The sequence below is a fragment of the Plantibacter sp. MMLR14_011 genome (assembly GCF_001865025.1).
Lineage (GTDB): Bacteria > Actinomycetota > Actinomycetes > Actinomycetales > Microbacteriaceae > Plantibacter > Plantibacter flavus_A.
The window spans coordinates 35330-149335 of the sequence record NZ_MJGW01000002.1 but is presented as its reverse complement, the minus strand read 5'-3'; the positions used below and the strand labels follow the sequence as shown (position 1 = coordinate 149335).

Sequence of the window (114006 nt, the reverse complement as noted above, 5' to 3'; positions counted from 1 at the left end):
GGGAGCACCTGGTTCGTCTACGAGGCGGCCCCGGACTCCTCCGGCACCGACACCTTCCAGTACCGGGTCAAGGACACCTACGGCGCGGTCGCAGTGGGCACGATCAAGATCGGCGTCATCGGGCGTCCCGAGGTCGACGGGCAACCGAACGCGGTCGACGACTACATCGAGGTGCTGCCCGGCAAGGTCGCCTCGGTGCCGGTGCTCTCCAACGACTCCGATCCGAACGGCTACAAGCTCAAACTCGAGCCGAAGCTGCTCTCGGTGGACGACGGCCTCACCGCCGAGGTCAGCAAGAGTCGCGTCGTGATCGAGGTGCCGGACGAGGAGGCCTTCTTCACCGTCCGATACCAGATCACCAACGGCAAGGGCGGGATCGACAGCGCCTACATCCAGGTCAAGGTCACGAAGGACGCGAAGCCCCAGTTCCCCGAGGCCGACGACCACGTCCTCGAGGACGCCGACATCGTCGGGAAGAAGACCGTCGACATCGACGTGCTCGACGGTGCGCAGAACCCCGGGGGGCTCGTGGACGACCTGCAGCCGAGCCTCGAGGGTGCGAACGCGCCGTCCGGCGAGGTGCGCGACGGTGGCACCATCCGGGTCACCCTCACCGACCGACGCCAGGCGATCGCCTACCGGTTGACGGATCCCGTCACCCAGCTGAGCGGCGCGGCGTTCATCATCGTGCCGGCGGCGACCGACGGTGAGCCGCCTCGGATCAAGAGCCCCCTGCCCGAGCAGATCGTCAAGGTCAACGAGACGCGGACCTGGAAGCTCTCGGAGATCACCGAGGCGCCGTCCGGGAAGCCCGTCACCATCGCCTCCGAGGGCAGTGTCGTCAACTTCCGGGGCAACGGCACGTCGAGCTACGTCGACGACGCCACGATCACCTTCACCCCGGCCAAGGACTACCGCGGACCGGCGTCGGTGAGTTTCGAGGCGACCGACGGCCGGGACAGCAAACTGCTCACCCTGCCGATCACGGTGGGTGACCCGGACCTCGAGGACGTCCCGCCGACGTTCACGCCGCCGACGGTGACGATCGAGGCCGGAGAGGCACCCATCACGGTCGACCTGCGGGCGTCGAGCGACCACCCGAACCCGAAGATCCTCGCAGCCCTCACCTACCAGGGCTTCGGCGGGACCACAGCGGGCGTCCAGGGGAACCTGTCGGGCTCGCAGGTGACGATCTCCGCCCCGCAGGGCACCCAGCCCGGCACCTCGGCGACGCTCACCTTCACCGTGAACTACAAGGAGTACTCCGTCCCGGGGTCCGTGAACGTCCGCGTCGTGTCGTCGACGAGGCCGCTCCCGCGTGCCATCGACGACCGCGTGGAAGAGGGCCGGAAGAACAAGGCCGAGTCGATCAACGTGCTCGCTAACGACTACAACCCGTTCCCCGACACGCCGCTCAAGATCCTCGACGCCACGGTAGAGAGCGCCCCGGCGGGTGGAGCGACGGCCACGGTGTCCGGGAGCTCGGTCACCGTCACGCCCGGTTCGTCCAAGAGCGGGACCGTCAGCGTCATCTACACGGTCCAGGACGCGACGAACGACCCCAACCGACGAGTGCAGGGCCGCATCACCGTCATCGTGAAGGACGTCCCCGATCCGCCGTCGCTCAGTCTGAAGAGCGCGAAGAGCGGCAAGATCACCGTCGTCGTCGGCGGTTCGCCCGCGAGCAACGGCGCGCCCATCGAGTACCACGCGGTGAAGTGGAGCGGCGGCGGGGAGAAGCAGTGCGCCCCGGGGAACGACTGCACCTTCGACGTCACGAACGGGCAGAGCTACACCTTCTCCGCCTACGCGCACAATGCCGTCGGCAACAGCGCGGACTCCGAGACGGTCACGGCCACCGCCTACGGCGTCCCGACCGCGCCGCAGAACGTGTCGCTGCGGGCATCCGGAGATGCCCCGGCGACCCTCACCATGCAGTGGGCGAGGCCAGCGGATGACGGTGGACAGGTCACGAGCTACAGCTGGCGGATCATGAGCGGTTCGAGCACCGTGAAGACGGGGACGACGGGGAGCACCAGCGATTCCGTCGGCGGCATCGGCGCGGGCACCTATCAGGTGTACGTGTCCGCGACCGGGCCCGGCGGAACCGGCCCGGAGGGCGGACCGGCGGAGGCCACGGTCAAGGATCCGCCGCCGCCGAAGCCCAGCGGCTCCCTGTTCAAGTCCGGGGGCGCGCATGCCTGTCAGAGTGGCGGCACCGGCTGCTACGACGTCGGTGTGAACTACCAGAACGTGCCCCAGGGCAATTACACCGTGGACATCACCCGCGATGGACGCGCGATCGGCACGTCCATGAACGTGACCGTCGGTGGTAACGGGAGCTTCACGCACCACAACCATCTCGGCGTCATGACCGGCGGCGAGACCATCGCCGCGACGTTCCGGAACAACGCCACCGGTGAGACGTTCACCATCGGCTCGATGTCCGGCTCGGCCTGGAACAACCTCTAGAACCACAACGACCTTCACTTCACGGAGAGCACACCCATGACTGTCACGCAGGAACAGGCCACCTGGTTCGCCGATGCCTTCGGCAAGCTCGTCGGCAACGTCGAGCAGGCCATCCTCGGCAAGGAGCACGTCATCAAGCTCGTCGTCACGGCCATGCTCTCGGAGGGCCACGTGCTCCTCGAGGACTACCCGGGCACCGGCAAGACCGTGCTCGCGAAGGCCCTCGCGAACACGCTCGACGGCACGAGCTCGCGCATCCAGTTCACGCCGGACCTCCTGCCGTCCGACGTCACGGGTGTGACCATCTACGACCAGGGCAAGGGCGTCTTCGAGTTCCACAAGGGACCGATCTTCGCCTCGATCGTGCTCGCGGACGAGATCAACCGCGCCTCGCCGAAGACGCAGTCGGCGCTCCTCGAGGTGATGGAGGAGGGCATCGTCACGATCGACGGCACGAGCTACGAGGCCGGCAAACCGTTCATGGTCATCGCGACGCAGAACCCGATCGAGCAGGCCGGGACGTACAAGCTGCCCGAGGCGCAGCTCGACCGGTTCCTCATCAAGACGACGCTCGGCTACCCCGACCGCCAGACCTCGGTGAACCTGCTGCTCGACGCCTCCAACCGGGCCCGCGCGACGAAGGTGCAGCCGATCATCGGCTCCGACGCCGTCATCACGATGGCGCAGCTCGCGACCGAGGTGCACGTCGACGGCAGCATCCTCGAGTACGTCGCGGACGTCGTGGCGGCCACGCGGGACGACCAGGACGTCGCCCTCGGCGTCAGCATGCGCGGTGCCCTCGCGCTCGTGCGCGCCGTCAAGACGTGGGCCATCTCGCAGGGGCGCACCTACGTCACCCCCGACGACGTCAACGACCTCGCGCAGGCCGTCCTCGCGCACCGCATCATCATCGACCCCGAGTCCGACTTCGCCGGCGTGACCGCGCAGGACGTCGTGGCCCGGGTCCTCGTCAGCATCGCTCCGCCGGCGTACCGCGCAGCATGAGCGAGACCCTCGAGCAGCGCGCCGCCGCCGCGCCGGACGGATCCGACCCGGTCCGCACGGCGACGGTCGGCGCGCCTGCCGAGACGAGCCCGGACGGCCCCGACGCGCACGACGACGGTGGGCCGGTCCCGGCCCGACGGCCGAACCCGGTCCGCGGCCTCGTCGACGGCGTGGGCGCCGTCGTCGTGCCCTGGGTCAGGGTCGCCTGGACGGCGGCGCAGCCTGTGCTCGCCGTGGTCAGCGGCCTCGGCTGGGTCGTGCTGGCGATCGGCGTCATCGCGACCGTCGCAGGCTTCATCCTGGGGTGGGCGGAACTCGTCTTCCTCGGCTTCGTGCCGCTGGCCGCGTTGCTCGCCTCCGTCGCCTACCTCTTCGGACGGTCGACCTTCCGCATCTCCATCCACTTGAACCCCAGCCGGGTCACCGTCGGGGAGCGCGCGATCGGGCAGGTCCTCATCGCCAACCCCGGCAACCGTGCCACGACGCCCACGCGCCTCGAGGTCCCCGTGGGCTACGGCCTGGCGGAGTTCGCGATCCCGGCCATCCCGAAGGACGGCGAGCACGAGGAGTTGTTCGCCGTACCGACGAACCGGCGAGCCGTGATCCCCGCCGGGCCCGCTGTCTCGGTCCGCGGCGACCAGCTCGGTCTGTTGCGTCGCGAGGTGCGTTGGACGGAGCCGGTCGAGCTCTTCGTGCATCCCGAGACCACGCGCCTCCACCCGACGGCCGCCGGTCTCATCCGCGACCTCGAGGGCCTCGTCACGAAGACCATCACCAACAACGACATCTCCTTCCACGCCCTCCGCGGATACGTCGCCGGCGACGACCGCCGTTACATCCACTGGAAGTCGTCCGCGAAGACCGGCCAGCTCATGGTCCGGCAGTTCGAGGAGACGCGGCGGTCGCAGCTCACCATGGTGATGACGACCGACTCCCGCTACTACGCCGAGGACGAGGACGAGTTCGAGTTGGCGGTGTCGCTCACCGCGTCCATCGCCACCCAGGTGATCCTCGACCAGGTGCCGATCAGCGTCGTGACCGATCGACTCGCGCTCCGGACCCACACGGTCACGTCCTTCCTCGACGACAGCTGCCGGCTGCAGCTCGCCGAGGGCACCTTCGACACCCCGCGCACCTTCGCCCGGGAGACCACGAAGCGCCTGCCGGCACCGAGCGTCGTCATCATCGTCGCCGGTTCGCGACTCGAGGCACAGGAGTACCGGGGGATCCAGCGTCTCTTCGGTCCCGACGTCAACGTGTTCGGCATCCGCGTCGAGCGCGGCGCTCGAGCCAGCATCAAGGACGTCGCCGGGATGAACGTCATGACCGTCGGGGCGCTGAGCGACCTCGCCAAGGTCATGTCGAGGGCCCTGTGAGCGGGGTCGACGAGCGCACGACGGTGCGCCCCGGGCGCGTTCCCGGCTCGGCGGCGGACGTCGACGTCCAGGGCATCGTTCCGACCTTCACCGCGCCCTGGCCGTTGCCCGGCCGTTCCTGGATCGACCTCGCGGTCGTCTTCGTCCTCGCGGCCCTCGGTCTGCTCGGCTTCGGAGCGGCGCTCAGTGGCACCGGGTTCCTCCTCGCGGGCCTCGGAGGCCTCGCGCTCGGCATGGCGGTGGGCGTCGCCTCCCACGCCCTCCGGCTGAACGCCCTCCTGACCGGCCTCTCGACCGTCCTCGTCTTCTACGTCTTCGGCAGTGCCCTGGCGATGCCGTCCGTGGCGACGTTCGCGGTCCTCCCGAACCTGCGGACCCTGGGCGGGATCAGCATCGGCGCGGTGTTCGGGTGGAAGGACTTCGTCACTCTGCAGACCCCGCTGAGCGCGCCCGCGTACATCATGACCCTGCCCTACGTCGCAGGGCTGCTCGTCGGCGTCGTCTCCGCCGTGCTCGCCGTCCGCTGGCTGCCGCGCCGTCCGCAGGTCGCCGTGCGCTGCGCGATCGTGCTCGTCGGCCCGACCGTGCTCTACGCCCTCGGCGTCCTCCTCGGCACGCAGACGCCCTTCCTGGCGGCCGTCCGCGGGATCGCGTTCGCGCTCATCGCCCTCCTCTGGCTCGGCTGGCGGCCGGGTGCCGGTCGTGGCGAGAACGCGGCAGCGTCGACCACCGCCGTCCTCCGTCGCAAGAAGATCATCGGCACGGCGGTCCTCGCCGCGGTCGCGGTCGTCGTCGGCGGCGGTGCGGCCGTCGTCGCCTCGCCTCCCACGGACTCACGGTTCGTCCTCCGCGAGGTCGTCACCCCGCCGTTCGACCCCCTGGAGTACCCGAGCCCGCTCGCCGGGTTCCGCGAGTACACGAAGGACCTCGCCGAGACGAAGCTCTTCACCGCGACCGGCCTCGAGCCGGGGGATCGGATCCGTCTGGCGGCCATGGACAGCTACGACGGCCGTCTGTGGACCGTCTCCGGGCCCTCCACGGCGACCGACGGTTCCGGTGCCTTCGAGCTCGTCGGCGACCACCTCCCCGCACCCCAGCTCATGACACCGGGGAGCAACCGACGGGTGTCAATCGACATCACCGGTTACGACGACATCTGGGTGCCCAGCGTCGGGTACCCGAGCGCGCTCACCCTCGACGGCAAGGCGGCGGAGCGATCCGAGGACATCCGCTACAACGCCGAGAGTGGCGCGGCCGTCATCACCTCGGGCATCGGCACGGGTGACGACTACGAGGAGCGGACCACCACGCAGGCGGTCCCGAGCGACACGGCCCTCGCGACGACGCCGACCGCAGCGGTCGAGCTGCCGCCCGTCACGAACATCCCGGACATCGTGGTCGCGAAGGCCTCGGAGTTCGTCGGCGCCGAGACGACCCCCATGGCCCAGTTGCGGCGGATCGAACAGACCCTCCGCACCACCGGGTTCCTCAGCCACGGGCTCGCCTCGGACAGCTCTCCGTCGCGCGCCGGCCACGGTGCCGACCGGATGTCGGAGCTCTTCACCCGCACACCGATGGTTGGTGACGAGGAGCAGTACGCCTCAGCGTTCGCCCTCATGGCCCGATCGCTCGGCTACCCCGCGCGGGTCGTCATGGGCTTCGCGCCGGAGGTGACGGAGGGCCAGGGTTCTGTGCAGGTCGTCGGGGACGACGTGACGGCGTGGGTCGAGGTGCCTTTCGAGGGCTACGGCTGGGTCGCGTTCTCGCCGACCCCCGATGAGACCGAGATCCCGCAGGACCAGGACCCGAAGCCGAAGACCGAGCCGCAGCCGCAGGTGCGTCAGCCGCCGCGCAGCGACAACCTCGACGACAGCCTCCTCACCGAGGCCTCGATCGACGACGGCGACGACAAGGACAAGAACGACGGACTCGTGATCCCGGAATGGGTGTGGTGGCTCGCGCTGATCGTGGGTGTCCCGGTGTCGCTGTACGTCATCCCGCTCCTCGCCATCTCGGGTGCGAAGCGTCGGCGGACGAAGCGTCGCCGCGCGGGCGGTGGTGACCGCAGTGCGGCCGGTGCGTGGGACGAGCTGATCGACCGCTACGCCGAGCTCGGGTACTCGGTGCCTGCGGCCGCGACGCGGTCGACCACGGCGTCCGTGCTCGGAGCCCAGGAACCGGAGGGCGCGACCACGCTCACCGCGCTCGCGGGGACGACCGACGACGTCGTCTTCTCCGGTCGTGACGTGGACGACACGACGGCCGACGAGCTGTGGCAGCGGTCGGAGGCCGAGGCGTCACGGGCGCAGGGAGCGCTCGGCTGGTTCGCCCGCCAGCGGAGCCGGTTCCGCTACCGCGCGAAACGCGGTCTCGTGAGTCGGCTGCAGCCGTCCGGTTCGCTCGCCCGTCGAGCGGCACGCGACCAGCGCGCCACCGGAAGTCGCTGAGGTCGTTGCGGCCACCGAGGCACTACCCTCGGTGAGTATGGAGCGCTCGCTCGAGACCAGTGTGAGCCAGGCCGTCGACGCCTGGCTCCGGTGGTTGCCGCGCTGGCACCCCGCCGCACACCGTGGACGCACCCGGATCTGCCGCCGGTGCATCGGATCCCCGATCCTCCGCGCAGCAGGCCTCGTCGACGACGTGCCGCACCAGGTGCAGCACGGCCTCGCCACCCGGATGAAGGCCCTCGTCGACCACGCGGTGGCGGAGTACACCGAGCGGAACCTCCCCGTCCTCCGTGCCGAACTCCGCGCTGCCGACCTGCGCGAGGCGCAGCGCTCCTACCGTCCGGGGGAGGGGCTCGACCCGGAGTTCGACGGCCTGCAGCTCGACCCCGACCCGGATCCCGAGCAGCCCTACCTCTTCACCCTCGCGGAGCTCGGCGAGTCCCAGGCGAGGACCGTTCCACCACCCCCGCCGTTGTCCGACGACGCGAAGGAGGCGCTGCGCACCGAGATCGCCCTCGCCGACCAGTGCGCGAACGAGACCGGGCGCCGCATCTGCGAACTCCTCGTCGGGCACCGGCTCGCCATCCACGACGCCGTCGAACGGTACGTCGAACCGCAGGTCGCCGCACTCCTCGACGACCTCGCGCTCGAGCTCGATTCCCCCACCTCGCCCTGGTAGTCGTCGGGGCTCACCCGGACGCAGGAGGGGAGATCTCCCCATCGTGCTGTCCGACACCCGTCACTATACTTTCGAGCACTTGTCATCAGCACGATCCATGCTCATTGGGGGCGCAACACCATGACCGATCCCGGAGATCAGAACCCGCAGCAGCCCCAGTGGCAGCGACCGCCCGCCCAGCCCGACCCGCAGCAGGGATGGCAGGGCAACGGCCCGCAGCAGTCGGGTTCGGGCCAGCAGCAGGCGGGCCAGTACGGACAGCAGTCGCCGTACGGACAGTCGCCGACCCAGCCGTCCGGGCAGTACGGGCAGCAGTCCGGCCAGTACGGTGAGCAGTCGTCCGGCCAGCACAGCCAGCAGACGGGCCAGTACGGCCAGCAGTCCGACCAGTACGGCCAGCAGACCGGTCAGTACGGTCAGACGGCGCAGTACGGCCAGCAGCCGACCGAGCAGTTCGGTCAGCAGGGCACCGGTCAGTACGGCCAGCAGCCCACGGGACAGTACGGTCAGCAGCCCACCGAGCAGTACGGTCAGGCGCCCTACGCGCAGGGCGCCGGCGGGTATGGCGGCGGCCAGCAGCCGCCGAAGAAGAAGCTCTCGAAGAAGGGGCTCACCGGCATCATCGCCGGCGGCAGCGCCCTCCTCCTCATCATCGTGGGTGGCGTCGTCGGTGTCACCGTCGGCAACGCGCTCCACGCCCCGCAGGTGACGGTCGAGAGCTACCTCGACGCCCTCAAGTCGGGTGACGCCGAACAGGCGCTCAAGCTCTCCGGCACCGAGGTGTCGGCGGCCGACGTGCTCCTGACGGACGACGCGTACAAGGCCGCGTCCGGCAAGGTCTCCGGCTACACGATCGGGAAGACCACGACCAACGGGAACACCGCGACCGTCCAAGCCCGCCTCACCCAGGGTGGCGAGAGCGTCGACCAGGAGTTCACGCTCACCAAGGTCGGCAAGGACGCCGTGCTCTTCGACAAGTGGAAGCTCGAGGCTCCGGAACTCAGCACGGTCCAGGTCGACGTGGTCGCCCCTGAGGACGCGGTGGCGACGGTCGGCGGTGTCGACCTCACCGACGTCGAGCCGATCGCCGAGGGGTCGTACCAGCTGCGTGCACTCCCCGGCACCTACGACGTCGCCCTCAGCGAGAGCGACTGGTACACCGCCGAGGCGACCACCACGACGGCCGTGGGCTTCGGTCAGGCCGCGGAACCCGCGACGCTCGCCGTCGCCCTCACCGACGCCGGGACGACCGCCGTCGAGGAGGCCGTCAACGCGTACATCGACGGCTGCGGCGCCGCGACGGAGCTCGCCCCCGAGGGGTGCCCCTTCGAGATCCGCAACGACACCGGCTTCACGCCGTCCGGCGTGACCTGGAAGTTCGACACGCGCCCGACCTTCACGGTCGGCGAGTTCTCGGGCGGCGGCTGGGCCGTCGACTCCGAGACCGTCGGGCGCATGTCGATGACGTGCACGCTGACCGACCCGGCCACCGGCCAGACCGGCCCGGGCTACAGCATCAACCCGGTCGACTTCATCGTCGGCGGCACGGTCGAGGGCTTCACCGACGAGGGCGCGACGTTCGTCCCCTTCCCCTAGACCGACAGCTGTACGACCCCTGGGAGCACTGCTCCCGGGGGTCGTCGTCGTTTGACCACAGGCCCTCCGCGGGCTAGTCTTGGTTGGGTGTGCGCGCTGTCGTGCGCTCTCGTGCTGTCCACGTTCTCCGGAGCCTGGCTCGGGGGAGCGGACAGCAGTCTTGCACCATCGGGTTGATCCCCGCCGGGCTGGTCCCGGTTGCAGATCGCCCCCACGGCATACCCACCACTTCAGTGATGCGCACTCGCGCGTCACCGGTGGGTCCATACGACCTCGTGGTCCGGGAGACCGGTCCACGAATGCTGCAGTACCACTGTCACCGTGCAGTCATCATCAAGGAGCAAGTAGTGCCAACCATTCAGCAGTTGGTTCGGAAGGGCCGCAGCCCCAAGGTCGTCAAGACCAAGGCGCCCGCCCTGAAGAGCAACCCCCAGCAGGCCGGCGTGTGCACCCGCGTGTACACCACCACCCCGAAGAAGCCGAACTCGGCGATGCGCAAGGTCGCCCGCGTGAAGCTGCGCAACGGCACCGAGGTCACCGCGTACATCCCCGGTGAGGGCCACAACCTCCAGGAGCACTCGCTGGTCCTGGTCCGTGGTGGTCGTGTGAAGGACCTCCCGGGTGTCCGTTACAAGATCGTCCGTGGCGCCCTCGACACGCAGGCCGTCAAGAACCGCAAGCAGGCTCGCAGCCGCTACGGCGCGAAGATGGAGAAGAAGTAATGCCTCGCAAGGGTCCAGCTCCGAAGCGTCCCGTCGTCGCCGATCCCGTCTACGGCGCCCCCATCGTCAGCCAGCTCGTCAACAAGATCCTGCTGGACGGCAAGAAGGGCCTCGCTGAGCGCATCGTCTACGACGCACTCGAAGGCGTCACCGCCAAGAACCAGGGCGACGCCGTCGTCACGCTCAAGAAGGCGCTCGACAACGTCCGCCCGACCCTCGAGGTGCGTTCGCGCCGCGTCGGTGGTTCCACCTACCAGGTGCCGGTCGAGGTCAAGCCTCACCGCGCCAACACCCTCGCCCTGCGCTGGCTCGTGAGCTACGCGAAGGGCCGCCGTGAGAAGACGATGACCGAGCGTCTCCAGAACGAGATCCTCGACGCATCGAACGGTCTCGGTGCAGCCGTCAAGCGTCGTGAAGACACGCACAAGATGGCCGAGTCGAACAAGGCGTTCGCGCACTACCGCTGGTAGTCGCCGCCCGATGCGAGGGCGGACGATCCGTCCGCCCTCGCACACCTGAGTGAATCAGCTCACCCCTACCTATCCCCGGAGGACCCCGTGGCACAAGACGTGCTCACCGACCTGAACAAGGTCCGCAACATCGGCATCATGGCCCACATCGATGCCGGCAAGACCACCACCACCGAGCGCATCCTGTTCTACACGGGCGTCAACCACAAGATCGGCGAGACCCACGACGGTGCGTCGACGATGGACTGGATGGCGCAGGAGCAGGAGCGCGGCATCACCATCACGTCCGCCGCGACGACCTGCTTCTGGAACAAGAACCAGATCAACATCATCGACACCCCCGGCCACGTCGACTTCACGGTCGAGGTCGAGCGTTCGCTCCGCGTCCTCGACGGCGCGGTCGCGGTGTTCGACGGCAAGGAGGGCGTCGAGCCCCAGTCCGAGACCGTCTGGCGTCAGGCCGACAAGTACGACGTCCCGCGCATCTGCTTCGTCAACAAGATGGACAAGCTCGGCGCCGACTTCTACTTCACCGTCGACACGATCATCAGCCGTCTCGGCGCGAAGCCGCTGGTCATCCAGCTGCCGATCGGTGCCGAGTCCAACTTCGAGGGCGTCGTCGACCTCGTCGAGATGCGTGCGCTGACCTGGCGCGGAGACGCCAAGGGTGACGTCGAGATGGGCGCCAAGTACGCCATCGAGGAGATCCCGGAAGACCTCAAGGAGAAGGCGGCCGAGTACCGCACCGCGCTCCTCGAGGCCGTCGCCGAGACCGACGACGCACTCATGGAGAAGTACTTCGGTGGCGAAGAGCTGACCGTCGCGGAGATCAAGGCCGCGATCCGTCACCTCACCATCACGAGCACCATGTACCCGGTCCTCTGCGGCTCCGCGTTCAAGAACCGCGGCGTCCAGCCGATGCTCGATGCGGTCATCGACTACCTCCCCTCCCCGCTCGACGTCCCGGCCATCGAGGCCCACGACGCGCGCGACGAGGAGAAGGTCGTGGAGCGTCACCCCGACTCGACCGAGCCCTTCACCGCGCTCGCGTTCAAGGTCGCGGTGCACCCGTTCTTCGGTCGCCTGACCTACGTCCGCGTCTACTCGGGTCGTCTCGACTCCGGTGCGCAGATCATCAACTCGACCAAGGGCAAGAAGGAGCGCATCGGGAAGATCTTCCAGATGCACGCCAACAAGGAGAACCCGGTCGACTTCGTCACCGCCGGTCACATCTACGCGGTCATCGGCCTGAAGGACACCACCACCGGTGACACCCTGTCCGACCCGCAGCACCAGGTCGTCCTCGAGTCGATGAGCTTCCCGGAGCCCGTCATCGAGGTCGCGATCGAGCCGAAGACCAAGGCCGACCAGGAGAAGCTGGGCACCGCGATCCAGAAGCTGGCCGAAGAGGACCCGACGTTCCGCACCGAGCAGAACACCGAGACCGGCCAGACGGTCATCAAGGGCATGGGCGAGCTCCACCTCGACATCCTCGTCGACCGCATGAAGCGCGAGTTCAACGTCGAGGCCAACGTCGGCAAGCCGCAGGTCGCGTACCGCGAGACCATCAAGCGCAAGGTCGAGAAGTACGGCTACACGCACAAGAAGCAGACCGGTGGTTCGGGTCAGTTCGCGAAGATCCAGTTCGATCTGGAGCCGATGGACGTCACTCCGGAGACGACCTACGAGTTCGTGAACGCCGTGACCGGTGGTCGCATCCCGCGCGAGTACATCCCGTCGATCGACGCCGGTTTCCAGGACGCCCTGCAGGTCGGTGGCCTCGCCGGCTACCCGGTCGTGGGTGTCAAGGCGATCATCACCGATGGTGCGGCGCACGACGTCGACTCCTCGGAGATGGCGTTCAAGATCGCCGGCTCGATGGGTCTCAAGGAGGCCTACTCGCGTGCCAACCCCGTCCTCCTCGAGCCGCTCATGGCGGTCGAGGTGCGTACTCCCGAGGAGTACATGGGCGACGTCATCGGAGACCTCAACTCGCGCCGTGGACAGATCCAGTCCATGGACGACGCCACCGGCGTCAAGGTCATCCGTGCCAACGTGCCGCTCTCCGAGATGTTCGGCTACATCGGCGACCTCCGGTCGAAGACCTCCGGTCGTGCCGTGTACTCGATGACGTTCGAGAGCTACGCGGAGGTCCCGAAGGCTGTCGCCGACGAGATCATCCAGAAGAACAAGGGCGAGTAGTCACTCACTCTCTCTTCACCGCGGTCCGGCCGGGTGTGCGAACACCCGGGCGGATCGCGTAACATGAATACACATCCCTGCAGTGCGTCGGGCATCGAATGGTGCCCGGCGTCCCGCACAACGTCCTGAGGAGGACTCACAGTGGCAAAGGCCAAGTTCGAGCGGACCAAGCCGCACGTCAACATCGGTACGATCGGTCACGTCGACCACGGCAAGACCACGCTCACCGCGGCGATCTCGAAGGTCCTGGCGGACAAGTTCCCGTCCGCGACCAACGTGCAGCGCGACTTCGCGTCGATCGACTCCGCGCCGGAAGAGCGTCAGCGTGGTATCACGATCAACATCTCGCACGTCGAGTACGAGACCCCGAAGCGCCACTACGCGCACGTCGACGCCCCCGGTCACGCCGACTACATCAAGAACATGATCACCGGTGCTGCGCAGATGGACGGCGCGATCCTGGTCGTCGCCGCCACTGACGGCCCGATGGCTCAGACGCGTGAGCACGTGCTGCTCGCCAAGCAGGTCGGCGTGCCCTACCTGCTCGTCGCGCTGAACAAGTCCGACATGGTCGACGACGAGGAGATCCTGGAGCTCGTCGAGCTCGAGGTCTCCGAGCTCCTCGCCTCGCAGGGCTTCGCTGAGGACGCACCGGTCGTCCGTGTCTCGGGCCTCAAGGCGCTCGAGGGCGACGAGAAGTGGGTGCAGAGCATCCTCGACCTCATGGACGCCGTGGACGCCAACGTCCCCGACCCCGTGCGCGACAAGGACAAGCCCTTCCTCATGCCGATCGAGGACGTCTTCACGATCACCGGTCGTGGAACCGTCGTCACGGGCCGCGCCGAGCGTGGCACGCTCGCGATCAACTCCGAGGTCGAGATCGTCGGCATCCGCCCGACGCAGAAGACGATCGTCACGGGTATCGAGATGTTCCACAAGCAGCTCGACGAGGCATGGGCCGGCGAGAACTGTGGTCTCCTGCTCCGTGGCACGAAGCGTGAAGACGTCGAGCGCGGCCAGGTCGTCGTGAAGCCGGGTTCGGTCACGCCGCACACGAACTTCGAGGGCACCGCGTACATCCTGTCCAAGGATGAGGGTGGGCGTCACAACCCGTTCTACGCGAACTACCGTCCGCAGTTCTACTTCCGCACCACCGACGTCACCGGCGTCATCACGCTGCCCGAGGGCACCGAGATGGTCATGCCCGGCGACACCACCGACATGACCGTTGAGCTGATCCAGCCCATCGCCATGGAGGTCGGCCTCGGTTACGCCATCCGTGAGGGTGGCCGCACCGTCGGCGCCGGCACCGTCACCAAGGTGCTCGCGTAAGCATCCGCTGACGCGAACCCCTGATCGACCTCAGGGTCGACACGGTTCCACACGAAGGGCCCGGAGCATTTCGCTCCGGGCCCTTCGTCGTTCCTGCTGTCGGCGATCAGCGCCCCGGAGTTTCATATGTAAAATATCGGTCGACCCATTCTGTATCGAGCCGCCCGAGGTGACCGTGTCCCGTTCGTCCATCCGTCCGCGTCGTCTGTCGCGCCCACGTGTCCTGATCCCGGGCGTCTTCGTCCTGTCCATCCTGCTCGGCATCGTCGGAGCCACCGTGTCGGCGGCGGTGGAGGCCATGTCCGTCCGGGACGATCTCGCTTCGGTCCTGCCTGAGATCGAGGCGATCCGAGCGGGCGTCGATGGCGTCGGCACCGACGCGATCGATCCCGACGGCGTGCAGCGTGCCGGCGATGCGGTCGAGCGGGCCCTGGCGTCGACGCAGCGGCCTGACTGGTGGCTCGCGGAACGCGTGCCCGTCTCCGGGGCCAACTTCGAGGCGGTGCGCACGGCCGTCGAGGCGGCGCACGTCGTCGTCGACGAGGTCGTCGAGCCGGTCCTCGGCCTGTCCCTCGACGGACTGGCGGTCGACGGACGACTGGACGCGGCGCGGGTGGGGAGCATCGCCCGCACCTCGGCGCGTGCGCTGGAGCGGCTCGAGGAGCAGGTGGCGCGCCTCGACCGCCTCGACCACTCGGTGCTCCTCCCGCAGGTGGCGTCGGCGCTGGTCGGGCTCGACGGTCCGCTGCGCGAGGCGTCACCGCTCGCTGCCCGGCTCGCACCGGTGCTTCGCGCGCTGCCCGGGTTCCTGGGGGAGGACGGGCCGCGAGACGTGGTCGTCCTGTTCCAGAACTCGGCGGAGAGCCGAGCCCTCGGGGGCATCGCGGGAGCTTCGGTGCTCGTGCACATCGAGGATGGGGTGCTCAGCGTGACGAGGACCCTCGGCGGCGCGGACTTCGTGTCGCACGCCGATCCGGTGGTGCCCCTCCCGGCCGATGCCGACGCGCTCTACCGGACCGAGGGATACGCTACCGCGGGCACCTCCATCCATGAGGTGACGGCGAGGCCGGACTTCCCCTACGGTGCGCAGGCGGCCTCGAGGCTGTGGCAGGAGAGTCAGGGCGTCACGCCCGATCTGGTGCTCGCCGTCGACCCGGTCGCGTTGTCCCACCTGTTGCGAGCGACCGGCCCCGTGGTCCTTGCCGACGGTACGGAGCTGTCGAGCGACACGGCGGTCGACGAACTCCTGAACGGCGTCTACCGGGATCATCCCGGTCTCAGCGACGAGGCGAACCGGGCGCAGGACGCCACCTTCACCGCCGTCGTCCAGGCGCTCACCTCGCAGCTGCAGGCGGGGTCCATGTCGGTCCCCCGGGCGATCGGCGGCTGGGTGCAGGCGGTCGACGAGCGGCGTCTGCTCGCCTGGAGTCCCGACCGCGTCGAGGAACGGGCGTTGGTGCTCGCCGGGGTCGGCGGCGGCTTGCCCGAGCGTTCGTCCCGTTCGGTGCCGTTCGGGCTGTACCTCTCGGACGCGGTCGGCTCCAAGCTCGAGTACTACCTCCGACAGCAGGTCCGTGTCCGTGCGGGCTCGTGCGACGTCGATGGGACGCGCACAGTGATGGTCGCGTCGGAACTCTCGAACACGATCGACACGGAGTCGGAGCTCGACACGGAGGCGTTCGACTACATCGCGGGGTTCCACGAGCGTGAGGGGCTCCCTCGTGGTTGGATGCGCCTGCGGGTCATGGCCTACGCGCCCGACGGTGCCGACATCCGCTCGCTTCGCGTGGACGGCACCGAGGTCCCGTACACGGCCGGATCGGACGACGGACGCCCGGTGGCCTACATGGTGGTGACGATCGCGCCGGGCTCGACGGTGACGCTCGACGTCGATGCGGACGTGTCCGGTGCGACGGTCGACGCCGTGCGGTTCCTGGGCACTCCGGGGGTGCGTCCGGTCGAGGTCGACAACGCCGTCGAGCCCTGCTGAGCAGCGGCGCCTCGGTGCTCGGACCGCCCGAGACTGGGCGGATCCTGACCATCCGACGCCCGCGACACGCCCGGGTTGCACGCATGGTGGATCCGTGGCAAACTAGTCCAGTTCAGTACTTCGGACGAGCGTGCCTGTGCGCGCTCCGGCGGATCACTGCCAGGTAGTGCATAGGAGCTCCCAGACGCGGCAACGCGACAGGGATCGAGCCTAGGCCGCGGGTAGCAGAACACCAATCACTTCATCGCAATCCAGGTCGTAGCAGTGCTACGCCCAGCGCCGACCACGAGTCGGGGTGGAACCCGGTGGATGACCACGAGGGTCGCAAGACACGAGTGGTCGTTGACAGCAGAACAGTGGTGCGACACCAGTAGTGCCAATGGCGTGGAGCAACCGAACGTTGCAAAGCGCACGATATGCGTCCAATACGGAGCGATCCGCATGACGCGAGACAGAGAGTGAGTCACACATGGCGGGACAGAAGATCCGCATCCGACTGAAGTCGTATGACCATGAGGTCATCGATACTTCGGCGCGCAAGATCGTCGACACGGTCACCCGTGCAGGCGCAACCGTCGTCGGCCCGGTGCCGCTTCCGACGGAGAAGAACGTGGTCTGCGTGATCCGTTCGCCGCACAAGTACAAGGACAGCCGGGAGCACTTCGAAATGCGCACCCACAAGCGTCTGATCGACATCATCGACCCGACCCCGAAGGCCGTCGACTCGCTCATGCGTCTCGACCTGCCGGCGGACGTCAACATCGAGATCAAGCTCTGAGCTCGGTAGAGACGGAAGGAAGACATGTCTAACACGAAGACCAGCAAGGGTCTGCTCGGCACCAAGCTCGGCATGACCCAGGTGTGGGACGAGAACAACAAGCTCGTCCCCGTCACCGTCATCGAGATCACGCCCAACGTGGTCACGCAGGTTCGCACCCCCGAGGTCGACGGCTACGACGCCGTGCAGATCGCGTACGGCCAGATCGATCCCCGCAAGGTCAGCAAGCCTGACGCGGGTCACTTCGACAAGGCCGGCGTGACGCCGCGTCGCCACCTCACCGAGGTCCGCACCGCCGACGCATCCGAGTACTCGCTCGGCCAGGAGCTCACCGTCGACGGTGTCTTCGAGGCCGGCCAGAAGGTCGACGTCGTCGGCACTTCGAAGGGTAAGGGTTTCGCCGGTGTCATGAAGCGTCACAACTTCAAGGGCATGGGCGCATCTCACGGTGCTCACCGCAACCACCGCAAGCCGGGCTCCATCGGCGCCTCCTCGACCCCGAGCCGTGTCTTCAAGGGCATGCGCATGGCCGGTCGTATGGGTGGCGAGCGCGTCACCGTGCTGAACCTCCGGGTTCACGCCATCGACGCCGAGAAGGGCCTGCTGCTCGTCAAGGGTGCCGTTCCCGGCGCTCGTGGCCGTATCGTATTCGTCCGCACCGCAGTGAAGGGAGCGTAGTTCCATGGCTATCGCTACTCTCGACGTGCTCGACACCAAGCTCAAGAAGGCCGGCACCGTCGACCTTCCTGCCGAGGTGTTCGACGTTCAGACCAACATCCCGCTCATCCACCAGGTGGTCGTCGCGCAGCTCGCTGCCGCCCGCCAGGGGACGCACAAGACCAAGCGCCGCGGCGAAGTGTCCGGTGCCGGCCGCAAGCCGTTCAAGCAGAAGGGTACGGGTAACGCTCGTCAGGGCTCCATCCGTGCACCTCAGATGACCGGCGGTGGCATCGTCCACGGTCCAGTGCCCCGCAACTACGCACAGCGCACCCCCAAGAAGATGATCGCCGCGGCTCTCCTCGGCGCCCTCTCCGACCGCGCACGCGGCAGCCGCCTGCACGTCGTCGACTCCCTCTCGATCGGTGAGAAGCCGTCGACGAAGGCCGTGTCCGAGTACCTGACGAACGTCGCTTCCTCGAAGCACGTCCTGATCGTCCTCCAGCGCGACGACGAGCTCAGCCTCCGCAGCGTCCGCAACCTGCAGAACGTGCACGTGCTGTCGTACGACCAGCTGAACGCATACGACGTGCTCGTCTCCGACGACATCGTCTTCACCAAGGCCGCCTTCGAGGCATTCGTCGCCAGCAAGACCGGCAACACGGCCGCAACCGAGGAGGTCTCGGCATGACCGCGATCAACAAGGACCCCCGCGACGTCATCTTCGCGCCGGTCGTCTCCGAGAAGAGCTACAGCCTGATCGACGAGGGCAAGTACACCTTCCTCGTCGACCCGCGCTCGAACAAGACCGAGATCAAGCTCGCCATCGAGAAGATCTTCGGTGTCGAGGTCGCTTCGATCAACACCCTCACCCGTCAGGGCAAGACCCGTCGCACCAAGTTCGGCACCGGCAAGCGCAAGGACACCAAGCGCGCCATCGTGTCGCTCAAGTCGGGTTCCATCGACATCTTCACGGCTGTTGGCTAAGACGGCCGGGAACGAAGAGGAATAAGAAATGGCTATTCGTAAGTACAAGCCCACGACTCCTGGTCGTCGCGGTTCGTCTGTCGCGGACTTCGCGGAGATCACCCGCACCACGCCGGAGAAGTCGCTGCTTCGTCCGTTGTCGAAGTCCGGTGGTCGCAACAACCAGGGCCGCATCACGACGCGTCACATCGGTGGTGGCCACAAGCGCCAGTACCGTCTGATCGACTTCCGTCGCAACGACAAGGACGGCGTCAACGCCAAGGTCGCTCACATCGAGTACGACCCCAACCGCACCGCGCGTATCGCGCTGCTCCACTTCGTGGACGGCACCAAGCGCTACATCCTGGCTCCGAACAAGCTCAGCCAGGGCGACGTGGTCGAGTCGGGTGCCGGCGCGGACATCAAGCCCGGCAACAACCTGCCGCTGAAGAACATCCCCACCGGTACGGTCATCCACGCGATCGAGCTCCGTCCCGGCGGCGGCGCGAAGATGGCCCGCTCCGCGGGTGCATCGGTGCGTCTCGTCGCGAAGGACGGCCCGTACGCGCAGCTCCGTCTGCCGTCCGGTGAGATCCGCAACGTCGACCTGCGCTGCCGCGCCACCATCGGTGAGGTCGGCAACGCCGAGCAGTCGAACATCAACTGGGGTAAGGCCGGCCGTAAGCGCTGGCTGGGCGTCCGCCCGACCGTCCGTGGTGTCGCGATGAACCCGATCGACCACCCGCACGGTGGTGGTGAGGGCAAGACCTCCGGTGGACGTCACCCGGTCAGCCCGTGGGGCCAGAAGGAAGGCCGCACGCGCCACCCCAACAAGGAAAGCGACAAGCTCATCGTTCGTCGTCGTACCGCCGGCAAGAAGCGTAAGTAGGAGTAAGAGAAGATGCCACGCAGTCTCAAGAAGGGCCCCTTCGTCGACGACCACCTGCTCCGCAAGGTCGTCACGGCGAACGAGGCCAACAACAAGAACGTGATCAAGACCTGGTCGCGTCGATCGATGATCATCCCGGCGATGCTGGGTCACACCATCGCCGTCCACGACGGTCGCAAGCACATCCCGGTGTTCGTCACCGAGACGATGGTCGGGCACAAGCTCGGCGAGTTCGCGCCCACCCGCACCTTCCGTGGACACGTGAAGGACGACAAGAAGGGCCGTCGCCGCTAACGCGGTGACGTGAAGGAGGAAGAGAAATGGTGGAGTCGATCGCCCGCGTGCGACACATCCGCGTCACCCCCCAGAAGGCCCGTCGTGTCGTCGCGCTCATCCGTGGCAAGCAGGCTCAGGAGGCCTTGGCCATCCTGAAGTTCGCACCACAGAGCGCCAGCGAGCCCATCTACAAGCTCGTTGCCTCGGCCATCGCGAACGCTCGCGTCACGGCCGACAAGGACAACGTGTTCCTTGACGAGCAGGACCTGTACATCGCGAAGGCGTACGTCGACGAGGGTGCAACCCTCAAGCGTTTCCGTCCCCGCGCACAGGGCCGCGCGTTCCGCATCCTCAAGCGCACCAGCCACATCACCGTCGAGCTCTCGACGCCTGATGAGACTGCCGGCGCTGCCAAGGCCAAGAAGGTGAGCAAGTAATGGGTCAGAAAGTCAATCCATACGGCTTCCGTCTGGGAATCACGACCGACCACGTGTCGCGTTGGTTCTCCGACAGCACGAAGAAGGGTCAGCGTTACAGCGACTTCGTCGCGGAAGACGTCAAGATCCGCCGTCTGCTGGCGACCTCGCTCGACCGCGCTGGTGTCAGCCGCATCGAGATCGAGCGCACCCGTGACCGCGTCCGCGTCGACATCCACACCGCCCGTCCGGGCATCGTGATCGGTCGCCGTGGCGCCGAGGCCGAGCGCATCCGCGCCGACCTCGAGAAGCTCACGAAGAAGCAGATCCAGCTGAACATCCTCGAGGTCAAGAACCCCGAGGCCGACGCTCAGCTCGTCGCGCAGGGCATCGCCGAGCAGCTCTCCGCACGTGTGGCATTCCGCCGCGCGATGCGTAAGGGCCTGCAGGGCGCTCAGCGCACGTCCACCGTCAAGGGTGTCCGCATCCAGGTGTCCGGCCGCCTCGGCGGCGCCGAGATGAGCCGTTCCGAGTTCTACCGCGAAGGCCGTGTGCCGCTGCACACCCTCCGCGCGAACATCGACTACGGCTTCTACGAGGCGAAGACCACGTTCGGCCGTATCGGCGTGAAGGTCTGGATCTACAAGGGCGACATCACCAACAAGGAGCTTGCTCGCGAGCAGGCCAACCAGAAGTCGACGCGTCCGGAACGTCGCGACGGTGGCGACCGCCCCCGTCGGAACGCCGGTCCGAGCAGCGCCCCCAAGGCAGCTGCCGAGGCGCCCGCCGCCGCAGGAGTTGAGGCATAACCATGTTGATCCCACGCAAAGTCAAGCACCGGAAGCAGCACCACCCCGGCCGTTCCGGCCAGGCGACCGGTGGCACCAAGGTGTCGTTCGGTGAGTTCGGTATCCAGGCCCTGACGCCCGCTTACGTGACCAACCGTCAGATCGAGTCCGCTCGTATCGCCATGACGCGTCACATCAAGCGTGGCGGAAAGGTGTGGATCAACATCTACCCCGACCGTCCGCTGACCAAGAAGCCCGCCGAAACCCGCATGGGTTCCGGTAAGGGTTCGCCCGAGTGGTGGGTCGCGAACGTCAAGCCGGGTCGTGTGCTGTTCGAGGTCGCCGGAGTCGATGAGACCCTGGCCCGCGAGGCGCTGACCCGTGCAATCCACAAGCTGCCCCTCAAGGCACGCATCATCAAGCGCGAGGAGGGCGACGCATAATGGCGATCGGATCCAAGGAGCTCACCCCCGTCGAGCTCGACACCTTTGAAGACCAGCGCCTCATCGAGGAGCTCCGCAAGGCCAAGGAAGAGCTGTTCAACCTGCGCTTCCAGTCGGCCACGGGGCAGCTCGAGAACCACGGCCGCCTGCGCGCCGTGAAGCGCGACATCGCTCGCATCTACACGGTCATCCGTGAGCGCGAGCTCGGCATCCGGGCCACGCCGACCGTCGAGGTCGTCGAGGCCAAGGCCGAGAAGAAGACCAAGAAGGCCAAGGCCGCACCGAAGTCCGAGGACACCGCTGCAGCCGACGCCGAGACCACGAAGGAGGCCTAGACATGGCTACCGCTACTGACAAGGCCCCCGAGGGTCACGAGTCGGCCGAGCACGACGTCAAGGACGCCGCTGCTCGTGGCTACCGCAAGACCCGCCGTGGTCTGGTGACCAGCGACAAGATGGAGAAGACCATCGTCGTCGAGGTCGAGGACCGCGTGAAGCACCCGCTCTACGGCAAGGTCATCCGCCGCACCTCCAAGGTCAAGGCTCACGACGAGGCGAACTCCGCCGGCATCGGCGACCTCGTCCTGATCAGCGAGACCCGCCCCACCAGCGCCACCAAGCGCTGGCGTCTGGTCGAGATTCTCGAGAAGGCCAAGTAGGCCTCGCGGCTTACTGAGAGGAAAGCGAACAATGCTTCAGCAAGAATCACGAGTCAAGGTCGCCGACAACACCGGCGCCAAGGAGCTCCTGACCATTCGCGTGCTCGGTGGCTCCGGCCGCCGCTACGCGGGCCTCGGTGACACCATCGTCGCGACCGTCAAGGACGCGATCCCCGGTGGCAACGTCAAGAAGGGCGACGTCGTCAAGGCGGTCATCGTCCGCACCCGCAAGCAGACCCGTCGTTCCGACGGTTCGTACATCAAGTTCGACGAGAACGCCGCTGTCATCCTGAAGGCTGACGGGGACCCCCGTGGTACCCGCATCTTCGGACCGGTCGGTCGCGAGCTTCGTGACAAGAAGTTCATGAAGATCGTCTCGTTGGCGCCGGAGGTTATCTAAGTCATGGCAAAGATCAAGAAGGGCGACCTGGTTCAGGTCGTCTCCGGCCCGAAGCAGGACCGCGGTGGTTACCGCGGCAAGCAGGGTCGCGTCATCGAGGTCCTGGCGGACAAGAACCGGGTGATCGTGGAGGGCGTCAACTACGTCACGAAGCACTCCCGTGTCGGCCAGACCCAGCGTGGAACGAAGACCGGCGGCATCGAGACCGTCGAGGCTTCGATCCACATCTCCAACGTCGCGCTCGTCGACCCGGAGACCAAGGGCCCGACCAAGGTCGGCCACCGCAACGAGGAAGTCACGAAGGACGGCGTCACCAAGACGGTCCGCGTTCGTTACGCCAAGAAGTCAGGTAAGGACCTGTAATGACCGACACAGAAGTGGCGACTGGCAAAATCCAGCCCCGTCTCAAGCAGAAGTACCGCGCTGAGATCCTTCCGCAGCTGCAGAAGGACTTCGGCTTCACGAACGTGCACCAGGTGCCCGGACTCGTGAAGGTCGTCGTCAACACCGGTGTGGGCGAGGCCGCTCGCGACAGCAAGGTCATCGACGGCGCTGTTTCGGACCTCACCAAGATCACCGGCCAGAAGCCGCAGGTCACCAAGGCACGCAAGTCCATCGCGCAGTTCAAGCTGCGCGAGGGTCAGCCCATCGGCGCTCACGTCACGCTTCGTGGCGACCGCGCGTGGGAGTTCCTCGACCGCCTGCTGAGCCTCGCTCTTCCGCGTATCCGCGACTTCCGCGGTCTCTCGGACAAGCAGTTCGACGGCAACGGCAACTACACCTTCGGTCTCCAGGAGCAGTCCATGTTCCACGAGATCGACCAGGACAAGATCGATCGTGTCCGCGGCTTCGACATCACCGTCGTGACCACGGCCAAGAACGACGACGAGGGTCGCGCGCTGCTCAAGGCGCTCGGCTTCCCGTTCAAGGCGGCTGAGTCCAAGTAGGCTGAGCTTCTGCCCGGTCCTCGGTGTATGTCGAGGACCGGGCTTCCGCCCGTTCGGGGCACTCCTGCCCAGAACGGTTCAACCACCACAGGTCGGCACCCTTGCACAGGATGTCGAAACCTGGTGAACAAAGGAAACACTCGATATGACCATGACAGATCCGGTCGCAGACATGCTGACCAGACTGCGCAATGCGAACTCGGCGCACCACGACACCGTGTCGATGCCGCACTCCAAGCTCAAGGTGAACATCGCCGAGATCCTCAAGTCCGAGGGCTACATCTCCGGCTGGGAGGTCGCTGACGCGGCCGTCGGACAGACGCTCTCACTGAGCCTCAAGTTCGGCCCGAACCGCGAGCGCTCCATCGCCGGCATCAAGCGCGTCTCGAAGCCCGGCCTCCGCGTCTACGCGAAGTCGAACGAGATCCCCAAGGTCCTCGGCGGCCTCGGCGTCGTCATCCTGTCCACCTCCAGCGGCCTCCTCACGGACCGCCAGGCCGAGAAGAAGGGCGTGGGTGGGGAAGTCCTCGCCTACGTGTGGTAGCCAGTCATGTCTCGTATTGGAAGACTCCCCATCGACATCCCGGCAGGCGTCACCATCGACGTCGCCGGTCAGAACGTCACCGTCAAGGGCCCGAAGGGTGAGCTCCAGCTCACCGTCGCGAGCCCCATCGAGGTCAAGCTCGAAGACGCACAGCTGCTCGTCACGCGTCCCGACGACGAGCGCAACTCGCGCTCGCTCCACGGCCTGACCCGCACGCTCATCGCGAACCAGATCATCGGCGTCACCCAGGGCTACACCAAGGGCCTCGAGGTCGTCGGTACCGGTTACCGCGTCGCTCAGAAGGGCAGCGCCGTCGAGTTCGCGCTCGGCTTCTCGCACCCCGTCACCGTCGAGCCGCCGGTCGGCATCACGCTGACCGTCGAGGGCAACAACAAGCTCACGGTCGCCGGTATCGACAAGCAGGCCGTCGGCGAGGTCGCCGCCAACATCCGTAAGATCCGCAAGCCCGAGCCGTACAAGGGCAAGGGTGTGCGCTACGCCGGCGAGATCGTGCGTCGCAAGGCCGGAAAGGCTGGTAAGTAACCATGGCTCGTCCAACGAAGACTGCCGCACGTGGCCGTCGCCACACGCGTCTGCGCAAGAAGGTCGAGGGCACCGCGGTCCGTCCGCGCCTCGTCGTCAACCGTTCAGCCCGTCACGTGTTCGTGCAGGTTGTCGATGACACGAAGGGTCACACCCTCGTCTCTGCCTCGACCATGGAGGACACCCTCCGGACGTTCGACGGCGACAAGACCGCCAAGTCGCGCAAGGTCGGCGAACTCATCGCCGAGCGTGCCAAGGCAGCCGGCATCGACGATGTCGTATTTGACCGTGGAGGCAACCGCTACGCAGGTCGCGTGGCAGCAATTGCCGATGGTGCTCGAGAGGGCGGATTGAACCTGTGAGCGAAGACAACAAGCAGCAGCAAGAGCCTGTGGCGACCGTGGCCGAGGCCCCGGTCGAGACCGCGGCATCGACGGCGCCCACCGGCGACCGCGAGCCGCGCGAGGCGCGCCGCGGAGGCCGTGAGCGCAACCCCAACCGCGACCGCGGTAGCCGCGACAGCGACAAGAGCCAGTTCCTGGAGCGCGTCGTGACCATCAACCGTGTCTCGAAGGTCGTGAAGGGTGGTCGTCGCTTCAGCTTCACCGCCCTCGTGGTCGTCGGTGACGGCAACGGCATGGTCGGCGTCGGCTACGGCAAGGCCCGCGAAGTCCCGCTCGCGATCGCGAAGGGCGTCGAAGAGGCGAAGAAGAACTTCTTCCGCGTCCCGCGCGTCGGCTCGACCATCCCGCACCCCACCCAGGGTGAGGCAGCAGCCGGTGTGGTGCTCCTGCGCCCCGCCGCCGCTGGTACCGGTGTCATCGCCGGTGGTCCCGTCCGCGCCGTCCTCGAGTGCGCCGGCATCCACGACGTGCTGAGCAAGTCGCTCGGTTCGTCCAACACGATCAACATCGTCCACGCGACCGTCACGGCGCTGAAGCAGCTCGAGGAACCTCGTGCCGTCGCAGCCCGTCGTGGTCTCGAGTTCGACCAGGTCGCTCCGGCCCGCCTGCTCCGTGCAGAGGCAGAGGCCGTTCAGGCGGCCGCTGCTGCGAAGGTAGGTGCCTGATGGCCCAGCTGAGGATCACCCAGATCAAGGGCAGAATTAGTGAGAAGCAGAACCAGCGCGACACGCTTCGCAGCCTGGGTCTCCGTCGCATCGGTGCTGTCGTCGTCCGCCCGGACAACGCGCAGAACCGCGGCTACGTGAACACTGTTGCTCACCTCGTACAGGTTGAGGAGATCGACTAATGGCTGAGAAGAACGAAACCACTGAGGAGAAGGCCCCCAAGGCCGCTGCCAAGGCAGCTCCGAAGACGGCTGCCGCGAAGGCCGAGCCCAAGGCGAAGGCGGCCCCCAAGGCCACCGCAGCCAAGAAGCCCGCGAAGGACGAGCCCGCCGAGAAGCGCGAGCAGGTCCTGAAGGTGCACCACCTCCGTCCCGCCGCCGGTGCCAAGAAGTCCCGGATGCGCGTCGGCCGTGGTGAGGCGTCCAAGGGTAAGACCGCCGGTCGCGGTACCAAGGGTACGAAGGCGCGTTACAACGTCAAGGTCGGCTTCGAGGGTGGGCAGATGCCGCTGCACATGCGCACCCCGAAGCTCCGTGGCTTCAAGAACCCCTTCCGCGTCGAGTACCAGGTCGTGAACCTGGAGAAGCTCGCCGAGCTGTACCCGAAGGGTGGCGACGTCACCACGGTGGACCTCGTCGCCAAGGGTGCCGTCCGGAAGAACGAGAAGGTCAAGGTTCTCGGAAACGGTGACATCTCGGTTAAGCTGAATGTCGCGGTTGACAAGGTCTCCGGCTCAGCTGAGCAGAAGATCGTGGCAGCCGGGGGCAGCGTCAAGTAGCCCTCGGCCGGCTCCGCACAGGAGCTCACTCGGGTGGCCGGCATCATGCCGGTCACCCGGGCCGACCCCGCAACATCTCACAGGAGGCCCCTTTTGTTCAGCGCCATCGGCCGGATCTTCCGGACCCCGGATCTTCGTCGCAAGATCGGGTTCACACTCGGGATCATCGCCATCTACCGGCTGGGGTCCTTCATCCCCGCTCCGTTCGTGAACTTCCCGAACGTGCAGCAGTGCCTCGCGAACCAGCAGGCCGCCGGCGCATCAGGCCTCTACGAGCTCGTCAACCTCTTCAGTGGTGGCGCGCTCCTCCAACTCTCCATTTTCGCGCTGGGCATCATGCCCTACATCACCGCGTCGATCATCGTCCAACTCCTCCGCGTGGTCATCCCGCACTTCGAGACGCTGCACAAAGAAGGCCAGGCCGGCCAGGGCAAGCTGACGCAGTACACGCGGTACCTCACGATCTTCCTCGGCATCCTCCAGTCGACGACGCTCATCACGGTCGCCAAGAGCGGTGCACTGTTCGGCAACCAGGGCGGCGTCTGCGCCGACCTCATCACCGCCCAGGGCGGCACCTGGTACGGCATGCTCCTCATGGTCGTCACCATGACCGCGGGCACCGGCCTCGTCATGTGGATGGCCGAGCTCGTGACCGAGCGCGGCGTCGGCAACGGCATGTCGCTCCTCATCTTCACCTCGATCGCAGCCACGTTCCCGGGCTCGCTGGCCGCCATCTGGACCGCGAAGGGCCCGGAGGTCTTCCTCCTCGTGCTCGCCGTCGGCCTCGTGATCGTCGGACTCGTCGTCTTCGTCGAGCAGTCGCAACGTCGCATCCCCGTGCAGTACGCGAAGCGCATGGTCGGACGCCGGACGTACGGCGGCAACAACACCTACATCCCCATCAAGGTCAACATGGCCGGTGTGGTGCCCGTCATCTTCGCGTCGTCGATCCTGTACCTGCCGGCCCTCATCGCGCAGTTCAACCAGCCGACGACCGGCACTCCGGCGCCCTGGGTCCTGTGGATCCAGCAGTACCTCACCAAGGGTGACCACCCGCTGTACATGCTCATGTACTTCCTGCTCATCGTCGGCTTCACCTACTTCTACGTCGCGATCACCTTCAACCCTGAAGAGGTCGCCGACAACATGAAGAAGTACGGCGGGTTCATCCCCGGCATCCGTGCCGGACGCCCGACGGCCGAGTACCTCGACTACGTGCTGACCCGCGTGACCCTGCCCGGATCGATCTACCTGGGGTTGATCGCCCTCCTGCCGCTCATCGCGCTGGCCCTGGTCGGTGCGAACGCGAACTTCCCGTTCGGTGGGGCCTCGATCCTCATCATCGTGGGTGTCGGACTCGAGACGGTCAAGCAGATCGACTCGCAACTCCAGCAGCGCCACTACGAAGGGCTCCTGCGTTGAGCGCGGCGGCCGGCAAGCCCCGTCTGCTCATCGTCGGTCCTCCGGGATCCGGCAAGGGCACCCAGGCGGCCTTCCTCGCGGAGCGCTTCGACATCCCCGCGATCTCGACGGGCGACATCTTCCGCGCGAACATCAAGGAGGGTACGGCGCTCGGGAAGCAGGTCCAGGCGATCGTGAGCGAGGGCGGGTACGTCCCCGACTCCTTGACGAACGAGATCGTCCGCGACCGGCTCCACCAGCCCGACGCCGTCGAGGGGTTCCTGCTCGACGGGTACCCGCGGACCACCGACCAGGTCGTCGCGCTCGACGCTCTGCTCGCTGAGAACGACGCGAGCCTCGACGCCGTCGTGCAGCTGCAGGCCGACACGGAAGAGGTCGTCTCACGACTCCTCAAGCGTGCCGCCGAGCAGGGTCGCACCGACGACACGGAGGAGGTCATCCGCCACCGGCTCGACCTCTACGCGCACGAGACCGCGCCGCTGATCGAGGTCTTCACGGCCCGGGGGCTCGTCGTGGCAGTCGACGGCCTCGGCGAGGTCGACGACGTGACCGCGCGGATCGACGCGGCCCTCGCCGCTCGCGGCATCATCGTTCCGGCCGTCTGACGCACCGACACATCCACCACGGTGTTCCGGAAGTCGATCTACAAGACCCCTGACCAGATCCGCGCCATGATCGCGCCGGGGCTGGCCACCGCGGCCTCGCTCGATGCGGTGCGTGCGCTCGTCGCCCCCGGGGTGACGACGCTGCAACTCGACGCGGCTGCCGAGGCGGCGATCGTCGCGGCCGGCGGGCACTCCAACTTCAAGCTCGTCCCCGGCTACCGGCACACGGTCTGCACCTCGGTCAACGAGGACGTGGTCCACGGCATCCCCGGGTCGCGCGTGCTGCAGGCGGGCGACATCGTGTCGATCGACAGCGGCGCCGAGATCGACGGCTGGAACGGCGACTCCGCGATGACCATCGTGCTCACCGATCCCACGCGCCCGGAGCTCGTCACCGAGCGCGAGCGCCTCTCGGCGGTGACGGAGGGCTCGCTGTGGGCCGGGATCGCCGAACTCGCGACCGCCCGACACCTCAACCAGGTCGGTGCCGCGATCGAGGAGTACGTCGAGGACCACTCACCCGAGGGGAAGCCCTACGGGATCCTCACAGACTACGTCGGGCACGGCATCGGACGCACGATGCACGAGGCACCGCCGGTGTTCAACTACCGGGTCCGTCAGCGCGGACCCGAAGTGAAGCCCGGACTCGTGGTGGCCATCGAACCCATGGTGGTCGCCGGGAGCCCAGACACCTTCGTCCGCGACGACGAATGGACGGTCGCCACGCTGGACGGTGGCTCGGCGGCGCACTGGGAGCACAGCGTCGCCGTGCACCGCGACGGCATCTGGGTCCTGACCGCTCACGATGGCGGGGCCGCGGCCCTCGCCGCCTTCGGCGTCACCCCGGTCCGTCCAGCCTGACCGCCCGCCAGGTCGCCGGCCGGACCTCGTCCGTCCCGGTAGAGTTGCTCGGCATGAGCGTGCCGATCGTGTTCCTTCTCGACGTCCTCCCCGCAGACACCGTCCTCGAACACGCCGACCTCGCGGCCACGATCACGCCGGCCGGCGACGGGTCCGGCGTCTTGAGCGTCTTCGATCTGGGTCCCGCGCGGGGGGACGGGATCTTCGAGACGATCGGTGTCGTTGGCCGGCACCCGCAGTCGGTCGAGGCGCACCTCGATCGGCTGACCGAGTCGGCGGCGATTCTCGATCTGCCCGCGCCGAACCACGCTCAGTGGCGAGTCGCCATCGCCCGCGCGGTCGCGGAACTCCCCGTCGTCGATCAGAGCGCCGTCCGACTCGTCGTGACGCGGGGGAGTGGCGGACGCCCGACCGCGTGGGTCTCGGCGACGCCGGCTGACGGGTTCCCCGAGCGCGAGAACGGCATCGAGGTCGTCCTGCTCGACCGAGGCCTCGCGAGCGACGTGCAGCAGCGTTCGCCGTGGCTGCTCGCCGGTGCCAAGACGCTGTCGTACGCGGTCAACATGGCCGCGCTCCGTGAGGCGCACCGTCGCGGAGCTGACGACGTGCTCTTCGTCAGCAGCGACGGCTTCGTCCTCGAGGGCCCGACCTCCACCGTGGTCGTGCGGATCGACGGGACCTTCGTGACGCCGCCGCCGTCGAGCGGCATCCTCCCCGGCACCACGCAGCTCGCGCTCTGGGCCCATCTCGAGGAGCAGGGGCTCGCGCACGAGTACCGGATGCTGACACCGGAGGACGTGCTCGACGCGGAAGCGGCGTGGCTGCTCTCCAGCGTCCGACTGGCAGCGCCGGTGCGTGCGGTGGACGGACGTGCGCTGGCGATGGACGCCGGTCTCACGACGCAGATCAACGACGCGCTGCTCTCCCGCACCGACTGAGAGGTCGTGGCCGACGTTGAGTTGGCGAAACCCGGAAACATAGCATAGAATCGATCTTTGGTGCTTTCTGCATGCCTTCGGCGAGCCGACATCCGCACCGCAATCCATCCGCACGACCAGTGCGACTCAACCTGAGCGACAGTGAGGCTATGGCCAAAAAAGACGGCGTCATCGAGATCGAGGGCCAAGTGGTCGAGGCTCTGCCCAACGCGATGTTCCGCGTTGAGCTGACCAACGGACACAAGGTACTTGCCCACATTTCGGGCAAAATGCGTCAGCACTACATCCGCATCCTCCCAGAGGACCGCGTGATCGTGGAACTGACCCCCTACGACCTGACCCGTGGTCGGATCGTCTATCGCTACAAGTAGGTCGCGCTGTAAGTAACGGCCGGACGCGCCTCCACCACCCGGTGGTGGGCCCGGCACGATGACAGCGAAAAGAGAGAACTATGAAGGTCAAGCCCAGCGTCAAGAAGATCTGCGACAAGTGCAAGGTCATCCGTCGCAACGGCCGCGTCATGGTCATCTGCGAGAACCCGCGCCACAAGCAGCGCCAGGGTTGATCTCAGAGGACCTGCAGCACGCAGCCCTGAGCAACACAGCACCACCCCTCTAACGGCAGTTCCAGATCCCGCAGCACATCGTGCGCCGCGGGTGACACCTCGGGTCGGAGGCCCGAGCACCGGAACTGCTCCACACCTCCACAACTCCTAGGAGAAGCCACCATGGCACGTCTCGCCGGCGTAGACATCCCACGCGACAAGCGCGTGGAAGTTGCACTGACGTACATCTACGGTGTTGGCCGCACGCGGTCACTCAAGACCCTCGCCGACACCGGCATCAGCGGAGACATCCGCGTGAAGGATCTCACCGATGACCAGCTGATCGCCCTGCGCGATTACATCGAGGGCACCTTCAAGGTCGAGGGTGACCTCCGCCGTGAGGTCGCCGCCGACATCCGCCGCAAGGTGGAGATCGGGTCCTACCAGGGCATCCGTCACCGTCGTGGACTTCCGGTCCGCGGCCAGCGCACCAAGACCAACGCGCGCACCCGCAAGGGCCCGAAGCGCACCGTCGCCGGCAAGAAGAAGGCTCGCTAGGCCCCGCCTAGTCGCCTCGTCATAGGACTCAGGAGATATTCATGGCAGCACCAAAGTCGGCCGTTCGGAAGCCGCGTAAGAAGGAAAAGAAGAACATCGCCGTGGGCCAGGCCCACATCAAGTCGACGTTCAACAACACGATCGTCTCGATCACCGACCCCTCGGGCGCGGTCATCAGCTGGGCTTCGTCCGGTGGCGTCGGCTTCAAGGGTTCGCGTAAGTCGACCCCGTTCGCCGCACAGCTCGCCGCCGAGTCGGCTGCGCGTCAGGCGCAGGAGCACGGCATGAAGAAGGTCGACGTCTTCGTCAAGGGACCCGGCTCCGGCCGCGAGACCGCGATCCGTTCGCTCCAGGCCGCGGGCCTCGAGGTCGGCTCGATCAACGACGTCACGCCTCAGGCACACAACGGCTGCCGCCCCCCGAAGCGTCGCCGCGTCTAATTCCTTCGGTTCACCGGCCGTGATCCGTCCGTAGCGATCGTCTGATCGCCGCGGACGGATCACGGCATGGTCCTGGTGACCAGGGCCAGCGAACACCATTCACTACCTCGCCAACGCAAGTGTCATATAGCGGACACTTAGCCGAAAGGAATCCATAGTGCTCATCGCACAGCGCCCTACGCTCACCGAAGAATCCATCTCGGAGTTCCGCAGCCGGTTCATCATCGAGCCGCTCGAGCCAGGCTTCGGCTACACCCTCGGGAACTCGCTCCGTCGCACCCTGCTGTCGTCCATCCCGGGTGCAGCCGTCACCAGCATCCGCATCGACGGCGTGCTGCACGAGTTCAGCACGATCCCCGGTGTCAAGGAAGACGTCACCGAGATCATCCTGAACATCAAGGGCCTCGTCGTCTCCAGCGAGCACGACGAGCCGATCACGGCGTACCTCCGCAAGACCGGCGCAGGCCAGGTCACCGCAGCGGACATCTCGGCTCCGGCCGGCGTCGAGGTCCACAACCCGGACCTCGTCATCGCGACCCTCAACGACAAGGCGAAGTTCGAGCTCGAGCTCACGATCGAGCGTGGCCGCGGCTACGTGTCGGCCACGCAGAACCGCAACGAGTTCAGCGAAGCCGGTCAGATCCCCGTCGACTCGATCTACTCGCCCGTCCTCAAGGTGACCTACCGCGTCGAGGCGACTCGTGCCGGTGAGCGCACCGACTTCGACCGCCTGGTCGTCGACGTCGAGTCGAAGCCGGCCATCACGCCGCGCGACGCCATCGCGTCGGCCGGTCGCACGCTGACCGAGCTGTTCGGCCTGGCTCGCGAGCTCAACACCGCCGCAGAGGGCATCGAGATCGGCCCCGCGCCGGTCGACGCCGTGCTGCCGGGTGAGCTCTCGATCCCGATCGAGGACCTCGACCTCTCCGTGCGCTCGTACAACTGCCTCAAGCGCGAGGGCATCAACAACGTCAGCGAGCTCGTCGCGCTGTCGGAGACGCAGCTCATGAACATCCGCAACTTCGGACAGAAGTCGGTGGATGAAGTTCGCGACAAGCTCACCGAAATGGGCCTCTCGCTGAAGGACTCGGTTCCCGGGTTCGACGGCGCCCACTTCTACAGCGGCTACGACGACGAGACCGTCTCCTAGCACGCGATCCACCTGACGACTTTCCAACCTGAAGAGAGACAAGAATGCCTACTCCCACCAAGGGACCCCGCCTCGGAGGCGGACCTGCCCACGAGCGTCTCCTGCTCGCCAACCTCGCTGCTGCGCTGTTCACCCACAAGCGCATCCAGACCACCGAGACCAAGGCGAAGCGCCTGCGTCCGCTCGCTGAGCGCCTGATCACCTTCGCGAAGCGCGGCGACCTGCACGCCCGCCGTCGGGTGCTCGCGACCATCACCGACAAGAGCGTCGTCCACGAGCTCTTCACGGAGATCGCGCCCCTCGTCGCCGACCGTCAGGGTGGCTACACGCGCATCATCAAGACCGGTTACCGCAAGGGCGACAACGCTCCGATGGCCGTGATCGAGCTCGTCCTCGAGCCCGTCACGCCGAAGGCGAAGCCGGCCAAGCAGTCCGCGAAGCACGCCGCAGCGCCGGTCGACGAGGCTCCGGCCGAGGAGACCCCCGCCGAGGTCGAGGCCGATGCAGAGGCGACGGAAGCCGTCGAGGCGACCGAGACCGACGGCGAGTCCGTCGACGCCGGCGAGGCCACTGACGAGGCTCCCGCGAAGGACGCCAAGTAGGTTCAGCGACACACGAACGGAACCCCGCTCTCCACCTGGAGAGCGGGGTTCCGTCGTTCCTGGCGGCGCTGCGACGGTGTCCTAGGCTGGAGACATGAGTACCACTCCCGCCGTTCCGGCCGGCCAGCCGGCCCTGCCACAGCACCCCGACGTCGACCAGTGGCGTCCGGCGGTCCGCGCGGACATCGACGACATCGTGGCGCTGTGCCGCGCCATGGATCCGTTCGACAACCCCCACCGGGTGACGAGCCGCGACGAGATCACGGACCAGTTCGACCACGCGTGGATCGACATGGCTGCGGACAGCCTGCTGGCGATCGCAGCCGACGGCACGCTGGTCGCCTACGCGATGGTGATCCTGTCGCCGTCACGAGACGTGTCCGTGTATTCGTACGTCTTCGGCGGCGTGCATCCCGCATGGCGTGAGCGCGGGATCGGCCGAGCGTTGCTCGCGTGGTCGATGGAACGATCCGAGCAGCAGCTGGCTTCCGTGGAGACGGGTGCTCCGGCTTCCTCTCGTGCCTACGTCGATGAACGGAACCCCGGGGCGGCGCGGCTGTTGGAGCGGTTCGGCTTCGCCGTGGCGCGGTACTTCACGATCATGGAACGCGATCTCTCCGCGCCCGTCGACGAGATCGACGTGCCCGACGGTGTCCGGCTCGAGGCGTACCACCCGGACGTGGCCGAACGCACGAGAGAGGCTCGGAACGACTCGTTCCGGGATCACTGGGGCAGCCTGGAGACGGTCCCGGCGATGTGGGAGCAGTTCGTCGGCGGGTCCCACTTCCGAGCCGACCTCTCGGTGGTGGCGATCGACGACGACGGACGGGTCGTCGGCTTCACGCTGACCGAGGTGGACGAGGACAGCTGGTCCGCGCAAGGGTTCACCAGCGCGTACATCGCCCTCGTCGGGACCGTGCGCGACTGGCGTGGCCGACGACTCGCACCGGCACTGCTCGCCACGGCGCTTCGTCGGATCCAGGCAGCCGGCCTCGAGCGGGCGACGCTGGAGGTCGACACGGCAAGCCCCACGGGTGCACTCGGGCTGTACGAACGACAGGGCTTCGTCGCGACGACGCGTGATCTGGCGTACGTCCGTGAGCGCTGAGCAGGTCGCGGCAGCGGACGTCCTCCCGACCCAGCGGTTCCGGCTCGCCATCGCGTACGACGGCACGGACTTCGCGGGATGGGCGAAGCAGCCGGGGCTCCGGACGGTCGAGGGGGCCCTGGAGGAGGCGCTGTATCGCGTGCTCGGCAAGACCGTCCCGCCGATGCCACGGTTCGTGGTGGCCGGACGGACGGACGCCGGAGTGCACGCGGCCGGTCAGGTGGCCCACCTCGACCTCACCGAGCCACAGCTCGCGAAGATCACCCGATTGCAGGGGCGCCACGCCGAGTACCACGACGGTACGCCGCGGAACGAGACCGCGAGCTCCCTCCTGGCACGTCGATTGAACGGCGTGCTCGGGATGGACCGTGACGTCGTGATCCACACGGCGGAACCGGCGCCGGAGGGCTTCGACGCGCGATTCTCGGCGGTCTGGCGTCACTACCGCTACCGCCTCGCGGACGCCGACGTCCGGAAGGACCCGATCCTCCGGCGGACGACGAGCTGGACGACGACGTCGCTCGACGTCGAGCTGCTCCACCGGGCGGCCACCTCGCTCGTCGGGCTCCACGACTTTCAGGCGTACTGCAAACCGAGACCACGCGCGACGACCATCCGGACCCTGCAGTCCTTCAGCTGGGAGCGTGACGAAGCGGGCGTGCTCGTGGCGAGCCTCACCGCCGATGCGTTCTGCCACAGCATGGTGCGGGCGCTCGTCGGCGCCTGCGTCGCCGTGGGGGAGGGGCGCATGTCGCTCGACGAGGTCGTCCGGCTCCGCGACGGCGGGCGGCGGGAGATCGACTTCCGGGTGATGCCGGCGCGCGGGCTCACCCTCGTCGAGGTCGGTTACCCCGAGCCGGGGCTGCTGCACGCGCGGGCCGCCGAGACCCGTCAGCGACGGAGCCACGAGCACGTGGAAGCGAGCGCCGAGTGAGGTTCCCGGCGGGAATTGACCGCCGGGACGTCGTCGCGTAGACTCTCCCGTTGGTGCCTGCGCCTTCTGCGGCGCGGTACCCGAAGTTGAGCCCTCCACCTCGGGCGTTCCGTTCGGAACACCCAACAGGAGCGGGATTCACGAACGACCAACTCCGACCAGAAAGCAGCACTATTGTGACGCGCACGTATTCCCCGAAGGCCAGTGAGATCACGCACGACTGGGTCGTCATCGACGCCACCGACGTGGTCCTCGGCCGCCTGGCCAGCCACGCTGCAGCGCTCCTGCGCGGCAAGCACAAGGCGACCTTCTCCCCCCACATGGACGGTGGCGACTTCGTCATCATCATCAACGCCGACAAGGTGGCCCTCACCGGCGCCAAGCTCCTGCAGAAGAAGGCCTACCGCCACTCCGGTTACCCGGGCGGGCTCTCGGCCGTCACCTACGCCGAGCTCCTCGAGAAGAACCCGATCCGCGCCGTCGAGAAGGCGATCCGCGGCATGCTGCCGAAGAACACGCTCGGCCGCGACCAGCTGAAGAAGCTCAAGGTCTACACGGGCAGCGAGCACCCGCACGCCGCTCAGCAGCCCAAGCCGTTCACGCTCGACCAGGTCGCCCAGTAAGCACCGGACAAGAAAAAAGGATTACACAGTGGCGAACATCGCAGATTCCATCGAAGAGACCCCGCAGAGCTACTCCACCGAGTCGGCTCCTGAAGCAGCAGTCACCGCGCCTCGCGCCGTGCTGAGCGTCCCCGGCGCAGCCGTCGGCCGTCGCAAGCAGGCCATCGCCCGCGTGCGTCTCGTCCCCGGCAGCGGCACCATCACGGTCAACGGCCGCACGCTCGAGGACTACTTCCCGAACAAGCTGCACCAGCAGCTCATCAACGACCCGTTCACCGTCCTCGACCTGGCCGGCGGCTACGACGTCATCGCACGCATCTCCGGTGGTGGCCCCTCGGGCCAGGCCGGCGCGCTGCGCCTCGGCATCGCTCGCTCGCTGAACCAGATCGACGAGGAGAACAACCGCGCCACCCTGAAGAAGGCCGGCTTCCTCTCCCGTGACGCTCGCGTCAAGGAGCGCAAGAAGGCCGGACTCAAGAAGGCCCGTAAGGCTCCGCAGTTCTCGAAGCGCTAAGCGCTCTCAGGACAAGCGAAGCTCGATGCCTCAGCTGTTTGGTACCGACGGCGTACGCGGACTCGCGAACGCCGACCTGACGGCAGACCTCGCTCTCGGCCTTGCCCAAGCCACCGCAGTGGTGCTTGGGCAAGGCCGTAGTGCTGAGGCCCGCCGTGCCGCCGGGAAGCGCCCGGTCGCCGTGCTCGCACGCGACCCGCGCATCTCCGGCGAGTTCCTGTCCGCCGCCGTCGCGGCGGGCCTGGCGTCCTCGGGCGTCGACGTGCTCGAGGCCGGCGTGCTGCCCACGCCCGCGACGGCGTTCCTCATCGCCGACATCGACGCCGACTTCGGCGTGATGATCTCCGCCTCGCACAACCCTGCGCCCGACAACGGGATCAAGATCTTCGCCCGCGGCGGCACGAAGCTGCCCGACGCGGTGGAACGCCGGATCGAGGAGTACCTCGACCGCCCCAAGCTCAGCCCGACCGGCGCCGATGTCGGCCGGATCATCCGCTTCGCCGACGCCGAGGACCGCTACGTCCTCCACCTGCTCGGCAGTCTCCCGAACCGCCTGGACGGCATCCATGTCGTCCTCGACTGCGCGCACGGCGCGGCTGCGGGAGTGTCGCCGGAGACCTTCCGCGACGCCGGGGCCAAGGTCACGATCATCGGCAACGACCCCGACGGCATGAACATCAACGACGGCGTCGGCTCCACGCACCTCGACCTCCTGTCCAAGGCGGTCCTCGAGCACGGTGCCGACCTCGGCATCGCACACGACGGCGACGCCGACCGCTGCCTCGCGGTCGACGCTGCGGGCAAGGTCGTCGACGGCGACCAGATCATGGCCATCCTCGCGGTCTCGATGCAGGAGCGAGGCAGGCTCAAGGACGACACGCTCGTCGCCACGGTGATGAGCAACCTCGGCCTGCACGTCGCGATGCGCGAGCACGGCATCAACGTCGTCCAGACCGGGGTCGGCGACCGCTACGTCCTCGAGGCGATGAACGCGAACGCCTATTCGCTCGGCGGCGAGCAGTCGGGTCACGTCATCATGGCCGACTACGCGACCACCGGCGACGGCATCCTCACCGGCCTGCACATCGTGGCCGAGATGGCGCGCACCGGGAAGACGCTCGCGGAGCTCGCCGCGGTGATGCAGGTGTATCCGCAGATCCTCGTCAACGTCACGGGTGTCGACCGCACGCGCCTCGTCGGCGACGAGGTCGTCGATGCTGCCGTACAGGCTGCCGAAGCAGAGCTCGGAGACGACGGACGCGTGCTGTTGCGGCCGTCCGGCACCGAGCAGCTCGTCCGCGTCATGGTCGAGGCGGCCGACCAGCCGACCGCCGACCGCCTGGCGCACCGCCTCGCCGACGTCGTCCGCGAACGACTCGCCATCTGAGTCGTCCGGCGGCGGGTCGGCACCTCAGCTGTGGAAGAGTGATCGCATGACTTCGACGACGACGGGTGGTGCCTCCGGGCAGCCGACGCCCTACGTGGAGATCGACCGTGCCGAATGGGCGCGACTCGCTCCGGAGACGGCCACACCGCTCAGCGAGACCGAGGTCGTGCAGATCCGTGGCCTCGGCGACCGTCTCGACATGCGTGAGGTCGAAGAGGTCTATGTGCCGCTCAGCCGACTGTTGAGCCTCTACGCGAAGGGCACCCAGGACCTCGGCCGCGCGACGAGCCGGTTCCTCGGCGACCAGGCGCTCCGGACGCCGTTCGTGATCGGCGTGGCGGGTTCCGTCGCCGTCGGCAAGTCGACGATCGCGCGGCTGCTGCGCGAACTGCTGTCGCGCTGGCCGGACACCCCGCACGTCGAGCTCGTGACGACCGACGGCTTCCTCTATCCGAACGAGGAACTCCAGCGGCGCGGCATCATGGATCGCAAGGGCTTCCCCGAGTCGTACGACCGCCGGGCGCTCCTGCGGTTCATCACCGCCGTGAAGAGTGGCGCCGCCGAGGTGCGGGCACCGTTCTACTCGCATCTGCGCTACGACATCATCCCGACGGCGCAGGTCGTCGTCCGGCGCCCCGACGTCCTGATCGTCGAGGGCTTGAACGTGCTGCAACCGGCCGCGACGGCCAGCGGACTCGCGATCAGCGACTTGTTCGACTTCAGCATCTACGTCGACGCACGGACGCGCGACATCGAGTCCTGGTACGTCGACCGCTTCATGGCGCTCAAGCGGGGCGCGTTCTCGAACCCGAACTCCTTCTTCAACGTGTTCGCCGAGCTCTCCGACGAGGAGGCGGCCGATCAGGCACGCGGGTTCTGGCGCTCCATCAACGAACCGAACCTCATCGACAACATCCGCCCGACCCGGTCACGCGCGAAGCTCGTGCTGCGGAAGGACTCCGATCACACGGTGTCCTCGGTGCTGCTCCGCAAGCTCTGAGCAGCGGCAGGGGAAAGGCCCGGCAACCGCTGGATCCCGGCAGCATCGTCCTGCTCCCACGCTGAGCGTCGGCGCCTCGAGGTTGGTGCAGGATCCTCGCAAAATCGCGCGATTATGCTGCTCTACATGTGTGGAATCGTAGGGTACGTCGGGAACGACAAGACGGTGGACGTCCTCATGGGCGGACTCAAGCGGCTCGAGTACCGGGGGTACGACTCCGCCGGGATCGCCGTGCTCGACGCGACGGGCTCACTGAACACCCGGAAGCGCGCCGGGAAGCTGGCCGTCCTCACCGAGGACCTCGCCGCGAACCCCATCGCGCCGGGCTCGACCGGTATCGGTCACACCCGTTGGGCGACCCACGGTGGACCGACGGACCGCAACGCGCACCCGCACCTCGGCGACGAAGGGCGCCTCGCGCTCATCCACAACGGCATCATCGAGAACTTCGCCGAGCTGCGAGCGGAACTCCTCGCGGACGGCTTCACCTTCGAGAGCGACACCGACACCGAGATCGCCGCCGTGCTCATCGGCCGCGAGTACCGCTCTACCGGCGACCTCACCGAGGCCTTCCGCCGCGTCGTCGCTCGCCTGGACGGCGCCTTCACGCTGCTCGCCATGCACCAGGACCTGCCCGGCGTCGTCATCGGCGCGCGTCGGAACTCGCCGCTCGTCATCGGGCTCGGCGACGGCGAGAACTTCCTCGGGTCGGACGTCGCCGCGTTCGTGCAGTACACCCAGCGCGCGGTCGCGATCGGCCAGGACCAGATGGTCGTCATCACGCCCGACGACGTGACGGTCACCGACTTCTCCGGCAACCACGTGGTGACCGAGCCGTTCGAGATCCAGTGGGACGCTTCGGCGGCCGACAAGGGCGGCTGGTCGAGCTTCATGGCGAAGGAGATCAGCGAGGAGCCCGACGCGGTCGCGAACACGATCCGCGGGCGGGTCGAGGGCGGCCAGGTCGTCATCCCCGAACTCGCCGGACTCGACGAGCTCTTCCTCGACATCGACCGCATCGTGATCATCGCGTGCGGCACCGCCGCCTACGCCGGCACGGTCGGCACCTACGCGATCGAGCGCTGGGCCGGGATCCCGGTCACCGTGGAGCTCAGCCACGAGTTCCGCTACCGCGACCCGGTCATCGACGCGCGCACGCTCGTCATCTCGGTGAGCCAGTCGGGCGAGACCATGGACACGCTCATGGCGGTGCGTTTCGCGAGCGAGTCCGGCGCGAAGACGCTGTCGATCTGCAACACGCAGGGCGCCACGATCGCGCGTGAGTCGGACGCCGTGGTGTACACCCACGCGGGGCCCGAGGTCGCGGTCGCGTCCACGAAGGCGTTCACCGCCCAGATCACGGCGCTGTACCTGTTCGGGCTGCACCTCGCGCGGGTGCGCGGCACCCAGACGCCGGCGTTCCTGGCGTCGCAGGTCGAGGAGCTGCAGGGCGTGCCCGACAAGATCGCCAGCATCCTCGGGGCCTCCGAGAAGATCGCGCAGCTCGCGCACTGGATGGCCGACTCCCGGGCCGTGCTCTTCCTCGGACGCCATGTGGGGTACCCGATCGCGCTCGAGGGCGCGCTGAAGCTCAAGGAGCTCGCGTACATCCACGCTGAAGGCTTCGCCGGTGGCGAGCTCAAGCACGGCCCGATCGCCCTCATCGAGCCGGGCCAGCCCGTCTTCGTCGTCGTCCCGAGCCCACGTGGCTCGGCGATCCTGCACCCGAAGGTCATCTCGACCATCGAGGAGATCCGTGCACGCGGTGCCCGGGTCATCGCGATCGCGGAGCAGGGCGACGCCGCCGTCCTGCCCTCGGCCGACGAGGTCATCCCGATCCCGCTCGCCGGTCCGCTGTTCGAGCCCCTGCTCGCCGTCATCCCGCTGCACATCTTCGCGATGGAGCTCGCGACGGCGAAGGGCCTCGACGTCGACCAGCCGCGCAACCTCGCGAAGTCCGTCACGGTCGAGTAGGGACGGTCCGCGGGGTCCGAGGTGGCCCGTCGAGCGAGCCTCCAGGCCGCACACGACGGCCGTAGAGTAGAGGGATGATCATCGGCATCGGGGTGGACCTGGTCGACCTCGCACGGTTCGAACGGGCGATCACGCGCACCCCGAACCTGCTGGCCAGGCTCTTCGTCCCGTCGGAACGCGACCTCCCGCTGCGGTCCCTCGCCGGACGGTTCGCCGCCAAGGAGGCGCTCATCAAGGCACTGGGTTCCTCGGACGGTATCCGGTGGCAGGAGATGGCGATCGTGAACGGCCCGGAGGGGAAGCCCGATTTCGCGCTGTCCGGCGTCACGGCGGGGGTGGTGGCCGAGCGGGGGATCACGAGCATGCACCTGACCATGACGCACGACGCCGGGGTCGCCGTCGCGTTCGTCGTCGCGGAGCGGGAAGGATGACGCCCGTGTCCGAGGTCGACGAGCGCCCGACCCGCGAGGCGATCATCGACCTCGACGCCCTGCGCCACAACGTCCGTCGCCTGCGCGAGCTGACCGGCGTCGGTGAACTCATCGTCGTCGTCAAGGCCGACGCCTACGGGCACGGTGCCGAGGCGATCGCCCGCGCGGCGATCGAGGCCGGGGCCGATCGCCTGGGAGTCGCCGACATCATGGAGGGCGTCGCGCTGCGTGCCGCCGGGATCACGGCACCGATCCTCGCCTGGCTGCACGGCCCGCAGGTTGCGTTCGGCGCCGCACTCGATGCCGGGATCGACCTCGGTCTGTCGTCGGTGGCGCAGCTCGAGCGCGTGATCGAGGCCGCTCGGGATCGGCCGTCCGTCGTGCCGGTCGTCCAGTTCAAACTGGAGACCGGACTCAGCCGGAACGGTGCGGCCGAGGCCGACTGGCCGGAGCTCTTCCGAGCCGCCGCAGCCGCTGAGGCTGCGGGGCTCGTCCGGGTCGACGGGCTGTTCTCGCACGTCTCCAACACCTCCACCGCCGACGACCGGGCCGCCGCTGTCCGCTTCGAACGCGGTGTCGCCCTCGCCGCGGAGGCCGGTCTCACGCCGCGGAGTCTGCACCTCGCCGCATCGGCGGCAGCGCTCGGCGAGCCCTCCCTCCGCTTCGACGCCGTCCGCCTCGGACTCGCGGTGTACGGCCTCTCGCCCTTCGAACCCACCGACGACGTCGACCGCTCGGCCGACGCCTTCGGCCTCAGGCCCGTCATGACCCTCCGGGCGACGGTCGCCGCCGTGCGTCGGGTCGAACCGGGTGCCGGGGTGTCCTACGACTACAGCTACCGGACCAGCACGGCGACGACGCTCGCCCTCATCCCGCTCGGATACGCCGACGGTGTGCCGCGGAGCGCCTCGAACGCCGGTCCGGTCGTCATCAACGGACGCCGCTACCGGGTGTGCGGGCGGATCGCGATGGACCAGTTCGTCGTCGACGTCGGTGACGACGCGGTCGCCGTGGGCGACGACGCCGTGCTCTTCGGCGATCCGGCGTCCGGCGCGCCGCGCGTCGAGGAGTGGGCGGAGGCTGCCGGCACCATCAACTACGAACTCGTCACCCGGATCGGACCGCGCGTAGTCCGGACGACCAGGGAGCGGCCATGACCGATCACGTCCTCACCCCGGGCACCGTCGACGTGGCGACGCCCGAGGAGATGCATGCCTACGGCGTCCGGCTCGGCGCCGCATTGCGCGCCGGGCAGCTTCTCGTCCTGACCGGGCCGCTCGGAGCGGGCAAGACGACGCTCACGCGAGGCATCGGCGAGGGCCTCGGGGTCCGCGGCCCCGTCACCAGCCCCACCTTCGTGCTCGCCAGGACGCACCCGAGCCTCGTCGGTGGTCCGCCGCTCGTCCACGTGGACGCCTACCGGCTCGGCTCGGCTCTCGAACTCGACGACCTCGACATCGACTTCGCCCGATCCGTCGTCGTCGTCGAGTGGGGGGCCGGATTGCTCGACGGCGTGGTCCCCACGTGGTTCGAGCTCGTCATCGAGCGTCCGACCGGAGCCGGCGACGAACCCGCGACGGACGATGCCGGCGAGGAGCCGATCGAGCGCCGGACCCTCACGCTCTCGCGGCACCCCGCCATCGACGCCGGGTAGGCTGGACGACGTGCTGTTGGCGATCGATACATCCGCGGGTTCGAGCGTCGCCGTCGTCACCCTGGGTGGCGAGGTGTTGGCCGAACGGTCCTCCGACGACCCGATGCGGCATGCCGAAGTCATCGGGACGCTCATCGCCGGATGCCTCGACGACGCCGGGATCGAGGTCGCCGCGCTGACCGGGCTGGTCGCGGGCATGGGCCCTGGGCCGTTCACCGGACTCCGGATCGGGATCGCCGCGGCCCGCAGCTTCGGGATCGGCGCAAGCCTCCCGGTGCACCCCGTGGTGAGCCACGATGCGATCGCGCTCGACGCCTACCGTTCCGGGTCCGCCGCGCCCGATGCCACACTCCTCGTGGTCACCGACGCCCGCCGTCGCGAACGCTACTGGACGAGCTACGCCGGACTCGACGCAGCCGGCCTCCCGGTCCGCGTCCAGGGGCCGGCCCTCGCGAAACCCGACGACCTCCCGACCACCGCATCCGTGCGCCTCGACGCGCTCGTCGTCCCCGCCGGGGCGTTGGGGCAGGTCGCCTCCGCACTCCTCGCCACCGATGGCGGATTCGCGGGGGAGGAGCCGTTGTACCTCCGCTCGCCCGACGTCACGATGTCCGCGGGCGCCAAGCGGGTGACGGCGTGAGCTGGTCGCTGCGCCGCGCGGGTGTCGCCGACCTCGACGCGATCATGGAGCTCGAGCACACCGTCTTCGTGAACGACGCCTGGTCGGCGGACATGATGCGCGCCGAACTGTCGTCGCCGCACGGGTACTACCTCGTCGCGACGGAGGTCGACGCCGACGGCGCGACACTCGCCGGCTACGGCGGACTCTTCGCACCGTCCCGGTCCGACGACGCCGACATCCAGACCATCGCCGTCGCCGGGCACGCCAGAGGACGAGGACTCGGACGACTCCTCATGCAGGCGCTCATCGAGCAGGCCAGGCAGCAGGACGTCACCCAGGTCTTCCTCGAGGTCAGGGCCGACAACCCCGTTGCGATCACGCTGTACCGGAGTCTCGGCTTCGAGGAACTCGGCATCCGCCCCGGCTACTACCAGCCGGACGACGTCGACGCCATCGTCATGCGACTCACGGTCCAGCCGAGGCCGCCCATGCCCGCCCACGGCCAGTCCCCGCTCGACCAGACCGACCAGCACCCCGGGAGCATCGCGTGAACCGAGCAGAACCGCTCGTCCTCGGCATCGAGACGAGCTGCGACGAGACCGGGATCGGCATCGTCCGCGGGCACCACCTGCTGGCGAACACCATCGCCTCGAGCATGGACGAGCACGCGCGGTACGGCGGGGTCGTCCCGGAGGTCGCCGCACGTGCCCACCTCGAGGCGCTCGAGCCGACGCTCACGGCGGCGCTCGCCGAGGCCGGCGTCGCCCTGGCCGACCTCGACGCCGTCGCGGTGACGAGTGGCCCCGGCCTGTCCGGCGCACTCATGGTCGGCGTCGGCGCAGCGAAGGCGCTCGCCGTGTCCCTCGGCAAACCGCTGTACGCCGTGAACCACCTCGTCGGTCATGTCGGCGCGGACGTCCTCGACTCCGAAGACGGGACGATCGAGTACCCGACGATCGCCCTGCTCGTGTCCGGCGGGCACACCTCGCTGCTCCTCGTGCGGGACCTCGTGTCGGACGTCGAACTGCTCGGCGAGACCATCGACGATGCGGCGGGCGAGGCCTTCGACAAGGTCGCGCGCATTCTGGGCCTGCCCTACCCGGGCGGGCCGCAGATCGACCGTGCGGCCGTCGGCGGCGACCCGAAGGCGATCCGCTTCCCCCGCGGACTCAGCCTGCCGAAGGACATGGAGCGGCATCGCTACGACTTCTCCTTCTCCGGCCTGAAGACGGCCGTGGCACGCTGGGTCGAGGCGAAGCAGGACGCGGGGGAGCCGGTCCCCGTCGCGGACGTCGCCGCCAGTTTCCGCGAGGCCGTCGTCGACGTGCTCGTCTCGAAGGCGGTCAGAGCGTGCACCGAGCTCGGCGTGCCCCGCCTGCTGCTGGGGGGCGGCGTCATCGCGAACGCGCGGCTCCGCGAGGTGGCCGCCGAACGCACCACCTCGGCCGGGATCGAACTCCGCATCCCGCCGTTGCAGCTCTGCACCGACAACGGTGCGATGATCGCCGCACTCGCCGCGCAGCTCATCTCCGCCGGGCACGAGCCGTCCTCGCTCGACTTCGGCGCCGACTCGACCCTGCCGGTCACCGAGATCCAGGTGTACTGACCGCTCGACCAGCCGTCTCCCGGCCGTCGACCGGGTGCGCGGACGTCGGCGCATAGGATGGGCCGGTACGCGGTCACGGATCGAAGGAGCGGCGATGGATCAGCACGAGCACCCCGACGGACGACCTCAGCACCAGGACGGTGCAGTGGACGGGCAGTCGCGCCCGCCGCAGGCCGAGCAGCCCATCGGGCAGCCGCAGCAGCAGTGGGGGCAGCAGCCTCCTCACCAGCCGCAGGCCCAGCAGCCCTGGTCGCCGTACCAGCCGCCGCAGCCCTCCCAGCAGGCTGTCGCGCCGCAGGGCCAGCAGCAGCCGTACGCGCCCCAGCAGCCGTACCAGCCCCAGGGCCAGCAGCAGCCCTACCAACCTCAGCAGCCGTACCAGCCCCAGGGCCAGGCCTCCCCTCCACCGGCGGGTTGGCAGGGCGATCACGCGACCTATCTCCAGACGGTGCCGACGGCGGTCTACCAGGCACCGAGCCAGGGCGGCTACGCCGCGTACCAGCAGTCGCAGACGCAGACCACTGCCGCGTCGACCGGGACCTCACGGAGCACCTGGTCGCTCATCACCGGTCTCGTCGGGCTCGTCGTGTCGGTCTTCGTCGGTTGGGGCTTCCCCCTGTCGATCGCGGCCATCGTCCTCGGATTCGGAGCCAGGCGTCGCGAGCCGCAGGGCCGAGGCCGCGCCCTCACCGGCCTCGTGACCGGGTTCGTCAGTCTCGCCTGCTCCGTCGGCTGGCTCGCCTACAGCGTCGTCGTGATCATCGGGTACGTCTCGACCTGATCCTCCTCGGGACGCTGCGGTCCGGCGGACACCGTCGGGTCAGGCGTCAGCGGCCGGTGTCACCCGTTCGACGAGCAGCGCACTGTGTTTGCCCGCGATCCTCGTGAGGATGATCGTGGCCGAGCCGTCGCCCCTGAGCGCCATGCGCTTCCGGAACGCCGCGGGGTCGACGTCGACGCCGCGCTTCTTGACCTCGAGGACGCCGATCCCGCGATCCCGCATCGTGCGCTTGAGGACCTTCTCGTCCATCGGTAGCCGCTCGAGCACCCGGAAGGTCGTGGCGAACGGCGAGGTCGTCGCCGTGTCGGAGGTCAGGTAGGCGATGCCCTGGCCGAGCATGCCGGCCTCCAAGCGGACGGCGAGGTCGCCGATGAGTCGGGCCCGGATCACCGACCCGTCGGGTTCGTGCACGTAGTCGCCGAGTTCCCTCACGGGGGCGTCATCGGCGTCGGCCTCGGCGTGCAACTCGTGGTGGACGCCGTCCGCAAGGAGGAGCGCGGACCGTCGGATGTCCGGACGGGCCAGCGGGCCGAACCAGAGCGCCATCTCGACGAGCTGTCCGTCGACGGACACCCACTGCGCCTCGGCGTCGTCGGGGATGAGTGAGCGGTCGAATCCGGGCCCGAGCTTGACGCCTGTGGGGAGGCTGGTCGCCGCACCGAAGACCAGGTCGAGGGACGGGGTGTAGTCGGCGGCACTGGACAGCCGCGCGGTGTCGGCGTGTCCTGCGGTGCGCCGCGCGGGATCGAACCAGACCGCGTCGAAGTCATCGAGGGAGACGTCGTCGGCGGCGGCGTTCCGCACGGTCGCCGTGGGGAACGGAGCGAGGTTGTAGCTGGCGATGGCGGCGGTGACCTCGTCGATGTCGACCGCCGTGACCTCCAGGTCGAGCGAGGCCATGGCCATCGAGTCGGCGCCGATGCCGCTGCCGAGGTCGGCGACGCGCGTGAGGCCGGCCCGGGCGAAACGCCCGGCGTGCAATGCGGCGACGGGAAGGCGCGTGGCCTGTTCGAGGCCTGCCTCGGTGAACAGCATGCGGCCGGCGAACGGACCGAACTTGCCGACGGCCTTCTGCCTCAGCCGCGACTGCGTGAGGACCGCCGCGACCAGCTCGGGGGAGTGGCCCTCCTTGCGCAGGCGCCCGACCAGGCGGACGGCCTCGTCCTTCGTCGGGTAGGGCGGCAGGGAGTCGAGGAGCCTGAGGCCGTCGGCCGTGAGGAGTTCGACGAGTTCCGAACGGTCCATGGTCAGTGGGCCTCGGGCGGAGCTGGATGCATCCGGCAACGGTAGCAGCCGCTGATTGGCACTCGCATTGCATGAGTGCCAGAAGATGCCTACACTGGAATCAGCACTCTCGCAGTGTGAGTGCTAACCACGTCTTCGTTTCAAGAAAGAGGTCAACCGTGTCGGTCTCCATCAAGCCGCTCGAGGATCGCATCGTCATCAAGCAGGTCGAGGCAGAGCAGACCACCGCTTCCGGTCTGGTCATCCCCGACACCGCCAAGGAGAAGCCCCAGGAGGGCGAGGTCGTGGCGGTCGGACCCGGTCGCATCGACGACAACGGCAACCGCGTCCCGCTCGACGTCGCCGTCGGCGACAAGGTGATCTACTCCAAGTACGGTGGCACCGAGGTCAAGTACGCCGGTGAGGACTACCTGGTCCTGTCCGCGCGCGACGTCCTCGCAGTCGTCGTCCGCTAGTCACCAGCGCACGGATCCGGCGGCTCAGGCCGCTCAACAGCCCGAATGGCATTCGCCATTCGGGCTGTGTCCGTTTCCGGAGGGTGTCGCGGGGAGTCGCGGGTCTAGCCTGGACCAGTGCAGAACCCCAGCGATCCAGCCGACGTCGACATCCACTCCGTCACCGTTGACGGGGGAGGGGATCGACGTGCGAGTGTGGCCGTGCCCCAGCAGGGGAGCCGGTCCGGACTGCTCTCGGCGGTCGCCGCCTACTGCCTCTGGGGAGCGCTCCCGCTCTACTTCATCGCCCTCGCACCGGCCGGCGCCTTCGAGGTCGTGGCGTGGCGGATCCTCTTCTCCCTCGTCTTCTGCGCCGTCCTCATCCTGGCGACCCGTTCCTGGCGCCGGCTGTTCGGCATCCTCCGCCAGCGCCGCATCGTCCTGACGATGGGCCTCGCCGGAGCGCTCATCTACGTCAACTGGCAGACCTACGTCTACGGCGCGCTCAACGGCCAAGTGGTCGAGGCGTCGCTCGGCTACTTCATCAACCCGATCGTGACCGTCTTCCTCGGCGTCTTCTTCCTCCGCGAGCGGTTGCGTCCAGCCCAGTGGGTCGCGGTGGTCGTGAGTGTGATCGCGGTCCTGGTCCTCGCGATCGGACACGGCAGCGTCCCCTGGATCGCCCTGATCCTGGCCTTCTCATTCGGCCTCTACGGCTACATCAAGAAGCTCGTGGGCGGCTCGGTCGACGCGGTGTCCGGGTTGACGCTCGAGACCGTGTGGCTGATGCCGGTCGCGATCGCCCAGCTCATCGCGGTCGGCGTGACCGGTGGGCTGACCATCGGCACCGCGGGCGTCGGGCACGCCCTGCTCCTCGTCGGCGCCGGCGTCATCACCGCCGTCCCGCTCCTGCTGTTCGCGGCGGCGGCCCGCCGCCTCCCGCTCACCTGGATGGGTTTCATCCAGTACTTCGCACCGATCATCCAATTCGTCGTCGGTGTCGCGGTCCTGCACGAGGCGATGCCGCCGGAGCGCTGGTTGGGCTTCGGTCTCGTGTGGCTGGCGCTCGCGATCCTCACCGTCGACATGCTCGTCGCCTCCACCCGGGGTCGTCGGGTCGTCGGGGCCGAACGACGCCGCTCGACGAGGGTCTGAACAGCGGATTCCAGCGCTGATCGCGCGACCACTGCAGGAAAAGCGCGAAACAGCCCCTCCTGAGGTAACGATTTGGTCGTGTTACACGCTTGTAACGTCAACGACATTGTCCAGCGCACGTGCAGCGGATAACTTGACTCAACGGCAGCCCCTGGAGCTGCCACTCTTCTGACAAGCAAGGAGTACCATGAGCGTCTTTTCGAAGGCCACGGCCGCTCGCTCCCGCCCACGTTCCATCGTTCTCGGTGGTATCGCACTGATCGGAGCCAGCGCGCTGGTCCTGAGCGGTTGCGCCTCGAGTGGTAGCGGCGACAGCGGCAGCAGCAGCAAGCCTGCTGGCGACCTGACCCTGAAGCTCGGCACGGCGTTGCCGCAGACCGGTAACCTCGCGTTCCTCGGCCCGCCCGAGGAGGCCGGTGTCGGTCTCGCGGTCAAGGAGGTCAACGACGCCGACCTCGGCATCAAGATCGACCTGACGCTCGGCGACTCGGGTGACTCCGACAACAAGGCGTACGCGACCGAGGTCCCCCGTCTGCTCTCAGAGGGCGTCACCGCCATCATCGGTGCAGCGTCCTCGGGTGTGTCGAAGCTCTTCATCGACGAAGTCACCGGCGCAGGCGTCATCCAGTTCTCCCCGGCGAACACCTCCGCGGACTTCACCACGTGGGACGACAACGGTCTCTACTGGCGGACGGCGCCGTCCGACGTGCTGCAGGGCGAGGTCCTCGGGAACCTGATCGCGGAGGACGGCAACGCCACCCTCGGCATCATCTACCTGAACGACTCGTACGGCACCGGCCTCGCGAAGTTCACCAAGGAGGCGTTCGAGAGCGCCGGCGGTGAAGTGGTCGCCGAGCAGTCCTACAACACGGGTGACACCTCGTTCGACGCGCAGATCAGCGCGGTCAAGGCGGAGAACCCCGACGCGATCGCGATCATCGCGTTCGAGGAGACCAAGACGATCGTCCCCGGTCTCGCCGGCTTCCCGTCGGACAAGCTCTACTTCGTCGACGGCAACCTCGCCGACTACAGCGCGGACTTCGCTCCGGGCACGCTGACGGGCGCCAAGGGCACGCTGCCCGGTCTCGACACCGCGAAGCTCGGTGACTTCACCGACCGCCTCCAGTCGTTCGTGAAGGACGAGGGTGGCGAGCCGCTGAAGGACTACAGCTACGCGGCTGAATCCTACGACGCCGTCATCCTGCTCGCCCTCGCGGCGCTGCAGGCCGGCTCGACCGAGGGCGCCGACATGGCGGCCGAGCTCCAGTCCGTGTCCGGTGGCAAGGACAAGGGCGAGAAGGTGACCACCTTCGAAGAGGGTGCGAAGGCCATCGCCGACGGCAAGAAGATCGACTACGACGGCAACTCCGGTCCGATCACGTTCGACGAGAACGGCGACCCGACCGAGGCGACCATCGGTATCTACCAGTACGGTGACGACAACAAGTACACCCGCACCAACTAGTCGCCCACGCGACTGACGAGGCCCCGGAGCGATCCGGGGCCTCCGTCGTGTCCGGCAGCTGTAACTGCCGCCCTCGCGTGTGCTGTGCCGTGTGTGGTGGCGCCAGCGCGGTGCGCTGACGCGAGCGCGGGTCCAGCGCGTGAGCGCGGGTCTCCGGAGACCCGCGCTCACGCGTCTGCGACGCGCTCACGCCGATTCCGAGCCCATGCGGCACAGCGGGGCGCGCTCACGCCGGCGCACCGCGCTGACAGCGACCAGTCGGACGCCCGGGTCAACGGAACGCGCGTTGCAGCCCTGCGCGCTCGAGCTTCGCGGCGAGCCGACTCGGATGGACGAGGTCCTCCCAGGTCGCGCGGACGACGGTGTAGCCGAGCGCGCGCAGACGGTCCTCCCGATGCTTCTCCGCCAGGACGATGTCGGCCACGTCCCGTCCCTGCGTGAACTCCTCCCGCACATACTTCTGTCGGCCGTCGAGTTCGAGGATGATGCGCTCGTCCGGCCAGACCGCATCGACCACGCCGACCGGTCCGTCTGCGTCGGAGAAGGCCTGCTGCAGCACCGGCAGGGCGAAACCGAGCCGCGCGATCACGACCCGCATCTTCGATTCACCACCGTTCGCGGCGAGCGGGTCCGCGAACTCGATCGCAAAGCGCACCTGGCGTCCTCCCCGTCGGCCCGGCAGGTCTCGTGCGAGCGAGCGGAGCGCCGTCTCGTCGGTGAGCTTGAGCCGGAGGGCAGCGTCGGCGACGGCGACGGCGTCCTCGAGGCGGGCGATCCGGGCGAGATCGACGACGGTCCGAGCCGGGTCCGTGACCGCGAGCCCGTACCGCATCCGTCGGGTGACGGAGCCCTGCGTGGTGTGACGGATGATGCCGGGGGCCGAACGCCCTCCGCGATCACCGCTCGTCAGCGTGTGCACCTCGGGAGGCCACGGACCCACGATCGGGAGTCCCCACAACCGCGCCGCCGAGTAGTGGCTGAACAATGCGTCCTTGCGGAGCGCAACGGCCGCCGCATCGATCCGGACCCGGTAGCGGTCATCGGGGGACAGGGAACTCCATATCGGTTCAGGGACGTAGATGCCCTTCCGCAGACGCACCAGGTCGCCGTCGCGGTGGGCGGCGCTCACCAGGCGCTCGGCACCGACCCGGCGCGCGTCGCGAACGAGCAGGAGTCCGTTCGGGCGGAGGAGCAGGTTGAGATCGAAGGATTCCATCGCCTCACCGTGCCCGTTCGACGCCGCCGGTAGCTCGTGTCGTGGAAGCGATGTGGAGAACTGCTCCCATCCAGCCTCCGGTGGAGCGAGGGTGGAGTGGCACCCAGCGCGGTGCGCTGACGCCAGCGCGGGTGGTCGGCCTCAGCGCGGGTCGCTGTGCTGCGGGGGCTGGGACTCGGCGTGAGCGCGGGTCCAGCGCGTGAGCGCGTGCCTCCGGAGACCCGCGCTCACGCGCCAGAACCGCGCTCGCGTCAGCGCACCGCGCTGGCGAAAGGGGGAGGGAGAATGCACAACTCCTCCGTCCCCGTCTCAGGAGGCCGTCTTGGTACGACGGTGCCCCTCGGGGGAGGGAGGAGTTGTGGTTCGTTCACCGGTCGGGATCCGGTGGCTTCTGGCCCGTCGCTCGGCACGCGGCCGGGACAAGCATGTTCGAGGGTACCGAAGTACCCGCCGACCCGCGAGTGGGGATCGCCCTGATCAGTCCTCGTCCTGGCCGAGCGTGCCCAGGTAGAGGCCGATCACCTTGTCATCCGAGAGGAGCTCGCGGCCCGTCCCGGTGTAGGCGTCACGACCCTGGTCGAGCACGTACCCGCGGTCGCAGATCTGCAGACAACGGCGTGCGTTCTGCTCCACCATGATCGTGGTGACGCCGGCCTTGTTGATGTCCGAGACGCGGATGAACGCGTCGTCCTGTCGGACCGGCGACAACCCCGCAGACGGCTCGTCGAGGAGCAGCACGTGCGGATCCATCATGAGGGCCCGTGACATCGCGACCATCTGGCGCTCACCACCCGACAGCGAACCGGCGCGCTGCTTGAGCCGCTTCCCGAGTTCGCTGAAGATCCCGGTGACGAACTCGAGGCGCTCGTTGTACTGCTTCGGCTTCTGGAACAGCCCCATCTTGAGGTTGTCCTCGATGGTGAGGCTCGGGAACACGTTGTTCGTCTGTGGCACGAACCCGACGCCGCGCGCCACGAGCTTGTTCGCCCGCAGCCCCGTGATGTCCTCGCCGTTCAGCAGCACCTGTCCGCTGCGCACCTTCACCTGTCCGAAGATCGCCTTCAACAGCGTCGACTTCCCCGCACCGTTCGGTCCGATGATGCCGATGAGCTCGCCCTTCCGGGCGGTCAGGTTGGCGCTGTTCAGGATGTTCACGCCGGGGAGGTACCCGGCGGTCAGATCGGTGACCTCCACGACCATCTCGGCGGTCTTGACCGCGGTGCCGCCGACCGGCGCACCCTTCACGTCGCTCATTTCCGCTCCTCCTCGGGCTCGGCACCAGCCGCGAGCCGTTCGTCCTCGATCTCGGCGAGCAGCTCCTCGGCCGCAGCGCTGTCCTCTCCGGCGATCCTGCCGGTCACGACCCCGAGGTCGACGTCCTGGTGGCTCCCGAGGTAGGCGTCGATGACGGCGGGGTCCTCCATGACGGTGTCGGGCGGACCCTCGGCGACGACACGGCCTTCGGCCATGACGACCACCCAGTCGGCGATGTGCCGGACCATCTGCATGTCGTGCTCGACGAACAGCACGGTCATGCCCTCGTCCTTCAACGCCAGGATGTGGTCGAGCAGGGACTGCGTGAGCGCCGGGTTGACGCCGGCCATCGGCTCGTCGAGCATGACGAGCTTCGGATCGCTCATGAGCGCCCGCGCCATCTCGAGGAGCTTCCGCTGCCCACCGGACAGGCTGGCCGCGTAGTCGTCGCGCTTCGTGTCGAGCTTGAAGCGACGCAGGAGGTCCATCGCCTTGACCTCGAGGTCCTCCTCCTGCTTCCGCCAGAGCGGCTTCACCAGGCTGGAGAAGATGCCCTCGCCGGTCTGGCCGGTCGCGCCGAGCTTCATGTTCTCGAGCACCGTGAGCAGGCCGAGCGCCTTCGTCAACTGGAAGGTCCGGACCTGACCCATGCGGGCGACCTTGAACGCCGGGACGCCCCCGAGGCTCTTGCCGTCGAAGTTCCACGTCCCGGTGTTCGGCTTGTCGAAGCCGGTCAGCAGGTTGAACAGCGTCGTCTTACCGGCGCCGTTCGGGCCGATGAGGGCGGTGATCGCGTTGCGGGGCACCTCCAGGTGCTCCACGTTCACCGCCTGCAGGCCGCCGAACGTCCGGGTGACCTGGTCCGCGATGAGGATCGGGTCGACCTTCTTGACGCCCGGGACGATCTCGCCGACGTGGAGGCCGGTGGTCTTGACCGGTCGCGAGGTGGGTGAGCTGTTACTTGACAAAGGTCAGCTCCTTCTTGTTTCCGAGGATGCCTTGCGGCCTGAAGATGACGATCAGCATGAGCGCGACACCGACCAGCACGTAGCGGAGCGTCGACGCCTGCGTCGAGCTCATGAACGGCAGGACGTCCGCCTTCACGAGCGCCGGGAGGACGTTCGAGAGGAACGCCATGATCACCCAGAAGATCACCGAGCCGAGCAACGGCCCGAAGACCGTCGCGGCCCCTCCGAGGAGGAGGATCGTCCAGATGAAGAACGTGAGACTCGTGACGTACACGCTGGGCACGACCGCGGAGGGGAGCGCCAGCACCACCCCACCGAGCGCTCCGAACACGCCACCGACGACGAGCGCCTGCATCTTGTAGGCGAACACGTTCTTGCCGAGGGCGCGCACGGCGTCCTCGTCCTCGCGGATGCCCTTCAGCACGCGGCCCCAGGGGCTGCGCATGAGGAGGAACACGAGGAGTGCGGCGACGGCGAGCAGCAGGATGCCGAAGATCCGGACCCACCACTGGTTCGCGTTGAGTTCCCAGGGCCCGAAGCCGTACGTGCCCGGCGGGATCGGGTTCGCGGCCCGGAAGCCCTCGTGGTAGTTGCCGAGTCCGTCGGCCGAGTTCGTGAACTCGTCGAAGACCTGCGTGGTGAAGAGGAGTCGGACGATCTCGGCCGCCGCGATGGTGACGATGGCCAGATAGTCGGCCCGCAGTCGCAGGGTCGGGATGCCGAGGATGAAGGCGAAGACCACCGAGGCCAGACAGCCGACGATGATGCCCGCCCACCACGGGAGGTTGAAGCTCAGGATCGAGATGGCGTAGCCGTAGGCGCCGAGCGCCATGAACCCCGCCATACCGAAGTTCAACAGACCGCCGTAGCCGAAGTGCACGGCCAAGCCGAGTGCTGCGAGCGCGTACGCGATCGTCTCCGGGCTGATGACCCAAGCGAGCGTGTTCGAGAGAATGCTTCCCCAGTCCATGCGCGTGCCCCTAACCGATTCTCTCGCGACGTCCGAGGATGCCCTGCGGTCTCACGAGGAGCACCGCGATGAGCACCACGAGGGCGCCGACGTACTTGATGTCAGACGGGATCCAGAGCGTCGAGACCTCGACGAGGATGCCGATGATGAGGGCGCCGACCATGGCGCCGAAGGCGGTTCCGAGCCCGCCGAGGGTGATGGCCGCGAAGATGAGCAGGAGCAGCTGCGCTCCCATGTCCCACTTGATGCCCGGTCGGAAGTACGCCCACAGGATGCCGGAGAGACCCGCGAGGGTCGCTGCGAGGATCCAGACGATGCGGACCACGCGGTCGACGTCGATGCCGCTGGCCGCGGCGAGGCTCGGGTTGTCCGAGATGGCTCGTGTCGCCTTGCCGGTCTTCGTCTTGATGAGCCACCAGGCCACGCCGAGGAGCACCACGACGCTGACCGCCATGCTGATCATGTCGGTGACGCTGAGTGAGACCGTGCCGAACAGCTTGATGTTCTCCTCTCCGGAACCGGGCAGCTGGAACGTCCCGCCGCCGATGAAGTAGAGGAACACGTAGCGGAGCGCCAGCGACAGGCCGATCGAGACGATCATGACCTGCACGATGCCGACGCCCTTGCGTCTCAAGGGTCTCCAGATGCCCGCGTCGAGCGCGAAGCCGAACGCGGCGCTCAGGGCGAGGGCGATGATGATGGCCAGCCAGATCGGCCATTGCAGGAACACCCCGAACACGAGCGCCATGATCGCGCCGAAGGTCACCATCTCCGCGTGGGCGAAGTTGCTGAGTCCGGTGGTGCCGAACACGAGGGAGGCTCCGATGGCGGCGAGGGCCAGCATGAGGCCGAAGTTCAGGCCGTTGACGAGTCGTTCGGCGAGTTGGTCCCAGAAGCTGACGGTGACGCGGACGCCCTCGCCGAGGAAGAAGTTCACGGACTTCGATTGGGTGAGACCGAACTCGGCCTCGATGGTCGAGCCGCCCTCGGCGACGATGACGCCCTTCGGGAGGGTCTCCTCGTCGAGCGTTACCTTGTACGTACCTTTCTCGGGGACGCCGATCTTCCACTTGCCGTCGGCGTCGGTGTCGACATCGGCCTTGTAGCCGTTGCCGTCGACCGTGATGTTCACGCCTTCGAGTGGTTTGTCGTCGTACTTGACGTTCCCAGCGAAGTAGAAGTCGTACTCCTCGCCCACCTCGTCAGCATGAGCCGGGACGGCGCTCATGACGGACGTGAGGGTGATGGCCCCGAACATCAGGGCGATGAGGAGCACGAATCTCCGTGCCAGTCTCGGGTTTCGGGTCGTTCCAGCGAACTTCACTGCACCTCCAGTGCCGGGCCACTTCCGTGGACCGTTCTCCTGCGTCGGACAACGCTGTTCGACGATAGAACCTGATTATTGCCTACATGTTTCGCCCATGCGTATTTCTCCGCATCGATTTGTCGGGATCGTGGAATAGGGGTAGGCCCTGCTCGGTTACGATGGTGATACCGGCAGGTCTGCGTTTCTCCGGTGTGTTTGTGGCTATGAGAGGGATAAATGGACCAGCCTGATCCGTTCGGATTCGTAGGACTCACGTATGACGATGTGCTGCTGCTGCCCGGGCACACCGACGTCATCCCGAGCGAGGCGGAGACCTCGTCCCGCCTGACGAAGCGGATCACCGTGAACACGCCGCTGCTGTCGAGCGCGATGGACACCGTGACCGAGGCCCGCATGGCGATCGCGATGGCTCGCGAGGGCGGCATCGGCATCCTGCACCGCAACCTGTCGATCACCGACCAGGCCGAACAGGTCGACCGCGTGAAGCGGAGCGAGTCGGGCATGATCACGAACCCGATCACCACCACGGCCGACGCCACCGTCGCCGAGGTCGACGAGCTGTGCGGCCAGTTCCGCATCTCGGGCCTCCCGGTCGTCGACGACAAGGGTGTGCTCGTCGGCATCATCACGAACCGCGACATGCGCTTCGTGTCTCCGTTCGAGAAGGCCACGACCCGCGTCAGCGAGGTCATGACGAGCACCGGTCTCGTGACCGCTCCCGTCGGCACCGACCGCAACGCGGTGATGGCGCTCCTCGCACAGCACCGCATCGAGAAGCTGCCCCTCATCGACGAGGCGGGCAAGCTCAAGGGCCTCATCACCGTCAAGGACTTCGACAAGAGCGAGAAGTACCCGCTGGCCACGAAGGACGACACCGGTCGTCTGCGGGTCGGTGCGGCCATCGGCTTCTTCGGCGATGCCTGGTCCCGTGCGGGCCAGCTGCTCGACGCCGGTGTCGACGTCATCGTGGTCGACACGGCCAACGGTGAGAGTGCTGGCGTGCTCGACATCATCCGCAAGCTCAAGGCCGACCCGGCGTTCGCCGGTGTCGACGTCATCGGCGGCAACGTCGCGACCCGCTCCGGCGCGCAGGCGCTCATCGAGGCCGGCGCGGACGCGATCAAGGTCGGCGTCGGTCCGGGTTCCATCTGCACCACGCGCGTCGTCGCGGGTGTCGGTGTCCCGCAGGTCACCGCGGTCTACGAGGCGTCGCTCGCGGCGCGCGAGGCGAACGTCCCGGTCATCGCCGATGGCGGTCTGCAGTACTCGGGCGACATCGCGAAGGCACTCGTCGCTGGTGCGGACACCGTGATGCTCGGCTCGCTCCTCGCCGGCACCGACGAGAGCCCCGGCGACCTCGTGTTCGTGGGTGGCAAGCAGTTCAAGAACTACCGCGGCATGGGATCGCTCGGAGCCATGCAGACGCGTGGCGAGAAGACCTCGTACTCGAAGGACCGCTACTTCCAGGCCGACGTCCCGAGCGACGACAAGCTGATCCCCGAGGGCATCGAGGGCCAGGTGCCCTACCGTGGCCCGGTATCGGCCGTCGCGTACCAGCTCATCGGCGGGCTGCGTCAGTCCATGTTCTACGTCGGCGCGCGCAACATCGGCGAGCTGAAGGCCAAGGGCAAGTTCGTCCGCATCACCTCGGCGGGCCTCAAGGAGTCGCACCCGCACGACGTGCAGATCGTCGTCGAGGCGCCCAACTACCGCAAGTAGGCACCCGCACGAACGCCGACGGTCCGGCAGGCTTCCGCCTGCCGGACCGTCGGCGTAGGTGTGGTCAGCGCATCCGACGTTTGTTCAGAGCGGTTAGCGTCGCCCACATGACCAGGGCGAAGCCTCCGATCCACAGGGCGTATAGCAGGTAGCCATCGAGGCCGAATCCCAAACGGACCGCCGTCGTGCCACAGATGACGATCCCGACAATGGTGCTGGCGAGGACTGATTGGCGGACGCGTAGAGGTCGCTTAGGAGGAACGTTGTGGGTCTCAGGGCTCATACGTAGACGCAGCGGCCTTGGTTGCCGCCGATGTAGATCTTCATCTCTCGTCCTCCTTGGCAGATGCCGTTCGTCGCGAGAGCGGTGGATGCGACTAAGAGGATGGCTCCGAAGACGACGCACAGCGCGGCACCGACCCCTGGGAGGAGGCACAACGCTCCTTGAAGGGCCATCGCGCCTCCACCGATGATGAGGCCTTGGTCGAAGGCATTGAACAGGACATAGATTCCGCCGGAGTCCTGCCCTCCGCCGAGACGCGTGTCGGAAGGGCCTTGTCCCACCGAGAAGCTGAACCCGTTCTCGAATACGAATGTCTCGATCGTGTCCTCACCTACCTGCTGTGTGGTGAACGGGACTTGTGCTGCCTTCAACTCCTCGACGGCCAGTCGAAGCTGTTCGGGAGTGATCTCGGGCTGAGCTGCTGTGCTCAGGGGCGTCGCGGTAACAGGTGGAGGAGCAGCGTTGGCTGTTGCCGGCGCAGCGAGAGCGATGACGACCGCCAGGATTGTTCCGAGACTGAAGGCCCGTGAAGTGGTGAGCACGACTTGGTATCCCTTCTCTGATTGGTGCGCCGCGGTGCGAACCTGGTCGTTAATATAGATATTTCTGAATCAAACGTCCAGAGTTTTGACGGGATCCGGTGTTCGTCCACCAGGCGACCGGTAGGCTGGTGCGGTGAGCATGGATATTGAGATCGGCCGGTCAAAGCGCGCACGGCGCGCCTACGCGTTCGACGACATCGCCGTCGTCCCGTCGCGGCGGACCCGCGACCCACAGGACGTCTCGGTGTCCTGGTCGATCGACGCCTACCAGTTCGAGATCCCGGTGCTCGCGGCACCGATGGACTCCGTCGTCTCGCCGACGACCGCGATCATGATGGGCCAGCTCGGCGGCGTCGGCGTCCTCGACCTCGAGGGCCTCTGGACGCGGTACGAAGACCCCGAGCCGCTGCTCGCCGAGATCCGGTCGTTGCCGGTCGGCCGCGCGACCGCGCGCATGCAGGAGATCTACTCGGAGCCCATCAAGCCCGAACTCGTCACGGCCCGGCTCGCCGAGATCCGCGCGGCCGGAGTCACCGTCGCCGCAGCCCTCTCGCCGCAGCGCACGCAGGAGCTCTACGAGACCGTCGTCGCCGCAGGTGTCGACCTCTTCGTCATCCGCGGCACCACCGTGTCGGCGGAGCACGTCTCCAAGAACCAGGAGCCGCTCAACCTCAAGAAGTTCATCTACGAACTCGACGTCCCCGTGATCGTCGGTGGCGCGGCCACGTACACCGCAGCCCTGCACCTCATGCGGACCGGTGCGGCCGGTGTCCTCGTCGGCTTCGGTGGCGGCGCCGCCTCCACCACGCGGGCCTCGCTCGGCATCCATGCCCCGATGGCGACCGCCGTGGCGGACGTCGCCGGTGCGCGTCGCGACTACCTCGACGAGTCCGGCGGCCGCTACGTGCACGTCATCGCCGACGGCGGTCTCGGGACCTCGGGCGACATCGTCAAGGCCGTCGCGATGGGGGCCGACGCCGTCATGCTCGGCACCGCACTCGCCCGCGCAACGGACGCACCCGGCGGTGGCTGGCACTGGGGTGCCGAGGCGCACCACCTGCACCTGCCGCGCGGACGCCGTGTCGAGGTGGGGACCGTCGCGACGCTCGAGGAGATCCTCTACGGCCCGTCGCCGAAGTCTGACGGCACGGCCAACCTCATCGGCGCGCTCCGTCGCTCGATGGCCACCACCGGCTACTCCGACCTCAAGGAGTTCCAGCGGGTCGAGGTCGTCGTCGCGCCGTACCAGGGCGCCTAGCCCTGCCGGAAGCGAGCCGCTTCCGCAAGCGGTTGTCGGGTCGCATCGCGCCGACTAGCCTCTGAGGCAGAGCCTCGTGGACGAGCACCTGCCTCCGGCAGGATCATCGCGAGGGCGGTTCCAGCGAGCGGAGTTCGACGATGGCCACCACCCACAACAACGTGTCACGTTCCACCAAGCTGGGGATGGAGGAGCGCGACGCCGCGATCGAAGCGTTGAGGTCGAAAGAGCTCGACATCCTCGTCGTCGGTGGTGGCATCGTGGGCACCGGTGCAGCGCTCGACGCCGTCACGCGCGGTCTCAGCACCGGTCTGCTCGAGGCGCGCGACTGGGCGAGCGGCACCTCGAGCCGGTCCTCGAAGCTCGTGCACGGCGGTATCCGGTATCTCGAACAACTCGACTTCCGACTCGTCCGAGAAGCGCTCATCGAGCGCGGGTTGCTGCTGCAGCGCATCGCGCCGCACCTCGTGAAGCCGGTCCGGTTCCTGTACCCGCTCAACAAGCCGGTCTTCGAGCGCCTCTACATCGGTGCCGGCATGCTGCTCTACGACCTCTTCAGCTGGACCGGCGGCCGTCCGCCCGGCGTCCCGCACCACCGGCACCTGTCCAAGCGTCAGGTCCTGACCTCGATCCCGAGTCTCAAGTCGGACGCGTTCGTGGGCGGACTCACCTACTACGACGCCCAGGTCGACGACGCCCGGTACGTCTCATCCCTCGCGCGGACGGCGTCGGCCTACGGCGCGCACGTCGCGAGCCGCGTGCGGGTCGAGGGCTTCATCAAAGTCGGTCAGCGCGTCGTGGGCGTCAAGGCGCACGACCTGCAGACCGACGAGCGCTTCGAGATCCGCGCCAAGCAGGTCGTCAACGCGACCGGCGTGTGGACCGACGACACGCAGTCGATGGTGGGGGAGCGGGGCCAGTTCAAAGTCCGCGCGTCGAAGGGTATCCACCTCGTCGTGCCGCGCGACCGATTCCAATCGAACATGGGGCTCCTGCTGCGCACGGAGAAGAGCGTCCTCTTCGTCATCCCGTGGGGCCGACACTGGCTCATCGGCACGACCGACACGGACTGGCACCTCGACAAGGCGCATCCGGCGGCGACGGCGGCGGACATCGACTACCTGCTCGAGCACGTCAACAAGATCCTCGCCGTCCCGCTCACCCGTGAGGACGTCGAGGGCGTCTACGCCGGCCTCCGTCCGCTGCTGGCCGGCGAGTCGGAGCAGACGTCGAAGTTGTCACGCGAGCACCTGGTCGCGCACTCCGTCCCCGGACTGGTGGTCATCGCCGGTGGCAAGTGGACCACGTACCGGGTCATGGCGAAGGACGCGATCGACGCCGCGGTGGACGCCCTCGACGGCAAGATCCCGGCGAGCGCGACGGAGAACATCGCCCTCCTCGGAGCCGAGGGGTATCAGGCGGCCTGGAACAAGCGGGGCAAGATCGCGCGGGCCTTCGGGGTGCACACGGCGCGTATCGAGCACCTGCTGAACCGCTACGGCGTCCTGACGGATGAGCTGCTCGACCTCATCAAGGACGACCCGACGCTCGCCGAAGCACTGCCGGGAGCGGACGACTACATCGGGGCGGAGATCGTCTACGCGGCCTCCCACGAGGGCGCCCTCCATCTCGACGACGTCCTCGCCCGTCGGACGCGGATCTCCATCGAGGCCTGGGACCGCGGTGTCTCGGCGGCCCCGGTCGCGGCGAAGCTCATGGGTGGGGTCCTCGGGTGGGACGAGGAGCGCATCGAAAAGGAGGTCTCCTACTACCTGAAGCGCGTCGCCGCGGAGCGGGCGTCGCAGGAGCAGCCGAACGACGAAGCGGCGGACCGCGTGCGCCTGGAGGCACCGGACATCGTCCCGGGGGCCTGAACCTGCGGTGATCGCCCGCAGCGGAACGGCTGCGGGCGCCTCGGGCGGGCGGGCCAGGTGTGGCGGATAGACTAGGAGGACTGCCACAACAAGCCTGAGGAGTACAGCCATGGTGGATGTTCGGCGGGTCAAACTTCCCGGGGTCGGTGTGCTCCACACCTTCGTCACGGACGACGGCGGCAAGGTCGGCGTCATCGCCCACCGGTCCGGCCACAGCGACCTCATCACCTTCGCCGACCACGAAGACGGTGCCGATGCCGGCAAGGTGTCGCTCCGGCTCAACGAGGACGAGGCGCACACGCTGGCCGAACTCCTCGGTGGCACACAGATCACCGAGTCGCTCAGCGCGCTCGACCAGATCCCCGGCCTCAGCATCGACTGGTTCACCGTCGACTACGAAGACCACATCGCCGGGCAGCCGCTCGGGAACCCCGCCGAGAAAGGCATGGTCGGGCTGACCGTCGTCGCCGTCGTGCGTGGCGACTCCGCCAACCCGGCCCCGGCAGCGGACTTCCGGGTCTTCCCGGGAGACACCCTCGTCGTCGCGGGCAGTCCCGAGAAGGTCGCCAAGGCCTTCGCCTACTTCCGTTCGGGCGCCGTCAAGAAGGTCGCCGTCGACGCTCCGCCCGGAGGGTAGGCATGCTGCACGCCGCGACCGAAAACCCCCACCTCGGCCAGGATCTGCTCATCCTCGGCGTCCTGTTCGTCATCGCCTACATCCTCGGCCGTCTCGGCAAGCTGATCGGCCTCCCGTCGATCCCCGTCTACATGCTCGTCGGCCTGCTCGCGAGTCCGTACACGGGCTGGTTCCCGCTCGACTTCGCCAGCGCGCAGATCGAACTCATCGCCGTCTTCGGCCTCGTGCTCCTGCTGTTCAACCTCGGTCTGGAGTTCGATCAGGACGAGTTCTTCGGCAACGCCGGGAAGCTCATCGTGTCCGGTGGCTCCTACATCCTCGTCAACATGGCCGCTGGGCTGGTGTTCGGGTTCCTGGTCGGGTGGGGCACGCGAGAGGCGCTCATCATCGCCGGCATCACGGCGACGAGCTCGAGCGCGATCGTCACGAAGCTCCTCATCGAGCTCAAACGGCTGACGAACGACGAGACGCCGATGATCCTGGGCGTCACCGTGGTGGAGGACATCTTCATCGCCATCTACCTGGCCATCGTCGGTGTCGTCCTGAGCGGCGAGACCGAGGTGTGGCCGGTCATCGGCAAGCTCGCGATCGCCTTCACGTTCATCCTCGTGATGTTCGCGATCGCGCGCTTCGGCGGCCGATTCGTGTCGCGCTTGTTCCGCACGAAGGACGACGAGCTCTTCACGATCCTGTTCTTCGGCCTCGCGGTCGCGTTCGGCGGTATCGGCGAGCTCCTCGGGGTCACCGACGCGATCGGCGCCTTCCTCATCGGGCTGGTCCTCGGGGCCACCCGGTTCCGCAACAAGATCGAGCAGATCGCGATCCCGCTCCGCGACGTGTTCGGTGCGTTCTTCTTCTTGAACTTCGGCCTCGCGCTCGACGCGACGAAGTTCGGCAGCGTCCTCGTCCCGGTCCTCCTCGCTGTCCTCATGACGGTGGTCCTCAACGTCCTGGCCGGTCAGTTCGTCGCCTGGCTCAACGGACTCGGGCCGCAAGCGGGGATCAACGCCGCGGTCATCCTGCAGAATCGCGGCGAATTCGCCCTCATCCTCGCGACGCTCTCGCTGAGCGCAGGGCTCAACCCGCTCATCCAACCGTTCGCCGGGCTCTACGTGCTCATCATGGCTGTGATGGGCCCGATCGTCGCCGGCCGGTCCGAGCAGATCGGCGCCGTCATCCTGCGTCCGCGTCGCCGGAAGGCGCGCCGAGTGGAGCAGGTGGACACGTCGGCGGAGGAGGCCATCGCGCTCGTCGAGGGTGTGGGCGACGACCAGGGCACGACGGACGTCGACACCGATCAGGCGGCCATCGACCGACTCGTCGAACAGGCGATGAACGACCAGGAACCACCAGCACGAAAGCGAGAGCCCGATTACTAGCACCGCCCCGTCGGCACCAGGCCCCGACAACCACGGACAGGTCCGTCCGACGCTCCGCTCCGTCATGCTGCGTCCCCGGTGGATCGGCGTCCTCGTCCTCTGCCTCGCCGTCGCGGGCGCGTTCGCCGCGCTCGGGCAGTGGCAGCTCGCACGCGCCATCGAATCCGGGCAGGTGGTGCCGACCGAGACCGAATCGGTCCGGCCACTCGCGGACGTCCTCGAACCGGGCGTCGGCATCCGAGAGGCGGACGCCGGACAACGGGTGAGCGTCTCGGGCACCTGGGTGCCGGAGGACTACCTCGTGGTGGGCAACCGGGTGAACGACGGCACGCTCGGGTACTGGGTGACGGGCCACCTCGCGACCGACCGCTCGGATCAGGCCGGTCTCGCCGTCGCGCTCGGGTGGACGAAGGATCGCGAGACCGCCGACCGTGTCGCGGAGGCATTGAACGCGGACGCCCCCACCGGTGCCGTGGAGCTCGAAGGGCGTCTGAACCCGCCGGAGGGCCCGGAGGAACCGGCAGCGGACGCCGCACCGACCGACCTCGACAACATGTCGGTCGCCGCGCTGCTGAACCGCTGGAACGACGCCGACGGCCTGCGGGTGTTCAGTGCGTTCGTCGTGGACGACGTGGCCGTCGACGGACTCGAGCCCATCTCGTCACCCGCGCCCAGCCAGGAGATCCAGCTCAACTGGTTGAACATCTTCTACGCGGCCGAGTGGGTCGTCTTCGCGTGCTTCGCCGTGTTCCTGTGGTTCCGGCTCGCCAAGGACGCCTGGGAGCGCGAGATCGAGGAGCTCGAGGACGCCGAGGAGGAGGCCGCAGCGCTCCGTCCGTGATGTCCGGTCGCTTGGCGGCCGCGGGTAGGATGGGGGCATGCCCCTCCAGCCGAAACCGTCGACGTTTCCCGCGATCCGAGGCGCGCTGAAGTTCTACCAGGTGGCCGCCCCCATCACCGGTGTGCTGCTCCTGTCGCTCTGCGCCGAGATGCTCATGAAGTACGCGTTCGGCCTCGAGCTCGAACTCGGCGGTGCTTACGGCTTCCTCGCCTTCGTGCCCTCCGGCACCGCCACCGCGGTCAACCTGAGCACGGGCATCCTCATCATCCACGGCTGGTTCTACGTCGTGTACCTGTTCGCCGCGTTCCGGCTCTGGAGCCTCATGCGGTGGAACGTCCTGCGTCTGCTCTGGCTCGCGCTCGGCGGCATCATCCCGTTCCTGTCCTTCTTCTTCGAGAGCCGCATCCCGCGGGAAGTGAAGGGCTACCTCTCCGGCCGCGAAGCAGCAGCGGCCGCCGAACCCGTGGAGTCCATGCAGTGAGTGAAACCGCCCCCGCCGCCGCAGCGGAGCAGACCGCCGCCCGACCGGTCCTCGTCGTCGACTTCGGTGCGCAGTACGCGCAGCTGATCGCGCGTCGCGTCCGCGAAGCCGGCGTGTACTCCGAGATCGTGCCGCACACCGTGTCCGCCGCCGAGGTCGCCGCCAAGAACCCCGTCGGGATCGTCCTGTCCGGCGGCCCGTCCAGCGTGTACGAGCCGGGCGCTCCGTCGCTCGACGAGGGCATCCTCGAGCTCGGCGTCCCGACCTTCGGCATCTGCTACGGCTTCCAGGTCATGGCCAAGCAGCTCGGCGGAGAGGTCGCGCACACCGGTCTCCGGGAGTACGGCGCCACCGACGCGACCAGCGTCGTCGACGTCCCGGGCACCCTCCTGCACGGCGTCCCGACCGAGCAGAACGTCTGGATGAGCCACGGCGACTCCGTTTCCAAGGCCCCCGAGGGCTTCGAGGTCCTCGCCTCGACCGCCTCGACTCCGGTCGCCGCCTTCGCGAACGCGGAACGCGGCCTCTACGGCGTCCAGTGGCACCCCGAGGTCAAGCACTCCGCTTACGGCCAGCAGGTGCTCGAGAACTTCCTCCACCGGGCGGCGGGCATCCCGGCCGACTGGAACAGCGGCAACGTCATCGCCGAACAGGTCGACCGCATCCGCTCCCAGGTGGGCGACGCCAAGGTCATCTGCGGGCTCTCCGGCGGTGTCGACTCGGCCGTCGCCGCGGCGCTCGTGCACAAGGCCGTCGGCGACCAGCTCGTCTGCATCTTCGTCGACCACGGCCTGCTCCGGAAGGACGAGCGGCGCCAGGTCGAGGAGGACTTCGTCGCCTCGACCGGCGTCCGGCTGGTCACGGTCGACGCGCGCGAGCAGTTCCTGACGGCGCTCGCTGGCGTCAGCGACCCGGAGCAGAAGCGCAAGATCATCGGCCGCGAATTCATCCGGTCCTTCGAACAGGCCGAGATCGACCTCGTCAAGGAGGCCCAGAGCGAAGGCGAGCCCATCCGCTTCCTCGTCCAGGGCACGCTGTACCCCGACGTCGTCGAGTCCGGAGGCGGATCCGGCACGGCCAACATCAAGAGCCACCACAACGTCGGCGGCCTGCCGGAAGACCTCCAGTTCGAACTCGTCGAGCCCCTGCGCACCCTGTTCAAGGACGAGGTCCGGGCGATCGGCCGCGAGCTGGGCCTCCCGGAGGAGATCGTCGGCCGTCAGCCGTTCCCCGGTCCCGGACTCGGTATCCGCATCGTCGGTGAGGTCACGGCCGAGCGTCTCGACCTCCTCCGCGACGCCGACGCGATCGTCCGCGAGGAGTTGACCGCGGCCGGGCTCGACCAGGAGATCTGGCAGTGCCCCGTGGTCCTGCTGGCGGACGTCCGTTCCGTGGGCGTGCAGGGCGACGGCCGCACCTACGGTCACCCGATCGTGCTGCGACCGGTGTCGTCTGAAGACGCCATGACCGCCGACTGGACCCGCCTGCCGTACGACGTCCTCGCGCGCATCAGCAACCGCATCACCAACGAGGTGAAGGACGTCAACCGCGTCGTGCTCGACGTCACGTCGAAGCCGCCGGGGACCATCGAGTGGGAGTGATCACTCCCTGAAGCATCGGAAGGCCGTCCCGTTCGCGGGGCGGCCTTCCGTCGTCCGCGCCCTTCGACAGGCTCAGGGACCGGGTGGGTGGCTCAGGGACCGGGGATGTTGCCCGGTGCGAAGGGTTCGGTCCCTGAGCCTGTCGAAGGGCAGTAGCGCGACCGGCCGGTTCCTCGGACGACGAAGGCCCGCCCCGCGAACGGGACGGGCCTTGCCGTGCGTGCGCTGCTAGTTGCGGGAGATGGCCAGCAGACGCAGGATCTCGACGTAGATCCAGATGACCGTGACCATGATGCCGAAGGCGCCGGTCCAGCCGTACTTGGCGGGTGCGCGGTTCTGCACGCCGCGCTGGATGAAGTCGAAGTCGAGCACCAGCGAGTACGCACCCATCAGTACCGCGAAGATGCCGATGACGATTCCGAGCGGGATGCCGAAGATCGTCGCGCCGTAGAGGCCGAACGGGTTGTTCAGGACGCCCGTGAACATGAGCACGAGGTTGAGGAGCTGGAAGACGCCGTAACCGATGATGGCGACGAGGAAGACCTTCGTCAGCTTCTTGGAGGCGCGGACCTTGCCGCTCGCGAAGAGCGCGAGGGTCACGCCGACGACGGCGAGGGTCGCGAGGACCGCCTGGACGACGACGCCCGACCAGGCCGGGTTCGCCTCGAAGACGCGCGAGATGCCGCCGACGAAGAGCCCCTGGAAGACGGCGTACCCGAGGATGAGCGCCGGGACCGGCTCCTTCTTGAAGGAGTTGACGAGCCCGAGACCGAGACCACCGATCATGCCGATGATCATGGGGAGGGCGTAGCCGCTGCCTGCCTGCAGGAGGGAGGTCGTCCACATCCAGGAGACGACGGCGAACACGACGAGGACGGCGAACGAACCGAGCGTCTTGACGAGCGTGTTCTCGATCGTCATGCGGTCGGCGGTGCCGACGCCCGCCGGTGCGGTGGGCTGCTCGTACATCTTGCGGAGCTGTTCGGCGGTCAGCGAGGGGTTCGCTGCTTGAGCTGCCTGCAGCGTCCCGCCTCCCTGCTTCGCGAATGCCGGGTTCTTCGAGAACGCGGGATTGTCGAGGGCCATGGCTGATTCCTACTCTCAGTCGTGGAGGCTGTGTCGCGCCAAGCGGCGCTGCTGACACCCAGAGTATCCGAGTTCCCTTTGAATCAGCCGGGTCGCGCGTGGAAAACCCCGAACGGGCGCCGATGTTCGCGGCGGGCTGACAGCCGGCACCCTGCGCGCACGCTGGAGCGTCGTCCTAGGCTGATGGCGTGCGCATCGACTCCCTGCCCAACCCGCTCGTCATCGGACACCGCGGGGCTCCCGGTTACCGCCCCGAGCACACCGAGTCCTCCTACCGCTTGGCCGTCGCGCTGGGTGCGGACGCCGTCGAGCCCGATCTCGTCGCGTCGAAGGACGGCGTCCTCGTGGTCCGACACGAGAACGAGATCTCCGGGACGACCGACGTCGCCGCCCGGGCGGAGTTCGCCGACCGGCGGACGACGAAGCGCGTCGACGGCCACGAGCTGACCGGATGGTTCACTGAGGACTTCACCTGGGCCGAGCTGTCGACCCTGACCGCGCGTGAGCGGATACCCGAGGTGCGGACGGTGAGTGCGGGATTCGACGGCACCGAGGGCATCCTGCGGTTCGCCGACCTCGTCGAGGTCGTACGCAGCGCGGCCGCAGCGCACCGACGACCCGTCGGTGTCGTGGCCGAGGTGAAGCACGCCGACTACTTCGCTTCGATCGGACTCCCACTCGATCGACTCCTGGCCGAGGAGCTCGCCGCTCTGGGGTTCGGCACCGATCCCGATGCCGAACCGCTCATCATCGAGTCGTTCGAGCAGTCGGTCCTCACGGCGTTGCAGGCCCGTCGGGTGCAGGCGGAGTTCGTTTACCTCGTCGAGCGGTCCGGCAGGCCGAGCGACCTCGTCGCCCGGCTGGGGGATTCGGCCCCGTCCTACGCCGACGCGATGACCGACGCCGGACTCGCGGCGCTCGCCCTCGAGGTCGACGCCATCAGTGTGGACAAGGCGATGCTCATCGACCTCGACGACGACGGCGCCCACCCGACGGACCTCGTGGAGCGCGCCCACGCGGTGGGCCTGCGCGTCTACACCTGGACCCTCCGCCCCGAGAACCGGTACCTCGCGCCGCCCTTCCGGGACGGGGCCGATCCGGCGGCGGTCGGCCGCTGGCTCGAGGAGTTCGTCCTGGTGCTCTCCTCGGGGGTCGACGGCTGCTTCGTCGACCAGGCCGACCTCGGTGTCGCCGCCCGGTCCGCGGCCGGCGAGCGGGCGGAACACCGCGACGGCGGTGCTCGGCCGAGCGATGTCGGAGGCAGCGCCTAGACTTGCAGGCGATATGGCGAGCTCTCCTTCTTCGAACGCCGACGCCGTGCAACCGGTGATCGTCGGCTGGCCCACGGCAACCGTCCCCGAGTCGTCCTCCGACGAGCGTGCCGGCGGGAGTCGGCTGCTGGAGGGGCTCAACCCGCAGCAACGGATCGCGGTGGAGTACCGGGGCCAGGCCCTGCTCATCGTCGCCGGTGCCGGATCGGGCAAGACGAGTGTGCTCACCCGCCGCGTGGCGCTGCTGCTCGAGCAGCGGGAGGCATGGCCGAGCCAGATCCTGGCGATCACGTTCACCAACAAGGCCGCCGCCGAGATGCGTGAGCGGGTGCAGGCGCTCGTCGGCCAGGCCGCGCAGGGCATGTGGATCTCCACCTTCCACTCCGCCTGCGTCCGCATCCTCCGGCGCGAGGCCGAGCACTTCGGTTTCACCAAGAACTTCACGATCTACGACAGCGGCGACCAACGCGCCCTGTTGAAGCGGATCATCAAGGAGCTCGAGGCCGATGCGTACGGCTTCACGCCGTCCAACACCTCCGCGAAGATCTCGAAGCTCAAGAACGAGCTGTCGGACGTCGAGTCGTACTCCCGCACGATCAACACGAACGACCCGCAGGAACTCGTCTTCCTGCAGGTCTTCCGGAAGTACACGCGCGCGCTGGCCGACGCGAACGCCTTCGACTTCGACGACCTCATCAGCCAGACGGTGTTCCTCTTCCGGGCGTTCCCGCACGTCGCCGCGCAGTACCAGCAGCGGTTCCGCCACATCCTCGTCGACGAGTACCAGGACACCAACCACGCCCAGTACTCGCTCATCCGGGAGCTCACGCGTGCGCCCGAGGCCGGCACGGATCAGCTCGCCATCACCCGCACCGAGGGTGCCTCGCTCACCGTCGTCGGCGACTCGGACCAGTCGATCTACGCGTTCCGCGGGGCCGACATCCGGAACATCACCGAGTTCGAGCGCGACTTCCCGGGTGCCAAGGTGGTGCTGCTCGAGCAGAACTACCGCTCCACGCAGAACATCCTCTCGGCCGCGAACGCGGTCATCTCCAACAACTTCGACCGCAAGGACAAGAAGCTCTGGACGGCCGTCGGCGACGGAGAGAAGATCGTCGGCTTCACGGGGTACTCCGGCCACGACGAGGCGCAGTTCATCGCCGACGAGATCGAGAAGCTCCGGAACGCCGGCACGGCCTACAGCGACATCGCGGTGTTCTACCGCACGAACGCCCAGACCCGTGCGCTCGAGGAGATCTTCATCCGCGCGGCCCTCCCGTACCGGATCATGGGCGGCACCAAGTTCTACGAACGCGCCGAGATCAAGGACGCCCTCGCCTACCTCGTGTCGGTCGCGAACCCCGCCGACATCATGGCGCTGCGGCGCATCCTGAACACGCCCAAGCGTGGCATCGGACCGGCGACGGAGACGGCACTCGCGAGCTTCGCCGAGAACAACGGCGTCACCTTCCGCGAGGCCATGCGGCGTGCCGACGCCCTCGGGCTCGGGCCGAAGGTCACGAGCGCGATCCTGCAGCTGTCGGCGCTCCTCGACGAAGCGCAGGCCGCGCTCGACGACGCCGCTGCGGCCGACCGCCCGACGGCGTCCGCGACCGCGGTCGGCGACGTCCTGTCGCTCCTCATGACGAAGAGCGGCTACCTCGACTCGCTGCGCAACAGTCGCGACCCGCAGGATGAGGCACGCGCCGAGAACGTCGACGAGCTCATCGCCGTCACCAAGGAGTTCGCCAAGAACAACCCCGACGGCGGCATCGTCGACTTCCTGACGGAGGTCTCGCTCGTCGCCGCGGCCGACGACCTCGACGACGCGACGGGCAGCGTGTCGCTCATGACCCTGCACACGGCGAAGGGCCTCGAGTACGATGCGGTCTTCCTGACGGGCATCGAGGAGGACCTCCTCCCGCACCGGATGTCGGCGAACGAGCCTGGCGGCCCGGCGGAGGAGCGGCGCCTGTTCTACGTCGGCATCACCCGCGCCCGTAAGCGCCTCTACCTCTCGCTGGCGATGACTCGTGCCCAGTACGGCGAGACGGCCGTCGCCATGCCCAGCCGCTATCTGCAGGAGATCCCGGCCGAACTGATCGAGTGGCGTCAGTCGCCCGGCAACGTCAACGGTCGTGGTGGAACCCAGTCTCGCGCCCTGAACGCCCGCCGCGCCCCTTCGAGCGACCGCTGGTCGGTCCGCTCGCTCCCGGAAGGAGCCTCCGCGGGCGACACCCGGTTTTCCGGCGGTTCGAGCAAGCCGGAGACGGCCTGGGCCAACCGCATCACGGCGAAGGTCCGCGACAACGGCGATCTCGAGCTCGTCCCCGGCGACCGCATCTCCCACGCGGACTTCGGTGTGGGGCGGGTGAACGCCGTCACCGGCGAGGGCGCGAAACGCATCGCCCACGTGCAGTTCGAGTCGGCGGGAGCCAAGAAGCTGCTGATCAAGATCGCCCCGATCGAGAAGGTGGAGTGACCCCCTGTTCCGTCGGCAGTCCCCGGCGGCATCAGGTTCCCCAGTCCTGGCGAAGCCTCTAGGCTGAGGCATCATGGCTCTGTTCTCCAAGCGCAACGCGTCCGATGCCCGATCCGCAGCGGCGGAGGCAGCGACCTCCGCCCGGGAAACCGAGGAGGACACGACCCCCGCGGTCACCGAACCGGTTCCGCACGTTCCCATCTCGGTCACGACGGTCAGTTCCGCCGCACGGACACCTGAGTCCCCCGTATCGGTGCCGGCTGCCCCGGCGGCCGCTCCGGCGCCCGCGGCCGGGGAGCCCGACACGAACGTCGACCTCGCCCAGGCGCTCACGGCCCTGGCCGAAGGCGGTGACGAGCGTGCGATGATGCATGTCCTGCGCCAGAGCATCCAGGGCAAGCTCCTGCTGTCCACGAGCCTCGACGGTGTCTCGGAGGAGGACAAGGCCGCGGGACGCGTCCCGCTCGGCGTCCACCGCGACCCGGAGGGGGCCGTCTACCTCCTCGCCTTCACCTCGCCTCGCGAGCTCGAGAAGACGCGGACGGCCGAGGGCCCCGTCTCCGGGGTCGCGGTGGACGCGGTGTGGGCGCTGCGTCAGGCGGCCGGCGAAGGCTACGCCGGCATCGTGCTCAACCCCGCCGACGGGAAGGCGAGTGCCGTCGTCCCGAAGACACTCATCGCCCGCCTCTTCGGCGACGGCCGGAACAACGACCTCGCCAAGCAGGCGCTCGCCCAGCCTCGCGACGCCGATGCCCTCCAGCAGCTGGTGGCGGCACTCGCCGCACACGGCGGATTCGTGGCGGGACGAGCAGAGATGGACGAGGAGGGTAACCGCAAGACCGTCGGCATCGCGGAGACCCGGCTCGGGGACCGCCGCCTGCTCGAGGTCTTCACCTCGCCCATCGAGATCGCGGCGCTCGGCCGCGGCGACGACGCGTATCCCGTGACCGCCGCGGAACTGGCGGCTGCGCTCCGGAGCGACGAGGGCATCACCGGGATCATCGTGAACCCTGCGGCGCCGTGGCTGGACGTCGACCGCGCCCAGCTCGCACCCCTCCTCGACGTGCGCTGAGCGTCGCACCCGCTCCACTCGGAGTGATCCGCCGACGGAGAGCGAGCAGGATACCGCCGAGCGCAAGCGCCCCGATCGCCGCAGAGCCGGCCGTGAGCAGGGAGTGGTCGTCGGCGCCGGTCTCGGCGAGGCGCGCTTCGGGCACGGTCGGTGTCGAGGCGAGTGTGATCTCCGACGCGACCCCGAAGGCGGATCGCCAGGGGCGGATCATCGCGCCGCCGTTCTCCGGCAGGGTGTCGCTCGGCTCGATGCGTTCGACCCAGACGTAGTAGCCGTCCTCGGGAAGGACGCAGGACGGTGTCGTGTACTCGCCGGGGCCTGCATCCACGAGCGTCTCGACCTCGCAGACCACCGGTGCTCCGAGCGGGACCTCTGGTGCCTCGACCGGGCGCTCCGCGAACGGACCGAGCAGCTGGCTGCGGACGGTCACCGGGATCGGCGTGTACGGTCCACCCTCCGGTCCGATGAGGCCCCACTCCGCGGCGAGGCCCGAGTCGGTCGCGATCCCGACCGACAGCCGGTCGGTGATCTCGGTTCCCGGTGTCGCCGTCGCATGCGAGGTGGTGGTGACGACGACCGGCTGGAAGGGGAGTGGTGTCGGGCGCTCGCGGTCTGCGCTCGCCCCTGCGGCGACCGTGATCGGGCGGGCGATGAGGACGCTCTGCACGTTGGCGGCGCTTCGAGCGATCGTGAGCCCGGCACCGTAGGGCAGCTCATCGAAGGTGGCGTTCGCTGAGAACGCCACGACGGCGGCATCGGTGCTCGGCAGGATCCGCAGGCTCTCACCGTTCCCGACGGCCCGCTCGGAGGTGCCGTCCTCGAAGGTCGCGCCGTCGAGGGTGACCGTCCCGGTGTGGGTACCCGGTGGCAGGGTGGTGACGCCGGAGGAGACGAAGTCGACGGCGAGTTCCGTTCGGACGAGGTCGAATCCGTCCTCGCCGCGTTCGATGGACATGGTGGCGCTCGCTCCCCGACTCGCGCCGCCGGGCCCGTCGGCCTCGGCGAGCATCTGATGGGCCCGTGCCAGCACGCGGTCGGCGCTCGCTCCTGCCCGAGCGGCGATCTGCGCCGGTGTCCACCCGTTCAGGCCGGTGATGATCCAGGTGGCGAGCTGTCCAGCGGCCGCCTCGTCGGCGTCCTGGCTGGCACCCCAGTGTCGCGAGAGGTAGGCCAGGCGGGCGGCGTCCTCAGGGGTGAACCAGCCGAGCGATGATCCGTCGACGTGCTCGTAGGCGTGACCCGGCGGGATCGGGAGGTCGAGGTTGATGCAGAACCCGACCGTCCCGTCGTCGAAGGCCCACGAGCCGAGCCAGCGGCCGTTCGAGGCGTCGCGGTGGCCGTAGGCGGCGCCGGTCGCGGTCAGGGCGGAGGACGCGGTGGCGCCGCCGAGGACGATGCCGAGGACGAGCGTCAACAGGATCGGGACGGCCGCCAGGAGCCGGAGGATCCGCGGTCTGCCGCCGAGGAGGCGGCCGGTCTGGGGGAGGTGGTGTGTTGTCATGCCCCCATCGTGCGAACCGCGGTACCTCGGTCAGCCGGGCGAGGATCCGAATGTGGACGGGACTGCTCCGCCAGTGGGCTGTGGAGGGCGGTCCTGGAACGTCGTCAGCCGAGGTGGCGGGCCGCGTCCGTGCGATCCCGCTCTCGCATCGCCCGGAGGTACCAGGCGGAGGGTGCCGCGCGCAATCGCTGCGGAAGACGCGGCCAGACGGCCCGCGCTGCGGCGACCCGCCGCGCGAAGCGACGCTGCTGCCGGGGTGTGAAACGGAACCCGTAGGCGCTCCGCAATCCGTCGGGAAGCAGTCCCGCCGTCACGAGCCGGACGAGGGGGAGCAGACACCGGACGGGGAGGGGCGCCGCACGCGCGGTCATGAGCTCGACCGAGACGCGGCGTGCCTCCGCGGTGACGTGGAGTCCCGCGACCCGGGCTGCGAAGTACTCGTCGAACGCGGCCCGGGTCGGAGGCCAGCGGTCGGGCGGGAGCTGCAGGCTCGTCCCCACGATCGCGTACTCACGGTGCAGGCGCTCCCGCGACTCCTCGTCGAGCGGGCCGAACACGAGCTCGTAGACCTGGACGGCGGTGTCGTACAGCGTGGCCGCGACCCAGAGTTGCGCGTCGTGGTCGAAGGCCGAGTACCCCGGGGCGGCCTCGCCCGGCTGAGCGCGGACGGGCGCGTGGGCGTGGTTCACCCGCCGGGCCGCGCTCCGCTGCTCGTCCGGCGTACCGAGGGCGAGCGCGTAGACGAAGGTGAGGGTGGCGTGCAGCCGGTCGAGCGGGCGGGAGCCGAAGTCGCTGTGCCGCGCCACCCCGGCTGCGACCGAGGGGTCTGCGATCTGGAGCAGGATGGCCCGTCCGGCGCCGGCGACGAGGATGCCCTCGCGAGCGAGGTCCGCCATGCCGGTCATGGACCCGACCTTAGTCGTTCACTGCGAACGTCCGGTTGCGGCGCAGCGCTGGGGGTAGAGTCGTCACTGGCCCTTTTTCTCTCGCCGCCGAGATAACGCGCGGCCGAAAATCGCCACGACAATCACAGCAGAACGCGCGAAGCGCGGATGGGAATGACACGTGGATCTTTACGAGTATCAGGCACGAGACCTGTTCGAGCAGTACGAGGTGCCGGTCCTCGCCGGCATCATCGCCGACACCCCGGACGAGGTGCGGGCCGCGGCCGAGCGTCTCGGCGGCGTGGTCGTCGTCAAGGCCCAGGTGAAGGTCGGAGGCCGCGGCAAGGCCGGCGGCGTCAAGGTCGCCAAGACCCCCGACGAGGCCTACGAGGCGGCGAAGTCCATCCTCGGACTCGACATCAAGGGTCACGTCGTCAAGCGCGTGATGGTCGCGGCCGGCGCACGCATCGCCCAGGAGTTCTACTTCTCGGTGCTGCTCGACCGCGCCAACCGGTCCTACCTGTCGCTCACGAGCGTCGAGGGCGGCATGGAGATCGAGCAGCTCGCGGTCGAGAAGCCCGAGGCACTCGCGCGCATCGAGGTGAACCCGCTCACCGGTGTCGACAAGGCGGCCGCGGTCGAGATCGCGAAGGCTGCGAACTTCCCCGAGGAGCTCGTCGACCAGGTCTCCGACGTCTTCGTGAAGCTCTACGACGTCTACAAGGGTGAGGACGCGACGCTCGTCGAGGTCAACCCGCTCGTCCTCACGGAGGAGGGGCGCATCGTCGCCCTCGACGGCAAGGTCTCGCTCGACGAGAACGCCGCCTTCCGTCACCCGAACCACGCCGAACTCGAAGACACCGCAGCCGAGGACCCCCTGGAGCTCAAGGCCAAGGAGAACGACCTCAACTACGTCAAGCTCGACGGCGAGGTCGGCATCATCGGCAACGGCGCTGGGCTCGTCATGTCCACGCTCGACGTCGTCGCCTACGCGGGCGAGCAGCACGGCGGCGTGAAGCCGGCCAACTTCCTCGACATCGGCGGCGGCGCCTCGGCCGAGGTCATGGCAGCCGGCCTCGACGTCATCCTCGGCGACGCCCAGGTGAAGAGCGTGTTCGTCAACGTCTTCGGTGGCATCACCGCCTGCGACGCGGTCGCGAACGGCATCGTGAAGGCGCTCGAGATCCTCGGGGACGCAGCGACCAAGCCGCTCGTGGTCCGTCTCGACGGCAACAAGGTCGCGGAAGGCCGCGAGATCCTCGCCGCCGCCGCGCACCCGCTCATCACGCTCGCCGCAACCATGGACGAAGGCGCCGACAAGGCCGCCGAGCTGGCTTCGAAGTAAGGGATCGCACAAGCATGTCAATCTTCCTCAACAAGGACTCCAAGGTCATCGTCCAGGGCATCACCGGAGGCGAGGGCACCAAGCACACGGCGCTCATGCTGAAGGCCGGCACCCAGGTCGTCGGCGGCGTCAACGCCCGCAAGGCCGGCACGACCGTCACCCACGACGGTGGCGTCGAGCTGCCAGTGTTCGGCACGGTCGCCGAGGCCATCAAGGAGACCGGCGCAGACGTGTCGATCGCCTTCGTGCCCCCGGCCTTCACCAAGGACGCGGTCATCGAGGCCATCGACGCCGAGATCCCGCTGCTCGTCATCATCACCGAGGGTGTGCCGGTCGGCGACTCCGCCGAGTTCTGGGCCTACGCCCAGTCGAAGGGCTCCAAGACCCGCATCATCGGCCCCAACTGCCCCGGCATCATCACGCCTGGTGAGTCCCTCGTCGGCATCACGCCCGCGAACATCGCCGGCAAGGGACCGATCGGCCTCGTGTCGAAGTCGGGCACCCTCACGTACCAGATGATGTACGAGCTGCGCGAGATCGGGTTCTCGACGGCGATCGGCATCGGCGGCGACCCGATCATCGGCACGACGCACATCGACGCGCTCGCCGCGTTCGAGGCCGACCCCGAGACCAAGGCCATCGTCATGATCGGTGAGATCGGTGGCGACGCCGAGGAGCGCGCGGCCGATTTCATCAAGGCGAACGTCACCAAGCCGGTCGTCGGCTACGTCGCGGGCTTCACCGCGCCCGAGGGCAAGACGATGGGCCACGCCGGCGCGATCGTCTCGGGTTCCGCAGGCACCGCGCAGGCGAAGAAGGAGGCCCTCGAGGCCGCTGGCGTCAAGGTCGGCAAGACGCCGAGCGAGACCGCCGACCTCATGCGTGAGATCATCGCCTCGCTGTAACACCCGCAGCTCGACTGCGACCACGACGCGGCGCCCGGTTCGGGCGTCGCGTCGTGGCGTTTCGGCCCACGCACGCCGTGTGCCTGACCATCCGCGGGCGCGGCTCCAGGTAGGGTCGAAGGCGCATGAACCGTCTGACCGTCGCCCTCCTCGCCGCCCTCGATGCCACCCTCGCCGTGGCCATCGGCATCGGTGTCGCACTCGTCCCACTCCTCGCCCTGTGGGCCCTGCACTTCCAGTTGGACGTCGACCCGGCCGCGCTCTGGCGGGGGGCCGTCGACATCTGGGCGCTCGGCAACGGCTCGAGCATGCGCATCACCCTCGACACGGCCCTCATCACCCAACTCGGACTGCCCGCTGGGATGGAGCCGTTCCTCGTCTCCCTGGCGCCCCTCGCCTTCACGATCGGCACGGTCCTGTTCGGTCTGCGCACCGGGGCCCGCGCGGCGCGCAGCACCTGGTGGCAGGGTGCCGTCGTGCTGTCGGTGTTCGTGTTCGCCCTGCTCTCGTTCTTCGTGGCCCTCACCGCCCTCCACCCGGCGGTGCGTCCCTCGATCGTCCAGGGGACCCTCGCGCCGACCGTGCGCTTCGCAGGCGGGGTCGTGGTCGCCGCTCTGTGGGTCCGATTCCGTGAGCAGGACGCGGCCGATCCGATCCTCGACGGACTCCGCGCGATGCGGGACCGGATGCCGGACGGGACCTGGTCGATGATCGTCGCGGCGCTGCGTGGTGGAGCGCTCGCAGCCACGGGACTGGTGGCGGTCTCCGCGGTCCTGACCGCCATCCTCATCGCCGTCGGCTACGGTGCCATCATCTCCCTGCACGAGAGCGCGCAGTTCGGCGTCCTGGGTGGTGCGATCGTCACCGGCGCCGAACTCCTGTACCTCCCGAACCTCGTGATCTGGGCCATGAGCTGGATCACCGGCGCGGGCTTCGCCATCGGGAGCGGCACGGCGATCTCACCGATCGGCACGCTCGTCGGGCCCATGCCGGCCGTGCCGGTCCTCGGCGCCATCCCGACGGGGGAGAGCCCACTCGGTTTCGCGGTCCTCGTGGTCCCGGTCGTCATCGGATTCGCCGCCGCCGTGGTGCTGCGCCGTCGTCTGCTCGCCGACCTCGACGGGCGTGGCGGGCTCGCACGGCTGGCGGTCGTCGGTCTCGGCGTCGGGGTCACCGCGGGCATCATCGTCGGTGTCCTCGCCGCCCTCTCGGCGGGCGCGGCAGGCCCAGGTCGCCTCATCGAGGTCGGCCCGAACGGTTGGGCGACGGGCCTGTGGACCACGCTGACGGTCGGGATCGCGGCCGTGGTCGGCATGGCGGCCGGTCCGACGCATCTGGCCGATGAGGACCGCCTCCCGGAGCTGTACGCCCAGCCGAGCGGCCGGGGTGCCCGCGACCGATAGGATGCTCTGGTGCTGTCACTCGTCGTGCTGATCTCCGGTGGCGGATCCAATCTCCGCGCCCTCCTCGAAGCCTCACGCGACGCGGATTTCCCCGCTCGCGTCATCGCCGTCGGTGCCGATCGGGAGGCTGACGGCCTTGCTCACGCCGAGGAGTTCGGCATCCCGTCGTTCACCGTCCCGTACTCGTCCTTCGACTCGCGGGCGGAGTGGGGCGCGGCGCTCCTCGAACAGATCCGGGTCTGGAACCCGGACGTCCTCGTCCTCAGCGGCCTCATGCGCCTCCTGCCGCCCGTCGTCGTCGACGCCCTCTCGCCGCGCATCATCAACACGCACCCCGCGTACCTCCCCGAGTTCCCGGGCGCGCACGGCGTCCGGGACGCACTGGCGGCAGGCGCCTCGCAGACCGGGGCATCGATCATCGTCGTCGACAACGGTGTCGACGCGGGTCCGATCATCTCGCAGGAGCGTGTCCCGGTCCTGCCCGACGACACGGAGCACAGCCTCCACGAGCGGATCAAGCCGGTGGAGCGTCGACTGCTCGTCCAGGCCGTCCGCGACCTCGCCACCGGAACCATCGACCTCGAGGCGCTCTCCACGGCGTCCCGCCCGCCAGCAGAAGGAGCACCCCAGTCATGAGCGGTCCCAGCCACGACCACAGCCTCTACCGCGAACGCGACCTCGTCCCCGTCCGCCGGGCGCTGATCTCGGTCAGCGACAAGACCGGGCTGCTCGAGCTCGCCGGCGCACTCGCGGCAGCGGGCGTCGAGATCGTCTCCACCGGCTCCACTGCGGCGACCATCCGCGGTGCGGGCCACACGGTGACCGACGTGTCCGAGGTCACCGGATTCCCCGAGTCGCTCGACGGTCGCGTCAAGACCCTGCACCCCTCGGTGCACGCCGGACTCCTCGCCGATCTGCGCCTCGAATCCCACGAGGCCCAGCTCGCCGAGCTCGGTATCGAGCCGTTCCAGCTCGTCGTCGTGAACCTGTACCCCTTCGTCGAGACGGTCGCGAGCGGCGCCGCCGGTGACGACGTCGTCGAACAGATCGACATCGGTGGGCCGGCGATGGTGCGCGCCTCGGCGAAGAACCACGCCAACGTCGCGATCGTCGTCTCTCCCGAACGCTACGGGCTGATCACCGAGGCCGTCGCGGCCGGCGGCACCACGCTCGCTCAGCGTCGCTCGCTCGCCGCGCAGGCCTTCGACCACACCGCCTCGTACGACGCGGCGGTGTCCGCTTGGTTCGCGAGCACGGAGACGACCGAGGTGGACGCCTTCCCCAGCACGCTGACCGTCACCGGTCGTCGCGAGGCGGTGCTGCGCTACGGCGAGAACTCGCACCAGGCCGCGGCGCTGTACGTCCGTCCGGGTGGTGCAGGGATCGCCCAGGCGACGCAATTGCACGGCAAGGAGATGTCGTACAACAACTACGTCGACGCCGACGCGGCGGTCCGCGCGGCCTACGACTTCGCCAACCCCGCCGTCGCGATCATCAAGCACGCGAACCCGTGCGGTATCGCCTTCGCGAACCCGAAGGCACCCGACCCGATCGCCTCGGCCCACCGTCGGGCGCACGAGTGCGACCCGGTCTCCGCCTTCGGCGGCGTCATCGCAGCCAACCGCGTCGTGACCCTCGGCATGGCCGAGACGGTCAAGGAGATCTTCACCGAGGTGCTCGTCGCCCCGGGCTTCGAGGACGCCGCGCTCGAGGTGCTCAAGACGAAGAAGAACCTGCGGCTCCTGCAGCTGCCGGAGGACTTCGTGCGTGAGGACCGCGAGGTCCGGCAGATCTCCGGTGGCCTGCTCTACCAGGACGCGGACCGCTTCGCCGACGACCCGCAGGACACCGCCAAGGGCTGGACGCTCGTCACTGGCGAACCGGCCGACGACGACACCCTGCTCGACCTCATCTTCGCGTGGAAGGCGTGCCGCTCGGTCAAGTCCAACGGCATCCTGCTCGCCAAGGGCAGCGCGAGCGTGGGCGTCGGGATGGGCCAGGTCAACCGCGTCGACTCCTGCCACCTCGCCGTGAGCCGAGCCGGTGACCGCGCGGCGGGCTCCGTCGCGGCCTCGGACGCCTTCTTCCCGTTCGCGGACGGCCTGCAGGTCCTGCTCGACGCCGGCGTGCGCGCGGTCGTGCAGCCCGGTGGTTCCGTCCGCGACGAAGAGGTCATCGCTGCGGCCGAAGCCGCCGGCGTGACCATGTACTTCACGGGGGAGCGTCACTTCTTCCACTAGGCCGTGCCGCCCGCCCCTGTGGGGGTTCTGGGCTGGCTCTTGGTGATCTCCCAGCGGCGTCGGGCCCACATGGCCCGACGCCGCTGTGTCGTTGGGCTACGGTTGTCGGATGACTGCCACCTGGAGCCGCAAGCTCATCGCATCCGCCGCCGCCGCCGTCGCGACCATCGTCGTGGGCTTCCTGGGGGTCATGTTCGTCACGTTCGTCGGCTACCAGTTCGCCGGGACGATCTTCGCCCAGGCGAGCCCGTACTTCTTCGAGAGCACGATCATCACCTTCGTGCTGCTGCTGATCGTGGGCGTCGTCGGCCTCTACCGGTACCGACTCCTCGCCCTGCTGGGCGGCGCCGCCCTCGCCGTCATCGGAGCGCTCCTCGGCCTCATCGTCCAGGTGGCGACGACGGGGCAGCCCATCGACAGCACCGTGCTCGGCAGCATCGTCGCGACGCTCATCAGCCTCAACCTCGTCTTCGTGGTCGTCGTCGCGCTCTCCGCGGCATTCATCGGATACCCCGTGTACTGGATGGTCGTCCGCACGCAGGACGCCGTGCTCGACGACGGACGCCGGATCGCGCTCGTGCGCATGCCCGCCTCAAACCTCGCCGAAGGCCTCGTGACGCACCTGGAGCGCACGCCGATCGATGCCGAGCTCGCCGACAAGCAGTGGGACGCCTACGTCGCCGCGTTCGACGCCGCCGGCTGGGACACCACCGAGGTCTCCTGGGCCGAGCAGCTCGCGGACTCCGTCTTCATCGAGGACGCCGTCATCGTGATCGGCGACGTCGCCGTCGTGACCCGACCTGGCGCAGAGAGCCGTCGCCCCGAGGTCGTCGCAGCCGAGACCACCGCCCGTGAGCTCGGCCTCCGGATCCACCGGATCGAGGGCGAAGGCACCCTCGAGGGCGGCGACGTCCTCCGGGTCGGCACGACCGTCTACGTCGGTCGCAGCGGCCGCACCAACGCCGAAGGCGTCCGGCAGCTCCGAGCCATCCTCGCGCCGCTCGGGTTCGATGTCGTGGCGGTCCCCGTCACGACCGCCCTCCACCTGAAGTCGACGGTCACCGCGCTTCCCGACGGGACCGTGCTCGTCCACCCCGACCTCGTCGAGGACCCGTCCTTCTTCGGTCGCCACCTCGTCGTGCCCGAGCGCGAGGGCGTCGCGGTCGTCGAACTCGCGGAGGACACCGTGCTCATCTCCGCAGCCGCTCCCAAGACGGCTGCGCTGCTCGAGGACCGCGGCTACACCGTGGTCCAGGTGGACATCAGCGAGTTCGAGAAGCTCGAGGGCTGCGTGACCTGCCTGTCCGTGCGGGTCAGCTGAGCCGATCGTGGAGCAGCAGGCTGGAGCGCGCGGCGGTCGGGATCTGAGCCGGAGGACCGTCGCGCAGCGATTGGACATCCCGCTCGAGATGGCCAGACACCACGGGATTCCGCCGTTCTGGTCGGCGGACCAGTTGGCGGCGTTCCAGGCCGACCCGCCCGCCTGGTACGTGCAGTCCCGCGCGAACCGGACCGGGAAACGGCCGGTCTGGGTGGAGTTGCGGTGCTCGATCTGCGGCACCAGCGAGACGCTCCGCCCGAAGAAGTGGTGGCCGGAGTTCTCGATGGTGACCTGTTCCTGGCACGGCGCCGACGAGCTGCCGCCGGTGCCCGAGGGTGCCCGTCGGCGGGAGGTCGACGGCATCGGAGCCTTCGTCGGCATCGTCGACGAACCGATCTCCTGACGACGGGACCACCCGGACCGGTGCGTGCAACCGCATGGATCCCTTGCAGGCTGATGGCCGATTCCCATAGTCTGGTCTGCTGCGCCGAACCTCGTTCACCGTGATCGGTCGCCGCCCGCGTTCGAGTGCGACCTGTACACCCGGCCCGCGGCTCTCGCCAAACAGGATGAGGAGGATGCCATGACGCTCTCGAACCACACCGCGCTCGCGCCGACGGTCGATCGTGCCCGCTCCGCCTCGAGCCGCCGCCCCGTGGCCGTCCCGGCGCCAGCCGGACGCGCCGCCGCAGCGGACGCCGACGCTTAGCACGAGCGCCAGGCAGTCCACCTCACCATCCGTCCGGCCTCGTCCGGGCCCGTCACCGGATGCTGCGACCTCGCACAGCGACCTCGCCGTCCGGCCGTTCCACGACCATCATCCCGTCGGTGATCGACGTCACCGACGCTCTCGCAAGGAATCCCCGTCATGACTCCGCTCGGCGATGAACGCCGTCCTGTCCAACCGCGCCAGAGCACGTTCCGTGCCCTGATGCGGATCTACCCCTTCGCGAAGACCGCCATGCCGCGGATCGTGCTCGGCATGGTCGCCGCGCTCGTCGCCGGCCTGGTGGCTCTCGCGATCCCGCTCGTGCTGCAGGCGCTCGTCGACGGTCCGCTCTCGACCGGCGACTCCGCGCAGATCTGGCCGGCTGTGCTCGTGGTCCTCGCCCTCGGTGTCCTCGAGGCGGTCATGATCGCGCTGCGCCGCTGGTTCGTACTGACCCCCGGGACCCACGTCGAGGCGCGGATGCGCAATGCGCTGTTCGCCAAGTTGCAGGACCTCCCCGTGACCTTCCACGACCGGTGGCAGAGCGGACAGCTGCTCTCCCGCGCCGTCAGCGACCTCGGACTCATCCGCCGGTGGATCTCGTTCGGCTTCGTGCTCCTGATCGTCAACGGCGTCACGATCGTCATCGGTGCCGTCATCCTGTTCACCTGGAACTGGCTGCTCGGACTCATCTTCATCGCGCTCGCCATCCCCGTGTGGGTGTTCGGGTTCACCTTCGAGGGGCGCTACTCGGTCATCGCCCGGCGCAGCCAGGACCAGGCGGGTGACCTGGCGACCGCCGTCGAGGAGTCCGTCCACGGCATCCGGGTGCTCAAGGCGTTCGGTCGCGGCAAGCACGCCCTGCGGAGCTTCACGTCGCGCGCCGAGGACCTGCGGGGGACCGAGATCGAGAAGGCCAAGGCCATCGCGGGGATCTGGTTCTGGCTCGTCCTGTTGCCGGACGTCGCCTTCGCGCTCTGCCTGTTGGCGGGGGTCTGGCTCGCGTCGATCGGTGAACTCACCGTCGGTCAGCTGTTCGCCTTCTTCGCGACGGCCACGATCCTGCGGTTCCCGATCGAGTCGATCGGCTTCCTGCTCGCGATGACCTTCGACACCCGGACGGCGACCGACCGGTATTTCGAGGTCATCGACTCGGTCAACACGATCACCGACCCCGAGCACCCCGTACGCATCCGTGAACCGCGCGGCGAGCTCGTGTTCGAGGACGTGCATTTCCGCTACCAGGACGCACCCGACCGCTATGCGGACGTGGTGGACGGCGTCGACCTCCGGCTCGAGCCTGGGGAGACCATGGCACTCGTCGGTCTGACGGGTTCCGGGAAGTCGACCATCACGGCACTGACCACCCGCCTGTACGACGTCACGGGTGGGCGGATCCTGCTCGACGGGGTCGACATCCGTGCGCTCACCCGAGAAGACCTGCGCCGGCACATCGCGATGGCGTTCGAGGATGCGACCCTCTTCTCGGCGAGCGTCAAGGAGAACGTCCTCCTCGGGCGGGACGACATCGACCTCGACTCCGCGGAGGCCGATCGGATCCTGCGCGAGGCGCTCGACATCGCCCAGGCCGGGTTCGTCGACGAATTGCCGAACGGCGTCGAGACGCTGGTCGGTGAAGAGGGGCTCAGCCTGTCCGGTGGGCAGCGTCAGCGGCTCGCACTCGCGCGTGCGGTGGCCGCGCGGCCGGAGGTGCTCGTGCTGGACGATCCGTTGTCGGCGCTCGACGTCGACACCGAGGCGCTCGTCGAAGCGGCACTCCGCCGCGTGCTCGCCTCCACCACGGCCCTGATCGTCGCCCACCGGCCGAGCACCGTCACCCTGGCGGACCGCGTCGCCCTCCTGGAGGACGGTCGCATCACCGCCGTGGGTCGCCACAGTGAGCTGTTGCAGCACAACGCCCATTACCGCTACGTGATCTCGAGTCTGGAAGACGACGAACGAGAGTCAAACCGCCAGGAGGTGAACCTGTGACCCCGCCGACGACCGTCCACGGAGTGGAGGGTGAGGAGCGCGACGACCTCACCCGTGACGAGTCCGCGCACATCCGGCGCCGTTCGCTGCGCCTGCTCGGATCGCTGCTCGCGCCCCTGCGCCTGCGCGTGATCGCCGCCATGACCATCGTCGTGGTGTCGACGGCCGCCCAGGTCGCCGGGCCCGCGTTGATCGCCCTCGGCATCGACCGCGCCCTCCCGGCCGTCCTGGAACGCGCCGACTGGATGCCGGCCTTCCTCGTGGTCGGCGCGTACCTGCTGACCGGCGCCGCCGGTGCGACGCTGATCTCCTGGTACACCGTGCTCGCCGCTCGGATCAGCCAGGCGATCCTGATCGACCTGCGGAAGCGCGTGTTCCTGCAGACGCAGCGGCTCAGCCTCGACTTCCATGAGAGCTACACCTCGGGTCGCATCATCTCCCGGCAGACGAGCGACCTCGACTCCATCCGCGAGCTGCTCGACTCCGGGATCAATCAGCTCGTGTCCGGCGTGCTGTACATGGGGTTCACCGCGGCGGCCCTCGTCCTCGTCGACTGGGTGAGCGGGCTGGTCCTCCTCGGATCACTCATCCCGCTGTTCGTGCTCACGCGCTGGTTCCAGCTCCGCTCGCAGCGGATGTTCCGCGAGTCGCGGGTCCGGTCGGCGAAGCTCATCGTGTTCTTCGTGGAGGCGATGACCGGTATCCGTGCTGTGAAGGCGTTCCGGAAGGAGCGGCGGAACGAGCGCGCGTTCGGCGAGCTCGTGGAGCAGTACCGCGACACCAACGCCCGGGTCATCCAGCTGTTCGGGGTGTTCGATCCCGGACTGGTGTTCATCGGCAACGTCTCCGTCGCCGTGGTGCTCCTGGTCGGCGGGTTCCGGGTCGCGGACGGACAGCTCGCGATCGGAGCGCTGCTCGCGGCGCTCCTCTACACGCGGCGGTTCTTCGACCCGATGGAGGAGATGGCGATGTTCTACAACTCCTACCAGTCGGCCGCTGCGGCGCTCGAGAAGATCTCCGGCGTGCTCGAGGAGCGTCCCGGGGTGCCCGACCCGGTCGCGCCGGTCGACCTGTGGACGTCGCAGGGACGCATCACCTTCGACGACGTGACGTTCGCGTACGCCGCCGACCGGGTGGTGCTCCCGGAATTCGACCTCGAGATCCCGGCAGGGCAGACCATCGCACTCGTCGGCACGACCGGTGCGGGCAAGTCGACGCTCGCGAAGCTCATCAGTCGGTTCTACGACCCGACCGACGGTGCGGTGCGCCTCGACGGCATCGACCTGCGCGACCTCCACCCGAAGGACCTCCGTCGGGCGATCGTCATGGTGACGCAGGAGGCCTACCTGTTCTCCGGCTCGGTCGCCGACAACATCGCGTTGGGCAAGCCCGACGCGACGATCGAGGAGATCACCGCCGCCGCGAAGGCCGTCGGCGCGCACACCTTCATCGAGGCGTTGCCGAACGGCTACGACACCGACGTGAACAAGCGCGGTGGTCGGGTCTCGGCCGGACAGCGGCAGCTCCTGTCGTTCGCGCGGGCGTTCCTCGCGGATCCGGCCGTGCTGATCCTCGACGAGGCGACCGCATCGCTCGACATCCCGAGCGAGCGACTCGTCCAGGACGCGCTGCAGACCCTGCTCGCGGACCGCACCGCGATCATCATCGCGCACCGGTTGTCGACCGTCGCGATCGCCGACCGGGTGCTCGTGATGGAGCACGGCCGGGTGGTCGAGGACGGCGCGCCAGCGGAGCTCATCGGCGGCACGGGTCGGTTCGCCGCGATGCACGCCGCCTGGCGGTCCTCGGTCGGCTGACCCGGGCCGCGCAGGCGTGTCCACGGGGTCCTCAGGTGACGGAGTGACCCCGTGGGCACTACACCTCGTCTCGTCGACCTGCCACAATGAGCGGATGACCAGTCAGGAACCGCGTTCGCTGCGTGTCGCCGTCGCGGACGACGCGGTGCTCCTCCGTGAGGGTGTCGCGCAGATCCTCAAGGCGGGTGGTCACGACGTGGTCGGATCGTTCGGGTCGGCGGTCGACCTGGTCGACCGCATCGACGCGGGGCTGCAGCTCGACGCCGTGGTGCTCGACATCCGGATGCCGCCCACCCACACCGACGAGGGCATCGTCGCCCTCGAGCAGTTGCGGGCGTCGGGCTTCGCAGCCGGGGTGCTCCTGCTGAGCACGTACGCGGTGCCCTCCTACGCGGTCCGCGCGCTCGGCTCCGGAGGTGGCACCGGTTACCTGCTGAAGGACCGCGTCGCCGACTCCGGGACGCTCGTCGACGCCGTGGAGCGCGTGGCGGCGGGTGAGTCCGTCGTGGATCCCGAGGTCGTCTCCCTCCTCGTCGCGGAGCGGACCCGGTCCGACGGCCTGGACCACCTCACGGAGCGGGAACGCGAAGTCCTCACCCTCATGGCCGAGGGGCGATCGAACTCCGGCATCGCGAAGGCGCTGGTCGTCAGTCTGAAGACCGTCGAAGCACACATCAGCCGCATCCTGGCCAAGCTCGGACTCGAGGACTCACCGGCGGACCACCGCCGCGTCCTCGCGGTCGTGCGATGGCTGGAACACACGGATGGCTGACGGTCGCCCACACGGACGGGCGACCTCGCTGCCCATCCCGGCACCGGCCGGCCGCGGGCGCCTGCCGTGGCCGCTGCGACTCGGCATCCTGCTCGCCGCCGCACTCGTGTGCGTCCTGTCGGTCGTGTTCGGCGTCGTCCAGCCGGGTATCGCCGACGGCAACGGTCTGCCCTGGTTGGTGGGCCACCTCGCGGCACTGGTGGCGGCAGGGCTGATCTGGTGGCTGGCTCCGACGGCCGCTCCGGGCTGGGTGATCGTCGGGTACGCGCTGGCCGAGACGGCCTACATGTGGGCGTACGGCGTCGACGCGGGCTGGCTCTGGCCGCTCCTCATGTCGATCTCCGTGCTCCCGGGGGTCGCGCTGGTGTGGCTGGCCCTGGCCTTCCCGGCGGGCCGGCTGCGGCGCGGCTTCGATCGGCGGCTCGTCATCACCGCCTCGGTCTACCTCGTCACCTATGCGATCGTGACGCTCCTGGTGACCCCGAACCACGTGCTCGACGCGAGCCATGAGCGGAGTCGGTACGCCGTCCTCGCGACCGGAGACGTGGCCGACGCGCTCGGTCGGGTCCACGCGGGTGTCATGGGGGCCTTCGCGGTCGTGGTCGCGGGTGTCGTGCTCCTGCGGTGGGCGCGGAGCAGCGGAGCGGCCAGACAGGTCGCCTTCATCATGCCGGTGGCGTTCGTGTTGTGGCTCGTCATCGGGGTCGCGTGGTCCCTCGTCCGCCTCGGGGGATGGCCGGAGCACCTCCGGCTCGTCGTCGAGGACCTCAACGCGTTCTCGGTGGTGCTCGTCCCTGCCGCGTACGCGACGGGTCTCATCCGGATGCGGACGATCCGCGCCAGGGCCGTCGACCTCGTGCAGACCGGACAGCTGAGCGAGACCGGTCACGACCGCTGGGACGGTGCGGTGAAGACCGTCCTCGGGGACCGCACCGCCCGGCTCGTCTGGCCGGGATCGCAGCGGACCACCGACCGGGACCCACGCGGTCGGGCGATGTCGAGCGTCGGCGACGCGGACGCGCCGCTCGTGTACATCGAGCACGACGCGGCTCTGCTCGACAATCCGCAGTTGCTCCGGTCGGTGTCGGCGTCGCTGCGCATTATGATCGACAACGAACGACTCACCGCTGAACTCCGCCACTCGTTGCGCGAGGTGAGCCGGTCGCGGTTGCGCATCGTGCAGGCGGCCGACGAAGCGCGACGGCGGGCGGAGCGCGACCTGCACGACGGCTCCCAGCAGCAGCTGTTCTCCGTCGCGCTGCGACTCCGGATGGCGAGCGACGCTGCACGCGCCGACGGCCAACTCGCCCTGGCCGACGGCCTCGAGACCACCATCGATCAGCTCGCGAGCGCCATCAAGGAGCTCCGCGAACTCGCCCGAGGTCTGCACCCGGCGCTCCTGGCCGAGGGCGGACTGGCGCCGGCGATCGCCGAACTCGGGCGCCGGTGCACCGTCGTCACCAAGGTCGCCGTCGAGCTCCGCGAGCGGCCCGGGCAGCTCATCGAGTCGACGGTCTACTACGTCGTCTCGGAGTGCCTGGCCAACGTCACGAAGTACTCCGGGGCGTCGAGCTGCGAGGTGGTCGTCTCCGACGATCCGGACGGCGGGCTCCGGGTCGTGGTCGCGGACGACGGGGTGGGCGGTGCCGACCCCGCGCGGGGAAGCGGGTTGCGCGGTCTGGCGGACCGGGTCGACGCCGTCGGCGGGACGATGCGCGTCGAGAGTCCGATCGGTGCCGGGACGGTCGTCTCGATCCACCTGCCCGGCTGATCGGGTGCGAAGCCGGTCAGTACAGCAGTGCCTCGCGACCCAGGCGGTACCGCCCGCCGCTCATCGGGACGATCGGTGTGCCCTCGGCCTCGTAGTGTTCGAGGGCGCGATCCTCGTGCCCCGTCGGAGGGAGACCGCCCGACCGGACGACCCGCCACCAGGGCACGGCGTGCCCGTACTGCGCCATCACGCGACCGACGCCGCGCGCCGACTTCGACCCGATGATGGACGCGACCTGGCCGTAACTCAGGGCGCAGCCCTCGGGGATGTCGGCGACGACGGCCAGCACGGCCTCGGCGAACGCCTCAGCCGAGTCCGTCGGTGACGACCCGCTCACCGTCTCAGAGGCTGATGCTGCCGATGGTCTCGCCGTACTGGGTCTCGCCGACGGGGGAGAACCCGACGCGGAGGAAGAACGCCTCGGGACCGAGGTCGCCGGGCTCGTAGATGACGTTGACGTGGTCGAAGCCGCGCTGCTTGGCCTCCTCGATGAGCGAGGCCACCGCGAACCGGCCGACGCCGCGGCCCTGGTCGTCGGCGTCGACGTTGATGCGCCACAGGGCGGAGCGGAACTCCTCCTGCGTCGACTCGTGGTCGAAGTTGGCGGAGATGAATCCGACGACCTCGTCGCCGTCGAGGATGACGCGCTGCCAGGAGGTGGCGGGGTTCACGACCGCGGCCGCGACCGCGTAGGACACCGGGGCGATGAACTGCTCCTGCCCGGGTTTCATGGTGAGCGCGTTGACCGCCACGATCGTCGATGCGGACAGTTCTTCCAGACGCAGCTCAGCCATGAGCCCAGGCTAACCTGTCCGGCGGACCGCGGATAGTCCGTCGGACCGCCGACACGCTCCTCGCGGCGACATCCACGGCCGACCCACAGCCGGGGAGCGGGGCGTCCGGGTGCCGTCGGATCCAACTGTCTCGATGTCAAGAGACCTGGCAGGTCTTGTAAGCTAGGGCGTGGCCGTGCCGTCCACCTTTCGGATGCGGTCTCCTCCATGCCATGCGGAGCACTCCACCGCGTGCGCACCTCCGTAGGCCGCTCGGCTCAGGGCGGCATCAGAAAGGACAACCAGTGTCGAAGATCAAGGTCGAAGGCACCGTCGTCGAACTCGACGGCGATGAGATGACTCGCATCATCTGGCAGTTCATCAAGGACTCGCTCATCCACCCCTACCTCGATGTGAACCTCGAGTACTACGACCTCGGCATCGAGAAGCGTGACGAGACGGACGACCAGATCACGATCGACGCCGCGCACGCCATCCAGAAGCACGGCGTCGGCGTCAAGTGCGCGACCATCACCCCCGACGAGGCACGTGTCGAGGAGTTCGGTCTCAAGAAGATGTGGCGGAGCCCGAACGGCACCATCCGCAACATCCTCGGCGGCGTCATCTTCCGCGAGCCCATCATCATCTCGAACATCCCGCGTCTCGTGCCCGGTTGGAACAAGCCGATCATCATCGGCCGCCACGCGTTCGGCGACCAGTACCGCGCGACCGACTTCCTGTTCAAGGGCGAGGGCAAGCTCACGGTCGAGTTCACGCCCGACGACGGCTCGGAGCCGCAGAAGTTCGAGGTCTTCCAGTCGCCCGGCGACGGCATCGCACAGGTGCAGTACAACCTCGACGCCTCGATCCGCGACTTCGCGCGTGCCAGCCTCAACTACGGCCTGAACCGCAACTACCCGGTGTACCTCTCCACGAAGAACACCATCCTCAAGGCCTACGACGGCCGGTTCAAGGACATCTTCCAGGAGATCTTCGACGCGGAGTTCAAGGAGCGGTTCGAGGCTGCCGGCATCACCTACGAGCACCGACTCATCGACGACATGGTCGCCTCGGCCATGAAGTGGGAGGGTGGTTACGTCTGGGCCTGCAAGAACTACGACGGCGACGTCCAGTCCGACACCGTGGCTCAGGGCTTCGGCTCGCTCGGCCTCATGACGAGCGTGCTGGCCACGCCCGACGGCAAGATCGTGGAGGCCGAGGCCGCACACGGCACCGTCACGCGCCACTACCGCCAGCACCAGCAGGGCAAGCCCACGTCGACGAACCCGATCGCCTCGATCTTCGCGTGGACCCGTGGTCTGCAGCACCGAGGCGTGCTCGACGGCAACCAGGAGCTCATCGAGTTCGCGGCGACCCTCGAAGACGTCGTCATCAAGACGGTCGAGTCCGGCGCCATGACGAAGGACCTCGCGCTCCTCGTCGGCCCCGACCAGGCCTACCAGACGACCGAGGAGTTCCTCGAGACCATCTCGGCGAACCTCAAGGCGCGCCTGGCCTGACGACGTCGGCCTGACCGGCACCGGCACCACACGGACGGGGCCCGGGAGCACACGCTCCCGGGCCCCGTCCGTCGTTCGGGTCACGACGCCGGCCCGGACGGTCGTGTTAGCGTCGATGGACCACCTCGACGACGACGTGAGGACCATCGATGTCACCGATGACGAGAAGACAGTTGCTGGCCTGGGCTGCAGCCGGTGGTGCGACCGCACTCCTGGCGGGCTGTTCCACCCCGGGGACGGTGTCGCCGAACACCGGTCCGACGATCGCCCCGGCCGCCGCCGGTGAACGGATCACGCTCACGTACTGGGCCTGGTTGAAGGACCTCCAGAAGGTCGCCGACGTCTGGAACGCCGACCACCCGAGCGTGCAGGTCGAGGCCGTGTGGATCCCCGGAGGCAACGACGGCGGGTATCAGAAGCTCTACTCGGCGCTCGCCGCGGGTGGTGGTCCGGACCTCGCGCAGGTCGAGATGCGGACGCTCCCCGAGTTCCTGCTCGTGAACGGGTTGGTCGACCTCCGGCGCTACGGCGCGGACGAGGTCGCGTCGCGGTACAACGAGACCCTCTGGAACCAGGTCTCCTACGTCGACGGGGTCTACGGGATCCCACAGGACTCCGGTCCGATGGCGCTCTACTACCGCCCGGACCTGCTCGACCGGGTGGGCGCGAAGGCCCCGGCCACCTGGGACGAGTGGTTCCAAGTGGCGGGGGCGGTGCGCGACGCCGACATGTATCTGGATTGCTTCGCCCTCGACGACGCGTCGTGGTTCGCGGCCATGGCGACCCAGGCCGGCGCGTCCTGGTTCCGTGTCGACGGCGACCGGTGGATCGTGGACATGACGGACGACGCGACCCTGGAGACGGCCAGGTTCTTCGACCGGGCCATCGACGAGGGCGTCATGACCACCTCCTACAGCCAGTTCTCACCGGCCTGGTTCGCCGCTGCGGCGAAGGACTCGATCGCGTCGCTCGCCGGAGCCAGCTGGGGAGACGCCCTCCTGCAGGGCGTCTCGGGGGCCGACGGCAAGTGGCGGGTCGCGCCGTTGCCCCGGTGGGGGAGCGAGGGGTACGGCTCGACCTTCCAGGGCGGGTCCACGGCTGCCGTCCTGGCGAACAGCGCCCACCCGAGGGAGGCGCTCGAGTTCGCCGTGTGGATGACCACGAGCGACGCCGGCATCGACGCCATGATCGAGCACTCCGGCATCGGGTGGTCGCCGAACGACGCCTACATCGGCTCGCGCCGACGACAGCCGAGCGAGTTCTTCGGTGGCCAGAACTACAACGAGGAGGTCTTCGTGCCGGCGGCCAAGGAACAGAACAACGAGTGGCAGTGGTGGCCACTCACCCAGCAGACCTTCAACATCCTCGCCGACGGGTTCCGGGCCAAGGCCTCGGGCGGCACCCTCGTGGACGCCGTGGTCCAGGGGCAGCGTGACGTCATCACCGCGTTCCGCAACAAGGGCCTCCGGATCGAGGCGGCGTCGTGAGCGCCGTCAGGGAACGCCCGGCGCGTGGTGTGGCGGACGACCCGTCCCGGTCGGGGTCGCAGCGCCGACGCCGGACCTCGGTCGCGGCTCCGTGGATGCTCCTCGGACCGTTCCTGGCGCTCTTCGTCCTCACCTTCATCCTGCCGATCATCGTCGCGGTCGGCAGCAGCTTCGTCCGTGTCTCACGGAAGGGTGTCTTCGGCGAGGAGGGCGTCACGACCGAGTTCGCGTGGTTCTCCAACTACGCCCAGGCCCTGGAGAACGGCAACTTCATCGCCTCGATCGGCCGGATGCTCCTCTTCGGCGTCGTGCAGGTCACGGTCATGATCGCGCTGTGCACCCTGCTGGCGCTCCTCCTCGAGTCCGCCTCCGCGAAGTGGCCGGGGTTCTTCCGGGCCGTGTACTTCCTGCCCTACGGCATCCCCGGCGTGATCGCGACGATCCTCTGGTCGTTCCTCTACGTCCCGGGACTCAGCCCGATCATCGACATCGCCGGAGCGATGGGGATCGAGCTCGATTTCCTCGGCGCCGGCACGGTGCTCTGGTCCATCGCCAACATCGTGACCTGGACCTACACCGGGTACAACATGATGATCGTCGTCGCCCAGTTGAAGGCCATCCCCGGCGAGGTCTACGAAGCCGCGAAGGTCGACGGCGCCGGGCCATTCCGCGTCGCGGTGAGCATCCAGCTTCCGCTCATCCGGCCGGCGCTCATCCTCACGACCGTGTTCTCCATCATCGGCACGCTCCAGCTCTTCGCCGAGCCCCAGGTGCTGCAGACCGTGTCGCCCGCGATCGACAACGAGTACACGCCGAACCTCAGCGCCTACACGACCGCGTTCGCCTACAACGACTACAACGTCGCCGCAGCGCAGGCGGTGCTCATCGCCCTGGTCGCGTTCGCGCTGTCGTTCATCTTCCTGCGCCTGACGTCGAGGAGGGCATCATGAGCGAGACCCGGAGCATCACGACCGCGACCTCGTCGAAGCGAGCCCAGCGGCTGAGCGACCAGCAGGGGCGCCCGGGTGGGTCCAGGGGGATGCGGGTGCTCGTGACGGGCATCCTCGTCGTCGTCGCGGTCTACTTCCTGGTGCCCGTGTACTGGGTGGTGATCGCTGCGACCAAGAGCACCGAGGACCTGTTCGGCAGCAACGGCTTCCTCCTCGGCTCGGAGTTCTCGTTGTGGTCGAACCTCCACGAGGTGCTCACCTACGACGGCGGCATCTTCGTCCGCTGGTTCGGCAACTCGGTGCTCTATGCGGGCGTGGGAGCCCTCATCGCGACGTACCTCGCCGCGGCAGGCGGGTACGCGCTCGCGAAGTACCGGTTCTGCGGGCGCAACCTCGTCTTCGGCACCATCCTCGGCGGGGTCCTCGTGCCGGGGACGGCCACAGCACTCCCGCTGTTCCTGCTCTTCAGTCAGCTGGGACTCGCGAACACGTACTGGTCGGTGCTCCTGCCGTCGCTCGTCTCACCGTTCGGGTTGTTCCTCTGCCGGATCTATGCCGACGCGACGATCGACGACTCGCTCATCGAGGCCGCACGGATCGACGGCGCGAGCGAGCTGCGGATCTTCCACACCGTGGGGCTGAAGATCCTCACGCCCGCGCTCGTGACCGTCTTCCTCTTCCAGCTCGTCGGGATCTGGAACAACTACTTCCTGCCACTCGTCATGCTGTCCGACAGCACGCTGTACCCGATCACCCTGGGCCTGAACAACTGGCGGAGCCAAGTCGACCGCCTGCCGGAGTTCTACGAGCTGACGACCGGCGGCGCGCTGTTGTCGATCATCCCCTTGGCGATCGCGATGATCGTGCTGCAACGGTTCTGGCGTGGCGGGCTCACCGAGGGATCCGTGAAGTAGGCGTCGGCCCGGAGACGGCGACGGGCCCCGGATCAGGCGATCCGGGACCCGTCGTCAGTCGTGTCGAGCTAGAGGCTGCAGGTGTTGCCGAGCGTGGTGAACTCGTCCTGGAGCTTCGTGAGCGAATCGGTGAGCCCGGTCTGGTCGACGTTCTGCGGGTCGTCGACAGCCGTCTTCGCGACATCGATGAAGTCGTTGAGCGCCTTGACCGAGTCGTTCGCCGCGGTCTTCACCTCATCGTTCGTGACCTTGTCGGCCGCCGCCTTGAACGTTCCGGAGAAGTCGTCGAGCTGGGTGACGGCCGCCTCGGGGTCGGAGGACAGCGAGCTCAGGCCCGACTGCAGCTGCGAAGCCGACTCCGTCACCTCGGACTGGATGAGCTTGCACGCATCCTCCTTGCTCTGGGCGCCGCCGGCACAACCGGTGAGGAGCAGGCCAGAGACGGCGATCGCGCCGAGGAATGCTGCTGCGTTCTTCTTCATGGTGGTGTGATTCCCCCGTGTTCGGTGCCCGTGGCGGGCCCGCCCGCGCGCTGCGGGTCGGCCTCCAGGCTACCCGGTGGAGCCCGCAACCCGCAGGCGGACGCCGTCCGACGCTGGTGCGTGGTCGTCGCCGACATGGACGCGGGCTCCGTTTATTTGTAAGCTTGGCGAACAAACCGGTGGTGCGAGCGGGTCGCTCCACGGATCGAAGGAACCACAGCATGCAGACGCGCCACGACGCCCTCCGGAGACGAAGCGCGTGAGGGTAGGACTCGACATCGGCGGCACGAAGACCGATGCCGTCGTCGTGACGGACGACGGCGCGCTCCTGCATCGGCTCAGGCTGGTCACGGGACGCGGGCCCGAAGCCGTCGTCGAGACCGCCGTCGAGGCCGTCAGCCGGCTCTCCGACGCCGTCGCGCGCCCGATCGACGCCTTCACCTCGGTCGGCGTCGGTATCCCCGGGTTGACCGTCCCGGGCACCGGCCGGGTGACCCACGCCGTCAACCTCGACGTGGAGGAACTCGAGCTCGGTGCGATCCTCACCCAGCGACTCAGGGTCCCGGTCGCCGTGGAGAACGATGTGAAGGCGGCCGCCCTCGGCGCCTGGCAGCTGCTCGACGGTTCCGGCACGATGGCCTACCTCAATCTGGGCACGGGCGTCGCCGCCGGCATCGTCACGGACGGCCGGCTCTGGCAGGGCTCGAGCGGGGTCGCCGGCGAGGTCGGGCATCTGTCCGTCGATCCGCTCGGTGACCGCTGCGGGTGCGGACAGCGGGGGTGCGTCGAGACCATGGCCGCCGGTGGTGCGGTCTCCGCCGCCTGGGGAGCCGACGTGGCCCTGCCGGTGCTCGACCTCTTCGACCACGCCGACGCCGGGGACCCGCGGGCCGTCGCCCTCCGCGCACGCCTCGGTCACGGTGCGGCCGCGGCCGTCCGCATCCTGACCCTCACCGTCGACGCTGACGACATCGTCCTCGGAGGAGGACTCACCGCTCTCGGCGAGCGACTGCTCGCCGTCATCCGCGAGGCTCTGGCCGAATCCGCCGCCGGGTCTCGATTCGTCGCATCATTGCAGTTGGAACAGCGCGTGCGCCTCGTGCCGACGGGATCCCCCGTCGCGGCGATCGGCGCAGCACTCGTGGGAAGAGGAGAACCGTCGCATGGCTGAAGTCGTGATCGTGGGGGACAGCGGTGCCGCAGGCGCCCTCGTCGCGGAGGCGATCGCCTCCCTGATCGAGGAACGTCCGGACGCCGTCCTCGGGCTGGCGACGGGTTCGACCCCGCTCCCCGTCTACGAGGCCCTTGCGACCCGGTCCCGCGGCCTCGACCTCTCGCAGGTGCGAGGGTTCGCCCTCGACGAGTACGTCGGCCTGCCTGCCGGGCACCCCGAGTCGTACCGTTCCGTCATCACGCGTGAGGTCGTCGAGCCACTCGGCCTCGTGCCCGAGCGCATCCAGGTGCCGAACGGTGCGGCCGAGACCATCCAGCACGCGGGCGCCGACTACGAAGCGGCGATCCAGGCCGCCGGTGGCGTCGACCTGCAGATCCTCGGCATCGGGACAGACGGCCACATCGGGTTCAACGAGCCGGGCTCGTCGTTCGCCTCGCTCACCCGCGTGAAGACCCTGACGGAGCAGACTCGCCGGGACAACGCACGGTTCTTCGACTCGATCGACGACGTCCCCATGCACTGCATCACCCAGGGGCTCGGCACCATCCTCCGTGCGAGGCACCTCGTCCTCCTCGCCTTCGGTGCGGGCAAGGCCGCTGCGATCGCCGCTGCGCTCGAGGGACCGCTCTCCGCGAACCTCCCCGGTTCGGCGGTGCAGCTGCACCCGCGCGCCACGGTGGTTCTCGATGAAGCGGCGGCGTCCGAGCTGCAGCACGCCGCCTACTACCGTTACGCGTACGCCAACAAGCCCGCCTGGCAAGGTATCTGACGGCTCAGGCGACGCCCGCCAGTCGGAGGAGTGCCGTGGTGAGGGCCGCCGCGAGGACGATGACGACGAACGGCGACTTCCTCCAGGCGAGGACGCCGGCCACCAGGACGCCCGAGAGTCGTGCGAATCCCGCGAAGTGCTGGTCCTGGGTCAGGGCCGTGGTCGTGAGCACCGCCATGAGCAGGACGATGGCGGCGTCCGCGAGCAGGGTCTCGACCCGGTCCGAGACCTCGGCGCGGGTGCGCAGGAGTGGCCCGGCCAGGCGGAACGTGTAGGTGCCCACGGCGAGGATGAGGACCCCGACCAGCACGAGCATCGACTGGTTCACGCGGTGACCTCCGGCTTCGGCTGCTTCCGGCCGAAGCCGAACAGGAGGCCGACGAGCGACAACAGGACGGGGATCCCCGAGGGGAGGAACGGCGTCGCGGCGACGGCGACGACCGCGCCGACGAGTGCGGCTCGGCGTGTGCGGCGCTCGCGGAGGGCGGGGAAGATGAGGGCGAGCAGCACGGCGGGGAACATCACGTCGAGTCCGAAGGCGTCCGTGTCCTCGATCACGGTGCCGGCGAAGGCTCCGAGTGCCGCGCCCGCCGGCCAGCAGAGGAGGATGCCGAGGCCGCACGCCCAGAACGCGGCGCGCTTCCGCTCCAGGGTGTCCTGATCGAGCGCGAAGACGACGGACTCGTCGTTGAGGAGGTGTGTACCGAGCACGCGGCGCCAGCCCGTGCCGACGACCTCGTGGATCGCGAGGCCGAACGGCAGGTGACGGGCGTTCACCAGCAGCCCTGCCAGCGCTGCGGTGAGCGGACTCCCGCCGGCCGCGACGATCCCGACGAACAGGATCTCCGATGCGCCGGCGAGGACGAGCAGGGCGAGCGCCAGGACGACCCAGGGCTGGATGCCCGAGTGCACGGCGACGGCTCCGTAGGAGATGCCGACCAGTCCGTCGGCGACGCAGACCAGCGCGATGGCCCGTGTGGTCGGCCGACCGAGGTGACTCCATATCGAACGCACGTACACTATATTGAACGCGTACGAAGCGTTCGTCAAATCGAACGCGTAATACTTTGGAGCGAACGCATGACGCAGGTCGAACCATCCGACGACGGAGCACCGCACGCCGCGGTCGCGGCGGCGCTGACCCGCGAGCGGCAGCGAACCGGCCTCTCACTCGCGGAGGTGGCCCGTCGAGCCGGGATCGCGAAGTCGACCCTCTCGCAGTTGGAGGCGGGGCTCGGGAACCCGAGTCTCGAGACCCTCTGGGCGCTCAGCGTCACCCTCGACGTCCCCTTCGCCCGCCTGGTCGAGCCGGTGCGACGGCCGGTCCAGGTCATCCGTGCCGGTGAGGGGCCGACCCTCGCCGCGTCCGGGGCGGACTACGTCGCGACGGTGTTGTCCGCCTGCCCGCCGAACGCCCGACGCGACATCTACCGTATCGTCGTCGAACCCGGGGAGCCGAGGCGCTCGGAGCCGCACATGCCGGGCGTCGTCGAGCACTGGATCCTCAGCACCGGTCGCGCGTCCATCGGACCCGTCGGCGAGGAGGTCGAACTCGGTCCGGGGGACTACCTCGCCCACGCCGGGGACGTGCCGCACGTCTTCGAGGCACTCGAGCCGGGCACGACCGCCGTCGTGGTCACCGAACACGTCTGAGCACCTCGACAGGCTCGGTGACCAGGGCAGCTCGGTGACCAGGGCGACTCGGCGACCGGGGCGGCTCGACGGCTGATCAGCCGTCGATGACGTGCACGAGCTCGTCGATGAAGCCGGCGAAGTCCTCGGAACGGCGGATGATCCGGGCGACGCTCGAGCGCTCCGAGAACACCTCGACGAACTGGTCGAAGACCGTCTGGAACGCGGCGCGACCCGATTCGCTGAACGCCACGAGTGCGACGACGCTCACGCGCGCTCCGCCCCACTCCATCGGCGTCTCGTTCACCGCGATCGCGATGGCGGTCGAGTGCGCGGTCATCGCCATGGCGTGCGGCACGGCCAAGGTGTCGGTGAACGCCGTCGACGACATGCGCTCCCGCTCGATCGCGGCGGTGAGGTAGCTCTCGTCGATGATCCCCTGGGCGATCATGCGCTCGCCGAGCAGGCGGATCATGCCCTCCTCGTCCTCGGCGTGCGCGTTCCGGAGGAAGAGGTCCGGGTGGAAGTACTGCAGCAGTTCGTCGGTGATCTCCGACAAGCGGGACGACCTCCGCACGCGGCTGACCGCGCTCCGGACGCGCTCCACGTCGGCCGCGGTGAGGAAGGGTTGGATGACGACGATGCCGTCGGCAGGGGCCGGTGGCTCGATCGTCGTGAGCACGAGGTCGGTGTCGATGGCGGCCCAGTCGACATCGGTGCGGGTGATGACGGATCGGACGTCGAGGACGTCGCCCAGCTGCGATTCGACGCGTCGACGCAGCACCTCGTGCATGTCGTAGTAGCCGGCGGAGACGATCGTGGAACCGAGGAGGGCCTCCTTGCGGGCCTTCTGCTCGAGCTGGGCACCGACGTGCATCGCGATGTAGGCGATCTCGTCGTCGTTGATGATGATCGAGCCGTGCCGCTGCAGTTGGCTGGCGATGAAGACCGCGAGCTCGTAGATCATCGGGTACGAGGTCTTGATCGAGCGGGTCAGCGGATTGCGTGAGTAGGACTGGTCCTGTGCACGACGGATGAGGTTCTGGACGTGGAGGGTGAGCCGGACGATGAAGTCCTCGTCGGAGAGGTCGACGAGGTACTCGCGGCCGGCACGGTCGACGGCCTGACGGACGGCGGCGAGGTCGTCCTGGTTGACGTAGTCGTCGACGAGGACTTCGGCGGGAGCCCCACTGCCCGGCGTCACCACCCGCGTCACGAGCAGGTAGCTGAGGTAGACGAGGTCGCCCTCGCCGAGCGCGACGTGGAAGTGGGCGTCGACGAGCCGCGCCAGATCCTCCGCGACCGCCTCGACCTCCGGGGTGCGCGGAGCGTGGTCGGCGGGCTCCGCCGGACGGTCCTTCGTGACCCGGTCGATGGCGATCGCGATGTGGAGCAGGACGTTCGCGATGCCGTACTCGTTCACGTAGTACCCGCGCGCGGTCAAGGCCTCGAGCAGCTCGCCCTTGAACGGGCTGAACTCGTTCGGCGCGAACGCCCGCTGGAGCGCCTCGAGCTCGACGATGCCGCGGTCGGTCTCGTCGCGGAACATGCGGCTGAGGAGCCGTCTCCGCTCCGTCTCACCGCCCGCCATCGTCACCGTCGATCCGGAACGGTCGAGCGTGAGGGCGGTGTCGGCGAGCATGGCGCGGACCCGGCCCAGGTCGCCCTCGACGGTCGACTCGCTGACGTGGAGCCGCTGTGCGGTCTCGTGCACGTCGATTCCCGAGGGCGCGCTGATGAGCAACCGGACGAGCCCGTAGAGCCGATCCCGGGGCGTCTCCGATTCGAACGCCGATGCGGCTCGTCGCCGGTAGACCGCGTAGCCGTCGGCGTTCAGTCGATACCCGTTCGGCCCGGACTCGACGACGTCGTGCGGTGCCGTGCGGGTGTTGACCGCCGTGACGTAGCTGCGCACGCTCCGCGGTGTGACGCCGAGCACCTCCGCGACCTCCGTGGCCGTCGTCCAGCCGTCCCGTCCCGCGAGGTAGCCGAGCATGCGGTCGTGTTTCTCGCGTGCCACGATGCCCTCTCCGTCGGTCGGCCGTCGCGCGGTCCGGGCGAACCGCTCCACCGAGTCAACCACCTTCCCGACTGCTTCCGCGCGTTCGACGACCTTTCCGCCCCGGCGGAAGAGCTTCTGGTGGAGCCGCGAGGGGCGCGACGGAATGATGGGTTGGTAGGCAATCGGCGGTTCTGGAGAAGGTTCGATGAAGATCCTGGTGATTTGCGGCGCGGGTGCGTCGAGCACGTTCATGGCCCAACGCCTGCGTCGCGCGGCAGCCGACCGATCGATCGACGTCTCCGTCGCGGCCGGTGCCGAATCGCAGGTCCTCGGCGGCACGATCGCCCTCGACGGTGTCGACGTCCTGCTCGTCGGCGCCCACCTCGCCGACCACGAGGCCGCGCTGCGCGCTGCAGCCGAGCCCACCGGCACCGCGGTCGCGGTCCTGCCCGGCGACGTCTTCGGCGTCGAGGGTGGCGCGCGAGCCCTCGAACTCGTCCTCTCGATCCAATCACCAACCAGGAGGTAACCCCCATGGCAACTCGAACCGTCCGCATCGGCTCGTCGCACGGCCTGCATGCCAGGCCCGCGAAGCTGTTCACGCAGGCTGCGAAGGACGCCGGGGTCCCGGTGACGATCGCGAAGGGCAGCGGCAAGCCCGTCAACGCGGCGAGCATCCTCGGCGTGATCGCGCTCGCCGTCGAGCACGGCGACTACGTGACCCTGTCCGTCGACGGCGAGGGCGCCGCAGCCGAGGGCACCCTCGACACGCTCTCCGAGCTCCTGGTGACCGACCATGACGAGCAGTAGTCCGATGACCGCGTTCCAGGGCATCGGTATCGGTCAGGGCGTCGCCGTCGGCCCGGTGGCCCGCATGGCCGACCCGCTCCCCGCGCCCGCCGACGTCGCCAGCACCCTCGACCTCGCGACCGAGACCGAGCGCGCGAACACCTCCCTCGCCGCGGTCGCCCGCGAGCTCGAAGCCCGGGGCGCCGCCGCCGGTGGTGCTGCCCGTGACGTCCTCGAGGCCCAGGCGATGATGGCGGAGGACCCGACCCTCGCCGAGGAGATCGCCACACGGCTCGCGGACGGCAAGACCGCCGAGTGGGCCGTCCACGCGGCCTTCGCCTCGTTCCGCGACCAGCTCGCCGCGATGGGCGGCTACCTCGGGGAGCGCGCCGCGGACCTCGACGACGTGTCACAGCGGGTCATCGCCGACCTCATGGGCGTGCCGGCACCCGGCGTCCCCTCACCCGGCCACCCGTTCATCCTCGTCGCCCGCGACCTCGCGCCGGCCGACACCGCCCTACTCGACCTCGACCTGGTCCTCGGCCTCGTCACGAGCGACGGCGGCCCGACCTCGCACACGGCGATCCTCGCCCGCGAGAAGTCGATCGTCGCGATCGTCGGCGTCGTCGGAGCAGCCGAGCTGACCGACGGCACGACGCTCGTCGTCGACGCGGCAGCCGGTGAGGTCACGGTCGATCCGACGCCCGAGCTCGTCGCCGCCACGGAGCAGCGCATCGCCGACCGCCTCGCGCTCGTCAACGCACCGGTCGTCCCCGGTGCACTGGCGGACGGCACACCGGTGCCGCTGCTCGCCAACCTGGGCTCGGCCGAGCACGCCGACGCCGCCGCAGAGCTCGGCGCCGAGGGCGTCGGCCTCTTCCGCACCGAGTTCCTCTTCCTCGACCAGGCGCTCGCGCCCACGGTCGAGCAGCAGCGCGCACACTACGAGAAGCTCCTGAACGCCTTCCCCGGCCAGAAGGTCGTCGTGCGCGTCCTCGATGCCGGAGCCGACAAGCCGTTGGCATTCCTCAACGACGCGCACGAGGACAACCCGGCGCTCGGACTCCGTGGCCTCCGTGCGCTGCGGGCGAGCGAGGACATCCTGCGCGAGCAGCTCACGGCGCTCGCCCAGGCCGACGCCGCGACGGACGCCGACCTCTGGGTCATGGCCCCGATGGTGTCGACCGTCGAGGAGACGAAGTACTTCATGGCGATCGCCGCCGAGTACGGTCTGAAGACGCCCGGCGTCATGGTGGAGGTGCCGTCGAGCGCCCTCCTCGCCGACCGCGTCCTCGCCCACGCCGGATTCGCGTCGATCGGGACCAACGACCTCACGCAGTACACGCTCGCCGCGGACCGCCTGCTCGGTTCCGTCGGCGCGTTCCAGGACCCGTGGCACCCGGCGGTCCTCCGCCTCGTGCAGCTCGTCGGCGAAGCCGGCCAGCACCACGGCAAGCCGGTCGGCATCTGCGGCGAAGCAGCCGCCGACCCGCTCCTCGCCGTCGTCCTCGTCGGACTCGGCGCCACCACCCTGTCCATGTCACCGTCGGCGCTCGCCGACGTCCGTCACTCCCTCCAGCAGTACACGCTCGACGATGCCCGGCGCATCGCGGCAGCAGCACTGGCCGCCGACGGTGCGGCCGAAGCCAGGGCAGCGGCCACCGCTGCAACGACTCCCGAAATGAAAGAGGCAACATCATCATGACAACGACGTCTACTCCCAAGAAGCCGGGAGGTGCACGAGTCGGCGTACAGCGATTCGGCACCTTCCTCTCCGGCATGGTCATGCCGAACATCGCGGCCTTCATCGCCTGGGGCCTCATCACCGCGTTCTTCATCGCGACCGGCTGGTTCCCGAACGGGATCCTCGGCGGCTTCGGCAACGCCGACCTCATCGGCTGGCAGGGTGCCGCGACGGCGCTCGCGCAGGCCGACGACGGGACGACCTTCCCGCAGTACGTCGGCCTCGTCGGCCCGATGATCACGTACCTGCTCCCGCTGCTCATCGCGAACACCGGTGGCCGCATGATCTACGGTGAGCGCGGCGGCGTCGTCGCGTCCATCGCGACCATGGGTGTCATCGTCGGCAGCGCGATCCCGATGTTCATCGGTGCGATGATCATGGGCCCGCTCGCCGCGTGGCTCATGAAGCAGGTGGACCGGATCTGGGACGGCAAGATCAAGGCCGGCTTCGAGATGCTGGTCAACAACTTCTCCGCGGGTATCCTCGGGGCCCTCCTTGCCATCGGCGGCTTCTTCGGTATCGCACCGATCGTCACCGCGCTCAGCAGCTTCCTCGAGGGCATCGTCGACTGGCTCGTCGCCAACTCGCTCCTGCCGATCGCGAGCATCTTCATCGAGCCCGGCAAGATCCTCTTCCTCAACAACGCCATCAACCACGGTGTGCTGACCCCGCTCGGTGTCCAGCAGTCCGAGGAGACCGGCAAGTCGATCCTGTTCCTCCTCGAGGCGAACCCCGGCCCGGGCCTCGGCATCCTGCTCGCGTTCTGCTTCTTCGGCATCGGTCTCGCGAAGGCGTCGGCCCCCGGCGCGGTCATCATCCAGTTCTTCGGTGGCATCCACGAGATCTACTTCCCGTACGTGCTCATGAAGCCGATGCTGGTCCTGGCCGCGATCGGTGGCGGTATGGCCGGTGTGGCGACGAACGTCGCGTTCAATACGGGTCTCCGCGCCCCGGCCTCGCCCGGCAGCATCATCGCCGTGCTCATCCAGACGGCTCCCGACAGCTACGTCGGCGTGATCCTGTCGGTCATCGTCGCAGCCGCCGTCTCGTTCGCGATCTCCGCGATCATCCTGCGGGCCAGCCGGAAGCGCGACCTCGAGAACGAGAACGCCGGCGACCTCTCGGCCGCCGTCGCCGCGACCGAAGCCGCCAAGGGCAAGAAGTCGAGCGTGCTCGGCAACCTCTCCGCCGGAAGCGCCGCAGCCGGTGCGGACGTCGTCGACGAGGGCGTCGTCACGACGCTCGAGCGCGGCCCGATCCGCAACATCGTCTTCGCCTGCGACGCCGGTATGGGTTCGAGTGCGATGGGTGCCTCGGTGCTCCGCAACAAGATCAAGAAGGCCGGCATCGACGAGATCACCGTCACCAACAAGGCGATCGCGAACCTCGCCGACGACGTCGACCTCGTCATCACCCAGCGCGAGCTGACGGAGCGCGCGAAGGAGAAGACCCCGAGTGCCGTGCACATGTCGGTCGACAACTTCATGAACTCTCCGAAGTACGACGAGGTGGTGGAGTTGCTCCGCGGAGAGGGAGCACACTAGCAACGGAACGATCCCGGGGCGCACGCGAAGGGCGTGCGCCCCGGGGCTCCATCCACCGCCCTTCACCCGGCTCCGGACCGCACCGGCGGAGCCCCGCACGACGAATGCAGAGGAAGACATGTCGCAGGTACTGACCCAGGACCGGATCACCATCGTCACCGGGACGGTGACGCAGGAGGAGGCCATCCGCCGCGCTGCCGACGCCCTCGAAGCGGCCGGAGCCGTGACCGACGAGTACTTCGAGGCCATGCTCGCCCGCGAGCAGTCCGTGTCGACCTACATGGGCAACCTCCTCGCGATCCCGCACGGGACGAACGACGCGAAGGAGGCGGTCCGTGATTCCGCCCTGTCGTTCACCCGCTACGAGACGCCCATCGACTGGGACGGCGACGAGGTCCGCTTCGTCGTGGGCATCGCCGGCAAGGACGGCGGGCACATGGAGATCCTCTCCAAGATCGCCATCATCTTCTCCGAGGACGACGAGGTCGCCAAGCTGCTCGCAGCCGAGACGCCCGAGGAGCTCTACGCGCTCCTGAGCGAGGTCAACGAGTGATGCGAGCCGTCCACTTCGGCGCCGGCAACATCGGGCGCGGCTTCGTCGGTCTGCTCCTCCACGAGGGCGGCTACGAGGTCGTCTTCGCGGACGTCAACGCCGAGCTCATCGATGCGATCGCCGCGGCCGACAGCTACACGGTGCACGAGGTGGGCGACGGCGCGAAGGACACGGTCGTCACCGGGTTCCGCGCGATCAACAGCGCCACCGACGAGGAGGCCCTCGTCCAGGAGATCGCCGCCGCCGAGGTGGTGACCACCGCCGTCGGGCCGACCATCCTGCGCTTCGTCGCTCCGGTCATCGCGCGTGGGATCGCCGCGCGTCCGGCCGACGCCGCTCCGCTCGCCGTCATGGCCTGCGAGAACGCGATCAACGCCACCGACCTCCTCGCCACCGAGGTGCGCCAGGCGGTCGGCGACGAGGCCTGGGCGTCGCTGTCGGCCCGAGCCGTGTTCGCGAACACGGCCGTGGACCGCATCGTCCCGGGCCAGCCCGCCGGGCAGGGCATCGACGTGACCGTCGAGACCTTCTACGAGTGGGCCATCGAGACCCCGGCGTTCAACGGCTCCCTGCCGTCGATCCCCGGTGCCCACTTCGTCGAGGAGCTCGCGCCGTACATCGAGCGGAAGCTCTTCACCGTGAACACCGGCCACGCCTCCGTCGCCTACTTCGGTGCGCGCGCCGGTATCGGGACCATCGCCGAAGCGCTCGCCGAGCCGTCGATCGCCGCGGCCGTCGGCGCGGTGCTGGAGGAGACCTCCGCGCTGCTCGTCGCCAAGCACGGGCTCGACGTCGACGCGCAACGCGAGTACCGCGAGACGATCCTCCGTCGCTTCGCGAACGTGCACCTGCCCGACACCGTGGAGCGCGTCGGTCGGCAGCCGTTGCGCAAGCTGAGCCGGACCGAGCGGTTCATCGGGCCCGCCGCAGAACTGGCGGAGCGCGGCATGGCCCACGACGCACTCGTCTCGGCCATCGGTGCCGCGCTCGAGTTCGACGTCGCCGACGACGAGCAGAGTGTCCACCTGCAGGCGAAGCTCCACGAGCTCGCGCCGGGCACCTTCGTCGAGGAGGTCACCGGCCTCGCTCCCGAGCACCCGCTGGCTCCCGCGGTGCTCGCGCAGGTCGTCGCCCGACAGGCCTCGCTCGCGTAGTGCCCTTCGACAGGCTCAGGGGCCGGATCCGTCCGGGCCCTGGGCCTGTCGCCGTCTCCCTGCCCCTGAGCACGCCTCGCCCTGGTCCCTGAGCGCGACCTCCTCCGGTCCCTGAGCCTGTCGAAGGGCCTCAGAACATCTTGCCCGGGTTGAGGAGGTTCTCGGGGTCGAAAAGCCGCTTGATCCCGTGCTGGAGCGCGAGCTGATCCTCGCCGAGCTCGTCGCCGAGCCAGCGCTTCTTGAGCAGGCCGATGCCGTGCTCGCCGGTGAGGGTGCCGCCGAGCCGCAGCGCCGTGGTGAAGAGGTCGTCGGCGGCCTGCCAGATGAGGTCGGGTACCTCGACACCCTCGAAGACGAAGTTCGGGTGGAGGTTGCCGTCGCCCGCGTGCGCGACCGTCGGGATGGAGATGCCGTAGCGGCGCTCGATCTCGCCGATCGCCGTGAACATCGCCGCCAACTGGCTGCGGGGGACCGACACGTCCTCGATGAGCGGGGTGCCGAACTGCTCGAGCGAGGGGTGCAGGGCACGGCGGACGGCCAACAGGTGCTCACCCGTCGCGTGGTCGGTGGACATCTCAGCACGCCCGCCGCCGGCGTGGAGCACCTCGAGGATCGCGGCGGCCTCCGCCTCGGCGTTCGGGCCGTCGGTCTGGATCACGACGTGCGCCTCTCCGCTGTTCGGGATCGGCAACTGCAGGTAGCGGTGCACGGCGACGAGCGCGACGGGGTCGAGGAGTTCCATGATCGACGGTTGGATACCGGACGCGGTGACGGCGGCGGTGGCCTCCGCGGCCGAGACGACACTGGGGAAGTACCCGGCGATGGTCGCGACGGTGCCCGGCGTCACGCGACGGATGCGGACGGTCGCCTCGACGATGACGCCGAGGACGCCCTCGGATCCGACCATGAGACTCGTGAGGTCGAGGCCGGTGACCCCCTTCACGCTCCGGTGCCCGACGCTGATGAGCCGTCCGTCGGCCAGGACGACCTTGAGGGCGAGCACAGCGTCGCGCGTCACGCCGTACTTGGCACAGAGCAGGCCACCGGCACCGGTCGCGATGTTCCCACCGACGGTCGAGATCGCGCGGCTCGCCGGGTCGGGCGCGAACCAGAGCCCCCTGGCGAGCAGGAGGTCGTTGAAGGCGCCGTTGATGATGCCCGGTTCGACCACCGCGAGGAGGTCGGGTTCGTTGATCTCCAGGACGCGCTGCATCTCGAGCGTCGACAGGACGATCTCGCCCGCGCCGCCGAGTGCGCCGCCGGCCAGTCCGGTACCGGCGCCGCGCGTCACGACCGGCGTCCCCGTCGCGGTGGCGATCCGCATGACCGTCTGGACGTCCTCGATGGAGCGTGCGGAGACCACGGCGATGGGTGGGGCGTCGGACACGTGACCCGACTTGTCGGACCGTGCGTCCGCGAGGACGGCGTCCGTCGTCGAGACCGCGTCGCCGAGGGCGTCACGGAGCGCGTCGAGGACGGTCGGCGTCGTCATCGCGGCAGGGCTGATCCGTCGGCCCAGACCGCCTGGACGTTCCACTGGTGGTCGAGGAGGACGGCGTCCGCGGCGTATCCCGGGGCCAGTCGTCCGAAGCGGTCGGCGAGGCCGAGGACACGGGCCGGGGTGCTCGTGAGCGCACCGACCGCCGCGTCCGCCGCGACACCGCTGGTGATGGCGAGTCGGAGCGCCCGGTCGAGCGTCAGCGTCGAGCCGGCGATCGAGTCGCCTTCCACGAGCCGCGCCAGACCGTCGGTCACCTGGACCTCGAGCGCTCCCAGCAGGTAACGGCCGTCGGAGGAACCGGCTGCGGCCATCGCGTCGGTGATGAGTGCGACGCGGCCCGGGGCCTGCTCGAAGGCGAGCTTCGCGACGTCGGGGTGCACGTGTTCGCCGTCGAGGATGAGCTCGACCGTGACCCGCTCGTCGGCGAAGGAGGCGATGATCGGTCCGGGCGCACGGTGGTGGATCCCGTTCATCGCGTTGAACACGTGGGTGACGAGTCGGGCACCGAGATCGAACGCCGTCTTCGTCAGTGCCTCGTCGGCGTCGGTGTGACCCACGGCGACGATGACGCCGGCCTCGACGAGGACCTGGATCGCCTCGAGGGCGTTCGGCAGCTCAGGGGCGATCGTGATCTGCCGGAGCGTGCCTCGGCTCGCGTCGATGAGGCGTTCGACGACGGCCGGGCTCGGGTCGATGAGCGCCCCGGGGTCGTGTGCGCCCTTCTTGGCCGGTGAGAGGAACGGACCTTCGAGGTGGGCTCCGAGGACCAGCGGATCTTCGGCGACGAGGTCGGCGATCCCCTCGAGACTCGCGACGAGGGCGTCGACCGGGTTCGAGACGAGACTGATGAGCGTCCTCGTGGTCCCGTGCGCCCGGTGCACCGCGAGCGCGCGTCCGATGGCGTCGCGTCCGTCGTCGAAGGACGAACCGCCGCCGCCGTGGACGTGGAGGTCGATGAACCCCGGCGTGAGGTGGCCGCCGTGTGCGTCGAGGACGGATGCGTCGTCGCCGACGGTGAGGGACCGCCAGTCGTCGCCGGTACCGGTGGAGCGGATGACACCGTCGACCGCGTGCAGCCAGAAGGCGTCCTGGTGGCCGTCGACGTCGACCTTGGTGGCGGAGTGGATCAGGAGCTCGGTCATGCGAGCTGCTTCCGGCCGCGGATGACACCACTGGCGACGGCGACCACGGCGAAGACGGTCGCGATGATCGGCTGCCCGAGGTGCAACCAGGCGAGCGCCGCCGCCGCGAAGATGAGGAGCTCGACGACCGCCTGGCCGTAGAGGTCGATGCGGATCACGGCGCGCGGCGAGAGGAACAGCGCCCAAAGGATGATCGCCACGACCGGCGCGGCGATCCCGACGACCACGTTCAGGGGGAACGGCCACACCGCGACGCCCCAGAAGCCGAGCGAGAAGAAGGCGAAGAGTTCGAGGAAGAACCGCAGGATCTCGTTGGGGCCGATCTTCACGTCGGCGGGAGTTCGTTCAGACACCACACGATTCTACGGCGCGTGGCCGAGAGCCCGCTCCGGGTCAGCGGAAGATGATCGTGCGCGCCCCGTCGAGGAGGACGCGGTCCTCGGCGAACCACTTCACCGCCTGGGTGAGGGTGCGGCTCTCCTCGTCCTGACCGATGGCGACGAGCTCCGCGGGGGAGCGGGAGTGGTCCACGCGGACGACGTTCTGCTCGATGATCGGTCCCTCGTCGAGGTCGCTCGTCACGAAGTGCGCGGTCGCACCGATGAGCTTGACGCCGCGCGCGTGCGCCTGCTTGTACGGGTTCGCGCCCTTGAAACCGGGCAGGAAGGAGTGGTGGATGTTGATGGCGCGACCGGCGAGGCGCTCGCAGAGCTCGGGGGACAGGATCTGCATGTACCTCGCGAGGACGACGAGCTCGATGTCGTGCTCCTCGACGGCCTCGACGACCCTGGCCTCGAACGCCGCCTTCGAGGCTGCGTCCGTCACGGGCAGCGCCTCGAAGGGCACGCCGTAGAAGGAGGCGAGATCGCGGAGCGAACCGTGGTTGCTGAGCACGAGGGGGATCTCGACCGGGAGCTGGCCGGCCCGCTGGCGGAAGAGCAGGTCGTTGGCGCAGTGTGCCGCCGTCGAGGCCAGGACGAGCGTCCGGAGCGGGCGACCGACGACGTCGAGCCGCCACTGGAGGCCGTACCGCTCGACGACCGGTGCGATGGCCGCCTCGAAGCGCTCGCGCGAGACCGCAGCCTCGACCTGGAGCCGCATGAAGAACCGCCCGGTGTCATCGCTCGAGAACTGCTGGCTCTCGGTGATGTTGCCGTCGGCCTCGACGATCGCACCGCTGATCGCATGCACGATACCGGGCCGGTCCTCGCAGATGATCGAGAGCACCCAGTGGACGGAGCGCTCGTGCGTGGTCGATGGCACAGCGGAGGGATCGGTCGAGTTCGTCACCGACTCAGGTTACCGGGACCCGACCGCTCACGCCGCAGGGACGGACCGCTCGTCGACGAGGTCGGCGTGGGAGGACTGCCGCAGGTACGACCGAACCGTCTCACGGCTCTGCCGCAGGCAGTCGATGCGGGCGTCGATCGAGGCGATCTGCGCATGGAGCGACTCGGCCGTCGCGCGGGAGCAGTCGGGCACGGCACGCGAGGTGCGCGCGTCGTCGAGATCGAGGACCACGCGCACGAGACGGGTCGTGAGCCCCGCGTCGAACAGGTTGTCGACCGTGACGACGTGGTCGATCGCGGACGGTTCGTACTCGTCGGGCGCGTGCGACGCGCGCACGGGCGCCAGGAGTCCCTCCTCCTCGTAGGAGCGGAGCCGGGTGGCCGGGACACCCGTTCGTTCAGCGAGTTCTGCAATGCGCATGAGCGGCCTCTCTGTCACCTTCACGTCAGCTGCAACGTCGGATCGAGCCCTCCGCATTCCCGGCCTCGGGTAGACTCGTCCGCGGTCGCCGGATGTCGGTTGACCCTGGGCGCGCACATCAGCGCGTAGACGAACTCGTCCGCCACGTCCGCCGACGAGTGAACGCCATCGTTGGAGCAATCCGATGACCTCCTCTTCGCCCTCCTCGGCGCGCGCCGCCGAGCCCACCAAGCCGTCGTCACCGCCGTTCCCCTGGGTCGGCCTGATCGCGCTCGCGGCGGGCACCTTCCTCTCCGTCACCGGCGAGATGATCCCGACCGGCCTCCTCCCGGAGATGAGCGCCTCGCTCGGCGTCACCGAGTCGCAGATCGGGCTCCTCGTCAGCGTGTTCGCGTTCACGGTGGTGCTGTCCAGCACCGCGCTCATCCACCTCACCAGGCGTGTGCCGCGACACGCGTTGCTCGTGGCCGTCATCGTCGTCCTCGGCGTGAGCACCGGTCTCGGCGCGCTCGCCCCGAACTACGAACTCCTCGTCGCCACCCGGGTGCTCGGCGGGCTCGCCCATGGTGTCTTCTGGGCGGTCGTCGGCGCGTACGCCGGTCACCTGGTCCCGAAGGAACAGCTCGCCCGTGCCGTGTCCGTGACGATCGCCGGAGGCACGCTCGCCTTCGTCCTCGGCGTCCCGCTCAGCACCGCGCTCGGGCACGCGCTCGGCTGGCGCCTCGCGTTCGGCGTGCTCGCCGCAGCCATGCTCCTCGGCGCCGTCGTCGTGTGGTGGAAGCTGCCGCCCGTCGGTCGGGAGGAGTCGCACGCGGCAGCCTCGGGTGCGACGGGCCGTGATCCGAGCGTCATCCCGGTCGCGATCGTCTGCATCGCGGTCGGCGTCATCATGGCGGGTCATTACGCGTTCTACACCTACATCGCACCGTTCCTCATCGGCGAGGTCGGTGTCCCGGCCGGCCAGCTCAGCATCCTCCTCCTCGTCTACGGCGTCGCGGGCGCGATCGGCCTCATCCTCACCGGCAGCGTCTTCGCGAGGCGTGCGACCACCGGCCTGTTCGTCGCCCTGACCGTGTCTGCCGCCATGGTGAGCGTCCTCGCCCTCTCAGCAGGGTGGCTTCCGGGCGCACTCGTCGCGTTCTTCCTCTGGGGGACGGCCTTCGGCATGCTGCCGCCGCTCATGCAGACGCGCCTCCTGCACGCGGCGAGCCCGCGCATCCGCGACACCGCGAACGCGTTCTACACGACCGCGTTCAACACGGGTATCGGTGGCGGTTCGGCGCTCGGCGCGTTGCTCCTCGCCGAGATCGGTCTCGGCGTGCTGCCGTGGGTGTACGTGTGCCTGGCCGTGGTCGCGACCTCGCTCCTCGCCGCGGACGTGCTGCGCACCCGCAGGCGCGAATCCGTCTGATCGAGCACGAGCCGTTGCGGACGCGCTCAGCGTGACCGTTTACGGTACCGCCGGTTCGTCCGTCGTCGGCGCCGGTGAGGCGTCTGCGCCATCGGGCGGCGCGGTGACGTCGGGCGCGGTCTCCACCGGCGTCTCCGTCTCCGTCGCCGGATCAGGCTCGGTCGTACTCGGCATGTCCGGCTCCGTCGCGGGAGCCGGTTCCACCGGGATCTGGTCCGCGATCGGTTCGACGACGGCCTGAACAGGGAGCGGAGCGGGAACCGCCTCCGGTGCGGTGTCCAGAACCGCTTCCGGGAGCGGGGCCGTCGCCGGATCGATGGCGGACTCGGTACTCAGGAGTCCGGTCAGCGAGAGGTACTCGACGGAGGTCGCAGGTCCCACGCGCGATGGGTCCGCGGGGTCGACGCTCCAGACGCTGAGCTCGTGGAACCCGCCGGCCACGGCGGCGCCGGTGAGCGTCGCCCGACCGTCGGCATCGAGCGCGACGCGCTGCTCGTCACCACCGTCGAGGGTGTACCCGATCGCGCCGTTCGGAGCGCCGCTGATGACGATCGGTGCGTCCGGCTCGAGGATCCGGAACGACAGGATCGTCTCGAATCCGGAGATCGAGGGCCCGGAGATCGTCATGCCGGCAGGTTCCGCGGACTCGGTGACCTGGTCACCGAGGGTCTGGCGCACCGTGAGGGTGAACGTCCCAGACCGGTCGAGGACGACCGGTCCTGTCGACCAGGTCCCGGTCACCGGGGCGGCTGCGACCGATGACCGCTGCGCGGACCCCGGCACGACCGTCGAAGCCACGACGAGGTCGCCGTCGAGGACGTCGATGGTGGCTCCGGCCGCTCCCGTGCCGCTGAACGTCGGCCACAGGTAGCCACCGCCGGAGTCGGCGACCATGGTCGGCACCGGGAGCGCCGTGGGTTCGGTCGGGTCGACGGGATCGACCGGGGTGACGGGCGGAGCGACCGGTGGGGCAGCGGGCGTCGGAATTTGCGGGGAGACCACGACGGGATCCGGCGTCCCGTCCTCGTTCGGACTCGGACTCGGAGTCGGACTCGGACTCGGTGCCGGCGCCGGACTCGGACTCGGTGCCGGCGCCGGGGAGGAGGGTGTCGGCGTCGGGCCGGCGATCGGGGCCGCATCCGGGGACGGGGCGGCGGGCGCATCGGTGGGCCCAGCAGCCGTGCCGGAGGTCGGCGTGTCGGCGGTCGGCGGGAACACCACCGGACCCAGGACGAGCGCGGCGGCGGTCACCGCTGCGACGACGCCGACACCGATCGCGGCGATGATCCCGCCGGAGAGCCCCGCCGCCGCAGCACCCGCGGCGCCGGCACCCGACGC

At 68.6% G+C, this 114006-nt stretch carries 116 protein-coding genes and 1 pseudogene (1 of these 117 running past the window's edge); 95 read left to right on the top strand and 22 right to left on the bottom strand.

Annotation, left to right across the window (positions count from 1 at the left end; all coding sequences use genetic code 11):
- The 55 genes from BIU99_RS03585 to BIU99_RS19660 all read left to right on the top strand — a co-directional run.
- On the top strand, nt 1–2472 hold the 3' portion of the coding sequence (locus tag BIU99_RS03585; RefSeq protein ID WP_071259521.1) for an Ig-like domain-containing protein. It extends 2787 nt beyond the left edge of the window; the window shows 2472 of its 5259 coding nt (coding positions 2788–5259); its start codon lies off the left edge, out of view; its stop codon occupies nt 2470–2472.
- A gap of 36 nt (nt 2473–2508) precedes the next feature.
- On the top strand, nt 2509–3477 hold the full coding sequence (locus tag BIU99_RS03580; RefSeq protein WP_064296711.1) for a MoxR family ATPase: 969 nt from the start codon (nt 2509–2511) through the stop codon (nt 3475–3477).
- Nucleotides 3474–4853: a DUF58 domain-containing protein gene (locus tag BIU99_RS03575; RefSeq protein ID WP_079001703.1), complete on the top strand. Its 1380-nt coding sequence runs from the start codon at nt 3474–3476 to the stop codon at nt 4851–4853. Before BIU99_RS03580 ends, BIU99_RS03575 begins: the two co-directional genes overlap by 4 nt.
- Nucleotides 4850–7300, top strand: a complete 2451-nt coding sequence (locus tag BIU99_RS03570; RefSeq protein ID WP_071259519.1) for a transglutaminase-like domain-containing protein — start codon at nt 4850–4852, stop codon at nt 7298–7300. Before BIU99_RS03575 ends, BIU99_RS03570 begins: the two co-directional genes overlap by 4 nt.
- A 37-nt stretch (nt 7301–7337) precedes the next feature.
- On the top strand, nt 7338–7979 hold the full coding sequence (locus tag BIU99_RS03565) for a hypothetical protein (RefSeq protein ID WP_064296709.1): 642 nt from the start codon (nt 7338–7340) through the stop codon (nt 7977–7979).
- A 120-nt stretch (nt 7980–8099) separates the two neighbouring features.
- Complete coding sequence (locus BIU99_RS03560; RefSeq protein ID WP_071259517.1) at nt 8100–9575, top strand: hypothetical protein; 1476 nt, start codon at nt 8100–8102, stop codon at nt 9573–9575.
- 347 nt (nt 9576–9922) lie between these two features.
- Nucleotides 9923–10297: a 30S ribosomal protein S12 gene (gene rpsL, locus BIU99_RS03555; protein WP_056008169.1), complete on the top strand. Its 375-nt coding sequence runs from the start codon at nt 9923–9925 to the stop codon at nt 10295–10297.
- On the top strand, nt 10297–10767 hold the full coding sequence (gene rpsG, locus BIU99_RS03550; RefSeq protein ID WP_064296707.1) for a 30S ribosomal protein S7: 471 nt from the start codon (nt 10297–10299) through the stop codon (nt 10765–10767). The genes rpsL and rpsG overlap by 1 nt, the downstream gene beginning before the upstream one ends.
- Before the next feature lie 87 nt (nt 10768–10854).
- Nucleotides 10855–12969, top strand: a complete 2115-nt coding sequence (gene fusA / locus BIU99_RS03545) for an elongation factor G (protein WP_064296706.1) — start codon at nt 10855–10857, stop codon at nt 12967–12969.
- A 141-nt stretch (nt 12970–13110) separates the two neighbouring features.
- On the top strand, nt 13111–14301 hold the full coding sequence (gene tuf, locus BIU99_RS03540; RefSeq protein ID WP_064296705.1) for an elongation factor Tu: 1191 nt from the start codon (nt 13111–13113) through the stop codon (nt 14299–14301).
- A 175-nt stretch (nt 14302–14476) separates the two neighbouring features.
- The gene (locus BIU99_RS03535; protein WP_175484346.1) at nt 14477–16291 is read left to right on the top strand and encodes a DUF4012 domain-containing protein; all 1815 of its coding nucleotides are present in this window, start codon (nt 14477–14479) and stop codon (nt 16289–16291) included.
- Nucleotides 16292–16760: 469 nt separating this feature from the next.
- A complete protein-coding gene (gene rpsJ / locus BIU99_RS03530; protein WP_005050520.1) occupies nt 16761–17069 on the top strand; it encodes a 30S ribosomal protein S10 in 309 nt (102 codons plus the stop codon).
- A 24-nt stretch (nt 17070–17093) separates the two neighbouring features.
- Nucleotides 17094–17747 carry a 50S ribosomal protein L3 gene (rplC, locus tag BIU99_RS03525; protein WP_071259511.1) on the top strand — a complete coding sequence of 218 codons (654 nt, stop codon included), beginning with the start codon at nt 17094–17096 and terminating at the stop codon, nt 17745–17747.
- A gap of 4 nt (nt 17748–17751) precedes the next feature.
- Nucleotides 17752–18417, top strand: coding sequence for a 50S ribosomal protein L4 (gene rplD, locus BIU99_RS03520; protein ID WP_064296702.1), 666 nt, complete (start codon nt 17752–17754; stop codon nt 18415–18417).
- Nucleotides 18414–18713: a 50S ribosomal protein L23 gene (rplW, locus tag BIU99_RS03515; protein WP_056008147.1), complete on the top strand. Its 300-nt coding sequence runs from the start codon at nt 18414–18416 to the stop codon at nt 18711–18713. Before rplD ends, rplW begins: the two co-directional genes overlap by 4 nt.
- A 28-nt stretch (nt 18714–18741) precedes the next feature.
- Nucleotides 18742–19581 (top strand): 50S ribosomal protein L2, encoded by an 840-nt coding sequence (gene rplB, locus BIU99_RS03510; protein WP_071259508.1) that lies wholly within the window; start codon nt 18742–18744, stop codon nt 19579–19581.
- A gap of 12 nt (nt 19582–19593) precedes the next feature.
- Nucleotides 19594–19875, top strand: coding sequence for a 30S ribosomal protein S19 (rpsS, locus tag BIU99_RS03505; RefSeq protein WP_064296700.1), 282 nt, complete (start codon nt 19594–19596; stop codon nt 19873–19875).
- A gap of 26 nt (nt 19876–19901) precedes the next feature.
- Nucleotides 19902–20294 carry a 50S ribosomal protein L22 gene (rplV, locus tag BIU99_RS03500; RefSeq protein ID WP_056008137.1) on the top strand — a complete coding sequence of 131 codons (393 nt, stop codon included), beginning with the start codon at nt 19902–19904 and terminating at the stop codon, nt 20292–20294.
- Nucleotides 20294–21082, top strand: a complete 789-nt coding sequence (gene rpsC, locus BIU99_RS03495) for a 30S ribosomal protein S3 (protein ID WP_064296699.1) — start codon at nt 20294–20296, stop codon at nt 21080–21082. The genes rplV and rpsC overlap by 1 nt, the downstream gene beginning before the upstream one ends.
- 2 nt (nt 21083–21084) lie before the next feature.
- Nucleotides 21085–21504 (top strand): 50S ribosomal protein L16, encoded by a 420-nt coding sequence (gene rplP / locus BIU99_RS03490; protein WP_064296698.1) that lies wholly within the window; start codon nt 21085–21087, stop codon nt 21502–21504.
- A complete protein-coding gene (rpmC, locus tag BIU99_RS03485) occupies nt 21504–21839 on the top strand; it encodes a 50S ribosomal protein L29 (protein WP_064296697.1) in 336 nt (111 codons plus the stop codon). Before rplP ends, rpmC begins: the two co-directional genes overlap by 1 nt.
- A gap of 2 nt (nt 21840–21841) precedes the next feature.
- Complete coding sequence (rpsQ, locus tag BIU99_RS03480; protein WP_056008125.1) at nt 21842–22162, top strand: 30S ribosomal protein S17; 321 nt, start codon at nt 21842–21844, stop codon at nt 22160–22162.
- A gap of 31 nt (nt 22163–22193) precedes the next feature.
- On the top strand, nt 22194–22562 hold the full coding sequence (gene rplN / locus BIU99_RS03475; protein ID WP_064296696.1) for a 50S ribosomal protein L14: 369 nt from the start codon (nt 22194–22196) through the stop codon (nt 22560–22562).
- Between the two features lie 3 nt (nt 22563–22565).
- A complete protein-coding gene (gene rplX / locus BIU99_RS03470) occupies nt 22566–22925 on the top strand; it encodes a 50S ribosomal protein L24 (RefSeq protein WP_056008121.1) in 360 nt (119 codons plus the stop codon).
- Nucleotides 22925–23509, top strand: a complete 585-nt coding sequence (gene rplE, locus BIU99_RS03465; protein ID WP_056008119.1) for a 50S ribosomal protein L5 — start codon at nt 22925–22927, stop codon at nt 23507–23509. The genes rplX and rplE overlap by 1 nt, the downstream gene beginning before the upstream one ends.
- 145 nt (nt 23510–23654) lie before the next feature.
- Nucleotides 23655–24053 carry a 30S ribosomal protein S8 gene (rpsH, locus tag BIU99_RS03460; protein ID WP_064296695.1) on the top strand — a complete coding sequence of 133 codons (399 nt, stop codon included), beginning with the start codon at nt 23655–23657 and terminating at the stop codon, nt 24051–24053.
- Between the two features lie 6 nt (nt 24054–24059).
- Nucleotides 24060–24596 carry a 50S ribosomal protein L6 gene (rplF, locus tag BIU99_RS03455; protein ID WP_064296694.1) on the top strand — a complete coding sequence of 179 codons (537 nt, stop codon included), beginning with the start codon at nt 24060–24062 and terminating at the stop codon, nt 24594–24596.
- Nucleotides 24597–24598: 2 nt separating this feature from the next.
- A complete protein-coding gene (gene rplR, locus BIU99_RS03450) occupies nt 24599–24958 on the top strand; it encodes a 50S ribosomal protein L18 (protein ID WP_064296693.1) in 360 nt (119 codons plus the stop codon).
- Nucleotides 24959–24996: 38 nt separating this feature from the next.
- Nucleotides 24997–25665: a 30S ribosomal protein S5 gene (gene rpsE, locus BIU99_RS03445; RefSeq protein WP_229939737.1), complete on the top strand. Its 669-nt coding sequence runs from the start codon at nt 24997–24999 to the stop codon at nt 25663–25665.
- The gene (gene rpmD, locus BIU99_RS03440; RefSeq protein WP_079001710.1) at nt 25665–25847 is read left to right on the top strand and encodes a 50S ribosomal protein L30; all 183 of its coding nucleotides are present in this window, start codon (nt 25665–25667) and stop codon (nt 25845–25847) included. Before rpsE ends, rpmD begins: the two co-directional genes overlap by 1 nt.
- A complete protein-coding gene (gene rplO / locus BIU99_RS03435) occupies nt 25847–26443 on the top strand; it encodes a 50S ribosomal protein L15 (RefSeq protein ID WP_083397177.1) in 597 nt (198 codons plus the stop codon). The genes rpmD and rplO overlap by 1 nt, the downstream gene beginning before the upstream one ends.
- 93 nt (nt 26444–26536) lie before the next feature.
- Nucleotides 26537–27865: a preprotein translocase subunit SecY gene (gene secY, locus BIU99_RS03430; protein WP_064296691.1), complete on the top strand. Its 1329-nt coding sequence runs from the start codon at nt 26537–26539 to the stop codon at nt 27863–27865.
- Nucleotides 27862–28470 carry an adenylate kinase gene (locus tag BIU99_RS03425; RefSeq protein WP_064296690.1) on the top strand — a complete coding sequence of 203 codons (609 nt, stop codon included), beginning with the start codon at nt 27862–27864 and terminating at the stop codon, nt 28468–28470. Before secY ends, BIU99_RS03425 begins: the two co-directional genes overlap by 4 nt.
- A 21-nt stretch (nt 28471–28491) precedes the next feature.
- The gene (gene map, locus BIU99_RS03420; protein WP_079001715.1) at nt 28492–29331 is read left to right on the top strand and encodes a type I methionyl aminopeptidase; all 840 of its coding nucleotides are present in this window, start codon (nt 28492–28494) and stop codon (nt 29329–29331) included.
- Between the two features lie 53 nt (nt 29332–29384).
- Nucleotides 29385–30269: an aminodeoxychorismate lyase gene (locus tag BIU99_RS03415; RefSeq protein ID WP_071259505.1), complete on the top strand. Its 885-nt coding sequence runs from the start codon at nt 29385–29387 to the stop codon at nt 30267–30269.
- Nucleotides 30270–30418: 149 nt separating this feature from the next.
- On the top strand, nt 30419–30640 hold the full coding sequence (gene infA / locus BIU99_RS03410; RefSeq protein ID WP_017885304.1) for a translation initiation factor IF-1: 222 nt from the start codon (nt 30419–30421) through the stop codon (nt 30638–30640).
- 80 nt (nt 30641–30720) lie between these two features.
- Complete coding sequence (rpmJ, locus tag BIU99_RS03405; protein ID WP_021759549.1) at nt 30721–30834, top strand: 50S ribosomal protein L36; 114 nt, start codon at nt 30721–30723, stop codon at nt 30832–30834.
- Between the two features lie 162 nt (nt 30835–30996).
- Entirely contained in the window at nt 30997–31371 is a 375-nt protein-coding gene (gene rpsM / locus BIU99_RS03400) for a 30S ribosomal protein S13 (RefSeq protein WP_064296688.1), read from the top strand.
- A 41-nt stretch (nt 31372–31412) separates the two neighbouring features.
- Nucleotides 31413–31811: a 30S ribosomal protein S11 gene (gene rpsK / locus BIU99_RS03395; RefSeq protein WP_056008094.1), complete on the top strand. Its 399-nt coding sequence runs from the start codon at nt 31413–31415 to the stop codon at nt 31809–31811.
- A 157-nt stretch (nt 31812–31968) separates the two neighbouring features.
- Complete coding sequence (locus tag BIU99_RS03390; protein ID WP_056008091.1) at nt 31969–32961, top strand: DNA-directed RNA polymerase subunit alpha; 993 nt, start codon at nt 31969–31971, stop codon at nt 32959–32961.
- A 44-nt stretch (nt 32962–33005) separates the two neighbouring features.
- Nucleotides 33006–33563 carry a 50S ribosomal protein L17 gene (gene rplQ / locus BIU99_RS03385; RefSeq protein WP_071259502.1) on the top strand — a complete coding sequence of 186 codons (558 nt, stop codon included), beginning with the start codon at nt 33006–33008 and terminating at the stop codon, nt 33561–33563.
- Nucleotides 33564–33657: 94 nt separating this feature from the next.
- A complete protein-coding gene (locus tag BIU99_RS03380) occupies nt 33658–34671 on the top strand; it encodes a GNAT family N-acetyltransferase (RefSeq protein WP_071259499.1) in 1014 nt (337 codons plus the stop codon).
- On the top strand, nt 34661–35605 hold the full coding sequence (gene truA, locus BIU99_RS03375; RefSeq protein WP_071259496.1) for a tRNA pseudouridine(38-40) synthase TruA: 945 nt from the start codon (nt 34661–34663) through the stop codon (nt 35603–35605). The genes BIU99_RS03380 and truA overlap by 11 nt, the downstream gene beginning before the upstream one ends.
- Nucleotides 35606–35781: 176 nt before the next feature.
- Nucleotides 35782–36228: a 50S ribosomal protein L13 gene (gene rplM, locus BIU99_RS03370; protein ID WP_071259493.1), complete on the top strand. Its 447-nt coding sequence runs from the start codon at nt 35782–35784 to the stop codon at nt 36226–36228.
- A 28-nt stretch (nt 36229–36256) separates the two neighbouring features.
- Complete coding sequence (gene rpsI / locus BIU99_RS03365) at nt 36257–36742, top strand: 30S ribosomal protein S9 (protein WP_064296683.1); 486 nt, start codon at nt 36257–36259, stop codon at nt 36740–36742.
- A gap of 25 nt (nt 36743–36767) precedes the next feature.
- The gene (glmM, locus tag BIU99_RS03360; RefSeq protein WP_064296682.1) at nt 36768–38129 is read left to right on the top strand and encodes a phosphoglucosamine mutase; all 1362 of its coding nucleotides are present in this window, start codon (nt 36768–36770) and stop codon (nt 38127–38129) included.
- 46 nt (nt 38130–38175) lie between these two features.
- Nucleotides 38176–39129 (top strand): type I pantothenate kinase, encoded by a 954-nt coding sequence (coaA, locus tag BIU99_RS03355; RefSeq protein ID WP_064296681.1) that lies wholly within the window; start codon nt 38176–38178, stop codon nt 39127–39129.
- 126 nt (nt 39130–39255) lie between these two features.
- Complete coding sequence (gene glmS / locus BIU99_RS03350; RefSeq protein WP_064296748.1) at nt 39256–41103, top strand: glutamine--fructose-6-phosphate transaminase (isomerizing); 1848 nt, start codon at nt 39256–39258, stop codon at nt 41101–41103.
- 74 nt (nt 41104–41177) lie between these two features.
- A complete protein-coding gene (locus BIU99_RS03345) occupies nt 41178–41534 on the top strand; it encodes a holo-ACP synthase (RefSeq protein WP_064296680.1) in 357 nt (118 codons plus the stop codon).
- Nucleotides 41531–42691 (top strand): alanine racemase, encoded by a 1161-nt coding sequence (gene alr, locus BIU99_RS03340; protein WP_064296679.1) that lies wholly within the window; start codon nt 41531–41533, stop codon nt 42689–42691. The genes BIU99_RS03345 and alr overlap by 4 nt, the downstream gene beginning before the upstream one ends.
- Nucleotides 42688–43188 carry a tRNA (adenosine(37)-N6)-threonylcarbamoyltransferase complex ATPase subunit type 1 TsaE gene (tsaE, locus tag BIU99_RS03335; RefSeq protein WP_064296678.1) on the top strand — a complete coding sequence of 167 codons (501 nt, stop codon included), beginning with the start codon at nt 42688–42690 and terminating at the stop codon, nt 43186–43188. Before alr ends, tsaE begins: the two co-directional genes overlap by 4 nt.
- Before the next feature lie 10 nt (nt 43189–43198).
- Nucleotides 43199–43828, top strand: a complete 630-nt coding sequence (gene tsaB / locus BIU99_RS03330) for a tRNA (adenosine(37)-N6)-threonylcarbamoyltransferase complex dimerization subunit type 1 TsaB (protein ID WP_064296677.1) — start codon at nt 43199–43201, stop codon at nt 43826–43828.
- Complete coding sequence (gene rimI / locus BIU99_RS03325) at nt 43825–44361, top strand: ribosomal protein S18-alanine N-acetyltransferase (RefSeq protein WP_064296676.1); 537 nt, start codon at nt 43825–43827, stop codon at nt 44359–44361. The genes tsaB and rimI overlap by 4 nt, the downstream gene beginning before the upstream one ends.
- The gene (gene tsaD, locus BIU99_RS03320; protein WP_064296675.1) at nt 44358–45416 is read left to right on the top strand and encodes a tRNA (adenosine(37)-N6)-threonylcarbamoyltransferase complex transferase subunit TsaD; all 1059 of its coding nucleotides are present in this window, start codon (nt 44358–44360) and stop codon (nt 45414–45416) included. The genes rimI and tsaD overlap by 4 nt, the downstream gene beginning before the upstream one ends.
- 94 nt (nt 45417–45510) lie before the next feature.
- Nucleotides 45511–46197 (top strand): DUF4190 domain-containing protein, encoded by a 687-nt coding sequence (locus BIU99_RS19660; protein WP_139205333.1) that lies wholly within the window; start codon nt 45511–45513, stop codon nt 46195–46197.
- Nucleotides 46198–46236: 39 nt separating this feature from the next.
- On the opposite strand, the gene BIU99_RS03305 is transcribed toward BIU99_RS19660, so the two are convergent.
- On the bottom strand, nt 46237–47442 hold the full coding sequence (locus BIU99_RS03305; RefSeq protein WP_071259485.1) for a class I SAM-dependent methyltransferase: 1206 nt from the start codon (nt 47440–47442) through the stop codon (nt 46237–46239).
- A 158-nt stretch (nt 47443–47600) separates the two neighbouring features.
- On the opposite strand from BIU99_RS03305, the gene groES reads away from it, so the two are divergent.
- From groES to BIU99_RS03290, 3 genes are all read left to right on the top strand, one after another.
- Nucleotides 47601–47897 carry a co-chaperone GroES gene (gene groES / locus BIU99_RS03300; RefSeq protein ID WP_056008047.1) on the top strand — a complete coding sequence of 99 codons (297 nt, stop codon included), beginning with the start codon at nt 47601–47603 and terminating at the stop codon, nt 47895–47897.
- A gap of 195 nt (nt 47898–48092) precedes the next feature.
- Complete coding sequence (gene rarD, locus BIU99_RS03295; protein ID WP_082916238.1) at nt 48093–49031, top strand: EamA family transporter RarD; 939 nt, start codon at nt 48093–48095, stop codon at nt 49029–49031.
- Between the two features lie 187 nt (nt 49032–49218).
- Nucleotides 49219–50496, top strand: a complete 1278-nt coding sequence (locus BIU99_RS03290) for an ABC transporter substrate-binding protein (RefSeq protein ID WP_064296671.1) — start codon at nt 49219–49221, stop codon at nt 50494–50496.
- A 271-nt stretch (nt 50497–50767) separates the two neighbouring features.
- Here the strand turns inward: BIU99_RS03290 and BIU99_RS03285 are convergent, their stop codons facing one another.
- The 5 genes from BIU99_RS03285 to BIU99_RS03265 all read right to left on the bottom strand — a co-directional run bounded on the left by BIU99_RS03285 (nt 50768) and on the right by BIU99_RS03265 (nt 56162).
- Nucleotides 50768–51712, bottom strand: a complete 945-nt coding sequence (locus BIU99_RS03285) for a hypothetical protein (protein WP_071259482.1) — start codon at nt 51710–51712, stop codon at nt 50768–50770.
- 477 nt (nt 51713–52189) lie between these two features.
- Nucleotides 52190–52966 (bottom strand): ABC transporter ATP-binding protein, encoded by a 777-nt coding sequence (locus BIU99_RS03280; RefSeq protein ID WP_064296669.1) that lies wholly within the window; start codon nt 52964–52966, stop codon nt 52190–52192.
- Nucleotides 52963–53934 carry an ABC transporter ATP-binding protein gene (locus tag BIU99_RS03275; protein ID WP_064296668.1) on the bottom strand — a complete coding sequence of 324 codons (972 nt, stop codon included), beginning with the start codon at nt 53932–53934 and terminating at the stop codon, nt 52963–52965. Before BIU99_RS03275 ends, BIU99_RS03280 begins: the two co-directional genes overlap by 4 nt.
- Nucleotides 53924–54904, bottom strand: coding sequence for a branched-chain amino acid ABC transporter permease (locus BIU99_RS03270; protein WP_064296667.1), 981 nt, complete (start codon nt 54902–54904; stop codon nt 53924–53926). The genes BIU99_RS03275 and BIU99_RS03270 overlap by 11 nt, the downstream gene beginning before the upstream one ends.
- A 10-nt stretch (nt 54905–54914) precedes the next feature.
- Nucleotides 54915–56162, bottom strand: a complete 1248-nt coding sequence (locus tag BIU99_RS03265) for a branched-chain amino acid ABC transporter permease (protein ID WP_071259812.1) — start codon at nt 56160–56162, stop codon at nt 54915–54917.
- Between the two features lie 285 nt (nt 56163–56447).
- On the opposite strand from BIU99_RS03265, the gene guaB reads away from it, so the two are divergent.
- Nucleotides 56448–57950 (top strand): IMP dehydrogenase, encoded by a 1503-nt coding sequence (gene guaB / locus BIU99_RS03260; protein WP_071259480.1) that lies wholly within the window; start codon nt 56448–56450, stop codon nt 57948–57950.
- Between the two features lie 279 nt (nt 57951–58229).
- Here the strand turns inward: guaB and BIU99_RS03255 are convergent, their stop codons facing one another.
- The gene (locus BIU99_RS03255) at nt 58230–58775 is read right to left on the bottom strand and encodes a hypothetical protein (protein ID WP_139205332.1); all 546 of its coding nucleotides are present in this window, start codon (nt 58773–58775) and stop codon (nt 58230–58232) included.
- Between the two features lie 139 nt (nt 58776–58914).
- Here BIU99_RS03255 and BIU99_RS03250 point away from each other — a divergent pair, with 139 nt between their 5' ends.
- From BIU99_RS03250 to guaA, 7 genes are all read left to right on the top strand, one after another.
- Entirely contained in the window at nt 58915–60033 is a 1119-nt protein-coding gene (locus BIU99_RS03250; RefSeq protein WP_064296664.1) for a GuaB3 family IMP dehydrogenase-related protein, read from the top strand.
- A gap of 140 nt (nt 60034–60173) precedes the next feature.
- Entirely contained in the window at nt 60174–61907 is a 1734-nt protein-coding gene (locus BIU99_RS03245) for a glycerol-3-phosphate dehydrogenase/oxidase (RefSeq protein ID WP_071259476.1), read from the top strand.
- A gap of 109 nt (nt 61908–62016) precedes the next feature.
- On the top strand, nt 62017–62544 hold the full coding sequence (locus tag BIU99_RS03240; protein ID WP_056008027.1) for a cation:proton antiporter regulatory subunit: 528 nt from the start codon (nt 62017–62019) through the stop codon (nt 62542–62544).
- 2 nt (nt 62545–62546) lie between these two features.
- On the top strand, nt 62547–63923 hold the full coding sequence (locus BIU99_RS03235) for a cation:proton antiporter (protein ID WP_064296662.1): 1377 nt from the start codon (nt 62547–62549) through the stop codon (nt 63921–63923).
- A 64-nt stretch (nt 63924–63987) separates the two neighbouring features.
- On the top strand, nt 63988–64764 hold the full coding sequence (locus tag BIU99_RS03230; protein ID WP_083397176.1) for an SURF1 family protein: 777 nt from the start codon (nt 63988–63990) through the stop codon (nt 64762–64764).
- Between the two features lie 37 nt (nt 64765–64801).
- The gene (locus BIU99_RS03225; RefSeq protein ID WP_056778703.1) at nt 64802–65245 is read left to right on the top strand and encodes a DUF3817 domain-containing protein; all 444 of its coding nucleotides are present in this window, start codon (nt 64802–64804) and stop codon (nt 65243–65245) included.
- Nucleotides 65242–66846, top strand: coding sequence for a glutamine-hydrolyzing GMP synthase (gene guaA / locus BIU99_RS03220; RefSeq protein WP_064296660.1), 1605 nt, complete (start codon nt 65242–65244; stop codon nt 66844–66846). Before BIU99_RS03225 ends, guaA begins: the two co-directional genes overlap by 4 nt.
- Nucleotides 66847–67074: 228 nt before the next feature.
- Here guaA and BIU99_RS03215 read toward each other — a convergent pair whose 3' ends face one another.
- On the bottom strand, nt 67075–67932 hold the full coding sequence (locus tag BIU99_RS03215) for a Bax inhibitor-1/YccA family protein (RefSeq protein ID WP_071259472.1): 858 nt from the start codon (nt 67930–67932) through the stop codon (nt 67075–67077).
- A gap of 194 nt (nt 67933–68126) precedes the next feature.
- Between BIU99_RS03215 and BIU99_RS03210 the strand changes: the two genes are divergently transcribed.
- The 3 genes from BIU99_RS03210 (at nt 68127) to BIU99_RS03200 (ending at nt 72757) form a co-directional block, all read left to right on the top strand.
- Complete coding sequence (locus BIU99_RS03210) at nt 68127–69203, top strand: glycerophosphodiester phosphodiesterase family protein (protein WP_139205343.1); 1077 nt, start codon at nt 68127–68129, stop codon at nt 69201–69203.
- Between the two features lie 13 nt (nt 69204–69216).
- Nucleotides 69217–71685, top strand: a complete 2469-nt coding sequence (locus BIU99_RS03205) for an ATP-dependent helicase (protein WP_071259468.1) — start codon at nt 69217–69219, stop codon at nt 71683–71685.
- 73 nt (nt 71686–71758) lie between these two features.
- Nucleotides 71759–72757, top strand: a complete 999-nt coding sequence (locus BIU99_RS03200; RefSeq protein ID WP_071259466.1) for an SseB family protein — start codon at nt 71759–71761, stop codon at nt 72755–72757.
- Here BIU99_RS03200 and BIU99_RS03195 read toward each other — a convergent pair.
- Both BIU99_RS03195 and BIU99_RS03190 read right to left on the bottom strand, forming a co-directional pair.
- Nucleotides 72684–74258 carry a hypothetical protein gene (locus BIU99_RS03195; protein WP_071259464.1) on the bottom strand — a complete coding sequence of 525 codons (1575 nt, stop codon included), beginning with the start codon at nt 74256–74258 and terminating at the stop codon, nt 72684–72686. The genes BIU99_RS03200 and BIU99_RS03195 overlap by 74 nt on opposite strands.
- 104 nt (nt 74259–74362) lie before the next feature.
- Complete coding sequence (locus BIU99_RS03190) at nt 74363–75163, bottom strand: oxygenase MpaB family protein (RefSeq protein ID WP_071259462.1); 801 nt, start codon at nt 75161–75163, stop codon at nt 74363–74365.
- A 160-nt stretch (nt 75164–75323) separates the two neighbouring features.
- Between BIU99_RS03190 and sucC the strand changes: the two genes are divergently transcribed.
- The 12 genes from sucC (at nt 75324) to BIU99_RS03135 (ending at nt 89417) form a co-directional block, all read left to right on the top strand.
- Entirely contained in the window at nt 75324–76487 is a 1164-nt protein-coding gene (gene sucC / locus BIU99_RS03185; protein ID WP_064296654.1) for an ADP-forming succinate--CoA ligase subunit beta, read from the top strand.
- Between the two features lie 14 nt (nt 76488–76501).
- Complete coding sequence (gene sucD, locus BIU99_RS03180) at nt 76502–77392, top strand: succinate--CoA ligase subunit alpha (RefSeq protein ID WP_064296653.1); 891 nt, start codon at nt 76502–76504, stop codon at nt 77390–77392.
- Nucleotides 77393–77517: 125 nt separating this feature from the next.
- Nucleotides 77518–78795: a DUF6350 family protein gene (locus BIU99_RS03175; protein WP_071259460.1), complete on the top strand. Its 1278-nt coding sequence runs from the start codon at nt 77518–77520 to the stop codon at nt 78793–78795.
- 9 nt (nt 78796–78804) lie between these two features.
- The gene (gene purN / locus BIU99_RS03170) at nt 78805–79431 is read left to right on the top strand and encodes a phosphoribosylglycinamide formyltransferase (RefSeq protein ID WP_064296651.1); all 627 of its coding nucleotides are present in this window, start codon (nt 78805–78807) and stop codon (nt 79429–79431) included.
- The gene (purH, locus tag BIU99_RS03165; RefSeq protein WP_071259458.1) at nt 79428–81035 is read left to right on the top strand and encodes a bifunctional phosphoribosylaminoimidazolecarboxamide formyltransferase/IMP cyclohydrolase; all 1608 of its coding nucleotides are present in this window, start codon (nt 79428–79430) and stop codon (nt 81033–81035) included. The genes purN and purH overlap by 4 nt, the downstream gene beginning before the upstream one ends.
- Before the next feature lie 109 nt (nt 81036–81144).
- Nucleotides 81145–82356, top strand: a complete 1212-nt coding sequence (ddaH, locus tag BIU99_RS03160; protein WP_071259456.1) for a dimethylargininase — start codon at nt 81145–81147, stop codon at nt 82354–82356.
- 88 nt (nt 82357–82444) lie between these two features.
- The gene (locus tag BIU99_RS03155) at nt 82445–82759 is read left to right on the top strand and encodes a hypothetical protein (protein WP_071259810.1); all 315 of its coding nucleotides are present in this window, start codon (nt 82445–82447) and stop codon (nt 82757–82759) included.
- Nucleotides 82760–82939: 180 nt separating this feature from the next.
- The gene (locus BIU99_RS20330; protein ID WP_255376697.1) at nt 82940–83065 is read left to right on the top strand and encodes a hypothetical protein; all 126 of its coding nucleotides are present in this window, start codon (nt 82940–82942) and stop codon (nt 83063–83065) included.
- 222 nt (nt 83066–83287) lie between these two features.
- Nucleotides 83288–85057 (top strand): ABC transporter ATP-binding protein, encoded by a 1770-nt coding sequence (locus BIU99_RS03150; RefSeq protein WP_254773559.1) that lies wholly within the window; start codon nt 83288–83290, stop codon nt 85055–85057.
- Nucleotides 85054–86874: an ABC transporter ATP-binding protein gene (locus BIU99_RS03145; protein WP_064296647.1), complete on the top strand. Its 1821-nt coding sequence runs from the start codon at nt 85054–85056 to the stop codon at nt 86872–86874. The genes BIU99_RS03150 and BIU99_RS03145 overlap by 4 nt, the downstream gene beginning before the upstream one ends.
- Nucleotides 86875–86968: 94 nt before the next feature.
- Nucleotides 86969–87646, top strand: coding sequence for a response regulator transcription factor (locus BIU99_RS03140; RefSeq protein WP_064296646.1), 678 nt, complete (start codon nt 86969–86971; stop codon nt 87644–87646).
- Nucleotides 87639–89417: a sensor histidine kinase gene (locus tag BIU99_RS03135; RefSeq protein WP_071259452.1), complete on the top strand. Its 1779-nt coding sequence runs from the start codon at nt 87639–87641 to the stop codon at nt 89415–89417. The genes BIU99_RS03140 and BIU99_RS03135 overlap by 8 nt, the downstream gene beginning before the upstream one ends.
- 16 nt (nt 89418–89433) lie before the next feature.
- Here the strand turns inward: BIU99_RS03135 and BIU99_RS03130 are convergent, their stop codons facing one another.
- Nucleotides 89434–89754 carry an MGMT family protein gene (locus BIU99_RS03130; protein WP_064296644.1) on the bottom strand — a complete coding sequence of 107 codons (321 nt, stop codon included), beginning with the start codon at nt 89752–89754 and terminating at the stop codon, nt 89434–89436.
- Between the two features lie 4 nt (nt 89755–89758).
- Nucleotides 89759–90211, bottom strand: a complete 453-nt coding sequence (locus BIU99_RS03125) for a GNAT family N-acetyltransferase (protein WP_064296643.1) — start codon at nt 90209–90211, stop codon at nt 89759–89761.
- Nucleotides 90212–90495: 284 nt separating this feature from the next.
- Between BIU99_RS03125 and BIU99_RS03120 the strand changes: the two genes are divergently transcribed.
- From BIU99_RS03120 to BIU99_RS03105, 4 genes are all read left to right on the top strand, one after another.
- Nucleotides 90496–91710 (top strand): NADP-dependent isocitrate dehydrogenase, encoded by a 1215-nt coding sequence (locus tag BIU99_RS03120; protein WP_064296642.1) that lies wholly within the window; start codon nt 90496–90498, stop codon nt 91708–91710.
- Between the two features lie 149 nt (nt 91711–91859).
- Complete coding sequence (locus tag BIU99_RS03115; RefSeq protein ID WP_071259450.1) at nt 91860–93197, top strand: extracellular solute-binding protein; 1338 nt, start codon at nt 91860–91862, stop codon at nt 93195–93197.
- A 95-nt stretch (nt 93198–93292) separates the two neighbouring features.
- Nucleotides 93293–94147, top strand: coding sequence for a carbohydrate ABC transporter permease (locus BIU99_RS03110; RefSeq protein WP_079003857.1), 855 nt, complete (start codon nt 93293–93295; stop codon nt 94145–94147).
- Nucleotides 94144–95061 (top strand): carbohydrate ABC transporter permease, encoded by a 918-nt coding sequence (locus tag BIU99_RS03105; RefSeq protein ID WP_083397175.1) that lies wholly within the window; start codon nt 94144–94146, stop codon nt 95059–95061. Before BIU99_RS03110 ends, BIU99_RS03105 begins: the two co-directional genes overlap by 4 nt.
- A 68-nt stretch (nt 95062–95129) precedes the next feature.
- Here BIU99_RS03105 and BIU99_RS03100 read toward each other — a convergent pair whose 3' ends face one another.
- The gene (locus tag BIU99_RS03100; protein WP_064296639.1) at nt 95130–95543 is read right to left on the bottom strand and encodes a hypothetical protein; all 414 of its coding nucleotides are present in this window, start codon (nt 95541–95543) and stop codon (nt 95130–95132) included.
- A gap of 259 nt (nt 95544–95802) precedes the next feature.
- Between BIU99_RS03100 and BIU99_RS03095 the strand changes: the two genes are divergently transcribed.
- Nucleotides 95803–96714: an ROK family protein gene (locus tag BIU99_RS03095; RefSeq protein WP_064296638.1), complete on the top strand. Its 912-nt coding sequence runs from the start codon at nt 95803–95805 to the stop codon at nt 96712–96714.
- A complete protein-coding gene (locus BIU99_RS03090; protein WP_071259446.1) occupies nt 96707–97486 on the top strand; it encodes a glucosamine-6-phosphate deaminase in 780 nt (259 codons plus the stop codon). Before BIU99_RS03095 ends, BIU99_RS03090 begins: the two co-directional genes overlap by 8 nt.
- Before the next feature lie 4 nt (nt 97487–97490).
- On the opposite strand, the gene BIU99_RS03085 is transcribed toward BIU99_RS03090, so the two are convergent.
- Nucleotides 97491–97814, bottom strand: a complete 324-nt coding sequence (locus BIU99_RS03085; protein WP_217634970.1) for an AzlD domain-containing protein — start codon at nt 97812–97814, stop codon at nt 97491–97493.
- Nucleotides 97811–98536 (bottom strand): AzlC family ABC transporter permease, encoded by a 726-nt coding sequence (locus tag BIU99_RS03080; protein ID WP_175484345.1) that lies wholly within the window; start codon nt 98534–98536, stop codon nt 97811–97813. Before BIU99_RS03080 ends, BIU99_RS03085 begins: the two co-directional genes overlap by 4 nt.
- A gap of 30 nt (nt 98537–98566) precedes the next feature.
- Between BIU99_RS03080 and BIU99_RS03075 the strand changes: the two genes are divergently transcribed.
- The gene (locus BIU99_RS03075; RefSeq protein ID WP_071259444.1) at nt 98567–99139 is read left to right on the top strand and encodes a helix-turn-helix domain-containing protein; all 573 of its coding nucleotides are present in this window, start codon (nt 98567–98569) and stop codon (nt 99137–99139) included.
- A 76-nt stretch (nt 99140–99215) separates the two neighbouring features.
- Here the strand turns inward: BIU99_RS03075 and BIU99_RS03070 are convergent, their stop codons facing one another.
- Nucleotides 99216–101138: a transcription antiterminator gene (locus BIU99_RS03070; protein ID WP_371263742.1), complete on the bottom strand. Its 1923-nt coding sequence runs from the start codon at nt 101136–101138 to the stop codon at nt 99216–99218.
- A 187-nt stretch (nt 101139–101325) separates the two neighbouring features.
- Between BIU99_RS03070 and BIU99_RS03065 the strand changes: the two genes are divergently transcribed.
- The 6 genes from BIU99_RS03065 to BIU99_RS03040 all read left to right on the top strand — a co-directional run bounded on the left by BIU99_RS03065 (nt 101326) and on the right by BIU99_RS03040 (nt 106904).
- Nucleotides 101326–101649, top strand: coding sequence for a PTS sugar transporter subunit IIB (locus BIU99_RS03065; protein WP_071259442.1), 324 nt, complete (start codon nt 101326–101328; stop codon nt 101647–101649).
- Nucleotides 101650–101654: 5 nt separating this feature from the next.
- Nucleotides 101655–101930 (top strand): HPr family phosphocarrier protein, encoded by a 276-nt coding sequence (locus BIU99_RS03060; RefSeq protein ID WP_064296634.1) that lies wholly within the window; start codon nt 101655–101657, stop codon nt 101928–101930.
- 4 nt (nt 101931–101934) lie between these two features.
- Nucleotides 101935–103614: a phosphoenolpyruvate--protein phosphotransferase gene (ptsP, locus tag BIU99_RS03055; RefSeq protein WP_082916226.1), complete on the top strand. Its 1680-nt coding sequence runs from the start codon at nt 101935–101937 to the stop codon at nt 103612–103614.
- A complete protein-coding gene (locus BIU99_RS03050) occupies nt 103611–105197 on the top strand; it encodes a PTS mannitol transporter subunit IICB (protein ID WP_064296633.1) in 1587 nt (528 codons plus the stop codon). The genes ptsP and BIU99_RS03050 overlap by 4 nt, the downstream gene beginning before the upstream one ends.
- A gap of 118 nt (nt 105198–105315) precedes the next feature.
- The gene (locus BIU99_RS03045) at nt 105316–105750 is read left to right on the top strand and encodes a PTS sugar transporter subunit IIA (protein ID WP_064296632.1); all 435 of its coding nucleotides are present in this window, start codon (nt 105316–105318) and stop codon (nt 105748–105750) included.
- Nucleotides 105750–106904, top strand: coding sequence for a mannitol-1-phosphate 5-dehydrogenase (locus tag BIU99_RS03040; protein ID WP_071259440.1), 1155 nt, complete (start codon nt 105750–105752; stop codon nt 106902–106904). The genes BIU99_RS03045 and BIU99_RS03040 overlap by 1 nt, the downstream gene beginning before the upstream one ends.
- A 130-nt stretch (nt 106905–107034) precedes the next feature.
- On the opposite strand, the gene BIU99_RS03035 is transcribed toward BIU99_RS03040, so the two are convergent.
- Genes BIU99_RS03035 through BIU99_RS03015 form a run of 5 tightly spaced genes read right to left on the bottom strand, consistent with a single transcriptional unit; the run spans nt 107035 to nt 111257 of the window.
- Nucleotides 107035–108396 (bottom strand): FAD-binding oxidoreductase, encoded by a 1362-nt coding sequence (locus tag BIU99_RS03035; RefSeq protein WP_064296630.1) that lies wholly within the window; start codon nt 108394–108396, stop codon nt 107035–107037.
- Complete coding sequence (gene nagA / locus BIU99_RS03030) at nt 108393–109547, bottom strand: N-acetylglucosamine-6-phosphate deacetylase (protein ID WP_071259438.1); 1155 nt, start codon at nt 109545–109547, stop codon at nt 108393–108395. Before nagA ends, BIU99_RS03035 begins: the two co-directional genes overlap by 4 nt.
- Nucleotides 109544–109900 (bottom strand): YrdB family protein, encoded by a 357-nt coding sequence (locus tag BIU99_RS03025; protein ID WP_231884415.1) that lies wholly within the window; start codon nt 109898–109900, stop codon nt 109544–109546. Before BIU99_RS03025 ends, nagA begins: the two co-directional genes overlap by 4 nt.
- A gap of 40 nt (nt 109901–109940) precedes the next feature.
- Nucleotides 109941–110837, bottom strand: coding sequence for a formyltetrahydrofolate deformylase (gene purU, locus BIU99_RS03020; protein WP_371263741.1), 897 nt, complete (start codon nt 110835–110837; stop codon nt 109941–109943).
- Between the two features lie 27 nt (nt 110838–110864).
- Nucleotides 110865–111257, bottom strand: coding sequence for a MerR family transcriptional regulator (locus BIU99_RS03015; RefSeq protein WP_064296627.1), 393 nt, complete (start codon nt 111255–111257; stop codon nt 110865–110867).
- A 184-nt stretch (nt 111258–111441) separates the two neighbouring features.
- Between BIU99_RS03015 and BIU99_RS03010 the strand changes: the two genes are divergently transcribed.
- On the top strand, nt 111442–112668 hold the full coding sequence (locus BIU99_RS03010; RefSeq protein WP_071259432.1) for an MFS transporter: 1227 nt from the start codon (nt 111442–111444) through the stop codon (nt 112666–112668).
- A gap of 39 nt (nt 112669–112707) precedes the next feature.
- On the opposite strand, the pseudogene BIU99_RS03005 reads toward BIU99_RS03010, so the two are convergent.
- Nucleotides 112708–114006: pseudogene (locus tag BIU99_RS03005) on the bottom strand (hypothetical protein); the annotation flags it as partial.

Coding starts and splice junctions, on each gene's coding strand:
- BIU99_RS03580 (WP_064296711.1), top strand. CDS start 2,509: ATGACTGTCACGCAGGAACAGGCCACCTGGTTCGCCGATGCCTTCGGC.
- BIU99_RS03575 (WP_079001703.1), top strand. CDS start 3,474: ATGAGCGAGACCCTCGAGCAGCGCGCCGCCGCCGCGCCGGACGGATCC.
- BIU99_RS03565 (WP_064296709.1), top strand. CDS start 7,338: ATGGAGCGCTCGCTCGAGACCAGTGTGAGCCAGGCCGTCGACGCCTGG.
- BIU99_RS03560 (WP_071259517.1), top strand. CDS start 8,100: ATGACCGATCCCGGAGATCAGAACCCGCAGCAGCCCCAGTGGCAGCGA.
- rpsG (WP_064296707.1), top strand. CDS start 10,297: ATGCCTCGCAAGGGTCCAGCTCCGAAGCGTCCCGTCGTCGCCGATCCC.
- rpsJ (WP_005050520.1), top strand. CDS start 16,761: ATGGCGGGACAGAAGATCCGCATCCGACTGAAGTCGTATGACCATGAG.
- rplC (WP_071259511.1), top strand. CDS start 17,094: ATGTCTAACACGAAGACCAGCAAGGGTCTGCTCGGCACCAAGCTCGGC.
- rplD (WP_064296702.1), top strand. CDS start 17,752: ATGGCTATCGCTACTCTCGACGTGCTCGACACCAAGCTCAAGAAGGCC.
- rplW (WP_056008147.1), top strand. CDS start 18,414: ATGACCGCGATCAACAAGGACCCCCGCGACGTCATCTTCGCGCCGGTC.
- rplB (WP_071259508.1), top strand. CDS start 18,742: ATGGCTATTCGTAAGTACAAGCCCACGACTCCTGGTCGTCGCGGTTCG.
- rpsS (WP_064296700.1), top strand. CDS start 19,594: ATGCCACGCAGTCTCAAGAAGGGCCCCTTCGTCGACGACCACCTGCTC.
- rplV (WP_056008137.1), top strand. CDS start 19,902: ATGGTGGAGTCGATCGCCCGCGTGCGACACATCCGCGTCACCCCCCAG.
- rpsC (WP_064296699.1), top strand. CDS start 20,294: ATGGGTCAGAAAGTCAATCCATACGGCTTCCGTCTGGGAATCACGACC.
- rplP (WP_064296698.1), top strand. CDS start 21,085: ATGTTGATCCCACGCAAAGTCAAGCACCGGAAGCAGCACCACCCCGGC.
- rpmC (WP_064296697.1), top strand. CDS start 21,504: ATGGCGATCGGATCCAAGGAGCTCACCCCCGTCGAGCTCGACACCTTT.
- rpsQ (WP_056008125.1), top strand. CDS start 21,842: ATGGCTACCGCTACTGACAAGGCCCCCGAGGGTCACGAGTCGGCCGAG.
- rplN (WP_064296696.1), top strand. CDS start 22,194: ATGCTTCAGCAAGAATCACGAGTCAAGGTCGCCGACAACACCGGCGCC.
- rplX (WP_056008121.1), top strand. CDS start 22,566: ATGGCAAAGATCAAGAAGGGCGACCTGGTTCAGGTCGTCTCCGGCCCG.
- rplE (WP_056008119.1), top strand. CDS start 22,925: ATGACCGACACAGAAGTGGCGACTGGCAAAATCCAGCCCCGTCTCAAG.
- rpsH (WP_064296695.1), top strand. CDS start 23,655: ATGACCATGACAGATCCGGTCGCAGACATGCTGACCAGACTGCGCAAT.
- rplF (WP_064296694.1), top strand. CDS start 24,060: ATGTCTCGTATTGGAAGACTCCCCATCGACATCCCGGCAGGCGTCACC.
- rplR (WP_064296693.1), top strand. CDS start 24,599: ATGGCTCGTCCAACGAAGACTGCCGCACGTGGCCGTCGCCACACGCGT.
- rpmD (WP_079001710.1), top strand. CDS start 25,665: ATGGCCCAGCTGAGGATCACCCAGATCAAGGGCAGAATTAGTGAGAAG.
- rplO (WP_083397177.1), top strand. CDS start 25,847: ATGGCTGAGAAGAACGAAACCACTGAGGAGAAGGCCCCCAAGGCCGCT.
- BIU99_RS03415 (WP_071259505.1), top strand. CDS start 29,385: ATGAGCGTGCCGATCGTGTTCCTTCTCGACGTCCTCCCCGCAGACACC.
- infA (WP_017885304.1), top strand. CDS start 30,419: ATGGCCAAAAAAGACGGCGTCATCGAGATCGAGGGCCAAGTGGTCGAG.
- rpmJ (WP_021759549.1), top strand. CDS start 30,721: ATGAAGGTCAAGCCCAGCGTCAAGAAGATCTGCGACAAGTGCAAGGTC.
- rpsM (WP_064296688.1), top strand. CDS start 30,997: ATGGCACGTCTCGCCGGCGTAGACATCCCACGCGACAAGCGCGTGGAA.
- rpsK (WP_056008094.1), top strand. CDS start 31,413: ATGGCAGCACCAAAGTCGGCCGTTCGGAAGCCGCGTAAGAAGGAAAAG.
- rplQ (WP_071259502.1), top strand. CDS start 33,006: ATGCCTACTCCCACCAAGGGACCCCGCCTCGGAGGCGGACCTGCCCAC.
- BIU99_RS03380 (WP_071259499.1), top strand. CDS start 33,658: ATGAGTACCACTCCCGCCGTTCCGGCCGGCCAGCCGGCCCTGCCACAG.
- glmM (WP_064296682.1), top strand. CDS start 36,768: ATGCCTCAGCTGTTTGGTACCGACGGCGTACGCGGACTCGCGAACGCC.
- coaA (WP_064296681.1), top strand. CDS start 38,176: ATGACTTCGACGACGACGGGTGGTGCCTCCGGGCAGCCGACGCCCTAC.
- glmS (WP_064296748.1), top strand. CDS start 39,256: ATGTGTGGAATCGTAGGGTACGTCGGGAACGACAAGACGGTGGACGTC.
- BIU99_RS03345 (WP_064296680.1), top strand. CDS start 41,178: ATGATCATCGGCATCGGGGTGGACCTGGTCGACCTCGCACGGTTCGAA.
- alr (WP_064296679.1), top strand. CDS start 41,531: ATGACGCCCGTGTCCGAGGTCGACGAGCGCCCGACCCGCGAGGCGATC.
- tsaE (WP_064296678.1), top strand. CDS start 42,688: ATGACCGATCACGTCCTCACCCCGGGCACCGTCGACGTGGCGACGCCC.
- BIU99_RS19660 (WP_139205333.1), top strand. CDS start 45,511: ATGGATCAGCACGAGCACCCCGACGGACGACCTCAGCACCAGGACGGT.
- BIU99_RS03305 (WP_071259485.1), bottom strand. CDS start 47,442: ATGGACCGTTCGGAACTCGTCGAACTCCTCACGGCCGACGGCCTCAGG.
- BIU99_RS03290 (WP_064296671.1), top strand. CDS start 49,219: ATGAGCGTCTTTTCGAAGGCCACGGCCGCTCGCTCCCGCCCACGTTCC.
- BIU99_RS03285 (WP_071259482.1), bottom strand. CDS start 51,712: ATGGAATCCTTCGATCTCAACCTGCTCCTCCGCCCGAACGGACTCCTG.
- BIU99_RS03280 (WP_064296669.1), bottom strand. CDS start 52,966: ATGAGCGACGTGAAGGGTGCGCCGGTCGGCGGCACCGCGGTCAAGACC.
- BIU99_RS03270 (WP_064296667.1), bottom strand. CDS start 54,904: ATGGACTGGGGAAGCATTCTCTCGAACACGCTCGCTTGGGTCATCAGC.
- BIU99_RS03265 (WP_071259812.1), bottom strand. CDS start 56,162: ATGTTCGGGGCCATCACCCTCACGTCCGTCATGAGCGCCGTCCCGGCT.
- guaB (WP_071259480.1), top strand. CDS start 56,448: ATGGACCAGCCTGATCCGTTCGGATTCGTAGGACTCACGTATGACGAT.
- BIU99_RS03250 (WP_064296664.1), top strand. CDS start 58,915: ATGGATATTGAGATCGGCCGGTCAAAGCGCGCACGGCGCGCCTACGCG.
- BIU99_RS03245 (WP_071259476.1), top strand. CDS start 60,174: ATGGCCACCACCCACAACAACGTGTCACGTTCCACCAAGCTGGGGATG.
- BIU99_RS03240 (WP_056008027.1), top strand. CDS start 62,017: ATGGTGGATGTTCGGCGGGTCAAACTTCCCGGGGTCGGTGTGCTCCAC.
- BIU99_RS03235 (WP_064296662.1), top strand. CDS start 62,547: ATGCTGCACGCCGCGACCGAAAACCCCCACCTCGGCCAGGATCTGCTC.
- BIU99_RS03230 (WP_083397176.1), top strand. CDS start 63,988: ATGCTGCGTCCCCGGTGGATCGGCGTCCTCGTCCTCTGCCTCGCCGTC.
- BIU99_RS03225 (WP_056778703.1), top strand. CDS start 64,802: ATGCCCCTCCAGCCGAAACCGTCGACGTTTCCCGCGATCCGAGGCGCG.
- BIU99_RS03215 (WP_071259472.1), bottom strand. CDS start 67,932: ATGGCCCTCGACAATCCCGCGTTCTCGAAGAACCCGGCATTCGCGAAG.
- BIU99_RS03205 (WP_071259468.1), top strand. CDS start 69,217: ATGGCGAGCTCTCCTTCTTCGAACGCCGACGCCGTGCAACCGGTGATC.
- BIU99_RS03200 (WP_071259466.1), top strand. CDS start 71,759: ATGGCTCTGTTCTCCAAGCGCAACGCGTCCGATGCCCGATCCGCAGCG.
- BIU99_RS03195 (WP_071259464.1), bottom strand. CDS start 74,258: ATGACAACACACCACCTCCCCCAGACCGGCCGCCTCCTCGGCGGCAGA.
- BIU99_RS03190 (WP_071259462.1), bottom strand. CDS start 75,163: ATGACCGGCATGGCGGACCTCGCTCGCGAGGGCATCCTCGTCGCCGGC.
- sucD (WP_064296653.1), top strand. CDS start 76,502: ATGTCAATCTTCCTCAACAAGGACTCCAAGGTCATCGTCCAGGGCATC.
- BIU99_RS03175 (WP_071259460.1), top strand. CDS start 77,518: ATGAACCGTCTGACCGTCGCCCTCCTCGCCGCCCTCGATGCCACCCTC.
- purH (WP_071259458.1), top strand. CDS start 79,428: ATGAGCGGTCCCAGCCACGACCACAGCCTCTACCGCGAACGCGACCTC.
- ddaH (WP_071259456.1), top strand. CDS start 81,145: ATGACTGCCACCTGGAGCCGCAAGCTCATCGCATCCGCCGCCGCCGCC.
- BIU99_RS03155 (WP_071259810.1), top strand. CDS start 82,445: ATGGCCAGACACCACGGGATTCCGCCGTTCTGGTCGGCGGACCAGTTG.
- BIU99_RS20330 (WP_255376697.1), top strand. CDS start 82,940: ATGACGCTCTCGAACCACACCGCGCTCGCGCCGACGGTCGATCGTGCC.
- BIU99_RS03150 (WP_254773559.1), top strand. CDS start 83,288: ATGCGGATCTACCCCTTCGCGAAGACCGCCATGCCGCGGATCGTGCTC.
- BIU99_RS03140 (WP_064296646.1), top strand. CDS start 86,969: ATGACCAGTCAGGAACCGCGTTCGCTGCGTGTCGCCGTCGCGGACGAC.
- BIU99_RS03135 (WP_071259452.1), top strand. CDS start 87,639: ATGGCTGACGGTCGCCCACACGGACGGGCGACCTCGCTGCCCATCCCG.
- BIU99_RS03125 (WP_064296643.1), bottom strand. CDS start 90,211: ATGGCTGAGCTGCGTCTGGAAGAACTGTCCGCATCGACGATCGTGGCG.
- BIU99_RS03115 (WP_071259450.1), top strand. CDS start 91,860: ATGTCACCGATGACGAGAAGACAGTTGCTGGCCTGGGCTGCAGCCGGT.
- BIU99_RS03110 (WP_079003857.1), top strand. CDS start 93,293: ATGCTCCTCGGACCGTTCCTGGCGCTCTTCGTCCTCACCTTCATCCTG.
- BIU99_RS03105 (WP_083397175.1), top strand. CDS start 94,144: ATGAGCGAGACCCGGAGCATCACGACCGCGACCTCGTCGAAGCGAGCC.
- BIU99_RS03100 (WP_064296639.1), bottom strand. CDS start 95,543: ATGAAGAAGAACGCAGCAGCATTCCTCGGCGCGATCGCCGTCTCTGGC.
- BIU99_RS03090 (WP_071259446.1), top strand. CDS start 96,707: ATGGCTGAAGTCGTGATCGTGGGGGACAGCGGTGCCGCAGGCGCCCTC.
- BIU99_RS03075 (WP_071259444.1), top strand. CDS start 98,567: ATGACGCAGGTCGAACCATCCGACGACGGAGCACCGCACGCCGCGGTC.
- BIU99_RS03065 (WP_071259442.1), top strand. CDS start 101,326: ATGAAGATCCTGGTGATTTGCGGCGCGGGTGCGTCGAGCACGTTCATG.
- BIU99_RS03060 (WP_064296634.1), top strand. CDS start 101,655: ATGGCAACTCGAACCGTCCGCATCGGCTCGTCGCACGGCCTGCATGCC.
- ptsP (WP_082916226.1), top strand. CDS start 101,935: ATGACCGCGTTCCAGGGCATCGGTATCGGTCAGGGCGTCGCCGTCGGC.
- BIU99_RS03050 (WP_064296633.1), top strand. CDS start 103,611: ATGACAACGACGTCTACTCCCAAGAAGCCGGGAGGTGCACGAGTCGGC.
- BIU99_RS03045 (WP_064296632.1), top strand. CDS start 105,316: ATGTCGCAGGTACTGACCCAGGACCGGATCACCATCGTCACCGGGACG.
- BIU99_RS03040 (WP_071259440.1), top strand. CDS start 105,750: ATGCGAGCCGTCCACTTCGGCGCCGGCAACATCGGGCGCGGCTTCGTC.
- BIU99_RS03035 (WP_064296630.1), bottom strand. CDS start 108,396: ATGACGACGCCGACCGTCCTCGACGCGCTCCGTGACGCCCTCGGCGAC.
- nagA (WP_071259438.1), bottom strand. CDS start 109,547: ATGACCGAGCTCCTGATCCACTCCGCCACCAAGGTCGACGTCGACGGC.
- BIU99_RS03015 (WP_064296627.1), bottom strand. CDS start 111,257: ATGCGCATTGCAGAACTCGCTGAACGAACGGGTGTCCCGGCCACCCGG.
- BIU99_RS03010 (WP_071259432.1), top strand. CDS start 111,442: ATGACCTCCTCTTCGCCCTCCTCGGCGCGCGCCGCCGAGCCCACCAAG.